The organism is Terrabacter sp. NPDC000476, from assembly GCF_040300125.1.
Lineage (GTDB): Bacteria > Actinomycetota > Actinomycetes > Actinomycetales > Dermatophilaceae > Terrabacter.
Genome location: NZ_JBEPDF010000001.1, coordinates 173,014 through 286,586 on the forward strand (window position 1 = coordinate 173,014; position 113,573 = coordinate 286,586).

The 113,573-nt window shown below is 72.7% G+C and carries 105 protein-coding genes (2 of these 105 only partly in view); 64 read left to right on the forward strand and 41 right to left on the reverse strand.

What is annotated here, in order from left to right; genetic code table 11:
- Positions 1-150, forward strand: the 3' end of a protein-coding gene (locus ABT295_RS00765; protein ID WP_502991061.1) for a heme o synthase. The gene continues 825 nt to the left of window position 1, outside the view; only the last 150 of its 975 coding nucleotides appear in the window; its start codon lies off the left edge, out of view; the stop codon is at positions 148-150.
- Positions 151-201: 51 nt separating this feature from the next.
- Here ABT295_RS00765 and ABT295_RS00770 read toward each other — a convergent pair whose 3' ends face one another.
- From ABT295_RS00770 to ABT295_RS00790, 5 genes are all read right to left on the reverse strand, one after another.
- Positions 202-1,215 (reverse strand): NUDIX hydrolase, encoded by a 1,014-nt coding sequence (locus ABT295_RS00770; RefSeq protein WP_352392520.1) that lies wholly within the window; start codon positions 1,213-1,215, stop codon positions 202-204.
- A gap of 23 nt (positions 1,216-1,238) precedes the next feature.
- Positions 1,239-2,204, reverse strand: a complete 966-nt coding sequence (locus tag ABT295_RS00775; RefSeq protein WP_352392521.1) for a COX15/CtaA family protein — start codon at positions 2,202-2,204, stop codon at positions 1,239-1,241.
- A gap of 100 nt (positions 2,205-2,304) precedes the next feature.
- Positions 2,305-2,787 carry a DUF2231 domain-containing protein gene (locus tag ABT295_RS00780; protein WP_352392522.1) on the reverse strand — a complete coding sequence of 161 codons (483 nt, stop codon included), beginning with the start codon at positions 2,785-2,787 and terminating at the stop codon, positions 2,305-2,307.
- A gap of 80 nt (positions 2,788-2,867) precedes the next feature.
- Positions 2,868-3,659, reverse strand: coding sequence for an ABC transporter permease (locus ABT295_RS00785; protein WP_352394666.1), 792 nt, complete (start codon positions 3,657-3,659; stop codon positions 2,868-2,870).
- Positions 3,660-3,664: 5 nt separating this feature from the next.
- Complete coding sequence (locus ABT295_RS00790) at positions 3,665-4,375, reverse strand: ABC transporter ATP-binding protein (RefSeq protein WP_352392523.1); 711 nt, start codon at positions 4,373-4,375, stop codon at positions 3,665-3,667.
- A 116-nt stretch (positions 4,376-4,491) separates the two neighbouring features.
- Here ABT295_RS00790 and ABT295_RS00795 point away from each other — a divergent pair, with 116 nt between their 5' ends.
- From ABT295_RS00795 to ABT295_RS00835, 9 genes are read left to right on the forward strand one after another with little or no spacing between them, the layout of a single operon-like run.
- Complete coding sequence (locus ABT295_RS00795; RefSeq protein WP_352392524.1) at positions 4,492-5,451, forward strand: CDP-alcohol phosphatidyltransferase family protein; 960 nt, start codon at positions 4,492-4,494, stop codon at positions 5,449-5,451.
- A 57-nt stretch (positions 5,452-5,508) separates the two neighbouring features.
- Entirely contained in the window at positions 5,509-6,384 is an 876-nt protein-coding gene (locus ABT295_RS00800; RefSeq protein WP_352392525.1) for a helix-turn-helix transcriptional regulator, read from the forward strand.
- Positions 6,381-7,802, forward strand: coding sequence for a Fe-S cluster assembly protein SufB (gene sufB, locus ABT295_RS00805; RefSeq protein WP_352392526.1), 1,422 nt, complete (start codon positions 6,381-6,383; stop codon positions 7,800-7,802). Before ABT295_RS00800 ends, sufB begins: the two co-directional genes overlap by 4 nt.
- On the forward strand, positions 7,802-9,103 hold the full coding sequence (gene sufD, locus ABT295_RS00810; RefSeq protein ID WP_502991062.1) for a Fe-S cluster assembly protein SufD: 1,302 nt from the start codon (positions 7,802-7,804) through the stop codon (positions 9,101-9,103). The genes sufB and sufD overlap by 1 nt, the downstream gene beginning before the upstream one ends.
- Positions 9,104-9,106: 3 nt before the next feature.
- Positions 9,107-9,883, forward strand: a complete 777-nt coding sequence (gene sufC / locus ABT295_RS00815) for a Fe-S cluster assembly ATPase SufC (RefSeq protein WP_352392527.1) — start codon at positions 9,107-9,109, stop codon at positions 9,881-9,883.
- 5 nt (positions 9,884-9,888) lie between these two features.
- Entirely contained in the window at positions 9,889-11,193 is a 1,305-nt protein-coding gene (locus ABT295_RS00820; protein ID WP_352392528.1) for an aminotransferase class V-fold PLP-dependent enzyme, read from the forward strand.
- Positions 11,193-11,675, forward strand: a complete 483-nt coding sequence (gene sufU / locus ABT295_RS00825; protein WP_352392529.1) for a Fe-S cluster assembly sulfur transfer protein SufU — start codon at positions 11,193-11,195, stop codon at positions 11,673-11,675. Before ABT295_RS00820 ends, sufU begins: the two co-directional genes overlap by 1 nt.
- The gene (locus ABT295_RS00830) at positions 11,672-11,998 is read left to right on the forward strand and encodes a metal-sulfur cluster assembly factor (protein WP_345505522.1); all 327 of its coding nucleotides are present in this window, start codon (positions 11,672-11,674) and stop codon (positions 11,996-11,998) included. The genes sufU and ABT295_RS00830 overlap by 4 nt, the downstream gene beginning before the upstream one ends.
- A 49-nt stretch (positions 11,999-12,047) precedes the next feature.
- Complete coding sequence (locus ABT295_RS00835; protein ID WP_352392530.1) at positions 12,048-12,671, forward strand: acVLRF1 family peptidyl-tRNA hydrolase; 624 nt, start codon at positions 12,048-12,050, stop codon at positions 12,669-12,671.
- Here the strand turns inward: ABT295_RS00835 and ypfJ are convergent.
- Positions 12,664-13,626 (reverse strand): KPN_02809 family neutral zinc metallopeptidase, encoded by a 963-nt coding sequence (gene ypfJ / locus ABT295_RS00840; RefSeq protein WP_352392531.1) that lies wholly within the window; start codon positions 13,624-13,626, stop codon positions 12,664-12,666. The genes ABT295_RS00835 and ypfJ overlap by 8 nt on opposite strands.
- Positions 13,627-13,680: 54 nt before the next feature.
- Positions 13,681-14,706 (reverse strand): helix-turn-helix transcriptional regulator, encoded by a 1,026-nt coding sequence (locus tag ABT295_RS00845; RefSeq protein ID WP_352392532.1) that lies wholly within the window; start codon positions 14,704-14,706, stop codon positions 13,681-13,683.
- A 106-nt stretch (positions 14,707-14,812) separates the two neighbouring features.
- Between ABT295_RS00845 and ABT295_RS00850 the strand changes: the two genes are divergently transcribed.
- Positions 14,813-16,036, forward strand: coding sequence for an amidohydrolase (locus tag ABT295_RS00850; protein WP_502991116.1), 1,224 nt, complete (start codon positions 14,813-14,815; stop codon positions 16,034-16,036).
- Positions 16,037-16,155: 119 nt separating this feature from the next.
- On the opposite strand, the gene ABT295_RS00855 is transcribed toward ABT295_RS00850, so the two are convergent.
- Entirely contained in the window at positions 16,156-16,986 is an 831-nt protein-coding gene (locus tag ABT295_RS00855; RefSeq protein ID WP_352392533.1) for a phytanoyl-CoA dioxygenase family protein, read from the reverse strand.
- A gap of 135 nt (positions 16,987-17,121) precedes the next feature.
- Between ABT295_RS00855 and ABT295_RS00860 the strand changes: the two genes are divergently transcribed.
- Positions 17,122-18,288, forward strand: a complete 1,167-nt coding sequence (locus ABT295_RS00860; RefSeq protein ID WP_352392534.1) for a permease — start codon at positions 17,122-17,124, stop codon at positions 18,286-18,288.
- A 4-nt stretch (positions 18,289-18,292) separates the two neighbouring features.
- On the opposite strand, the gene ABT295_RS00865 is transcribed toward ABT295_RS00860, so the two are convergent.
- Positions 18,293-18,460, reverse strand: coding sequence for a hypothetical protein (locus ABT295_RS00865; RefSeq protein ID WP_352392535.1), 168 nt, complete (start codon positions 18,458-18,460; stop codon positions 18,293-18,295).
- A 75-nt stretch (positions 18,461-18,535) separates the two neighbouring features.
- Between ABT295_RS00865 and ABT295_RS00870 the strand changes: the two genes are divergently transcribed.
- Positions 18,536-19,435 (forward strand): NAD-dependent epimerase/dehydratase family protein, encoded by a 900-nt coding sequence (locus tag ABT295_RS00870; RefSeq protein ID WP_352392536.1) that lies wholly within the window; start codon positions 18,536-18,538, stop codon positions 19,433-19,435.
- Between the two features lie 3 nt (positions 19,436-19,438).
- On the opposite strand, the gene ABT295_RS00875 is transcribed toward ABT295_RS00870, so the two are convergent.
- Complete coding sequence (locus ABT295_RS00875) at positions 19,439-19,879, reverse strand: VOC family protein (protein WP_352392537.1); 441 nt, start codon at positions 19,877-19,879, stop codon at positions 19,439-19,441.
- 143 nt (positions 19,880-20,022) lie between these two features.
- On the opposite strand from ABT295_RS00875, the gene ABT295_RS00880 reads away from it, so the two are divergent.
- A complete protein-coding gene (locus tag ABT295_RS00880) occupies positions 20,023-21,057 on the forward strand; it encodes a zinc-dependent alcohol dehydrogenase family protein (protein WP_352392538.1) in 1,035 nt (344 codons plus the stop codon).
- Between the two features lie 39 nt (positions 21,058-21,096).
- Here ABT295_RS00880 and ABT295_RS00885 read toward each other — a convergent pair whose 3' ends face one another.
- Positions 21,097-21,729, reverse strand: coding sequence for a dihydrofolate reductase family protein (locus ABT295_RS00885; RefSeq protein ID WP_352392539.1), 633 nt, complete (start codon positions 21,727-21,729; stop codon positions 21,097-21,099).
- 156 nt (positions 21,730-21,885) lie between these two features.
- Here ABT295_RS00885 and ABT295_RS00890 point away from each other — a divergent pair, with 156 nt between their 5' ends.
- Entirely contained in the window at positions 21,886-22,089 is a 204-nt protein-coding gene (locus ABT295_RS00890) for a DUF4177 domain-containing protein (protein ID WP_352392540.1), read from the forward strand.
- A gap of 12 nt (positions 22,090-22,101) precedes the next feature.
- Here the strand turns inward: ABT295_RS00890 and mraY are convergent, their stop codons facing one another.
- From mraY to ABT295_RS00915, 5 genes are all read right to left on the reverse strand, one after another.
- On the reverse strand, positions 22,102-23,214 hold the full coding sequence (mraY, locus tag ABT295_RS00895; RefSeq protein ID WP_352392541.1) for a phospho-N-acetylmuramoyl-pentapeptide-transferase: 1,113 nt from the start codon (positions 23,212-23,214) through the stop codon (positions 22,102-22,104).
- A 110-nt stretch (positions 23,215-23,324) separates the two neighbouring features.
- Positions 23,325-24,233, reverse strand: coding sequence for a patatin-like phospholipase family protein (locus tag ABT295_RS00900; RefSeq protein WP_352392542.1), 909 nt, complete (start codon positions 24,231-24,233; stop codon positions 23,325-23,327).
- Positions 24,234-24,236: 3 nt separating this feature from the next.
- Positions 24,237-24,938 (reverse strand): class I SAM-dependent methyltransferase, encoded by a 702-nt coding sequence (locus tag ABT295_RS00905; RefSeq protein ID WP_352392543.1) that lies wholly within the window; start codon positions 24,936-24,938, stop codon positions 24,237-24,239.
- Positions 24,939-24,998: 60 nt separating this feature from the next.
- Entirely contained in the window at positions 24,999-25,580 is a 582-nt protein-coding gene (locus ABT295_RS00910; protein WP_352392544.1) for a DinB family protein, read from the reverse strand.
- A gap of 37 nt (positions 25,581-25,617) precedes the next feature.
- Entirely contained in the window at positions 25,618-26,151 is a 534-nt protein-coding gene (locus ABT295_RS00915; RefSeq protein ID WP_352392545.1) for a GNAT family N-acetyltransferase, read from the reverse strand.
- A gap of 62 nt (positions 26,152-26,213) precedes the next feature.
- Here ABT295_RS00915 and ABT295_RS00920 point away from each other — a divergent pair, with 62 nt between their 5' ends.
- The 4 genes from ABT295_RS00920 to ABT295_RS00935 all read left to right on the forward strand — a co-directional run bounded on the left by ABT295_RS00920 (position 26,214) and on the right by ABT295_RS00935 (position 29,286).
- Positions 26,214-26,477: a DUF1905 domain-containing protein gene (locus ABT295_RS00920; RefSeq protein WP_352392546.1), complete on the forward strand. Its 264-nt coding sequence runs from the start codon at positions 26,214-26,216 to the stop codon at positions 26,475-26,477.
- Between the two features lie 152 nt (positions 26,478-26,629).
- A complete protein-coding gene (locus ABT295_RS00925) occupies positions 26,630-27,424 on the forward strand; it encodes a metallophosphoesterase family protein (protein ID WP_352392547.1) in 795 nt (264 codons plus the stop codon).
- Between the two features lie 99 nt (positions 27,425-27,523).
- On the forward strand, positions 27,524-28,111 hold the full coding sequence (locus tag ABT295_RS00930; protein ID WP_352392548.1) for a GNAT family N-acetyltransferase: 588 nt from the start codon (positions 27,524-27,526) through the stop codon (positions 28,109-28,111).
- 62 nt (positions 28,112-28,173) lie between these two features.
- Positions 28,174-29,286 carry a winged helix DNA-binding domain-containing protein gene (locus ABT295_RS00935; RefSeq protein ID WP_352392549.1) on the forward strand — a complete coding sequence of 371 codons (1,113 nt, stop codon included), beginning with the start codon at positions 28,174-28,176 and terminating at the stop codon, positions 29,284-29,286.
- A gap of 565 nt (positions 29,287-29,851) precedes the next feature.
- On the opposite strand, the gene ABT295_RS00940 is transcribed toward ABT295_RS00935, so the two are convergent.
- Both ABT295_RS00940 and ABT295_RS00945 read right to left on the reverse strand, forming a co-directional pair.
- Entirely contained in the window at positions 29,852-31,099 is a 1,248-nt protein-coding gene (locus ABT295_RS00940) for a toll/interleukin-1 receptor domain-containing protein (RefSeq protein ID WP_352392550.1), read from the reverse strand.
- Between the two features lie 283 nt (positions 31,100-31,382).
- Entirely contained in the window at positions 31,383-32,864 is a 1,482-nt protein-coding gene (locus ABT295_RS00945) for an amidohydrolase family protein (RefSeq protein ID WP_352392551.1), read from the reverse strand.
- Positions 32,865-32,980: 116 nt separating this feature from the next.
- On the opposite strand from ABT295_RS00945, the gene ABT295_RS00950 reads away from it, so the two are divergent.
- The 13 genes from ABT295_RS00950 (at position 32,981) to ABT295_RS01010 (ending at position 48,530) form a co-directional block, all read left to right on the forward strand.
- On the forward strand, positions 32,981-34,402 hold the full coding sequence (locus ABT295_RS00950) for a serine hydrolase domain-containing protein (RefSeq protein WP_352392552.1): 1,422 nt from the start codon (positions 32,981-32,983) through the stop codon (positions 34,400-34,402).
- Between the two features lie 73 nt (positions 34,403-34,475).
- The gene (locus ABT295_RS00955) at positions 34,476-36,065 is read left to right on the forward strand and encodes an ABC transporter substrate-binding protein (protein ID WP_352392553.1); all 1,590 of its coding nucleotides are present in this window, start codon (positions 34,476-34,478) and stop codon (positions 36,063-36,065) included.
- 18 nt (positions 36,066-36,083) lie between these two features.
- Positions 36,084-37,094 (forward strand): ABC transporter permease, encoded by a 1,011-nt coding sequence (locus ABT295_RS00960; protein ID WP_352392554.1) that lies wholly within the window; start codon positions 36,084-36,086, stop codon positions 37,092-37,094.
- 2 nt (positions 37,095-37,096) lie between these two features.
- Positions 37,097-39,013, forward strand: a complete 1,917-nt coding sequence (locus ABT295_RS00965; RefSeq protein ID WP_352392555.1) for a dipeptide/oligopeptide/nickel ABC transporter permease/ATP-binding protein — start codon at positions 37,097-37,099, stop codon at positions 39,011-39,013.
- Positions 39,010-39,777: an ABC transporter ATP-binding protein gene (locus ABT295_RS00970; RefSeq protein ID WP_352392556.1), complete on the forward strand. Its 768-nt coding sequence runs from the start codon at positions 39,010-39,012 to the stop codon at positions 39,775-39,777. The genes ABT295_RS00965 and ABT295_RS00970 overlap by 4 nt, the downstream gene beginning before the upstream one ends.
- On the forward strand, positions 39,774-41,237 hold the full coding sequence (locus tag ABT295_RS00975; RefSeq protein WP_352392557.1) for a serine hydrolase domain-containing protein: 1,464 nt from the start codon (positions 39,774-39,776) through the stop codon (positions 41,235-41,237). The genes ABT295_RS00970 and ABT295_RS00975 overlap by 4 nt, the downstream gene beginning before the upstream one ends.
- On the forward strand, positions 41,234-42,400 hold the full coding sequence (locus tag ABT295_RS00980; RefSeq protein ID WP_352392558.1) for a M20 family metallopeptidase: 1,167 nt from the start codon (positions 41,234-41,236) through the stop codon (positions 42,398-42,400). The genes ABT295_RS00975 and ABT295_RS00980 overlap by 4 nt, the downstream gene beginning before the upstream one ends.
- The gene (locus ABT295_RS00985; RefSeq protein ID WP_352392559.1) at positions 42,390-43,187 is read left to right on the forward strand and encodes a GNAT family N-acetyltransferase; all 798 of its coding nucleotides are present in this window, start codon (positions 42,390-42,392) and stop codon (positions 43,185-43,187) included. Before ABT295_RS00980 ends, ABT295_RS00985 begins: the two co-directional genes overlap by 11 nt.
- Before the next feature lie 2 nt (positions 43,188-43,189).
- Positions 43,190-44,308, forward strand: a complete 1,119-nt coding sequence (gene menC / locus ABT295_RS00990; protein ID WP_352394669.1) for an o-succinylbenzoate synthase — start codon at positions 43,190-43,192, stop codon at positions 44,306-44,308.
- 65 nt (positions 44,309-44,373) lie between these two features.
- A complete protein-coding gene (locus ABT295_RS00995; RefSeq protein ID WP_352392560.1) occupies positions 44,374-46,020 on the forward strand; it encodes a PucR family transcriptional regulator in 1,647 nt (548 codons plus the stop codon).
- A 65-nt stretch (positions 46,021-46,085) separates the two neighbouring features.
- Entirely contained in the window at positions 46,086-46,652 is a 567-nt protein-coding gene (locus tag ABT295_RS01000; protein ID WP_352392561.1) for an SOUL family heme-binding protein, read from the forward strand.
- A 30-nt stretch (positions 46,653-46,682) separates the two neighbouring features.
- On the forward strand, positions 46,683-47,705 hold the full coding sequence (locus ABT295_RS01005; RefSeq protein WP_352392562.1) for an aldo/keto reductase: 1,023 nt from the start codon (positions 46,683-46,685) through the stop codon (positions 47,703-47,705).
- A 42-nt stretch (positions 47,706-47,747) separates the two neighbouring features.
- Positions 47,748-48,530, forward strand: coding sequence for an alpha/beta fold hydrolase (locus ABT295_RS01010; protein ID WP_352392563.1), 783 nt, complete (start codon positions 47,748-47,750; stop codon positions 48,528-48,530).
- Positions 48,531-48,562: 32 nt separating this feature from the next.
- On the opposite strand, the gene ABT295_RS01015 is transcribed toward ABT295_RS01010, so the two are convergent.
- From ABT295_RS01015 to ABT295_RS01025, 3 genes are all read right to left on the reverse strand, one after another.
- A complete protein-coding gene (locus tag ABT295_RS01015; protein ID WP_352392564.1) occupies positions 48,563-53,512 on the reverse strand; it encodes a hypothetical protein in 4,950 nt (1,649 codons plus the stop codon).
- Positions 53,513-53,521: 9 nt separating this feature from the next.
- Complete coding sequence (locus ABT295_RS01020) at positions 53,522-56,914, reverse strand: hypothetical protein (RefSeq protein WP_352392565.1); 3,393 nt, start codon at positions 56,912-56,914, stop codon at positions 53,522-53,524.
- Between the two features lie 118 nt (positions 56,915-57,032).
- Positions 57,033-57,947, reverse strand: a complete 915-nt coding sequence (locus tag ABT295_RS01025) for a tyrosine-type recombinase/integrase (protein ID WP_352392566.1) — start codon at positions 57,945-57,947, stop codon at positions 57,033-57,035.
- Positions 57,948-58,154: 207 nt separating this feature from the next.
- Between ABT295_RS01025 and ABT295_RS01030 the strand changes: the two genes are divergently transcribed.
- From ABT295_RS01030 to ABT295_RS01055, 6 genes are all read left to right on the forward strand, one after another.
- Entirely contained in the window at positions 58,155-58,487 is a 333-nt protein-coding gene (locus ABT295_RS01030; protein WP_352392567.1) for a TfoX/Sxy family protein, read from the forward strand.
- A gap of 227 nt (positions 58,488-58,714) precedes the next feature.
- Positions 58,715-59,152: a hypothetical protein gene (locus ABT295_RS01035; protein ID WP_352392568.1), complete on the forward strand. Its 438-nt coding sequence runs from the start codon at positions 58,715-58,717 to the stop codon at positions 59,150-59,152.
- 399 nt (positions 59,153-59,551) lie between these two features.
- Complete coding sequence (locus ABT295_RS01040; protein WP_352392569.1) at positions 59,552-60,067, forward strand: nitroreductase family protein; 516 nt, start codon at positions 59,552-59,554, stop codon at positions 60,065-60,067.
- A 315-nt stretch (positions 60,068-60,382) separates the two neighbouring features.
- A complete protein-coding gene (locus tag ABT295_RS01045; protein WP_352392570.1) occupies positions 60,383-61,627 on the forward strand; it encodes a hypothetical protein in 1,245 nt (414 codons plus the stop codon).
- A 980-nt stretch (positions 61,628-62,607) separates the two neighbouring features.
- Positions 62,608-64,425, forward strand: coding sequence for an amino acid permease (locus tag ABT295_RS01050; RefSeq protein ID WP_352392571.1), 1,818 nt, complete (start codon positions 62,608-62,610; stop codon positions 64,423-64,425).
- Between the two features lie 3 nt (positions 64,426-64,428).
- Entirely contained in the window at positions 64,429-65,328 is a 900-nt protein-coding gene (locus ABT295_RS01055) for a universal stress protein (RefSeq protein ID WP_352392572.1), read from the forward strand.
- Positions 65,329-65,343: 15 nt separating this feature from the next.
- On the opposite strand, the gene uvrA is transcribed toward ABT295_RS01055, so the two are convergent.
- Positions 65,344-67,833 (reverse strand): excinuclease ABC subunit UvrA, encoded by a 2,490-nt coding sequence (gene uvrA, locus ABT295_RS01060; RefSeq protein WP_352392573.1) that lies wholly within the window; start codon positions 67,831-67,833, stop codon positions 65,344-65,346.
- 9 nt (positions 67,834-67,842) lie between these two features.
- Positions 67,843-68,607, reverse strand: coding sequence for an N-acetyltransferase (locus tag ABT295_RS01065; RefSeq protein WP_352392574.1), 765 nt, complete (start codon positions 68,605-68,607; stop codon positions 67,843-67,845).
- Positions 68,608-68,736: 129 nt separating this feature from the next.
- On the opposite strand from ABT295_RS01065, the gene ABT295_RS01070 reads away from it, so the two are divergent.
- Positions 68,737-70,290: a hemerythrin domain-containing protein gene (locus tag ABT295_RS01070; RefSeq protein ID WP_352392575.1), complete on the forward strand. Its 1,554-nt coding sequence runs from the start codon at positions 68,737-68,739 to the stop codon at positions 70,288-70,290.
- 69 nt (positions 70,291-70,359) lie between these two features.
- Here ABT295_RS01070 and ABT295_RS01075 read toward each other — a convergent pair whose 3' ends face one another.
- Together ABT295_RS01075 and ABT295_RS01080 are read right to left on the reverse strand one after the other, a co-directional pair.
- Positions 70,360-70,983 carry a Clp protease N-terminal domain-containing protein gene (locus ABT295_RS01075; protein WP_352392576.1) on the reverse strand — a complete coding sequence of 208 codons (624 nt, stop codon included), beginning with the start codon at positions 70,981-70,983 and terminating at the stop codon, positions 70,360-70,362.
- A 3-nt stretch (positions 70,984-70,986) separates the two neighbouring features.
- Positions 70,987-71,199: a helix-turn-helix domain-containing protein gene (locus ABT295_RS01080; RefSeq protein WP_352392577.1), complete on the reverse strand. Its 213-nt coding sequence runs from the start codon at positions 71,197-71,199 to the stop codon at positions 70,987-70,989.
- 141 nt (positions 71,200-71,340) lie between these two features.
- Between ABT295_RS01080 and ABT295_RS01085 the strand changes: the two genes are divergently transcribed.
- From ABT295_RS01085 to ABT295_RS01105, 5 genes are all read left to right on the forward strand, one after another.
- Positions 71,341-71,901, forward strand: a complete 561-nt coding sequence (locus tag ABT295_RS01085) for an NYN domain-containing protein (RefSeq protein WP_352392578.1) — start codon at positions 71,341-71,343, stop codon at positions 71,899-71,901.
- 62 nt (positions 71,902-71,963) lie between these two features.
- Entirely contained in the window at positions 71,964-72,578 is a 615-nt protein-coding gene (locus ABT295_RS01090; protein ID WP_352392579.1) for an SRPBCC family protein, read from the forward strand.
- A complete protein-coding gene (locus tag ABT295_RS01095; RefSeq protein ID WP_352392580.1) occupies positions 72,524-73,291 on the forward strand; it encodes a DinB family protein in 768 nt (255 codons plus the stop codon). The genes ABT295_RS01090 and ABT295_RS01095 overlap by 55 nt, the downstream gene beginning before the upstream one ends.
- 169 nt (positions 73,292-73,460) lie before the next feature.
- Positions 73,461-74,459 (forward strand): hypothetical protein, encoded by a 999-nt coding sequence (locus ABT295_RS01100; protein WP_352392581.1) that lies wholly within the window; start codon positions 73,461-73,463, stop codon positions 74,457-74,459.
- Between the two features lie 212 nt (positions 74,460-74,671).
- The gene (locus ABT295_RS01105) at positions 74,672-74,869 is read left to right on the forward strand and encodes a hypothetical protein (protein ID WP_352394670.1); all 198 of its coding nucleotides are present in this window, start codon (positions 74,672-74,674) and stop codon (positions 74,867-74,869) included.
- Positions 74,870-74,894: 25 nt separating this feature from the next.
- On the opposite strand, the gene ABT295_RS01110 is transcribed toward ABT295_RS01105, so the two are convergent.
- From ABT295_RS01110 to ABT295_RS01120, 3 genes are read right to left on the reverse strand one after another with little or no spacing between them, the layout of a single operon-like run.
- Entirely contained in the window at positions 74,895-75,911 is a 1,017-nt protein-coding gene (locus ABT295_RS01110; RefSeq protein ID WP_352392582.1) for an alanine racemase, read from the reverse strand.
- Positions 75,912-75,917: 6 nt separating this feature from the next.
- Positions 75,918-77,036, reverse strand: coding sequence for a lipid II:glycine glycyltransferase FemX (locus ABT295_RS01115; protein ID WP_352392583.1), 1,119 nt, complete (start codon positions 77,034-77,036; stop codon positions 75,918-75,920).
- 58 nt (positions 77,037-77,094) lie between these two features.
- Complete coding sequence (locus ABT295_RS01120; RefSeq protein ID WP_352392584.1) at positions 77,095-79,788, reverse strand: MGH1-like glycoside hydrolase domain-containing protein; 2,694 nt, start codon at positions 79,786-79,788, stop codon at positions 77,095-77,097.
- Positions 79,789-79,870: 82 nt separating this feature from the next.
- On the opposite strand from ABT295_RS01120, the gene ABT295_RS01125 reads away from it, so the two are divergent.
- From ABT295_RS01125 to ABT295_RS01160, 8 genes are all read left to right on the forward strand, one after another.
- Positions 79,871-81,001 (forward strand): DNA polymerase III subunit beta family protein, encoded by a 1,131-nt coding sequence (locus ABT295_RS01125; RefSeq protein ID WP_352392585.1) that lies wholly within the window; start codon positions 79,871-79,873, stop codon positions 80,999-81,001.
- Entirely contained in the window at positions 80,998-81,318 is a 321-nt protein-coding gene (locus ABT295_RS01130; protein WP_352392586.1) for a hypothetical protein, read from the forward strand. The genes ABT295_RS01125 and ABT295_RS01130 overlap by 4 nt, the downstream gene beginning before the upstream one ends.
- A gap of 29 nt (positions 81,319-81,347) precedes the next feature.
- Positions 81,348-82,946 carry an ABC-F family ATP-binding cassette domain-containing protein gene (locus tag ABT295_RS01135; RefSeq protein WP_352392587.1) on the forward strand — a complete coding sequence of 533 codons (1,599 nt, stop codon included), beginning with the start codon at positions 81,348-81,350 and terminating at the stop codon, positions 82,944-82,946.
- A gap of 77 nt (positions 82,947-83,023) precedes the next feature.
- On the forward strand, positions 83,024-83,773 hold the full coding sequence (locus ABT295_RS01140; protein WP_352392588.1) for a hypothetical protein: 750 nt from the start codon (positions 83,024-83,026) through the stop codon (positions 83,771-83,773).
- A gap of 90 nt (positions 83,774-83,863) precedes the next feature.
- Positions 83,864-84,064, forward strand: a complete 201-nt coding sequence (locus ABT295_RS01145; RefSeq protein ID WP_352392589.1) for a hypothetical protein — start codon at positions 83,864-83,866, stop codon at positions 84,062-84,064.
- A gap of 42 nt (positions 84,065-84,106) precedes the next feature.
- Positions 84,107-84,883 carry an enoyl-CoA hydratase/isomerase family protein gene (locus ABT295_RS01150; protein WP_352392590.1) on the forward strand — a complete coding sequence of 259 codons (777 nt, stop codon included), beginning with the start codon at positions 84,107-84,109 and terminating at the stop codon, positions 84,881-84,883.
- A gap of 84 nt (positions 84,884-84,967) precedes the next feature.
- The gene (locus ABT295_RS01155) at positions 84,968-86,923 is read left to right on the forward strand and encodes an ABC transporter ATP-binding protein (protein WP_352392591.1); all 1,956 of its coding nucleotides are present in this window, start codon (positions 84,968-84,970) and stop codon (positions 86,921-86,923) included.
- Between the two features lie 74 nt (positions 86,924-86,997).
- The gene (locus tag ABT295_RS01160) at positions 86,998-88,008 is read left to right on the forward strand and encodes a GNAT family N-acetyltransferase (RefSeq protein ID WP_352392592.1); all 1,011 of its coding nucleotides are present in this window, start codon (positions 86,998-87,000) and stop codon (positions 88,006-88,008) included.
- A 69-nt stretch (positions 88,009-88,077) separates the two neighbouring features.
- Here ABT295_RS01160 and ABT295_RS01165 read toward each other — a convergent pair whose 3' ends face one another.
- Positions 88,078-88,443, reverse strand: coding sequence for a VOC family protein (locus tag ABT295_RS01165; RefSeq protein ID WP_352392593.1), 366 nt, complete (start codon positions 88,441-88,443; stop codon positions 88,078-88,080).
- Positions 88,443-89,240, reverse strand: coding sequence for an SURF1 family cytochrome oxidase biogenesis protein (locus tag ABT295_RS01170; RefSeq protein ID WP_352392594.1), 798 nt, complete (start codon positions 89,238-89,240; stop codon positions 88,443-88,445). Before ABT295_RS01170 ends, ABT295_RS01165 begins: the two co-directional genes overlap by 1 nt.
- 33 nt (positions 89,241-89,273) lie before the next feature.
- On the opposite strand from ABT295_RS01170, the gene moaA reads away from it, so the two are divergent.
- The gene (gene moaA / locus ABT295_RS01175) at positions 89,274-90,296 is read left to right on the forward strand and encodes a GTP 3',8-cyclase MoaA (protein WP_352392595.1); all 1,023 of its coding nucleotides are present in this window, start codon (positions 89,274-89,276) and stop codon (positions 90,294-90,296) included.
- Between the two features lie 216 nt (positions 90,297-90,512).
- Here moaA and ABT295_RS01180 read toward each other — a convergent pair whose 3' ends face one another.
- Entirely contained in the window at positions 90,513-91,751 is a 1,239-nt protein-coding gene (locus tag ABT295_RS01180; protein WP_352392596.1) for a hypothetical protein, read from the reverse strand.
- 113 nt (positions 91,752-91,864) lie between these two features.
- On the opposite strand from ABT295_RS01180, the gene ABT295_RS01185 reads away from it, so the two are divergent.
- From ABT295_RS01185 to ABT295_RS01210, 6 genes are all read left to right on the forward strand, one after another.
- Entirely contained in the window at positions 91,865-92,938 is a 1,074-nt protein-coding gene (locus ABT295_RS01185) for an acyl-CoA dehydrogenase family protein (protein WP_352392597.1), read from the forward strand.
- Entirely contained in the window at positions 92,935-94,284 is a 1,350-nt protein-coding gene (locus ABT295_RS01190) for a PIG-L family deacetylase (protein WP_352392598.1), read from the forward strand. Before ABT295_RS01185 ends, ABT295_RS01190 begins: the two co-directional genes overlap by 4 nt.
- A gap of 37 nt (positions 94,285-94,321) precedes the next feature.
- Entirely contained in the window at positions 94,322-95,020 is a 699-nt protein-coding gene (locus ABT295_RS01195) for a glycosyltransferase family 2 protein (protein WP_352392599.1), read from the forward strand.
- An 89-nt stretch (positions 95,021-95,109) separates the two neighbouring features.
- On the forward strand, positions 95,110-95,373 hold the full coding sequence (locus ABT295_RS01200; protein ID WP_352392600.1) for a hypothetical protein: 264 nt from the start codon (positions 95,110-95,112) through the stop codon (positions 95,371-95,373).
- Between the two features lie 66 nt (positions 95,374-95,439).
- A complete protein-coding gene (locus tag ABT295_RS01205; protein WP_352392601.1) occupies positions 95,440-96,306 on the forward strand; it encodes a GNAT family N-acetyltransferase in 867 nt (288 codons plus the stop codon).
- Between the two features lie 87 nt (positions 96,307-96,393).
- Positions 96,394-97,569 (forward strand): VOC family protein, encoded by a 1,176-nt coding sequence (locus tag ABT295_RS01210; RefSeq protein WP_352392602.1) that lies wholly within the window; start codon positions 96,394-96,396, stop codon positions 97,567-97,569.
- 15 nt (positions 97,570-97,584) lie between these two features.
- On the opposite strand, the gene ABT295_RS01215 is transcribed toward ABT295_RS01210, so the two are convergent.
- Positions 97,585-98,154 carry a DUF1990 domain-containing protein gene (locus ABT295_RS01215; RefSeq protein WP_352392603.1) on the reverse strand — a complete coding sequence of 190 codons (570 nt, stop codon included), beginning with the start codon at positions 98,152-98,154 and terminating at the stop codon, positions 97,585-97,587.
- Between the two features lie 45 nt (positions 98,155-98,199).
- On the opposite strand from ABT295_RS01215, the gene ABT295_RS01220 reads away from it, so the two are divergent.
- The gene (locus tag ABT295_RS01220; RefSeq protein ID WP_352392604.1) at positions 98,200-98,739 is read left to right on the forward strand and encodes a P-loop nucleotide/nucleoside kinase family protein; all 540 of its coding nucleotides are present in this window, start codon (positions 98,200-98,202) and stop codon (positions 98,737-98,739) included.
- Positions 98,740-98,932: 193 nt separating this feature from the next.
- Here the strand turns inward: ABT295_RS01220 and ABT295_RS01225 are convergent, their stop codons facing one another.
- Together ABT295_RS01225 and ABT295_RS01230 are read right to left on the reverse strand one after the other, a co-directional pair.
- Complete coding sequence (locus ABT295_RS01225; RefSeq protein ID WP_352392605.1) at positions 98,933-99,181, reverse strand: hypothetical protein; 249 nt, start codon at positions 99,179-99,181, stop codon at positions 98,933-98,935.
- Positions 99,178-99,468: a DUF3099 domain-containing protein gene (locus tag ABT295_RS01230; protein WP_352392606.1), complete on the reverse strand. Its 291-nt coding sequence runs from the start codon at positions 99,466-99,468 to the stop codon at positions 99,178-99,180. Before ABT295_RS01230 ends, ABT295_RS01225 begins: the two co-directional genes overlap by 4 nt.
- A gap of 115 nt (positions 99,469-99,583) precedes the next feature.
- Here ABT295_RS01230 and ABT295_RS01235 point away from each other — a divergent pair, with 115 nt between their 5' ends.
- From ABT295_RS01235 to ABT295_RS01245, 3 genes are all read left to right on the forward strand, one after another.
- Complete coding sequence (locus ABT295_RS01235) at positions 99,584-100,303, forward strand: beta-ketoacyl-ACP reductase (protein ID WP_352392607.1); 720 nt, start codon at positions 99,584-99,586, stop codon at positions 100,301-100,303.
- Positions 100,304-100,387: 84 nt separating this feature from the next.
- Positions 100,388-101,149: an enoyl-ACP reductase FabI gene (gene fabI, locus ABT295_RS01240; protein WP_352392608.1), complete on the forward strand. Its 762-nt coding sequence runs from the start codon at positions 100,388-100,390 to the stop codon at positions 101,147-101,149.
- Between the two features lie 114 nt (positions 101,150-101,263).
- Positions 101,264-103,543, forward strand: a complete 2,280-nt coding sequence (locus ABT295_RS01245) for a tetratricopeptide repeat protein (RefSeq protein WP_352392609.1) — start codon at positions 101,264-101,266, stop codon at positions 103,541-103,543.
- Between the two features lie 84 nt (positions 103,544-103,627).
- Here ABT295_RS01245 and cphA read toward each other — a convergent pair whose 3' ends face one another.
- The 6 genes from cphA to glgC form a co-directional block, all read right to left on the reverse strand.
- Positions 103,628-106,504 (reverse strand): cyanophycin synthetase, encoded by a 2,877-nt coding sequence (gene cphA, locus ABT295_RS01250; protein WP_352392610.1) that lies wholly within the window; start codon positions 106,502-106,504, stop codon positions 103,628-103,630.
- Between the two features lie 98 nt (positions 106,505-106,602).
- A complete protein-coding gene (locus ABT295_RS01255) occupies positions 106,603-107,514 on the reverse strand; it encodes a cyanophycinase (RefSeq protein ID WP_352392611.1) in 912 nt (303 codons plus the stop codon).
- Between the two features lie 9 nt (positions 107,515-107,523).
- Positions 107,524-108,771 (reverse strand): phosphoserine phosphatase SerB, encoded by a 1,248-nt coding sequence (gene serB, locus ABT295_RS01260; protein ID WP_352392612.1) that lies wholly within the window; start codon positions 108,769-108,771, stop codon positions 107,524-107,526.
- 76 nt (positions 108,772-108,847) lie between these two features.
- Entirely contained in the window at positions 108,848-109,579 is a 732-nt protein-coding gene (locus ABT295_RS01265) for a ZIP family metal transporter (protein ID WP_352392613.1), read from the reverse strand.
- Between the two features lie 9 nt (positions 109,580-109,588).
- Positions 109,589-110,425, reverse strand: a complete 837-nt coding sequence (locus ABT295_RS01270) for an LLM class F420-dependent oxidoreductase (RefSeq protein WP_502991117.1) — start codon at positions 110,423-110,425, stop codon at positions 109,589-109,591.
- Positions 110,426-110,469: 44 nt separating this feature from the next.
- Positions 110,470-111,726, reverse strand: a complete 1,257-nt coding sequence (glgC, locus tag ABT295_RS01275) for a glucose-1-phosphate adenylyltransferase (RefSeq protein WP_352392614.1) — start codon at positions 111,724-111,726, stop codon at positions 110,470-110,472.
- 103 nt (positions 111,727-111,829) lie between these two features.
- Here glgC and glgA point away from each other — a divergent pair, with 103 nt between their 5' ends.
- Complete coding sequence (glgA, locus tag ABT295_RS01280) at positions 111,830-113,032, forward strand: glycogen synthase (protein ID WP_352392615.1); 1,203 nt, start codon at positions 111,830-111,832, stop codon at positions 113,030-113,032.
- Between the two features lie 34 nt (positions 113,033-113,066).
- On the opposite strand, the gene ABT295_RS01285 is transcribed toward glgA, so the two are convergent.
- Positions 113,067-113,573, reverse strand: partial view of a PIG-L deacetylase family protein gene (locus tag ABT295_RS01285; protein ID WP_352392616.1) — the 3' portion only. Its footprint extends 243 nt past the window's final position; only the last 507 of its 750 coding nucleotides appear in the window; its start codon lies off the right edge, out of view — the gene reads right to left on this strand; the stop codon is at positions 113,067-113,069.

Sequence of the window (113,573 nt, forward strand, 5' to 3'; positions counted from 1 at the left end):
CGCCTCCTCGCCAAGGCCCGTGCAGGCGTCGCCGAGGACGTGCTGCGCCCGATGCGCCTCTTCCACTTCTCCATCACGTACCTGACGATCCTCTTCGTCGGTGTCGCGATCGACCCGGTCTGGCACCTGCCGCTGCCGTTCTTCTCCTGACCGGTCCCTCCTGACCAGGCGGTCGCCGAGGCCGTATGCCGGCCGGCGGGCTCAGCGGGTCGGCGCGCCGTCCTCGAGGTAGAGCGTGCCGCCCCTGTGCTGGTGCAGGCGCTGCAGCAGGCGCGCGTTGTAGGGCGCCACCCGGGTGGCCCAGTCGTCGGGACCGGTCCAGTGCACCGCGCGGATCTCGCGGGCCTGCAGGTGGGCCCGCGCGGCGGCATCGGGCTCGACGGTGCCGAGGTCGAAGACGAAGACGGTCGCGTCGGCCCACCCCTGCAGCGGCGGCAGCCAGTTGACGGCGAGCAGCTCGCCGGCGCGCACCTCGAGGTCGAGCTCCTCGCGGACCTCGCGCACGACGCAGGCCGCCGGTGACTCGTGCTGGTCGACGACGCCGCCGGGGAGGTCCCACTCGCGCTTGTAGACGAGCTCGCAGAGCAGCAGGCCGCCCGTCGTCGAGCGCAGCACGCCCTGGGCGATGGCGCGCTTCGTCGGCAGGGTGGAGTCGAGCATCGAGGTGAAGCCCTCGCGGGTGTCGGGGTGCGGGTCGTCGCGGCGGCGCCCGAGCACGAGGGTGTCCTGGCGCACGCCGGCGAGCACGGCGTTGCCGCGCAGCCGTCCCTCGCGGCGCAGGCCGGCCCGCAGCGCCGTGCGCACCGACGCGCGGTTGTCGGGGTTGACGTGGGCCTCGACGCGCTCGAGCGCGAGCGCCTCGAAGGCCCACTCGACGAGCAGACGCACGGCGCGCCACGCGATGCCGTGGCCACGGAAGGGGGCGTAGACGGCCCACGAGAGGACGCCGACGCCCGGCTCCTGCACGCGCACGTCGACGGTGCCGGCGAGCTCACCGCGCCAGTCGACGACGAAGGTCGCCTTGCGCCGCTCGGCCCACTCGGCGTGCGTGCCCTCGATCCACGCGAGGTGCTCGTCCTCCGGGGGCGCCGTGTGCGGGAAGTCGAACCAGCGCGCGATCTCGGGGTCGTGCAGCGTGCGCGTGACCGCGCTGTCGTCGAGCTCCCACGGGCGGAGCACGAGCTCGCCGTCGCGCAGGGTCGGCTGGTCGGTCACGCGCCCAGCCTAGGCACCGCGCGTCAGACCGGGTTCCGGCGGGTGGAGAGCACGCCGACGGTGAGGGTGACGACGAGCAGGCTCGCGCCGAGCATGTGCACGAGCACGAGCACCTCCGGCAGCCCGGTGAAGTACTGCACGTAGCCGACGAGCCCCTGCGCGAGCGTCACGACGAGCACCATGTCCCAGGACCGCCTCGCCCGGTCGGTCGTCGCGGTGATGCGCACGGCGACGAGCGTGGCGACCACGAGCCCGACGAAGAGCATGACGGCGTCGGCGTGCATCCACGAGACGAAGCGCGGGTCGAAGCCGGTGCGGGCCGGCTTGTCGGCGTCGCCCGAGTGCGGGCCCGAGCCGGTGACGATCGTGCCGAGCAGGAGGACGACCGCGCCGACGGCGCTCGTGCCGAGGGCGAGCCGGCGCGCGAGCGGGTGCACGACGAGCTCGCCCGGGCCGGAGACCTCGTCGCGGGAGCCGCGCACGAGCGCGGTCGAGAAGGCGACGAGCACCATCGAGAGCAGGAAGTGACTCATGACGAGCCACGGGTTGAGCCCCGTCAGCACCGTGATGCCGCCGAGCACCGCCTGGGCCGGGATGCCGGCGAGCACGCCGACCGCGACCAGCTGCATGCGCCGGCGGTCGGGCCACGTCGTCAGCACGACGTAGAGGGTGACGAGGGCGAGCACGGCGACGACCCCGGTCAGCGTCCGGTTCCCGAACTCGACGAGGTCGTGGTAGGCGCTCTCGGGCGTGCGCACCGGGGTGAACGAGCCCGGCTGGCACTCCGGCCAGGTGCTGCACCCCAGGCCGCTGCCGGTGAGGCGCACGACACCGCCCGTCACGACGATGCCGACCTCGCCGACGAGGTTCGCGACGAGCACGGGGCGGACCCACCTCGCGGGCAGGCGTGGGAGGTGGCGGACGACACGAGCGACGCGCCCGGTGCGCACCGACGGTTCCGCGCCGGTCACGGTGGGGGTGGAGGACACCCTCCAAGGGTATGCCGGGCGGCGGGGTGCCCGGTGCCCGGCCGGGTGCTGGGCCGGGTGCTGGGCCGGCTTCCCGGCTCGTGCCGGGCGCGTGCCCGGCTCAGGCCAGGCCGTCCCAGACCACCTGCGAGCCGGCGTGCCCGGCGATGACGACGGTCGTGATGGCCGCGACGGCGGCGAGCACGACGAGGGTCCCGATGAGGACGTCGAAGGCGTGGCCGCGCGGCGACTCCTCCTCGGGCGGCCGAACGAACCAGAGCGCCACGAGGGTCAGCACCATGAAGACGAGGCACAGGAGCTTGGCCCGGTCGCCCCACGTCGTGTGCCGGGTGAGCAGCTCGAAGTCGGTCGTGCTCGCCCGCACCTGCGACACCCGGCGCTGGAGGGCCTCGCCGCTCTCGGCCGCGACGAACGCCGTCACGCCGGAGACGAGCGCGCCGGCTGCGGTCGGCCAGCGCAGCACGCGTCGCCAGTCGGGGCGGGCGACGTAGCCGATGGCGAGCAGGCCCGACAGGGGCACGAGCACGACGACGGCGTGGATCACGAGGGCGTGCATCGGCAGGCCGAGGATGTAGTCGAACAACGTCGCCTCCAGGGGTGCGGGGGTGCTTCGGTTCCGGTGGTGCTCCGCACCGCCGGCCTCACCCGGCCAGTCTCACCCGGTCAGTCGTCGAAGCGGAACAGCCGCGCCGCGAGCGCCGTCGCGACGCCTGCCCACCCGAGGACGACGAGCAGGGCCGGCAGGTTCAGCTCCCCGGCGACGAGGGCCGAGCGGAGCCCGTCGCCGAGGCCCGCTGACGGCAGCAGGCCGACGGCGTGCGACACCCCGGCCGGCAGCTCGGTGCGCGGCACGACGACGCCGCCGACGGCGAGCAGCACGACCCAGACGAGGTTGGCGACGGCGAGCACGGCCTCGGCCCGCAGCGTGCCGGCGAGCAGGAGGGCGAGCGCGACGAAGGCCCACGTGCCGACCACGACGAAGAGGGCGGCACACGCGAGCCCGGCGACGGCCGGACGCCACCCGAGGGCGAGGCCGAGCACGGCGATGAGCGCGAGCTGCACGACCTCGACGGCGAGCGTCGCGAGCACCTTCGCGGCGACGAGCCCGCCGCGCCCGAGCGGGGTGACCCCGAGGTAGCGCAGCACGGCGTAGCGCCGGTCGAAGCCGGTCGCGATCGCCTGCGAGGTGAAGGCGGCCGACACGACGCAGAGCGCCGCCACGCCGGCCACGGCCAGGGCGGTGCGGTCGCCCGGGCCGAGCGACGGCGCGGTGCTGAGGTGCAGGCCGACGAGAGCCATCGCGGGCAGCACGAGCGAGACGAGGAGCTGCTCGCCGTTGCGCAGCAGGCTGCCCACCTCGAAGCGCGCCTGCGCGAGCACGCGCTGCCGGGGCGGCGCGGCGTGCGCGCGGCCCGTGCCGGTTGCGGTGCCCGGGGCGGTCGGCGAGGTCGGGATGGTGCTCACGCGGCTCCCTTGCGGGTCAGGCTGAAGTAGACGTCCTCGAGCGTGCGCCCGGAGGTCACCGACCCGGGCGTGCCCTCCGCGACGGTGCGGCCGGCATTCATGATGACGAGGTGGTCGGCGAGGCGCTCGGCCTCCTCGAAGGAGTGGGTGGTGACGACGACGGTCGTGCCGGCGTCGCGCTGCGCGGCGACGAGGTCCCAGACGTCGAGGCGGCCGTGCGGGTCGAGCCCAGCGGCGGGCTCGTCGAGGAAGAGCACCTCGGGGCGGCCGAGCAGGGCCGCGGCGAGCGCGAGCCGCTGCTTCTGCCCGCCCGAGAGGCGGCGTACGGTCGTGCCGGCGAACTGCGTCACGCCGAGGCGCTCCGCGACGTCGTCGACGTCGAGGGGGTCGGCGTAGAGGCGCGCGAGGTGGCGCAGCAGGCGCAGCGGCTTCGTGCCGTTGGGCAGGCCGCCCGCCTGGAGCATGACCCCGACGCGGGCCCGGTGGTCGGCGTCGGCCTGCCACGGGTCGGCGCCGAGCACGCGCACCGCACCGCGCTCGGGGCGGGCCAGGCCGACGGCGCACTCGACGGCGGTCGTCTTGCCGGCTCCGTTGGGACCCAGCACGGCCGTCACGCGCCCGGCCGGAGCCGACCACGTGAGGCCGTCGAGGGCGGTGACCCGACCGAACGAGCGGTGCAGATCGGACAGTGTCACCGCGGCGGTCATGACTCATGAGTCTAGGCTCGGTCCCGACCACGCCGGTCATCGCACCGGCCGCACCGGTCGCCGGCCCCCCAGACCCGGCCGGCGCGACCCACCGAGCGACCCTGACGGAGCCACCCGTGACGATCGACCCAGCCGCCCAGGACCGACGCCGCGACCGTGTGAGTCGCCGGATGCGGCTCGTGTCGGCCACCGGCGCGCGCGTCATCCCGCTCGACCGGCTCAACCCGCGCGTGCGTGCCCGGGCCACGCTGCCCAGCCTCTTCACGCTCGGGAACATGCTCTGCGGCTTCAGCTCGGTGCTCCTGTCGTTCCAGGGCCACTTCCGCACGGCGGCCGTGCTCGTCGGCATCTCGATCGTGCTCGACATCTGCGACGGCGCGGTGGCCCGAGCCGTCGGGGCGATCACGCCCTTCGGGCTCCAGTTCGACTCGCTGGCCGACCTCATCTCCTTCGGCATCGCGCCGGCGGTGCTCGTCTACACGTGGGCCCTGCCGGCCTACCCGGTCTGGGCGTGGGCGGGCGCGATGTTCTGGCTGGCGTGCGCGGCCTACCGCCTCGCGCGCTTCAACGTGACGATCGACCCGCTCGCCGACAAGCGCTACTTCGTCGGGCTCGCGAGCCCGGGGGCGGCCGGGGTCGTCATCTCGACGGTCCTCGCGATCGGCGACCCCCTCTACGACTGGGCCCCGCTCGTGCCCGTCGCCGCGGGCGTGCTGCCGGCGGCCCTGATGGCGTCGTCGTTCCGGTTCCGCTCGTTCCGCGACCTGCTCTCGCCGCGCCACCTGCGCATCACGGTGCCGATCGGGGTCGTCGTCGTGCTCGGCCTCGTGCTCCTCCCGGGCGCGACCGGCATGGCGCTCGCCTACGGCTACGTGCTCACCTGCCCGCTCGGCTGGGCGACCGCCCCGCTGCGGCGCCGCTGGTTCGGCGACGACGCCGTCGCGCCGCCCCGCGTGCGGATGCCGTCGGTCATCATGCCCCCCGAGGTGGACGACGCGGACGAGGGCGACGACGGCGAGGACGGCGACCTCGACTTCGACCACGACGACGACGGCGGCCACACCGCGCCCCGCTGATCCCGGTTAGGGTCCCCTGACTGGACCCGGCCTTCCCAATTACGTCACAATGGTGTGGTGTTTTTCGGTGAGCACGCTCCGCGTGAGACGAAGGACGGCGACGACGGCCAGCCCGTCTCGCCGCTCGAGTCGCGCACGCGCTCGCGGGTGCTCCACGCGGTCTCGGCCGACGGCCCCATCACGGCGGCCGAGCTCGGCCGCAGCCTCGACCTGACGCCCGCCGCGGTCCGCCGCCACCTCGACGCACTCGTCGAGCAGGGCGCCGTCGAGCCGCACGAGCCCGTCGGCGGTCGCCGCGGCCGCGGTCGCCCGGCGCGCGCGTACGTCGTCTCCGACGCCGGCCACGGCGCCCTCGAGGCCGACTACGACGCGCTCGCCGTCGAGGTGCTGCGCTACCTCGAGGGTCATGCCGGCCCCGACGCCGTCACCGACTTCGCCCGCACGCGCGTCGCGGCCCTCGAGACGAGGTATGCCGACCGGCTCGCCGCCGCGGGCGACGACCCCACCGCGCGCACCGCCGCGCTCGTCGAGGCGCTGAGCGAGGACGGCTTCGCCGCCACCGCCCGTCCCGTCGGCGCCGGCGGCCTGACCGGGGTGCAGCTGTGCCAGGGCCACTGCCCGGTGCAGCACGTCGCCGCCGAGTTCCCGGCCTTCTGCGAGGCCGAGACCGACGCGTTCTCGCGCCTGCTCGGCGTCCACGTCCAGCGGCTGGCCACGCTCGCCGGCGGCCACCACGTCTGCACGACCTTCGTCCCGACCGGCGGACTCGCCGGCCGGGGGCGGAAGACACCGCCACCCGGCGCTGTTGCACCGGCGGGAGGCCCCGACGCGGGCTCGACCCCCACCACGCTCCCCACCACCAGCACGACCGGCACGACCGTCACCACTGCACGGACCGACACGCTCACGCACGTCAAGGAAGGTTCCTCATGACCACCCACATCGAAGAGCTCAACCCGGGTCTGAAGGGCATCGGCACCTACGAGTACGGCTGGGCCGACAGCGACGTGGCCGGTGCGACCGCCCGTCGTGGCCTCAACGAGGACGTCGTGCGCGACATCTCGGCCCGCAAGAGCGAGCCCGAGTGGATGACGAAGCTGCGCCTCAAGAGCCTCTCGCTCTTCGGCAAGAAGCCCATGCCGTCGTGGGGATCCGACCTCACCGGCATCGACTTCCAGAACATCAAGTACTTCGTGAAGTCGACGGAGAAGCAGGCGGCCACGTGGGACGACCTGCCCGAGGACATCAAGAACACCTACGACCGTCTCGGCATCCCCGAGGCCGAGAAGCAGCGCCTCGTCTCCGGCGTCGCCGCGCAGTACGAGTCGGAGGTCGTCTACCACCAGATCCGTGAGGACCTCGAGGCCCAGGGCGTCATCTTCCTCGACACCGACACGGCCCTCAAGGAGCACGAGGACATCTTCCGCGAGCACTTCGCGACGGTGATCCCCGCCGGCGACAATAAGTTCGCCGCGCTCAACACGGCCGTCTGGTCGGGTGGCTCGTTCATCTACGTGCCCAAGGGCGTCCACGTCGACATCCCGCTCCAGGCCTACTTCCGCATCAACACCGAGAACATGGGCCAGTTCGAGCGCACGCTCATCATCGCCGACGAGGGCTCCTACGTGCACTACGTCGAGGGCTGCACCGCGCCGATCTACAAGTCGGACTCGCTGCACTCGGCCGTCGTCGAGATCATCGTCAAGAAGAACGCCCGCGTGCGCTACACGACGATCCAGAACTGGTCGAACAACGTCTACAACCTCGTCACGAAGCGCGCCACCTGCGAGGAGGGCGCCACGATGGAGTGGGTCGACGGCAACATCGGCTCCAAGGTGACGATGAAGTACCCCGCCGTCTTCCTCATGGGCGAGCACGCCAAGGGCGAGACCCTCTCGATCGCCTTCGCCGGCGAGGGCCAGCACCAGGACACCGGCAGCAAGATGGTGCACGCCGCGCCCAACACGAAGAGCTCGATCATCAGCAAGTCGGTGGCCCGTGGCGGCGGCCGGGCGAGCTACCGCGGCCTCGTGCAGGTGCTCGAGGGCGCCTCGCACTCGGCCTCGACGGTGCGCTGCGACGCGCTCCTCGTCGACACGATCAGCCGCTCGGACACCTACCCGTACGTCGACATCCGCGAGGACGACGTCTCGATGGGCCACGAGGCCACCGTCTCGAAGGTCTCCGAGGACCAGCTCTTCTACCTCATGTCGCGCGGCATGGCCGAGGACGAGGCGATGGCGATGATCGTGCGCGGCTTCATCGAGCCGATCGCGCGTGAGCTGCCGATGGAGTACGCCCTCGAGCTCAACCGCCTCATCGAGCTGCAGATGGAAGGAGCCGTCGGCTGATGGGCCTCCTGGCTGACACGACCACCGACAACCCCGAGACCCAGCAGAGCGAGACCACGGTGCCCGACGCCGCCCCCAGCACGACCGCAACCCTGCCCGGCGCTGCCGCCCACACCGACTCGGCCGCCGCCTTCGTGCCCGACCAGTCGCGGGCCGAGCGCACGGCGTCGTTCGACGTCGCCGACTTCCCGGTGCCCACCGGCCGCGAGGAGGACTGGCGCTTCACGCCGGTCAAGAAGCTGCGCGACCTGCTCGCCGACGGTGCCGCGGGTCGCCTCGAGGTCGGCACGCAGCTGCCCGCGGGCGTCACGACCTCGGTCGTCGACGCCGACGCGGCCCAGGCCCTCGGCATCCTGCCCCCGCAGGACCGCGCGGCCGTCGTCGCGGGGGCGGCCGGGAGCGCGCTGCTCCTCGACATCCCCGCCGACGCCGAGCTCGACGAGCCGGTGCGCCTCTCGCTCGTCGGCCAGGGCGGCGAGCCCGTGCACGGCCACCTCGTCGTGCGGGCGGGCCGCTTCTCCAAGGCGACCGTCGTCGTCGAGCACACCGGCTCGAGCCGCTACTCGCAGCTCGTCTCCGTCGTCACGGGTGACGGGTCCGACCTGACGCTCGTCTCGGTCCAGCGCTGGGACGACGACGCGCAGCACCTCGCGCAGCACGACGCCCTCGTCGGCCGCGACGCGCGCTACAAGCACCTGTCGGTGACGCTCGGTGGCGAGGTCGTCCGCGTCAACGCCAACGTGCGCTACGCGGGCCCCGGCGGCGACGCGACGCTCCTCGGCGTCTACTTCGCCGACGCCGGCCAGCACCTCGAGCACCGCTCGTACATCGACCACAACGCCGCGCACTGCAAGAGCCGCGTCACCTACAAGGGCGCGCTGCAGGGCGAGACGGCCCGCACGGTCTGGGTCGGCGACGTCCTCATCCGGGCCGAGGCCGAGGGCACCGACACCTACGAGCTCAACCGCAACCTCGTGCTCACCGACGGCGCCCGCGCCGACTCGGTGCCGAACCTCGAGATCGAGACCGGCGAGATCGAGGGAGCCGGGCACGCCTCCGCGACAGGGCGTTTCGACGACCTGCAGCTGTTCTACCTGCAGTCGCGCGGCATCACCGAGGACGAGGCCAAGCGTCTCGTCGTGCGCGGCTTCTTCGCCGACATCATCCGGGAGATCCCGCTCGCCGACCTGCGCGACGAGATCACCGCGGCCATCGAGGAGGAGCTCGCGGCGACGGCATACGCGGCTCCCACCCAGCACACCCCCAGCACCGACATCCCCAGCACCAACAAGGAGAACTGACCCATGAGCACGCTCGAGATCAAGGGACTGACGGTCTCGGTCGAGACCGAGGACGGCCCCAAGGAGATCCTGCGCGGGGTCGACCTCACCGTGAAATCGGGGGAGACCCACGCGATCATGGGCCCGAACGGCTCCGGCAAGTCGACGCTGGCCTACAGCATCGCCGGCCACCCGAAGTACACCGTCACCGGCGGCACCGTGACGCTCGACGGCGAGGACGTCCTCGCGATGAGCGTCGACGAGCGCGCCCGCGCGGGCCTCTTCCTCGCGATGCAGTACCCCGTCGAGGTGCCCGGTGTGACCGTGAGCAACTTCCTCCGCACGGCCAAGACCGCCATCGACGGCGAGGCCCCGAAGCTGCGCACCTGGGTCAAGGACGTCAAGTCCGCCATGGCCGACCTGCGGATGGACCCCGCCTTCGCCGAGCGCAACGTCAACGAGGGCTTCTCCGGCGGCGAGAAGAAGCGCCACGAGATCCTCCAGATGGAGCTGCTCAAGCCGAAGGTGGCCGTGCTCGACGAGACCGACTCCGGCCTCGACGTCGACGCCCTGAAGATCGTCTCCGAGGGCGTCAACCGCGCCAAGGAGGGCAGCGACCTCGGCGTCCTGCTCATCACGCACTACACGCGCATCCTGCGCTACATCAAGCCCGACTTCGTGCACGTCTTCGTCGACGGCAAGGTCGTCGAGCAGGGCGGCCCCGAGCTGGCCGACCGCCTCGAGGACGAGGGCTACGACCGCTACCTGGCCTCGGCCCCGGCCTCGGCGACGCAGGCCTGAGCCGGATGCCCGACGTCCTGCCGCTGACGGAGAGGGACCTCGCCGCGATCCGCGGCGAGTTCCCGATCCTCGCGCGCACGGTGCGCGACGGCAGGCCGCTCGTCTACCTCGACTCCGGGGCCACGTCGCACAAGCCGACCGCCGTCCTCGACGCGGAGCGGGCCTTCTACGAGCAGCACAACGCGGCCGTGCACCGCGGCGCGCACCAGCTCGCCGAGGAGGCCACCGACGACTTCGAGGCGGCCCGCGCGACGATCGCCGCCTTCGTCGGCGCCCCGGCCGACGAGGTGGTGTTCACGAAGAACGCCACCGAGGCGCTCAACCTCGTCGCCTACGCGTTCTCCAACGCGGCGCCGACGCAGGAGCCCAAGGACGAGCGCTTCGTGCTGCGTCCCGGCGACGAGATCCTCGTCACCGAGATGGAGCACCACGCGAACCTCGTGCCGTGGCAGGAGCTCGCGCGGCGCACCGGGGCGACGCTGCGGTGGGTGCCCGTAGGCGCCGACGGCGCGCTCGACCTCTCCGGTCTCGACGACCTGCTCACCGAGCGCACCAAGGTCTTCGCGTTCACCCACGTCTCCAACGTGCTCGGCACCGTCAACCCGGTCACCGAGCTCGCCGAGCGGGCGCACGCGGTCGGGGCCCTCGTCGTCGTCGACGCGTGCCAGTCGGTGCCGCACCTCGCGGTCGACGTCGCCACGCTCGGGGCCGACTTCATCGCCTTCAGCGGCCACAAGATGTACGGCCCCATGGGGGTCGGCGTCCTCTGGGGTCGCAGCGAGCTGCTCGAGGTCATGCCGCCCTTCCTCACCGGCGGCTCGATGATCGAGCTCGTCACGATGGAGCGCTCGACGTACGCTCCGGCGCCCCAGAAGTTCGAGGCGGGCGTGCCGAACGCCGCCCAGGCCGTGGGCCTCGCGGCCGCCGTGCGCTGGGTCGAGGCGGTCGGCATCGAGCGCATCCACGCCCACGAGTCGGCCCTCGTCGAGCTGCTCATGCGCGGCCTCGCGGAGCGGCCGTGGGTGCGGGTCGTCGGCCCGGCCCTCGGCACCGGCCGCGGGGGCGCCGTGGCGTTCGTCGTCGACGGCGTGCACGCCCACGACGTCGGGCAGGTGCTCGACGACGCCGGCGTGGCCGTGCGCGTCGGCCACCACTGCGCGTGGCCGCTGCACCGCGCCCTCGGCGCGGCGGCGACGACGCGAGCCTCGTTCGCCGTGCACAACACGTCCGCCGACGTCGAGGCCCTCCTCGCCGCGCTCGACCGCGTGCCGGTCGTCTTCGGCATCGACACCGAGAGGGAGGCCAGCTGATGGACCTCTACCAGGAGCTCATCCTCGAGCACTCGAAGCGCCCGCACCACGCGGGGCTGCGCGACCCCTTCGACGCCGAGGTGCACCACATCAACCCGACCTGCGGCGACGAGGTCACCCTGCGCGTCGACGTCGAGGGCACCGGCCCCGACGCCGTCGTGCGCGACGTGTCCTACGCCGCCCAGGGCTGCTCGATCTCCGTTGCGAGCTCCTCGGTGCTCGCCGAGGAGGTCATCGGCCACCCGGTCGCCGAGGCGCTCGAGACCTTCGAGGCCATGCGCGCGATGCTGACCTCCAAGGGCCAGGTCGCGGGCGACGAGGACGTCATCGGCGACGGCGTCGCCTTCGCCGGGGTGTCGAAGTACCCCGCGCGCGTCAAGTGCGCCCTCCTCGGCTGGACCGCCTTCACCGACGCCCTCGCCCGAGCCGGCGTCGACATCTCGTCCACGAGTTCGCCCTCCCCCCAAGGAGTTCCGTCATGAGCCAGACCGCAACCCCGCCGAACGTGGCCGACGTCGAGGAGGCCATGCGCGACGTCGTCGACCCCGAGCTCGGCATCAACGTCGTCGACCTCGGCCTCGTCTACGGCATCACCGTCGACGCCCAGTCGCACGCCGTCATCGACATGACGCTGACGTCGGCGGCCTGCCCGCTGACCGACGTCATCGAGGACCAGACGGCCCAGGCCCTCGAGGGTCTCGTCACGACGCACCGCATCAACTGGGTGTGGATGCCGCCGTGGGGCCCCGACAAGATCACCGAGGACGGCCGCGAGCAGCTGCGCGCGCTCGGCTTCAACCTCTGAGACGCCGACCTCTGAGACCTCGACCCCTGAGACCGCTGCACCCGCGCCCGTGACGACGCGCGTCATCGAGGTCGACCCCGAGCGGTTCGACCGCTGGATGGCCGGCTTCGCCGAGCGCCACGGCACCTACGACGCCGCCGAGGAGCCTGCTCCCGGCGGCGTCGTCGTGTCCGCGCGCGCCGCCGACGGCTCCTCGCTCGTCGCGACCCCGTTCGAGCACGACCCCCTCGGCGTCGTGCTCGTGCGTCGAGGGGGGTATGCCGTCGGGCTCGCCCGTGCGGGCGCGTTCACCGCGTCGAAGGTCGGCACCCGGCACGTGCAGTCCCGCACCGCCGCCGGCGGCTGGTCGCAGCAGCGCTTCGCGCGCCGCCGGGGCAAGCAGGCCGACGAGCTCGTCGACGCCGTCGTCGGGCACGCGCGACGCGTGCTCCTCGGCGACGACGAGTCACCGCGGGCGGGGGCGGACGGCATACCTCGTGGCCTCGTCGTCGGGGGAGACCGCGCGCTCGTGCGGGAGGTGCTCGCGGCGCCCGCGCTCCGGGCCCTCGCCGGGCTGCCGGCGCGGGAGCTCTACGACCTGCCCGACCCGAGGCGCGACGTGCTCGAGACCGCGCTGCGGCGGGGCCGGGCCGTCCGCGTCGAGCTGACCGAGGCGGCCACCGGCGTCACGTGACGTTGCCGACGCCGAAGGTGTTGCACTGGTTGAGGTCACCGGTCTCGTAACCCTGCGAGAACCAGCGCATGCGCGCCTCCGACGACCCGTGGGTCCAGCTCTCGGGCGTGACCCGGCCCTGCACCTTCTCCTGGATGCGGTCGTCGCCGACGGCCGACGCGGCCGAGAGCGCCGACTGGATGTCGTCGGGGGTGATCGCCTTGAGCAGCGGGGTGCCGCCGGCGTCGGTCGTCTCGGTGGCGTGCTTGGCCCACGTGCCGGCGAGGCAGTCGGCCATGAGCTCGACGCGCACGGCGCCGGAGTTCGCGCCCTGCGGGTCCTGCTGCGCGCGGTCGAGCAGGCCGAGGAGGTTCTGCACGTGGTGGCCGTACTCGTGCGCGATGACGTACTCCTTGGCCAGCTGCCCGCCGTCGGAGCCGAACTTGCTCTGCAGCTCGGAGAAGAAGCTCGCGTCGACGTAGACCTTCGAGTCGAGCGGGCAGTAGAACGGGCCGACCTGGCTGTTGGCGGTGCCGCAGCCGGAGCGGGTCTGGCCCTGGTAGATGACGGTCTTGACCGGCTCGTAGTCCATCGAGTACTTCGGCAGCGTCGTCGACCAGTAGTCCTGCACGCTGTTGACCGTGGCGATGATGAGGCAGACGTCGTCCTTGTTGGCGTCGGCGCCCGTCTTGCACCGGCTGAAGCTGCCCGAGTCGACCTGGCCGGCCGCGCTCACCTGCCCGGGCTGCAGCTGCTGCGAGGGCAGCCCGGCCCCCGAGCTGCCGGAGTCACCGCCACCGAGCAGGTTGCCGCCGCCGAAGACGAGTGCGAGCACGAGCAGGATGAGCCCGCCGATGCCGCCGCCGACCTGGATGCCGCCGGGGAAGCCGCCGCCTCCACCACCGCCGAACCCGCCGCTGCTGCCGCCGCTCTCGACCTGGGAGGTGTCGAGCTGTGCGTTGTCGTTGAAGGTCATGTCATCGGTCCTCGGTCTCGGGTCCGGGCGCTGCCCGGGCCGGTCGGGATCACCCTAGTGCGCAGGGGGTGGCTGTCGGCCGGGGTCATGGCTGGTGCGTACCCCGTGCGTACCCGGTGCGGGCGGTCCGGCGGCACCGGCGGCCTTGACGAGCCGGGCGGCGAGGTCCTCGGTGGCCTGCACGAGCGCGGGCGAGCCGACCACCTCGAAGGTGAGCGGGGTGACGGCGAGCTGGCGGGCGTACCACTCGGGGTCGTCGGTCGTGGCGCGGAGCCGGACGCCGCCGTCGACCTCCTCGAGCCGCCCGAGGCTGCGCGGCAGCCACCGGCCGGCCTCGAGCAGGTCGGCGCGCAGCAGCACGTCGACCTCGTGCCGCCAGCCCTGCGACAGGTGCTCCTCGAGCACGCGCAGGGCGTCGAGCTGCTCGGGCGCCTCGAAGCGCTGCGAGGTGACGAAGGCCGACCGGACGCGGTCGACGCGGAGCACCCGGCGGGCCGTGCTCGTGTGCGACCAGCACAGCAGGTACCACCGCCCGTGGCGCAGCACGACGGCCCACGGGTCGACCTCCATGTCGCGCTCGCGGCCGTCCTCGAGGCGGTAGCCGAGTCGCACCCGGCGCGAGGCGCTGCAGGCCTCGACGAGCCGGGCCGTCGTCGCCGGGTCGACGCGCAGCGACGGGTCGGGCGGCGGCCCGCTCGGCCGCCGCACCGCGCGCACCGCGCCGGCCACCGGCTGGGGGAGCACGCGCAGGATCTTCGCGAGCGCGCCCCCGACGAGGTCGGCCGGGTCGACCGCCTGCCGGTGCCCCTCGAGCACCGCCATGACGAGGCCCAGCGCCTCAGCCGGGGTGAACATGAGCGGCGCGAGCCGCAGCCCGCGGCCGAGGCGGTAGCCGCCGCCCGGGCCCGTGGCCGACTCGACCGGCACCTGCGCCTCGCGGAGGATCGCGACGTAGCGACGGGCGGCGCGCTCGGTGACGCCGAGGCGGTCACCCAGGGCCTGGGCCGTGATGCCGGGGGAGTCCTGGATCGCCTCGAGCGCGAGCAGGGCGCGCGCCGTGGGGCTCGTGTCGTGCGGCATCCGTTCCCTTCCGCGAGCGGGTCGTCGCACCGACCGTAGCGCCGGGCGCCGACGCCGGGGGCTCGGTAGGGTCGGGATCGTGGACACGACCCCGCTCGTCGACCTGATGCCCCGCCTGCGCGAGACCTACCGCGACCTCCACGCGCACCCCGAGCTGTCGTTCACGGAGCACCGCACGGCCGGGCTCGTGGCCGCCTGGCTGCGCGAGCTCGGCCTGACCGTGACCGAGGGCGTCGGGCGCACCGGCGTCGTCGGCGTCCTGGCGCGGGGCGAGGGGCCGGTCGTGCTGCTGCGCGCCGACATGGACGGCCTTCCCGTCGCCGAGGCCACCGGGCTGCCGTATGCCAGCAGCGCCCGCGGCATCGACCCCGACGGCCGCGACGTGCCGGTCATGCACGCGTGCGGCCACGACGTGCACGTCACGTGCCTGCTCGGCGCGGTGTCGGTGCTCGTGGCCGACGAGACGTGGCGCGGCACGCTCGTCGCGGTGTTCCAGCCCGCGGAGGAGGTCGCGCAGGGTGCGCGCGCGATGGTCGAGGACGGCCTCTACGACACCGTGCCGCGCCCCGACGTCGTCCTCGGCCAGCACGTCGCGCCGATCCCGGCCGGCACGATCGGCCTGCGCCCCGGGCCGTCGTTCGCGGCCACCGACAGCCTGCGCATCACCCTCTTCGGCGAGGGCGGGCACGGCTCGCGGCCCGAGGCGACGGTCGACCCGGTCGTCCTCGCGGCCGCCACGATCCTGCGCCTGCAGACGGTCGTCTCGCGCGAGGTCGCGGGCACCGACACGGCCGTGCTCACCGTCGGCTCGGTGCAGGCCGGCACGAAGTCGAACATCATCCCCGACGAGGCGGTCCTGCTCGTCAACCTGCGCACCTACGACGTGCGCGTGCGCGAGCGGGCGCTCGCCGCCGTGACCCGGATCGTCGAGGGAGAGGCGGCCACGGCCGGGGCGCGGCGGGCCCCGCTCGTCGAGCCGTTCGAGCAGTCGCCGGCCGTCGTCAACGACCCGGCGGGCGTCGAGCGCACCCGGCCGGCGCTCGAGGCCCTCGTCGGCGCCGGGCGGGTCGTCGACCCCGGCCCGATCACAGGCAGCGAGGACGTCGGCGTGCTCGCCGAGGCGGCCGACGCGCCCTGCGTCTTCTGGCTGCTCGGCGGCGCCGACCCGGCGGCCTTCGCCGGCGCGCGCGACCTCGAGGGCATCCGGGCGGTGCTCGCGTCGCTGCCCTCCAACCACTCGCCCCTCTTCGCCCCCGTCGTCGACCCCACGCTCGAGCTCGGCGTGCAGGCCCTCGTCGGCGCCGCCGGAACCTGGCTCCACCATCCCTGACCGCCGAGAGGCACCGCCGTTGCACAGAGGTCCGGCAGGGCCTCCTCCCGCTCGGCGGTCGACGTCGGCGGTGCGCGCCACGCGACGACCACCACCGGCATACGGGCCGGGTGGAACCGTCAGCCCATGACGAGACCCTCGATGTCGTGCTTCTGCACGATGGGGGCGAGCTCGTCGACGACGGGGCACGCGAGGTGATCGCGCACGCGCTGGGGGAGCGTGTCCCAGTAGCGCTGCGTCACGGCGAGGTCGTGGTGCGCGTCGTTGCCGGCGCCCGGGGCGTCGACGCCGAGCACGAGCACGGGCCGCGCGACCTGGGATCGGTTCGGCGTGCCCCGGTGGATCGTCAGCGCCGAGCGGGCCGAGATGTCACCGACCTTCGGGTACTTCCGCTCGGCGAGCGCCTCGTACCGCGCGTAGGCCGACTCGGGCGGGAACTGCTCGTGGTCGAAGTCGTCGCCGCGGTCCCACTGCGTGCCGGGCGCGATCTCGAAGGGCCCCATCTCGTCGGTCGTGTCGACGGTGGTGAGGTTGAAGGCGAGCGACGTGAGGCGGTGCCCGTCGGTCGTCTCCGGCGGGCTCGGGAAGTCACGGTGCCACGGCTGCACCGTGGCGCCCGGGAAGGGGGTGTCGAAGCCGACCTCGACGATGCGGTAGTCGGGACCGAGCACGGTCTCGCAGACGGTGCGCACCCACGGGTGGTCGACGAGGTCGACGAAGCCGCGCAGCGCCTCGGGGTGGATCTCGACGTACCAGCGGTTCGGGCCGCGGCCGACGGCGCCGCCCTCCCGGGAGCGCGCCTCCTCGAAGGCCGCGTCGACGTCCTCGCGCAGCCGCTGCACCCACTCGGCGGAGAAGGCGCCACGGCGCGCGACGATGCCGTCCGTCTCGAGCCCGTGCCTGATCCGCGCGACCTCGTCGTCCCCGTCCACCCTGCTCTCGGTCGTCATGGTGCGACGCTACGCGTGCAACCGTCGCGTCGGGGCGATGGGGGCTGGTCGTCCGCGCTTTGTTGGGTACGTGCACGGCGGACCGCTCGCGCCGTGGCGCTCCGCCCTTCGTCCCGGCAGCCGTGGAGGATCCCGATGAGCCAGCGTCCCGTGACCGGTCCCGTCCTGGACGGGAGCAGCGCGTGCGACGCCACCCTCACCACCCCGCCGCGGCGGGTCGGTGTGACGGGCGTCGTCGTCGTGCTCGCGCTGCTCGTGGCCGGCCTGCTGTGGGCGAAGTGGCTGCCGTACGCCGAGCGCACCCGGACGCTGTCGGCCACGGGCGCCTGGAGCGGCTCGGCGATCTTCGGCACGAGCGGGCAGCCCGGGTCGGCGCCCAGCGTGGCCGGTGCCCTCGACTTCACGAGGGCGTATGCCGCTGCCGTCTGGAAGGCGGCCCTCGTGGCGCTCGTCGTGGCGGCCGCGATCGAGTCGCTCGTGCCGCGCCGATGGTTCGTGCAGCTCATGTCGCGGCGCAGCGCCGCGGGCCAGGGCGTCATGGGCGCGGCCTTGTCGCTGCCGAGCATGATGTGCACCTGCTGCACCTCACCGGTCGCGATCGGCTTACGGCGCAAGGGCGCGCCCATCGGCGCCAGCGTCGCCTACTGGCTCGGCAACCCGTTGCTCAACCCGGCCGTCCTCGTATTCCTCGCCCTGACCCTTCCGTGGCAGCTCGTCGCCGTCCGCGCCGTCGTCGGGGTGGTGCTCGTCGTGGGTGCCGCCGTCGCCGCGGCAGCCGTCGCCGGCCGGGTGCGCGGCTCCGACGAACCGGAGCCGGAGGTCTCGCCGGTCCGCACACGGAGCTCCTGGCTGGGCGCGCCCCCCGGAGCGGAGGGCGACGCCACGCAGGTGCGCGAGCTGCCGCTGCGCTTCGCCCGGACGCTGGCGCGGTACGTCCTCGTGCTCGTGCCGGAGTACCTCGTGCTCGTGCTGCTGACCGGTTGGCTCAGCGGCTGGCTCTCCGACTTCGCCGGCCTCGACCGGGCCGCCGGGCCGGTGGCCCTGCTCGTCGTGGGGCTCGTCGGTGCCGCGCTCGTCATCCCCACGGGCGGCGAGATCCCGGTCGTCGCCGGCCTCGTCTCCGCCGGTGCAGGTTTCGGCGTGGTCGGCGTGCTGCTCATCACCCTGCCGGCCCTGAGCATCCCGTCGATCCTCATGGTCGCGCGCACCTTCTCCTGGCGGGTGACCGCTGCAGTGACGAGCGTGGTCGTGGCCGGCGGCCTCGTCGCGGGGGTGGCCCTCCAGCTCGCCCCCGTCGGCTGACCGGTCACTCGTCCGGTGGCGCCTCGTCCTCGTCCGGCACGACCGCCTCGTGCCCGGAGGGCGCCGGGGCGCCATCGGGGCGGCCACCCTCGGGGGCCGTCATCGTCGACCCCGTGTCGGGGTCCTCGTCGGGGTCGTAGGGATCAGGACCCGGCAGCACGTCGTCGCTCATGCGCCACCCGTACCCGACTCACCGGGCACCAAGCCCCCTGACCACGAGACGTCGGGCGGGTGGTTTGATCGGCACATGCGCATCTTCTTCACGGGCGGCAGCGGCAAGGCCGGCAAGCACGTCGCACCCTTCCTCGCCGAGCAGGGCCACCAGGTCACCAACGCCGACCTCGTGCCGCTGCGGCACGAGGGGGTCGACGACCTCCGGGTCGACCTCACCGACATCGGCGAGACGTACTCGGCGCTCGCGGGGCTGGCCCGCTTCGACGAGCTCGAGCTCCCGGCCAAGCCGGCCTACGACGCCGTCGTGCACTTCGCGGCCGTGCCCGCGATCCTGCTGACGTCGGAGGCGAAGACGTATGCCACCAACGTGCTCAGCACGTACAACGTTCTCGAGGCCGCGACCCGGCTCGGCATCCGCAAGGTGATCTTCGCGTCGTCGGAGACGACGTACGGCATCTGCTTCGCCCAGGGCGAGCGCAAGCCGATCTACGTGCCGGTCGACGAGGAGCACCCGACGGTGCCCGAGGACTCGTATGCCATGTCGAAGGTCGCGAACGAGGTGACGGCCCGCTCGTTCCAGGCCCGCACCGGAGCGGACATCTACGGCCTGCGCATCAACAACGTCATCGAGCCGCACGAGTACGCCGACATGTTCCCGGCGTTCCTCGCCGACCCGGCGCTGCGGCGGCGCAACGTCTTCGCCTACATCGACACCCGAGACCTCGGTCAGATGGTGCAGCGCTGCCTCCAGACCGACGGGCTCGGCTACGAGGTCTTCAACGTCGCGAACGCCGACATGTCCGTCGCCGCGACGACCGACGAGGTGCGCGAGCGGTTCTACGCCGGGGTGGAGCAGCGCCGGCCGATGGGGCGCGACGAGACGTTCTACTCCATCGACAAGGCGCGCGAGCTGCTCGGCTACGAGCCGCAGCACTCGTGGCGGGACGTGCTCGACGACCCGCGACGAGGCTGAGGCTCAGCCGATCCGCTCGGCGAGGGAGACGATGATGCCCTCCGGTCCGCGGACGTAGGCCATCCTCCACGCGTTCTCGTACTCCCCGACGCCGCCGACGAGCCCGTAGCCGTCGGCGGCGAGCTGGTCGACGGCGCCCTGCAGGTCGACGACCTCGAAGGAGACGTTGCGCAGCCCCAGCTCGTTCGCCATCGCGGCGGGGGAGCCGGGCACGTGGTCCGGGTGGAGGAAGCGCGCGAGCTCGAGCGCCGACCCGCCCTCGGGCGCACGGAGCATCGCGATCTCGCACCGCGTGCCGGGGATGCCGGTGACGGTGTCGACGAAGTCGCCGTCGAGGAACATGCGCCCCTCGACGGCGAGCCCGAGCGTGACGAAGAAGTCGATGGTGGCGTCGAGGTCGGCGACGGTGACGCCGACGTGGTCGAAACGGGGCAGGTAGGTCATGACGGTGGTCCCCTCGTGGTGGTGTGGACATTCAACAGCCGGACGGAGCCTGATCGCGGTTCTCGACACGGCGCGATCGAGGCACCGAGGCGGCGCGGCGAGACGGCGCGACGTCGCACGAGGTGAAGGGTGAGGATGGTCCCGTGAAGGCTGTCGTCTACGAGGAGCACGGGGCGCTGCCCGTCGTCACGGAGCTGCGGGAGCCGGACTGCCCGGTCGACGGCGTCGTCGTCTCGGTGCGGGCCACCGGCGTGTGCCGGTCCGACTGGCACGCGTGGAAGGGCCACGACCCCGTGGCGCTCCCGCACGTGCCGGGCCACGAGCTGGCCGGCGTCGTGGCCCGCGTCGGTGCCGACGTGCACGACTGGAGCGTGGGCGACCGGGTGACGGTGCCCTTCGTCTGCGGCTGCGGTCGGTGCGCGTGGTGCGCGGCGGGCGAGGCGCAGGTGTGCCCCGACCAGACCCAGCCCGGCTTCACCGGCCACGGCTCGTTCGCCGAGCGCGTCGCGCTGCACGCGGCCGACACCAACCTCGTCCGGCTCCCGGATGCCGTCGACTTCGTCACCGCGGCGTCGCTCGGGTGCCGCTTCGCCACCGCCTTCCGCGCCGTCACGACGCACGGGCGCATCGGTGCCGGTAACTGGCTCGCCGTGCACGGGTGCGGCGGCGTCGGCCTGTCGGCCGTCATGATCGGCTCGGCGCTCGGAGCACGGGTCGTCGCGATCGACGTCAGTCCCGCTGCGCTGCAGCGCGCGTCGGCGTGCGGCGCCGAGGTCGTCATCGACGCGAACGAGGTCGACGACGTGGCGGCTCGGGTGCGCGACGTCACGGCCGGTGGTGCGCACGTCTCCGTCGACGCGTTCGGTTCACCCGACCTGGCCGTCGCGTCGGTGCGCAGCCTGCGCCGGCGCGGTCGGCACGTGCAGGCGGGCCTGCTGCTCGGCGAGGCCTCGCGGCCGCCCCTCCCGATGGACCTCGTCGTGGCCCACGAGCTCGAGCTCTACGGCTCGCACGGCATGCCGGCACGCGACTACCCCGCGATGCTGCGACTCATCGAGGAGGGCACGCTGCGCCCTGGTGAGCTCGTCGGCCGCGTCATCGGGCTCGACGAGGCCGGCGCCGCGCTGGCCACCCTCGACCAGCCGTCCGCCGGGGGCATGACCGTCATCGCCCTCTGAGACAGCGGCGGCATCTCGGGCCCGCCGCCCGGGACGGTGTCAGTCGGTGCGGCGGGTGAAGACCAGGTGCACGACACCGCTCGGTGAGGTCACGCTCTCGACCTCGAACGACTCCTCGATCCCTTCGAGGCCGTCCCAGAGCCGCACGCCCCGACCGAGCAGGATCGGCACCTGGACGAGGTGCATGTGGTCGACGAGACCTGCGGAGAGGAAGTCGCGCACGACGGTCGGCCCGCCGCCGATGCGCACGTCGAGCCCGTCGGCGGCCTCCTGCGCTGCGGCCAGCGCCTCGGCCGGAGACGCCTCGATGAAGTGGAAGGTCGTGCCGCCGCCCATCGTCAGGGCCGGTCGGGGGCGGTGGGTCAGCACGAAGACCGGGGTGTGGAAGGGCGGGTCCTCGCCCCACCAGCCCGTCCAGGACTCGTCGTCCTGCCAGTCCGGCGGACCGAACTTGTTGGAGCCCATGATCTCGGCGCCGATGCCCGGGGCGAACTGCTGCGCGAAGGCGTCGTCGACACCGGCCGAGCCGCTCGGGTCCCAGTAGCGGGTGGCGAACATCCACTGGTGCAGGCGCTGGCCGGCGTGGCCGAAGGGGGCCTCCAACGACTGCGGCTCGCCGGTCGCGAAGCCGTCGAGCGAGATGGAGAAGTTGTGGATCCGCGTCCGGGGCATGCGCCCTCCTCGGGTCGTCGGCTGGTCGTGCTCGAGACCTCTCGAACGATAGACGTCAGGGCTGACAGGAAGGGGCCGAGCGCATACGGCCCCGGAACGCGTGCGGGCGGCTACGGTCGAGGCGACAGCACCGCCGACTCCAAGGAGGTCCCACGCGTGTTCACGTACAAGGTCGTCGAGGTCCGCGAGAAGATGATCGGCGGCAAGATGTCGGGCGACAAGCTCGAGAAGCTGCTCAACGAGCACGCGCGCGAGGGCTGGCAGCTCAAGGCCATCACCTCCGTCGAGGTCAAGGGGCGGGTCGGGCCGGGGGGCGTCGACGGGCTGCTCGTGACGCTCGAGCGCTCCGACGGCCACTGACGCCGGGGGGCTTCAGGCGCTCGACAGCCACTCGCCGTAGAAGAGCGCGAGCCCGGCTGCCACGCACAGGCCCGCGATGATCCAGAAGCGCGCCACGATGGTGACCTCCGACCAGCCCACCATCTCGAAGTGGTGGTGGAGCGGAGCGATCCGGAAGACGCGCCTGCCGGTCGTCCGGAAGCTGATGACCTGGATGATGACCGACGCCGTGACGATGACGAAGAGTCCGCCGAGCACGACGAGCAGCAGCTGGGTGTGGGTGAGGATCGCGAGACCGGCGAGAGCGGCACCGAGGGAGAGCGAGCCGGTGTCGCCCATGATGATCTCGGCCGGCGAGGTGTTCCACCAGAGGAAGCCGAAGCACGCGCCACCGATGGCGCACGCGACGACCGCGAGGTCGAGGGCGTCACGCACGTCGTAGCAGTTCGGCCCCGGCGCGACGGAGCAGCTCTGGTTGTACTGCCACATCGAGATGACGGTGTAGGCCCCGAAGACCATGACCGAGGCGCCGGTGGCGAGGCCGTCGAGGCCGTCGGTGATGTTGACGCCGTTCGAGGCCCCGGCGATGAGCACGTTCGACCAGGCGATGAAGAGCAGGACGGCGACGACGGGGCCGGCGAAGGCGAGGTCGACACCGGTGTCGCGGATGAACGAGATGGCCGTCGACGCGGGGGAGAAGCCGCGGTCGTCGGTGAGCAGGAGCGCGCCGAGCGCGAAGAGGACCGTGACGATCGTCTGGCCGAGGAGCTTCTGCCGCGAAGTGAGCCCGAGGCTGCGCTCCTTGCGGATCTTCGTGTAGTCGTCGAGGAAGCCGACGACGCCGAGGCCGGTGAGCAGGAAGAGCACGAGGCCGGCGCTCAGCGACAGGCCGCTGTGGATCGACCGGAAGACCCCCATCGCGCCGAGCGCGACGAGGACGACGTGCGATCCGAGGTAGCCGACGATCGCGGCGGCGATGATGACCGCACCGCCCATCGTCGGCTTGCCGCGCTTGACGTGATGGTGCACGAGGTCGTCGCGGATGAACTGCCCGTAGCGCTTGCGCACGAGGAACCGGATGAACGGCTTGGTGCAGAGCAGGGCGAAAGCCATCGAGAGGCCGCCCGCCAGCAGGACGTTGACCATGGAGCTCGCGCTGCCTTCCCTGTCGGTGACGCGGCCGTGCCACGCGGGTCACGGCGCCCCACCCTAGGTGCGGTCGCGGGGCGGACGGGGGACGTCGCGCGCCCGGCGGGTCAGGCCCAGAAGTCGGCGAGCCCCGCTGCGAGCTCACGGCCCTGCTCGTGGCCGCCGCGGGCGGCAGGCAGGCGCGTGGCCGGGTCGAGCGCGTTGGCGTCGAAGACGTCTCCCGACCGCGCGTCGGGGAAGACCGTGCGCACCTCGCTGCCGGATGCGTGCAGGTCGGCCACCTGCGACGCGAGGTCCATGCGCCAGGCGGCCGGCATCCGGCTGCGGCCGCTGAACGGCGACAGCACGACGACGCGCTCGAACCCGGCGGCGAGGTCGGCGTTCTCGCTGCGCCGGTAGCCACCGTTGAGGTAGCGGTGCCCGCCGACACGGTAGGGCGTCATCGCCGAGGTGCTCGCGGCGACGGCATCGACGAGCTCGACGCCCGAGGCCCGGTCGAGGAGGACGGGCTCGCCGGTGTCGGCGTCGACCGCGACGACGAGCACGTGCTGCTCGGGCCAGCCGTGGTTCGGCAGCCGCGAGGCGACGACGGCCCGCCACCGCCTCGAGGCCTCGCCGCCGTCGTCCCCGGCCAGCTCGAGCGCGGCGGCCCCGAGCCGTCGACGCAGGTCGGCCGGGCTGTCCGACGCGGCGATGATCGCGTCGGACCACTCGAGGTACGACGGCCCCGAGGGGCGGACGGCGGGCGTCGTGCCGGTCTGGTGACGTGGGCGGTGCGGACTCTGCTGTGCCGCCGGCTCGGCGATGATGGCGGCATACAGGTCGGCGGCGGGCGTGCCGCTCGTGACCTGCGCCGCGACCGTCGAGCCCGCCGAGGTGCCGACGACGAGGTCGGCGGCGGTCAGGTCGACGCCCCGGGCCGCGAGGCCGGCCACCAGGCCGATCTCCCAGGCGTTGCCGGCCGCGCCGGCACCGGCGAGCACGAGCGCGCGGCGACCTGGGCCCGGTTCACGCACGGCTCACTCGGCTTCGAGGACGAAGAAGAGGAAGCAGATGAAGGCGGTCCGGTCGCCGAGGTCGGGCGGCAGCAGCTCCGGCGGGGTGTCGGGGTCGAACGATGGCTCGCTGATGACGCGGATGCGGAAGCCGGCGTCGGCGAACGCGTCGGACATCGCGTGGAGCGGGCGGTGCCAGAAGGTGAGGGTGACGTCGTGGCCGTCGCCGAAGGTGTAGACGTCGGAGTAGGGCGTGACGGCGAAGTAGTCGGCGTCGGGGTCGCTCGCCTCGAGGATGCGCGGGTGGTTGACCGACAGGAGCAGCCGGCCGCCGGGCCTGATCACGCGGTGCAGCTCGGCGAGCGGCGCCGACCAGTCCTGCAGGTAGTGCAGCACGAGGGAGACGACTGCGTCGTGGAACGCGTCGTCGGGGTAGGGGAGCGGGGCGCTGAGGTCGGCGACGTGCAGGTCGGCCTCGGGGCCGAGCCGCTCACGGGCGAGCTCGACCATGGCGGGGCTGCCGTCGAAGCCCGTGACCGTGGCGCCGCGGGCGCGCAGGTCCTCGAACAGCGGCCCGGTGCCGCAGCCGGCGTCGAGCACACGGCGGCCGTCGACGTCACCAGCGAGGCGCAGCATGGCAGGGCGGGCGTAGTGGGCGTTGAAGAGGCCCGACTCGTTCGTCTCGGCATAGCTGCGGGCGAAGGTGTCGTAGTGGTCGGCTCGCATCGGCGGCCCCTTGTCAGCGGTCGGTCGGTCGGTGGTCGGTCGGTGGTCGGCGGGCGGGCGCTAGGAGCCGGTGCGGCCGTCGACGCCCTCGCGCAGCAGGTCGAGGTGGCCGCAGTGCTGGGCGTACTCGGTGATCATCCGCAGCACCAGCCAGCGCAGGTCGACGTCCTCGAACCAGTCGAGCGGGCGGGCCGTGTCGTCGAGGTCGTGGGCCGCGACGATCTCGCGCGAGACGGCGCACTCGGCGCGCCACGTCGCGAGGTCGGCGGTGAAGTCGGCGTCGGCCGGTGGCTCGAAGTCGAGGTTCGGGTTCTCGGTCGTGAAGAAGAGGAACGGCACGTCACGCCGCTCGAAGTTCTGCTGGAACCACCAGCGCTCCACACCGGCGAGGTGGCGAACGAGCCCGTGCACCGACATCGTCGACGGGGGCATCGAGCGCTGCCGGGCCTGAACGGGGGAGAGCCCGCGGCACTTCATCTCGATCGTCGCGCGGTAGTGGTCGAGGTATGCCGTGAGCGCCTCGCGCTCGGGCGCCACCCGCGGGATGCGGGGACGGTCGTCGTCCGGCCACTCCGGTGCGAAGTCGTCGTCGGTGAGCCCGGACTCCGTTCGGGCCGTTGCCTCGTCAGGCTGCTCGCTCACGCGTGCCACACTGCCACGTCAGGTGTCCCGGCGGGGCTCATCGCGGTGCCAGGAGCTCGAAGAGCTGGGTCGTCGTGTCCATGAAGCGCGCGGTGGTGCCGAGGTGACGCATCCCGAGGCGGCGGCACACGGCCTGCGAGGCGGTGTTGTCGGGATGGGTGACGGCGACGACGCGCTCGAGCCCGCGGGCGAGGACGTCGGCGCACACGGCGGCTGCGGCCTCGGTCGCGTAGCCGCGGCCCCAGGCGTCGGGGTGGAGGTGCCACCCGATCTCGACCTCGGTTGCGGGAGTGGGTCGCTCGCCGGCGGAGAGCGGGATCGGCTTGAGCAGCAGGTTGCCGAGCCGGGCGCCCTCGTGGTCCGCGACGAGCCAGATGCCGTGGACGGGGTGCTCGCTGACGGCGCGGCGGCGGGCGATCGAGGCGAGCGCCTCGTCACGCGTCGTCATGGTGCGCGGTGCGGAGCCGAGGAAGCGCACGACGTCCCAGCGGCTCTCGAGGTCGAGGAGGAAGTCTGCGTCGTCGACCTGCCACGGCCGCAGCACGAGACGCTCCGAGATGATGGTGCGCATGCTGCACCGTACGGGGTCCGATCGACCGCCGTCTCGGCGCCTCGCGGGCTACGCTCAGCGGCATGACGACCTTCCGTACCGTGCTCGAGGCGACCGGCGGCAACAACGTCGGCATCGTCGTGCCCGAGGAGACCGTGCTGTCGTTCGGTCGCGGCAAGCGGGTGCCCGTCGTGGTCACGATCGACGGCGGCTACACGTACCGCACGACGATCGGCGTCATGGGCGGTCGCTACCTCGTGTCCTTCAACGCGGAGACGCGCAAGCAGACAGGGCGCGGGGCGGGCGACGAGGTGGAGGTCGAGCTCCTCGTCGATCCCGACCGCTGAGGTCCGGCGCGACGGCGTCGACGGGACCTTGGACTCTGGCTGGCGTCGCACCGCCGGGATTGACTGGGACAGCGGGCGATCCGCCCGGCTGGTGCGTCCCGACGTGGGGGTGTCTCGTGCGACTACGTCTTCTTCTCGTCCCGCTCCTGGCCGTGCCGCCCCCCTCGGCGCCACCGGTGCAGGCCGAGGCCGTGGGTCCCGCAGCGGTGGTCGTCGTGGCGAGCGACATCCAGGCGGGGTCGTCCTCCGGAGACAGGTTGCGGCTCGTGACGAGCAACCTCGCGCAACGCGAGGGCGCGATCGCGACCCTCCTCCCAGGAGACGTCGCCGCGCGCGGGCTGGCCAGCGAGTACGCCGGCTCGTTCGCGCGCACGTGGGGCAGACTGCCGGGAGTCCTCGCTGCGCCCGGCAACCACGACTACCTCGTGCCGGGGGCTGCGCCGTTCAAGGCCTACTTCGCTGCGAACCGCACGTACCGGTCGAGGAACCTCGGCCGGTGGCACCTCGTCGTGCTCGACTCGGAGACCGCGACGGGGGTCGGTTCCGCGCAGTACGCGTGGCTCAAGGCGGACCTTGCGGCGAGCGCGAACCGGCCGATCCTGGCGGTGATCCACCGGCCGCGGTACGCCTCCGTCTACGGCGACGACGTCGCGGAGCAGCCACTCGTCGACCTTCTCGTGGCCGCGCAGGCCGACGTGCTCGTCGCAGGGCACGAGCACGCGTACCAGCGGCTCGGCCGCGTCGGCGGCGTCCTCATGGTCACCGACACGACCGCGGGCCTCACACCCCGGACGCTCTCGACGCTGGATCCGCATGTCGTCAAGGCGGTCTCGGCGACGGGGTATCTCAGAATCAGCCTGACCGACACCGGCTACACCCTGCAGCTCAAGGACACCGCAGGGGTCGTGCGCGACTCCGTCAGCGCCCCGGTGCACCACCAGCCGTGACCTCGGGGTGAGGCGCCGCGCCAGACGCCAGCGCGAACCCGGCGCAACTCGCGAGGCGTTTGCAGGCCGTGCACGGGTCTCGGTGGCTAGGGTCGCGGTGTGCCCGAGTTCAGCTGGCGACCGGCCAACGAGGCGACGGATGCGGACCTCGAGGCCGTGTTCGAGAGCGGCGGCGCGCGCAAGTGCCGGTGCCAGGGCCTGAAGGTCGCGGGCTGGATCTGGCGCGACACGACCCAGGAGGAGCGCGACGCCGCCCTCGTGGAGCAGGCCGGCTGCGGCACCGAGGGTCCGACCTCCGGCCTCATCGGCTACGTCGACGGCGAGCCGGCCGGATGGGTCGCGGTCGAGCCGCGGGAGAACTACCCACGCATCTGGGCGCGGCAGAAGGCATGGATGCGCCAGGACCCGGAGCTCGAGGGCGTCTGGTCGGTGACCTGCTTCGTCGTGCGCAAGGGATTCCGGCGCCAGGGGCTGATGTACGAGCTCGCTGCCGCAACGGTCGAGTACGGCAGGCAGGTCGGCGCGCACGTGCTCGAGGGCTATCCCACGGAGCAGGCTCCGGGCAAGACGGTGATCTGGGACGAGGCCTCGGTCGGGCTGCTGCAGGTCTTCCTCGACGCCGGCTACGAGGTCGAGGCCTCACCCACCCTGCGCCGCCGCGTCGTGCGGCTCCGGCTCGGCACGTAGCGAGTGGGACCCGAACCGGTCTGCGGCAGCGTTTCGTCCGGGACGGGTGCGACGATGCGGCCATGACCACCACGACCGAGGCGACGGCCACGTGGAAGCAGGCGCTGGCCTGGCGGATGGAGCGACACCTCCTCCAACCCCTGGGACCCGCGTCGGCCGCCGACGTCGTGCGCCGGCTCGGCGCCGTCCTGTCGATGGACGAGTCGCTCGCCGAGCTGGCCGTGCGGACCCGGAGCACGACGGCGGCTGCCGGTGACCTGGCCCGGGCGTTGGCGGAGGGGACGGTGATCAAGGCGTTCGCGTTCCGGGGCTCGATGCACTACCTCGCACCCGAGGACGCCGGCATCTACCTCGCGCTCCGTGCGGCCGGTCGGCAGTGGGAGCTGCCGAGCTGGGTGGAGTACTACCGCCTCGAACCGCAGGCGTGGCCGGCGTTCCGGGCGGCCGTGCGCGAGGCGCTCACCGACGGGCCGCTGACGGTGGGGGAGCTCGGCGCGGCAGTGACCCGGCAGCGCGCCTACCGGCACCTGGCGCCGGTCTTCGAGGAGGGCGCCGGAACCCTCGTCAAACCGCTGTCCTGGCTGGGAGACATGAGCTTCGGCCCGTCGCGCGACGGCCGGCGCACCTTCCAGCGGCTCGACCGCAACCCGCTGTGGGCGGGCATCCCCGACCTCGACGACGCGGGACCGCGCGCCATCACGGCATACCTGAGAACCTACGGTCCGGCGACCCCCGAGCACCTGCAGTACTGGTTCGGCAGCGGGCTGAGCGCCGGCCGCAAGCGGATCGACGCGTGGTTCGCGGGACTGCGCGACCGCCTGGTGGCCGTCGACGTGGAGGGCGTCACGGCATACGTCGTGCGTGAGGACGTCGACGCCCTCACAACCGCCCTGCCGTCGGATGTCGTGCGCTTCCTGCCCGGGCACGACCAGTGGGTGATGGGGCCCGGCACCAAGGACGTCCACGTCACGCCGTCGCCGTGTCGGGATGCCGTGACCCGCAAGGCCAACCCGGTCATCGTGGGCGGCCTCGTGCAGGGCACGTGGACGCGCAAGGGCGCCGACCTCACGGTCAGCTGGATGGGTGAAGGGCGGGCGCCGCGGACGGCCATCGAGCAGGAGACCGAGCGACTGGCCGGCATGGTGGGCAGGGAGCTCCGGCTCGCGATGCCCTGATCCGCCCGTCGGCCGATACCCGCGTGGCCCGCGGGGGCGGTGTCGGCACGGTGCCGTGAACCATCAAGGCGATGAGGCGCGCCGGAGCTCGCGTCGCATCACCGGACGGGTCGGGTGGGTGCGTCCGATCTCGACGAAGCCGGCCCGGCGGAACATCGCGACCGTCCCGGCGAAGAGGGCGGACGCCGAAGGGGTGCCGGTGAGCCCGTCGACCTCGACGGGATGACCGTCGAGCACCGAGGCCCCGTGCCTTTCGGCCCAGTCCGCCGCGGCCTCCAGCAGCGCCAGGCCGATGCCGCTCCCGCGGTGCTCACAGCCCGATCGGGACGTCGGCCTCGCGCATCTCGTGGTGCAGGGCCTCACGGGGGAGGGGGGCGGCACCACGTTCCCGGGGGTCATCGTCGTGGCGGCTCCTGCACGTGCCGCGCGTCTCGGGACGACGTCGTCAGGTGCCCACGCTGGACGGGATCCCGGTCGGTCCACGTGGTCGAGCTGCGGTGGGTCAGGGGTGGGTGACATCTCGGTCGTGGGGCGGACGGGGCGGAGTGACCGGGGGGAGACGTCGCTAGGAGGGCACGGCGTCCCCGGAGACCCGCACGTCGCACCCCGCGAAGTCGGAGAGGTAGACGCGTGGTCGGCCGCTCGACTCGAGCCGTAGCAAGCTGCTGGCCGGGGTCACGCGGCCGAGGTCCACGAGCTCGCCGTCGGCGGCGTCGTGGAGCTCGAATCGGCACTCGCGGTAGTTGTTGAACGCCAGCACCTGCACGGTGACCGTGCCGCCGCGGGGGGCCATGAAGACGTCCGTGTCACCCGTACCGGCCTTGTGGCTGAACGGGAGCACAGACCGGCCGGACTCGAGGAGGTCGACGGCGCGGCAGGCCGGGTCGTCGGACTCCCACCGGAACGTCCCCGTCGACTGCATCTGGAACGTCTTCGTTCCCCACACGTTCTCGAACGTGCGTCGCGCCCCGGAGTCGGTGTTGGTCACGGTGATCGTGCAGCCCCTGTTGTCGACGGCACTGGAGTTGCTCACGACGAGGCGCCAGGCGGCGGTCGCGACGAGCTCGTTGCCGCGTCGGCCGCCCGTGTCCGGTGCGCCACTGCGATCGAGGAGCGCGAGAGTCGCCGCGGTCGCAGCGGCAGCGACGAGCAGCGCAACGGCGACGGCATACGCGAGCGGGCGACGCCGTCGCCGTCGTCGACGGTGCTGCGTGGACTCGATCAGCGAGGTGGCGACCGAACGGTGGTGCGGTTCAGGGGACTCCCGCGGCTCCTGCTGTGCAGACGTCATCTGCGCCTGCTCCGCACCTCCGTCGGAAGGGGTCGCCCGGAGCTCGTCCAAGGTGGTGTCTAGCACCTTGAACAGCCGCCCCGTGTCGAAGTCGAACCGGGCAGGGCTGAGCTCGAGCGCCTGACGACGCACCAGCCCCGCGAGACTCGGCGGCAGCTCCTCGGGGCGCGGCAGGCTGGCACCCTCGACCAGGATCGGGATGACGCGCACGTCCCGGGCCAGGGCGGCCTCGACCTCGAGCCTGACGAAGTCGTCGGGATCGTCGAGGCGGCGCCGTCCGTCCTGGTCGGTGACGGTGAGCCACCGGTGACCGATGAGCGCCAGGAGGACCTGGCACGACCCGACCGCTCGGGTGATCACCTCGACGAAGTCGTCTCCCAGCCGGATCGAGTCGACGTCCTTGAAGACGTGGCCGCCGTAGCGGTCGACCAGGCGATCGTAGAGCCAAGCTGCCGGGTAGGCCGTCTCCTCTCGGCGGTAGCTGATGAAGACCCGTGCCGGTGGCACGACCGGGTCAACCATCGGCCCGGTGCAGCGGACGCAGACCCCGTGGCGCAGTGCGCGACGATGCGAACGGGGGACCGGGGACCCCCCGAGGCAGACGGCGCACCATTCGACACCACCTCCGACGCACGCGCCACCGACCAGCTCTGGCGGCACCACTACGTCAAGTAGAGCACCCCCCGGGCCTGCGTGATACCGCCGTGGTGAGACGGGCCGTGGCGCGTCGATGCAGCGACGGCTGCGCTCTCGAGATCCCTTCGGGATCGCAGTGCGCTGCCACGGAAGGTGCGACCGATCGTGGTCAGGCGATGGCGGCCCGGATCGGGCGGCCGGGGAAGGAGTCGACGTCCAGGCTGCCGTCGCGGACCACGAAGGTGCCGTCGACGAGGAGGTGGCGCACGCCCACGGAGGGACGGGTCGGGTCGACGTAGGTGGCGCGGTCGCTGACGGTGGCCGGGTCGATGACGACGAGGTCGGCATCCGCGCCGACGCCGAGCCAGCCCTTGGTCCGTGCGGCGGGAGCGAAGCCGGCGACGACCTGCGCGGGCAGGTAGGAGCAGCGCCGGAACGCCTCCGCCCACGACCACGTGCCGGTCTCGACGACCATCCGCCGGAGCGAGCGGGCGAACGTCCCGGCCGTGCGCGGGTGCGTCTGCCCACCGTCGGGCAGCGGCCACTCGCGGCTGTCGGTGGAGCCGTCCGGCCACTCCACGTGCATGGCGTCGCTGGCGACGATCGAGTCCCGGAACGCGAGCGCTCGTTGGAGCAGCGCCGCGTCCTCCGGGCGCTCCTCGTCGAGGAACGAGACGACGCAGACGGCGCCGGGGTCGGTCGCGCGCAGCTCGGCCAGCCGGGCGACCGAGGCGACCTGCTCACCGCTCGCGACGAGCCGGATCGACGACGGCTGCAGCCCCCACGCGCCGAGCCGTTCGGGGGCGAGGAAGTAGGCGCCGATCGCGGTGCTGCCGGCGCCGTAGGGGTAGGCCTCGAGGGTCACCCGGGAGCCGTTGGTCCGCGCGGTGTCGAGCAGGCCCAGCACCCGGTCGACGTGACGGCGGGAGGTGCTGTTGACGTGGCAGTGGTGCATCGACGCGCCCGATTCCGCTGCCGCACGGACGATCTCGAGCGAACCGTCGATCGGCGTGGTCGGGTCGGCCTCGATGATCTCGCGCACGTGGGTGAAGGTCGCGGTGCCGGTCCGGGCCGCGAGGCGGGCGACGTCGAGGAACTCGTCGGGGTCGGTCCGCGGGGCGTAGCCCATGAGGACCCCGATGCCGAGCGCACCGGCCTCGAGCTCGGACTCGAGCAGCCGCAGCCATGCCGCCCGCTCGGAGGGTGAGGACGAGCGCTGCCACGCCGGGTCGCCCAGCACCTTGAGCGACGCGTGGAGGTCGGCCGTCGGCGTCGCCCCCAGGTGCACCGTGGCTCGTGCGTCGCCCCAGGAGGCCGAGAAGCCGTAGTGCAGGAGTCGGCCGTCGGCGGCTGCGCGGGCGTAGGCGTGCTCGACCGGCATGAGCCCCGCCTCGAGGTCGAGCGTCGTGGTGACCCCGTCGAGGGCCTGCAGGCGCTGCCCCGCGACGGAGTGGACGTGGCTGTGCAGGTCCACGAAGCCCGGACCGACCACGAGACCGGTCACGTCGACGACGGTCGCGCCCTCGCGCGCGGCGGACGTCTCGAGGGACGGTCCGACGGCGACCACCGAGCCCCCGTCCACCGCGACGTCGGCCAGGTGTTCGGTCCCGGAGCGCGGGTCGACGACGCGACCGCCGCGGAGAATCAGCACCCCCACAGGAAACACCGCTCGCCCCTCGGTCTCACTGGCGGATCGCACAAAGCACGTATGCCGTTCCTGTCCGATCGGACGAACACCCGCGTCGGCGACGCGCCTACGGTGCCGCTATGCCAACACAGGACAGCACACCGGGCAGCGCCGCGAGCCGGTCCACCGCCGCCTGGCTCGAGGAGAGCTTCGCGCGCCTCGTCGAGGAGCACGGGGTCCCGGGAGCCTCCGTCGCCGTGCTGGTGGACGGATCGATCGTCACCGCCGCGGGTGGCGTCACGAGCCTCGCCACCCAGGTGCCGGTCGACGCCGAGACCGTCTTCCAGATCGGCTCCGTCACGAAGATCTGGACCACGACGCTCGTCCTGCAGCTCGTCGACGACGGGCTGCTCGACCTCGACAAGCCGCTGCTCGACCACCTGCCCGAGCTGGTCATCGGCGACATGGAGGCGGCCAAGGCCCTGACCACGCGGCACCTGCTGACGCACACCGCCGGCTTCGAGGGCGACATCTTCACCGACACCGGCCGCGGCGACGACGCCATCGAGAAGTACGTCGCCACCCTCACCGACCTCCCACAGGTCTTCGAACCGGGGGAGACCTTCTCCTACAACAACACCGCGTTCGTCGTGCTCGGCCGCCTCGTCGAGGTCCTCCGCGGCAAGCCGTTCGACGAGGTGCTCCTCGACCGGATCGCGGTGCCCCTCCGGCTAGAGCGCGTCAGCCCGAGCCCCTACGAGGCGATCCGGCACCGCGCCGCCACCGGTCACGTGCCCGGCGAGGACGAGCGGCCGGTGCCCGCGACCACCTGGGCGCTGGCGCGCTCGAACGCCCCCGCCGGGTCGATGCTGGCGATGACCCCCACCGACCTGCTCGGCTTCGTCCGGATGCACCTGGACGGCGGCGTCGCACCCGACGGCACCCGCGTGCTGGGCCCCGCGTCGGTGCGGGCGATGCAGCACCGCGAGGTCGACCTGCCCCGGCTCGCGGGCATGGGCGACGCCTGGGGCCTCGGCTGGGAGCTCTTCGACACCCCGCAGGGCACGGTCGTGGCGCACGACGGCGGCACCATCGGCCAGGCGGCCTTCCTGCGGGTGGTCCCCGAGTCGGGCGTCGCCATCGCGATGCTCACCAACGGCGGCGACGTCTTCGGACTCTTCACCGACGTCGTCGCGAGACTGCTCACCCGGCTCGCCGGCGTCGAGCTGCCGGCCCGCCCGACCCCGCCGGCCGACCCGCAACCGGTCGACGTCACCCGCTACCTGGGTCGCTACGCCGACACCATCTACGACATCACCGTGAGCCAGGACGAGGACGGCCGGATCTGGCTCGACCGCACGCCCAAGGACATCCACGCCGAGATCGGCGAGAAGCCGATCCGCTTCGAGCTCGTGCACCTCGCCGACGACAGCCTCATCACCGTCGAGCCGTACCACGGCATCCACGTCGTCTTCGCCTTTCTCGGCTCGGTGACGAGCGCCGCGGGCGACGGGAAGGCGAAGTACGTCCACTACGGACGGGTGGTCGCCCGCGTCGAGTGACGCGGCCCCCCGACCGGCCCCACGCATCCGCAGGTCCCCGCCCCACCCGACGTCCGAAGAAAGAGGAATGCCCATGAGGCCGGTCCGCTCGAGCGCCATCCTGGCGCTCTCCCTCTCGATGGTCACCGTCGGCCTCGCCGCCTGCGGTGGGTCCGACGGGGGTTCGAGCACCAGCACGTATGCCGTCGGCAAGACCTTCACGCTGGCGCTCTCCGCGGACCCCGGGGCACTCGATCCCCAGGGCAGCGCGTCGAGCCCGCTCTTCCAGGTCAGCAAGTTCGCCTACGACACCCTCGTGTCCGTCGACGCCAAGGGACAGGTCACGTCCGGCCTCGCGTCGAAGTGGTCGGTCGACGGCAAGACGGTCACCTTCGAGATCGCCCCGAAGATCACCTGCGCGGACGGTTCGGCGTTCACGGCGCAGACCGCGGCGGACAACATCAGCTACGTCGAGGACCCCAAGAACAAGAGCCCGTTCCTCGGGGTCTTCGTGCCGGCCGGTGCGACGGCCAAGGCCAGCGGCAGCACCCTCACGGTCACCCTCGCGACGACGTCGCCGTTCGTGCTGGACTCGTTCTCCAACCTGCCGATGGTCTGCGACGCCGGCATGAAGGACCGCGCCTCACTCAAGGCCGGCACGGCCGGCACCGGTCCCTACACCCTCAAGGAGGCCGTGCCCGGGGACCACTACACGTATGCCGTCCGCACCGGCTACACGTGGGGCCCGGGCGGTGCCACGACCGCCACGGCCGGCATGCCGGCCACGATCCAGGTCAAGATCGTGCCCAACGAGACGACGGCCGCCAACCAGCTCCTCTCCGGCGCCCTCAACGCCGCCGCGATCCACGGGCCGGATGCCGCCCGCCTCGAGGCGGCCAAGCTCGACCACGAGGACGCGCAGGCGATCGTCGGCCAGCAGTGGTACAACCACGCGAAGGGCCACGACACCTCCGACCCGGCCGTCCGCCAGGCCCTGACGCAGGCGCTCGACCTCGCGCAGCTGCAGAAGGTGATCACGTCCGACCGCGGCGGCCCTGCGACCCAGCTCGCCGTCGTCGCGCCCGCTGCGTGCACCGGCTCGTCGGTCGAGGGCAGCGTCCCCGGCACGGACCTGGCCGCCGCCGGTGCAGCGCTCGACGCCGCCGGCTGGGTCAAGGGCGCCGACGGGATGCGCGCCAAGGCCGGCAAGCCGTTGTCGCTCTCGTTCCTCTACGACGCCTCGCTCGGTTCGGGTGGCAGCGCCGCCTCCGAGCTCGCCGTGGACGCGTGGAAGAAGCTCGGCGTCACGGTCAAGGCCAAGCAGCTCGACGAGAACGGCATGGTCAACGCGATGTTCGGCACCGGGGACTGGGACATCGCCTGGGAGCCGCTCAACATCAACACGCCCGAGCAGGGCGTGCCCTTCTTCTCCGGGCCCGCCGTCACGGCCGGCGGCAACAACATGTCCGGCATCACCAACGCCGAGTACACGTCGCACGTGACGTCCGCGATGGGCAAGGTCGGCACCGACAGCTGCCCCGACTGGCTGGCCGCCGAGGCCGCGCTCTTCAAGGCCAACGACGTCGTCCTCTTCGCGAACAGCAAGCTGCCGTTCTTCAGCAAGGGCGCCGAGCTGGACGTGCTCGGCAGCGTCGTGCCCACCAGCATCCGGATGCTCGGCTGATCGGGGAGTGACCGCGACATGGCAACTCTGACACCGGCGGCCGCTCCGCCCCGGCCGGCTGCGCGCCCGCAGGGCAGGCTGGGCGGGAGGTGGGCGCGCTTCGCGGTGCGTCGCGCGGGGCGGTTGCTGGTGTCCTTGTGGGTGCTCGTCACCCTGTCGTTCCTGATGATCCACCTCGTGCCGGGCGACCCGGTGCGGGCCGCCCTCGGGATGACGGCCCCGACCGAGCTCGTCGAGGCCAAACGGCAGGCGCTCGGCCTCGACGACCCGCTGCCCACCCAGTACGTGCACTACCTCGGCAACCTGCTGCGTGGCGACCTGGGCGAGTCGATCACCTCGCAGCTCCCGGTCTCGGAGACGATCAGCCAACGGCTCCCGGCGACGGCCTCCCTCGCGGTCCTGGCGTTCCTCGTCGCCGTCGCGGTGGCCGTCCCGCTCGGCGTCGCCGTCGCCGTCGCGACGAGGCGGGGTCGGCGCCGCCGCACGGAGCTGGCGTTCGCCGGCAGCAGCGTCGTGCTCGGCGCCATCCCGGACTTCCTCGTGGGCGTCGCCCTCGTCGCCGTGTTCGCCGTCGGCCTCGGCTGGTTCCCCGTCGCGGGCCGGACCGACGCCTCGTCCTACGTCCTACCCGTCCTGGCCCTCGCCATCGGGCCGGCGGCCGTCCTCGCGCGCATCGTCCGCGTCGAGATGATCGCGGTGCTGGAGACCGACTACGTCCGCACGGCTCGGGCGAAGCGACTGCCGCCCCGACGCATCCACCTCAGGCACGCCCTGCCGAACGCCGTCACGGCGACGCTCACCCTCGGCGGCATGCTGCTGGCCTCGATGATCGCCGGCACGGTCCTCGTCGAGAACGTCTTCTCGTGGCCCGGGCTGGGCAGCACGATCGTCCAGTCGATCGTGACGAAGGACTACCCGGTCGTGCAGGGCACCGTCCTCGTCTACGGGCTCGGTGTGCTCGTCATCAACACCCTGGTCGACGTCGCGCTCGCCGTGCTCGACCCCCGTTCGACGATCGGTGAGCTCTAGTCATGACCCAGCGCTGGTCCCGCATCGTCAGGACGCCCGTCGGCATCGTCGGCCTGGGCCTGCTCGCGTGCATCGTGCTGCTCGCCGTCCTCGCCCCGATCCTCTGGGGAGACAAGGCCGCCGCCGTCGACACCGACAACCTCCTCGCCGGCCCCTCGGCGCAGCACTGGTTCGGCACCGACAACCTCGGCCGCGACCTGTTCTTCCGCGTGCTGGTCGCCACCCGGCTCTCGCTGGAGCTGACGCTCGTGGCCACCGCGCTCGGGACGGTGATCGGGCTCGTGCTCGGCACCGCGCCGGAGCTGCTGGGCGGCCGGGTCGGCCGGCTCGTCGCGGCCCTCGTCAACGTCTTCGTGGCGTTCCCGGGCCTGCTCCTCGTCCTCGTCTTCGCCGTCATCTTCGGCGTCGGCGCGAGGGGCGCGGTGCTCGCGATCGGCCTCGCGGTCGCGCCCGGCCTCGCCCGCCTGTGCCACACGCTCATCGCCGGAGTCACCGGGCTCGAGTACGTCGCCGCAGCACGGATCGCCGGCGTCAACCGATTCCGGATCATGGCCCGGCACGTGCTGCCCAACGTGGCCGAGCCCCTCGTCGTCAACGTGACCATCACCGCCGGGGCCATCCTGCTGAGCTTCGCCGGCCTGTCGTTCCTCGGTCTCGGCGTCCAGGCGCCGGAGTACGACTGGGGCCGGCTGATGCAGGACGGCCTGAGCGGCATCTTCGTGCACCCGCTCGCGGCGCTCGGGCCGGGCGTCATGGTGGTGCTCGCCGGGCTCGCCTTCAACCTGACCGGGGAGGCGATCGCCGGGGTGTTCGGGATCTCCGCGCCGACGACCACCGGCACCGGCACGACGCGGGTGGCGACCGGCGAGGTGGCCGAGACCGGGATCTCCCACGACCGCGCCGACGCTGGCCTCGTCCTCGACGTCCGCGACCTCTCGGTCGCCTTCCCCGGCGCGCACGGTCCGGTCCGGCCGGTGCGCGGCGTCTCGTTCGGCATCGCCGCCGGCGAGGCCGTGGGCGTCGTGGGCGAGTCGGGGTCCGGCAAGTCGCTGACGGCGCTGTCGATCGCCGGCCTCGTCGAGGAGCCGGCGAGCATCGACGCCCGACACCTCGCCTTCTGCGGCACCGACCTGCTCGAGGAGCCGGCGAGCGGCCGGACCCGCGACGAGCTGCTCGGCACGTCGCTCGCCGTGGTGTTCCAGGACCCGATGACCTCGTTCAACCCGACGATGCGCATCGGTGCGCAGCTGGCCGAGGTCGGCCGCCACCACCTGGGACTCGATCGCCGGCAGGCGTCCGACCGCGCCGTCGACCGTCTGGGGGCCGTCCGCGTCCGCGACCCCGAGCGCCGGGCCCGGCAGTACCCCTTCGAGTTCTCGGGCGGCATGCGGCAGCGCGCCATGATCGGGATGGGGCTGATGGGCAGCCCGCGGCTGATCATCGCCGACGAGCCGACGACCGCCCTCGACGTCACGGTGCAGAGCCAGGTGCTGGCGCTGCTCCAGGACGTCCGCCGGCGGGAGGGGGCCGCCCTGCTGCTCATCAGCCACGACGTCTCGGTCGTCGCCGACGTCTGTGACCGCGTGCTCGTCATGTATGCCGGCCGCATCGTCGAGGACCTGCCGACGGCCGACCTGCACACGAGGGCCCGCCACCCCTACACCCGGGCGCTCGTCGCCGCGGTGCCGGCGATGACCACGGACGTCGACGCCCCGCTGGCCACGATCCCCGGCCAGCCGGTCGAGCCGGCGCACGTGCCGGTCGGCTGCGCCTACGCCGCCCGGTGCCCACTCGCCACCGACCGCTGCCGCGAGCAGGACCCGATCCTGACGGCAGGCCCGGGTGGCAGCCGCGTCGCGTGCTGGCACGCCGACGAGCCGGCCGACGTCCTGACGACGGCCGAGGAGGTCGTCGCATGAGCTTGCTCGAGTTCGACCACGTGACAGTCCGATACGGCGCGAGCACCGTGCTCGACGAGGTCAGCCTGACCGTTCCCGACGGTGAGGTCGTCGGCCTGGTGGGGGAGTCGGGGTCGGGCAAGTCCACGCTCGCCAGGGCCGCCGTCGGGCTTGCGCCGGTGCACGCTGGACGGATCCTGCTCGACGGTGAGCCGATCCGCCTCAAGGGTCGCCACCGACCCGTCCAGATGGTCTTCCAGGACCCGTTCTCCTCCCTCGACCCGAGGATGACGATCGGGGAGAGCATCGCCGAGGCGCTCCACCGGCCCGAGTCGGGGCGCCTGTCGCGGGCCGGCCGTCGCGCCGAGATCGCCCGGCTCCTCGAGCTCGTCCACCTCGACCCCGCCCGGTCCGGTCACCTCCCCGGTGAGCTCTCGGGGGGCCAGCGGCAGCGCGTCGCGCTCGCCCGGGCCCTGGCCGGTCGGCCCCGGCTCGTCATCGCCGACGAGATCACGTCGGCGCTCGACGTCTCCGTGCAGGGCGCGGTGCTCAACCTCGTCCGGGAGATGCAGCGCGAGCTGGGCCTGTCGATGCTCTTCATCTCCCACAACCTCGCGGTCGTCCGCTACGTGGCCGGCCAGGTGGCCGTCATGGAGGGCGGCCGGATCGTCGAGCACGGGCCCACGGCCGACGTGCTCGGGCGCCCGCAGCACGACTACACCCGAGAGCTGCTGGCCGCCGTGCCCGGCGGCCAACCCATCCCCACGAAGGAGACCACGCCATGACCACCCCCCTCACCCCCGGGACCACCGAGAGCACCACCGAGAGCGCCGCCACCCCCGTGACCGCGGACCGCCCCGAGCTCGACGCCGCCCACTGGGAGGCCCGGCTCACCGAGCTCGCGAGGAAGCACGGCGTCCCCGGCGCCCAGCTCGGCATCCTGCGCCTCGGCGTCGACGGGGGGGACGACGAGGTCGTGACGACCGCGACGGGCGTCCTGCACGCGGGCACCGGGCAACCCGCCACGGCCGACTCGGTCTTCCAGATCGGCTCGGTCTCCAAGGTGTGGACCGCGACCGTCGTCATGCAGCTCGTCGACGAGGGCCGGTTCGCGCTCGACACCCCCGTGATCGAGATCATCCCGGAGCTCGCGCTGCGCGACACGGAGGTCACGAAGAAGGTCACGGTCTGGCACCTGCTGACCCACACGAGCGGCATCGACGGCGACGTCTTCACCGACACCGGACGCGGTGACGACGCGCTCGGGAAGTATGTCGCGCAGCTCGGTGAGGCGGCGCAGAACCACCCCATCGGCGCCACCTGGTCCTACTGCAACTCCGGCTTCTCGCTCCTCGGCAGGGTCATCGAGGTCGTCACCGGCACGACGTGGGACGAGGCGATCCGGGAGCGGCTCTTCGCCCCCCTCGGCCTGACCCACACGACGACCCTCCCCGAGGAGGCCATGGTCTTCGCCCACGCGATGGGTCACCTCAAGGGCGGTGAGGAGCCGCAGACCGCCCCGGTCTGGGGCCTGCCCCGATCGGTCGGACCGGCCGGCCTCATCACGTCCGCTCCTGCGGACGTGCTCGCCTTCGCACGCATGCACCTGACCGGTGGCCTCGCGGCGGACGGCACGCGGGTCCTGTCGGAGGAGAGCGTGGCCGCCATGGCCGACTACCAGACCGAGTGCCCCGAGAAGATCCTCCTCGGTGACTCCTGGGGCCTGGGCTGGTTCCGGTGCGACTGGAACGGCCACCGCGCGATCGGCCACGACGGCAACACGATCGGTCAGGCCGCGTTCCTCCGACTGCTGCCGGAGGCCGGCATCGCCGTCTCCCTCAACACCAACCTCGCCAGCGCGATCACGCTCTACCAGGAGCTCTACGAGGAGATCTTCTCGGCGCTCGTCGACGTGCACCTCCCCGCGCCGTTCGAGCTGCCCGCCGAGCGGGCCGAGGTCGACCCGACCCCGTACCTCGGCACGTATGCCCGCGAGTCCGTCACCGAGGAGGTCTACCTCGAGGACGGCAGGACCTGGATGCGGACCACCGTCTCCGGCCCGGTCGCCGAGGCGTCCGGTGCCGCGGACCCCGAGGTGCACGAGCTGATCCCGGTCGGCGACGCCCTCTTCGCCGTCAAGCCCGACAAGAGCGAGGCGTACTACCCCGTCCGCTTCTACGCCCTGCCCACCGGCGAGCAGTACGTCCACTTCGGCGCCCGCGCCACGCCGAAGCAGCCTGCATGACGACGCTCGATGACACCCGCCGGGCCGGGGCGGCCCTCGACGCGCTGCTCGCCGACGTGCGTGAGCTGGTCGAGTGCGAGTCACCGTCCGTCGACCTCGCGGCCGTCGAGCGCTCGGCCGACCTCGTCGCGCGACTCGGCTCCGAGCGGCTCGGCGTCGCACCGGAGCGCATTGTCGTCGACGGCGTCCACCACCTGCGCTGGCGCTTCGGCCCGGCGTCGGCACGACGTGGTGTCCTCGTGCTGGCCCACCACGACACGGTGTGGCCGATCGGCACCCTCGTGTCGGCACCGTTCACGGTTGCCGACGGGGTGCTGCGCGGCCCGGGCTGCTTCGACATGATCGCCGGCCTGGTGATGGCCCTGCACGCCGTCGCGGACCTCGGCGAGCGCGACGGCGTGACGCTGCTCGTGACGGGCGACGAGGAGGTCGGTTCGGCGAGCTCGCGTCGGCTCATCGAGGACGAGGCCCGCCGGGCCGCGGCGGTGCTCGTGCTGGAGGCCTCGGCCCACGGCGGTGCGCTCAAGACGGCGCGGAAGGGCACGTCGCTCTACGAGCTGCGCATCACCGGTCGGGCCGCGCACGCCGGGCTGGAGCCGCAGAAGGGGGTCAACGCCACCCTCGAGCTGGCGCACCTCGTGCAGGAGGTCGCGGCGCTGGCCGACGACGGCGCCGGCACCACGGTGACGCCCACCGTGGCGACGTCGGGCACCACCGCCAACACCGTGCCGGCCGCCGCACGGTTCTCGGTCGACGTCCGCGCCTGGACGGCATCCGAGCAGGAGCGCGTCGACGCCGGGCTGCGGGAGCTGCAGCCGGTGCTGCCAGGAGCCCACGTGCACGTCGGAGGAGGCATCAACCGCCCTCCGCTGGAGGAGGATTCGTCGCTGCCGCTCTTCGAGCGGGCCCAGGCGGTCGCGTCGCGGCTCGGCATGCCCGAGCTGGCGCGGGCGGCCGTCGGCGGCGCCTCGGATGGCAACTTCACGGCCGGGGTGGGCGTGCCGACCCTCGACGGGCTCGGAGCGGTCGGCGGGGGAGCGCACGCCGACGACGAGCACGTGCTCGTCGACCGGCTCGTCGACCGGACCCTGCTGCTGCGGGGCCTCATCGAGGAGCTGCTCGCGCCGTCGCCACCGACCGAGGAGCACCGCCATGACCACTGAGCCGTGGGCGTCCTACGCCGCCGCCGCCGCGACGTCCCGCGTCGTCGTGCGCGAGCTGGTCACCCTCGACGAGCTGCAGGATGCCGCCGCCGTGCTCGGCCGCATCTGGGGGACCCCCGACCACCCGCCGCTCAGCGCGGAGCTGCTGCGCGCGATGGGCAAGGCGGAGAGCTACGTCGCCGGGGCGTTCGACGCCGACCGGCCCCGGGCGGGGGTCGTCGGCGTCTGCGTGGGCTTCCACTCGACGCCGGCCGCCCGCGCGATGCACAGCCACATCGCCGGAGTCACGGATGCCGTGGCCGGCCGTCACGCCGGGTTCGCGCTCAAGCTGCACCAGAGGGCGTGGTGCCTCGACCGCGGCATCGAGCTCACCGAGTGGACCTACGACCCGCTCGTCTCGCGGAACGCCTACTTCAACCTGGCCAAGCTCGGCGCCCGCGTCGCCGAGTACCTCCCCGACTTCTACGGCTCCATGGCCGATCCGATCAACCGTGGTGACGACAGCGACCGCATCCTCGTGCACTGGTCGCTCGCCTCGCCCGAGGTGGTGCAGGCCTGCGCCGGCTCGCCCGTGCGGGCGACCGTGCCCTCCGGCGCCGCCGCGTCCTGGGTGCAGGTGCCCCGCGACATCGCGGGCCTCCGGCTCGCCGACCCCGAGCAGGCGAGGGCCTGGCGCGCCAAGGTGCGCGACCAGCTGGTGGCGGCGCTCGACGTCGGTGGGCGCGTCGCCGGTTTCGACAAGGAGCGGGGCTACCTCGTCCTGCCACGTGAAGGAGATCTGCCGTGAGTGTGAAGCTCGAGGGCGTCGAGCTGCGCCGCGTCGCGATGCCGCTGGTGTCGCCGTTCCGCACGTCGTTCGGCACCCAGACCGCGCGCGACGTCCTGCTGCTGCGAGCCGTGACGTCCGAGGGCGAGGGGTGGGGCGAGTGCGTCGCGATGTCGGATCCCCTCTACTCGTCGGAGTACGTCGACGCGACCGCCGACGTGCTGAGGCGCTTCTTCCTGCCGGCTCTGGCGGCCTCGTCGGAGGAGCTGCAGCGCCACGGCGCGAACGCGGTCAACGCGGTGCTGCACCGGTACAAGGGCCACCGGATGGCCAAGGCGGCGCTGGAGATGGCCGTGCTCGACGCGGAGCTGCGAGCCGACGGGCGGTCGTGGGCGCGCGAGCTCGGGGCCGTCCACGACCGCGTGCCGTCAGGGGTGTCGGTCGGCATCGTCGACAGCATTCCGCAGCTGCTCGACGTGGTCGGGGGCTACCTCGACGCCGGCTACGTCCGGATCAAGCTCAAGATCGAGCCCGGCTGGGACGTCGAGCCGGTGCGCGCCGTCCGAGAGCGCTTCGGGGGCGACGTGCCCCTGCAGGTCGACGCCAACACGGCATACACCCTCCGCGACGCCCGGCACCTGGCCGCGCTCGACGACTTCGACCTGCTCCTCATCGAGCAGCCGCTCGAGGAGGAGGACGTGCTCGGCCACGCCGAGCTCGCGCGGCTGATCAGGACGCCCGTGTGCCTGGACGAGTCGATCGTCTCCGCTCAGTCGGCGGCGGCCGCGATCTCGGTCGGTGCGTGCTCGATCATCAACATCAAGCCCGGACGCGTCGGGGGATACCTCGAGGCCGTACGCATCCACGACGTCGCGGTCGCCCACGGCCTGGCCGTGTGGTGCGGTGGCATGGTCGAGACGGGGCTGGGTCGCGCGGCCAACGCCGCACTCGCTGCGCTGCCCGGCTTCACCCTCCCCGGTGACATCTCGGCCTCGGATCGCTTCTACGAGAGGGACATCACCGCACCGCTGACCATCTCGGAGGGCTACATGGACGTCCCCGACGGGCCGGGACTCGGGGTCAGCCCGATCCCCGACGTGCTCGATGCCGTCACCACGTCCACGGAGTGGATCGCACTCTGACCGGCGCCGGGCGTCCGCGACGTGGCCTCGCCGTCCAGCGGGTGGACGCGCCCTATTCTGGGCCGGTGAGCCAACGTCCTCGTGCCAGCCTCGGGCGGGTGCTCCAGGACCTCGGTGACTCGTTCCTCGAGCTGGTCGCGGGCGACGCCGAGCGCGAGCGTGAGATCGGCGGCATCGTCATCCACGACCCGGACGACGAACCGGTGCACCCGCCCGGCGCGCTCGTGCTCGGTGTCGGCGTCCCGCGTGCGGCCCTGCCGGGCCTCGTCCGTGACGCCGGGCGCCGGGGCGCCACCGGGGTGGTCGTCCGTGCGCCGGTGGCGACGGACGCCGCGCTCGACGCGGCGGTGCAGGAGGCCGGGCTCGCGCTGCTCGGCCTGCGTCGCGGGGCGACGTGGAGCCAGCTGACCGCGCTGCTCCGCTCTCTCCTCGCCGAGGACGACATCGGTCCCGCCGAGGCGGAGTCGATCGGCGGGCTGCCCTCGGGCGACCTGTTCGCCGTGGCCAACGCCGTGGGCGCGCTCCTCGACGCGCCGGTGACGATCGAGGACCGCAGCTCGCGCGTGCTGGCCTTCTCGGGCCGCCAGGACGAGGCCGACTCGTCCCGGGTCGAGACGATCATCGGACGGCAGGTGCCCGAGCGCTACGCGAAGATGCTCACGGAGATGGGGGTCTTCAGCCAGCTCTACCGCGAGCACCGCCCCGTCGTGGTCGACCCGGCCGACCTCGGGGCGGACGCGGTCAACATGCAGCGGGTCGCGATCGCCGTGCGCGCGGGCGACGAGGTGCTGGGCTCCATCTGGGCGGCGATGGACGGCGAGGTCACGCCCGAGCTGACCGCCGTGCTGCAGGACTCGGCCAAGCTCGTGGCGCTGCACATGCTGCGCGTCCGCGCCGGCGCCGACGTGCAGCGCCGCCTGCGCACCGACCTCGTCAGCACCGCCCTGGAGGGCGGCGTCGGCGCGCGCGACGCGCTGAGCCGGCTCGGCCTCGCCGGCACGCCCGTCGTCGTGCTCGCGGCGACGCTGCGGGCCGAGCACCCGGACGCCCTCCCGGTCGGCCACGGAGGGTCGGGCGGCGGGACCCGATCCGGCGACCTCGAGCGCGTCGCCGACGCCCTCAGCCTGCACCTGTCGGCGTCCTCGCCCGGCTCGGCCGTCGCCGTGGTGGGCGGCATCGCGTACGGCATGCTCGCCGTCGTGGCCGGCACCGAGCCCGAGGAGCGGGCCGCACGTCTGGCCGAGGAGTTCTGCGAGCGCGTCGGGAGCCGCCTGCCCATCGTCGTCGGCATCGGTGGCGTCGGTGCGGACGTGCGCGGGGTGACCGACTCGCGCGAGACGGCGACCCGGGTGCTGCGGGTCCTCCGCGAGGGGCACGCGGCGCAGCGGGTCGCGCGCCTCGCCGACGTCCACGCCCAGGCCCTGCTGCTCGAGCTGCGCGACCTCGCCGCCGCACGCGGGGAGCGGCCGGCCGGCCCCGTCGCCCGCCTGCTGGCCCACGACGAGGCGAACGACTCCGACCTGACCGGCACCCTCGCGGCCTGGCTGGACGCGCTCGGAGACATCCGCGCCGCCGCCGGTGCCTTGTTCGTCCACCCCAACACGCTGCGCTACCGGTTGCGCAGGGTCGAGGAGGTCGGCGGCATCGACCTCGCCGACCCGGAGCAGCGGTTCGCGGCCATGGTGCAGCTGCGGCTCCTCGCGCCCCGCTGACGCCTCTGACTCCGGTGACTCCGCTGACTCCGATGGCGAGCGGGGCGGGGGGTACCGTCGATGTCGTGACGGAGCAGCAGCCGTACGACGTGCTCGAGGAGCACGACGGGTTCGAGGTGCGTCGCTACCCGGCGCACCTCGTCGCCGAGGTCGAGGTCGACGGCGCGTTCGAGGACGCCGGCAACCGCGCCTTCCGGGCGTTGTTCCGCTACATCACCGGCAACAACCGGTCCCGGAGCGCGGTGGACATGACCGCGCCGGTGGTGCAGCGGACTGCCACCGAGGAGATCGCCATGACGGCCCCGGTCGTCCAGACCGAGAGGACGACGGACCGTCACGTCGTCGCGTTCGTCATGCCGGCATCCATGACGCTGGAGACCGCGCCGCTACCTGTCGACCCGCAGATCCGGGTGCGCGCGGTGCCGGAGCGGGTCGCTGCCGCCCGTCGCTACACGGGTCGGTGGTCCGAGTCGTCGTACGAGCGGAACCTCGACGCCCTACGGGCCGCGGTCGTGGCGGAGGGATACGTGCCGGTGGGCACGCCGCGTTTCGCCCGCTACGACCCGCCGTTCAAGCCGTGGTTCCTGCGGCGCAACGAGGTCGTCCAGGACGTGCAGGCCCGCGACGAGTAGGACGGCTCGTTCCGGCATACGGTGGCACCCATGCGATACACGACTCTCGGCAGCAGCGGCACGATCGTCTCCACCCAGTGCCTCGGCACGATGACCTTCGGGGCGGAGGCCGACGAGGCGACGTCCGGCACGATCCTCGAGGCCTTCGCGGAGGCAGGAGGGACGTTCATCGACACGGCGGACGTCTACAGCAACGGAGTCTCCGAGGAGATCACCGGCCGGTGGCTGAAGGCCCACCCCGAGGACGCCGCGCAGATGGTCGTGGCGACGAAGGGCCGCTTCCCGATGGGCAAGGGGCACAACGACGTCGGTCTCTCGCGACGCCACCTCCGCCAGGCGCTCGACGCGTCGCTGACCCGGCTCGGGGTCGAGCACATCGACCTCTACCAGATGCACGCGTGGGACGCCGTCACGCCGATCGAGGAGACGCTGCGCTTCCTCGACGATGCCGTCACCGCCGGCAAGATCGGCTACTACGGCTTCTCGAACTACCTCGGCTACCAGGTGACCAAGGCCGTGCACACGGCGCGTGAGCACGGGTGGACGTCGCCCGTGACGCTGCAGCCGCAGTACAACCTCCTCGTGCGCGGCATCGAGCACGAGGTCGTGCCGGCCTGCCTCGACGGCGGACTCGGCCTGCTGCCCTGGTCGCCGCTCGCCGGCGGATGGCTCACCGGCAAGTACCAGCGCGACACCACCCCGACCGGAGCCTCGCGCCTCGGTGAGGACCCGGAGCGCGGGATGGAGGCCTACGGGCCCCGGAACTCGGACGAGCGCACGTGGGCGGTCATCGACGCCGTGGCCGAGGTCGCGAAGGAGCAAGGCGTCAGCTCTGCGGCGGTCGCCCTCGCGTGGGTCGCTGCGCAGCCGGCGGTGACCTCGGTGATCCTCGGTGCCCGCACGGTCGAGCAGCTGACCGACAACCTCGCCGCCGCCGACCTCGACCTGACGGCGGAGCAGCTCGCCCACCTCACGGAGGTCAGCAGCCCGCGCACCGACGACTACCCCTACGGCGCCGCCGGTGTGGCCCAGCGCCACCGCGCCATCGGGTGATCGCGCGGTGGCGCAGTGGCGGCGTGAGGTAGCGTCACGCGGATGACTCTCCATCACGTTCGACGTGGAAGCGGCAGGCCGCTGGTGCTCGTGCACGGTCTGGGTGCGGGCTGGCGGTCGTGGGCCCCCGTCATCGACCGCCTCGCAGACAGTCGGGAGGTCATCGCCCTCGACCTGCCGGGATTCGGTGAGACGCCACCGTTGGCCGGCGAGGTCTCCATCGCGTCCCTGACCGACTCCGTCGCGGAGTTCCTCCGTGAACAGGGTCTGGACGGGGTCTCGACGACCGGGCAGTCGATGGGCGGGCGGATCGTCCTCGAGCTCGCTCGCCGAGGGGTCGGCGGCGACACCGTCGCGCTCGACCCGGGCGGCTTCTGGAACGACCGGGAGCAGGCGGTGTTCTCCGCCACGTTGCGCCCGTCCATCGCCCTGGTGCGAGCGATGCGCGGCGCGTTGCCCTCGCTGCTCGGCACGCGCGTGGGCCGGACGGCGCTGCTGGCCCAGCTGTCCGCACGACCGTGGGCCCTCGCGCGCGAGACCGTCCTGCCCGATGTGCTCGGGCTGGCTGATGCGCCCTCGACGGGTGCGGCCATGGATGCCCTGACCAAGGGACCGAAGCAGCAGGGCGCCCCTGCGGGCACCGTGCCGGGCCGGGTCACGATCGGGTGGGGGAGGCGTGACCTGGTGACGCTGCCCAGCCAGGCTGCACGTGCGACCGAGCTGTTCCCCGACGCCGTGCTGCACTGGTTCGAGCGGTGCGGCCACTTCCCGCAGTGGGACGCGCCCGACGAGGCCGTCCGCCTCATCCTCGAGAACACCGACTGAGACCCCGCCCCAGAGCGCGCCGGTAGGCGATCTCAGAGCGCGATCGTGTCGGCGTAGACCAGCCGCGGCAGCCGGATCGGCTGGGCGTTCTGGTCCTGGGTCTCGGGGTCGTCGGCGTCGAGCAGCTCGTGCTCCTCGACGAGCATCCGCCACTGCGTCGAGGTGCCGGGTGTCCCCACCGGTGGCACGCCGGCGGCGTCCCCCGCCTCTGTGCCCGGTTCGGCCGGCAGCAACAGGCTGCCCGTCCACGTCGCCCGGAGGCTCGTCTGGTCGAGCGCGACGGCCTGGATGCGCCGAGAGGTCGTCGTCTGCCAGTCGAGGTCGCCGGCACCGGAATCCCTGTGCTGCAACGAGATCGTCACCGTGCGCGACTCCTGCAACCGCGCGGCGAGCATCGCGGCGTCGCCGGTCGGGCTGTCCGCGGTGAGGTCCTCGCCGGGCAGGATGCCCCCGGAGCGGCTCCGTCGCAGGAACGCGACGGTGCCGGTGAGGGTCGCCTGCACCTCGCGGCCGTCGCGCCGACTCACGGTGAGCCAGCGGGTCGGCAGCGGCTGCACCCACGAGGTCAGCGCGGTGGGTGACAGCTCGCAGGTCGGGAGCGACCTCGGCTGCCACCGGGCGACCGCGAGGCGGATGAACGGCCACAGCGACGGGCCGTCCTCGAGCGCGACGTCGACGAACCAGCGCTTGGCGGCCGTGTCGTACTCGGGCTGGTAGCCGAAGACGCGCGCGGACGGGATGCCCTGGACGTCGAGGAGCGGCACGGCGTCGGCGGCGGCGACGGGACGCGCCGGCTCCGGGTCCCGCGGCGCGACACCCTGGGCCAGGACGTCGAGCAGCAGGTCGTGCAGGCGGAGCAGCGGTGGGTGCGTCGCCGCGACGAACCCGCCGACCTGCCCTCCCAGCAGGATCGGGTCGGCGCCCCAGAGGCTGGTCGCCGCGTCGGGGGCCTGGACCGCCTTGAGCCGCTGCTGCCCGGGGTTGTCGGGGTCGGGCTCGAACGGGTCGAACACCAGGACCGCCAGCAGCTCACCGTCACCGGAGGAGAACCACGGCCGGTCCAGCCAGATCCGGACTCCGGAGCGGCGCACCCGACGCCGCGCGAAGGGCTGCGCGGGCTCGACCTCGTCCTCCCACCGCAGCAGGGGCACCGTGTCGAGCACGGTCGGTGCCGCCGGGCGGGAGCTGCTGAGGATGTCGAGCGTCACCGGCTCGCCGGCCAGCGACGGGTCGTCGTCCGCGGGAACGTCTGCGGCGTCGAAGAACTCGCGGTAGCGCGTCGTGCCGCTCGGCACGTACGTCACGCGTCGGTAGTGGGTGTCGGGGAACTTCTCGATCGCGGCGTGCAGGCCGATCGAGCCCTCCGACAGGTCCACCGACGACGTGAGACCGGCCCCGAACGGCAGGAAGTCGACGAGGTAGAGCGCTCCGGCCCGCTCGGTCTCGGCGACGGCGGAGTTCACCACGACGTCGTCCTTGTGCACGGTCACCGGTCCGTCGGCCGTGACGTCGTCGACCTGCTCGTCCCACGAGGCGCGCACGACGAGCCGGTCGGTGCTCGGCCCGTGGACGTCCACCACCGCGCCGAGCGCGGCGATCCCGCGACCCTTGGGCCGCGCGATGACGTGCAGGCCGCGCAGCCGCGGCGGCACGACCGGTGCGGGCACGGCGTGCACGAGCCGCACCTCGGTCGAGGGCGTCAGCCACCAGGTCCACCCCTGCGCCGCCGCCCGCATGAGCACCGCGGAGGCCACGACCTGGTCCTGGTCGACCCCGTCGCCCTCCGGGTCGGCGAGCACGCTGGCCAGCTGCGAGCGCCACATCCCGAAGCGGTCCAGGTCGGCGACGGTGACCGTGCTCGCGAGGGTCGCGCGCACCTGCTCGCCGCGGGGCACGATGACGGTGACGACGTTGCCGGTCACCACCGCGCCGAGCGTGGCCGCCGGGTCGACCGACCGGTCGAGCACGAGCCGCAGCGGCTGCAGCTCGGGCCAGGTGCCGGCATACGGGATCGCGACCGTCTGCAGCACGCGCGGGTCGGGCAGGGTGTGCGGGTTGCCGGCGGCGTAGAAGACGAGGCTGATCCCGCTGGCGTAGGGGTCGGGGAGGTACGGCAGCCGCAGCGCCGCGACGTCGTGCGCGACGTACTGCCCCTCGCCGAGCGCCTTGCCCCGCTCGCCCTCGAGGTCCGCGAGGGTGACGGCCTCGGCGGGATCGGCGCCCGGGCGGCTCAGCAGCTCGATGCCCGGCTGGTCGACGGCGCCGGCGTCAGTCGGGTCGGTGAGACTCGGCGCCCTGCGGTCCAGGAGCGTGCCGCGCTCGGCGAGCGCGACCGGGTAGAGCCGCGACACCTCGCCGGCGTCGGCGCCGAGACCCATTGCGGCGTCGAACTTCCCGGCCGTCTCCGCCTCGACCTGGGTGGCCTTCGGGGGGACGACGTGCCGTTCGGTGGTGGGCTGGTCGTCCGGGTCGGCGCCGCCCCCGGCCAGACCGCTGCGGACGACGAGGCGGGACAGCTGCTCGCCGGTTCCCAGCTCACGCCGCGCCACGAGCGTGGGGTGGGGCACCGGGTCCCAGCGCAGGTAGGGGCGCGGCGTCGTGACGACCGGACGCCGCAGCAGCTCGGTGGGGCCGAGGTCGTCGGGCAGCTCCAGGTCGTCGACGCTCGCGACCTGCGCGAAGCGCTCCGGATCGACGTCCAGCTGCGGGTGGGCGCGCCACGAGTCGTGGGCCGCCAGCAGGATGCGGCTCGCCTCGTCGACCCGGCCCATCGGGTCGGGGGAGCGCGGAGCGTCCGAGGAGGAGAACGGGTCGTTGGCCGCGGACCGTGCGGCCGCGGCGGTGAGCAGGTCGGCGGCGGCTGCGTCGAGCGCGGCGTCACCGGTGCGCAGCTCGACCGGCAGCAGCACCGGCGGCAGCTGGGTCGGCTGGTGCTCCCCGACATCCGTGTCCTCGTCACCCTGCAGGGCAGGGCCGTTCGCGTATGCCGTCGGCGCGGTCAGGTGGGCGAGCACGTCCTCGCGCACCGCGGACACCAGACCCGCGCGGTCGCGTTCGGCGTACCGCGCGCGCAGCCCGGTGAGGTGGTTGCGAGCGGCGTCCAGCACCGGCTGGGGGAGCGGCGGCCGCAGGATCGGGCGGGTCCGCTGGGGCACCGAGTTGCCGGCGAGGTCGACGCCGAGGATCCGGAACGAGTACGACGTGCCGTAGCGGAGGCGCGGCAGCGACCCCGGCTCCACCCGCGTGCGGGTGTGGATGCCCGAGGCCGGCTCGTCGGCCGGGGTGTCGACGACCGCCTCGGTGCGGCCGTCCGGCCCGGGCGGCTCGACGTGGACGACGGTCTTCCCCGGACGTGGGGCGGACAGGCTCCAGCCGTCCCAACCGGCCACGACCTCGTGCAGGTAGTAGGCGGTCGCGTGGGGGTTGCGGTTGAGCGCGGACAGCTGCAGGAAGCCGACGTCGGGCGCGTCGGTGAGGATCGGCACGTCGCCCTCGCCGGTCACCGTGACCCGGCGCTCGTGCAGGCTGTGCCAGGCGTTGCTCGCGTCGTCCCACACCTCGAGCCGGATGCCGCGCACGACGTCGTCGAAGAGCAGGTCCCGCGCCTCGGCCTCGAGCCCCTCGGCCGCGGCGACCCGGGCCCGGGTGGAGTCCACCCGGTTGCGGCGGGCGATCGCGAATCCGTTGGTCCGCAAGGTCGCCGGCGTCGAGGTCTCCGGATCACGGTTCGCCCCGGTGGCGTAGCGCCGCGGCAGGTTGCGCAGGTGCTGGTCGAGCTTGAGGCCGGAGGCGTCCGGGTCGAGGTCGAGCACCCGCCAGTCGTCGTCGCCGAGCGGCAGCGCGCCACCGACCCAGTCGGTCGAGGACTGGTAGGTGAGGACCGGGCCCCTGGCGACGACCGCCGTCCGACGGGGCGGCAGGACGGTGAGGTCGGACCCGTCGGGCGGGGTGACGGTGACGCTGACCCACGTCGCACCGGAGAGCGCGGCGGCGGGGTCGGGGACGTCGAGGACGACGTCGAGCGCGAGCCCGAGCGCCCGCAGCAGCGCCGGCGTGGAGCCGAACGAGCCTGCGCGGCGGTGGAACTCCTGGTCCGGCACTTTCGGTCGGGGGAGCGGTGGCGCGTTCGGGTCCGGTTCCTTGCGCTCGGGGTGCTTCGGCTCGTCCGGGCGCTCGTAGTAGCGGCGGGTGGCGTGCGCGTCGACGAGCAGCTGCAGCTGCGGGTCGGCGGAGAGGTCGGTCCCCACGAGGCCGTCCAGCCGGTCGGTGAGGCGGGTGTCGGCATCGGGGTCGTCGAGCAGGATCTCGATGGCGGACGGCTCGACGGGCGCCTCCTTGAGGTAGTCCGGCAGCGGCGGTCCCTGGTGGTCCGGGTCGCGCCCGCCGTCCCAGTCGGTGAGCGGACCGAGGGTCGTCAGCGCGTCGGCCACCCGGGCGGCGACGACCCGCTGTGCACGGCGGTTGCGGTCGTCCGCGCCGGCGAGCAGGCGGGTGAGCGCGGAGTCCTGGTCGAGGGCGGACAGCCGGCGCAGCATGGAGCCGGCGACCGGGTCCTCGGCCACGTCCGGCCGGCGGGTCGGCGCCGCCGCTGCGCTGGCCAGGTGCAGGTCGACGGCGTGGTCGCTCATCCGGTGGGCCGGGCTGGACCGCCACTCCTGCCCCGACAGGCTCGGCGCCGGGAACCCGTCGACCGCCAGGGACGGGGGGAACGCACTGGTCCAGGCCGGCGCCGACGGCGACGACACGACCTTGAGCGGCAGGTCGGCCCCGCCGAGCGAGGTCTGCAGCGTGAGCGTGCAGCCGGACAGCGTCGTCACCCAGTCCGCCACGGACGGGAAGTCGGCGACGACCGGCATACGGCCGGGGTCGTCCGGCGGCGGGGCGTCCGCGACGAGCTTGTGGGTGAGGAACACGGTGAGGTGGAACGGTGCGTGCTCATCGAGCGAGTACGGCAGGGCCGTTGCCAGCACGGTGGTGGCCATGCGGTCTCCTTAGGCGGGGAGGGGTGCGAAGGCGGCGCAGTACTCGGCCCAGTCGTCCGGGCCCCCGTCGTCGGGCGGCATGATGTCGCGCATCGTCGGGTCGCCCTTCGAGCCGGCCAGCCGTCGCTCCACGACGATCTCGACGGAGGCGGAGAAGAAGAGCACCTCGACCTCGACGACGAGGGACGCCCGGCCGATGAGCTTGCCGCTGTCGAAGTGGTACGTGAGCGACAGCTCCAGCGTGATCGAGGCCGAGATGAGCCCGAGCACGTCCACCTCGCCGCGGATGCGGAAGTATGCCGTCAGCAGGCCCTTGTCCGCCTCGAGCCGGATGTAGAGGCCGACCGCGATCGACACCGACCCGGATGCGACACCGAGGTCGATGGACAGGCTCGCGCAGGCCTCGAGGCCGACCTCCAGCACGACCATGCCCTTGGGGGAGACGCGCAGCTCCACCCACCCGCCGCCGCCGACGCACAGGACGGTGAGCCGGAACGGGGAGTCCTTGCGGCAGAAGTGGAATCCCACGGTGAGCGCGTCCCCGAGGAACGGGATGCGGGCGTCCGCGCCGAGCGAGATGTTCTCCAGGCTGAAGACTCCGACGCCGACGTTCGGCAGCGCCAGGTCGAAGCCCGCTGTCGCGCCCTCCGGCGAGATGTCGACGAAGGGTGGGTCCGAGAACCCGTCGAACGGGATCATCGTGCGCAGCGTGTCGACGAACGACAGCGGCCCGAGGAACGACATGCCGCCGAAGACGACGTCCACCTCGGGCTTGCCGGTGGAGCCGGCGCGGAAGCCGATCCGCTGGAACGACAGCTTCATCAGCCCGGCGTCGCCGTCGCCGATGAGGTTGAGCTCGAAGTCGACGATCTCCGCGAGCACGTCGACCGCCGGCGGCGCGCTCGCCGAGGCCCGCACCTCCACGGCGAGGCGCAGGGACCGCGCGGGGTTGATCGGCTTGAAGATGTTGCTCACCGACCCGCTCGGCGGCCACGACCGGATGACGGGCGCCCACTCCATCCGGGCGGTGACGGTGCCCGAGGAGAGCAGCTGCTCGACGGTGTTCGCCACCTCGACGAGCGACTGCAGCGCGGACGCGGGGCGCTCCAGGGCGGCGCGGACCGAGGCCGGGAAGCCCGGCAGGCCGAGCGCGTCGGTCAGCGGCTGCAGCTGCCCGGCCAGGGCGACCAGGGCGTCGCGCAGGGTGCCGACGTGAGCCGCGTCCGGGGCGCCGGCGAGGGCGAGCACCGCGGTGGCGACGTCGTCGAGCGCGGCCTGCAGCGGCCCGATCCGCGAGTCGATCTCGTCCTTCGCCGCCTGGACGACGGCGCGAGCTCCGTCGTGCGGCGCGTTGCCGAGGTCGGTGCCGAGGCGGGCCTGCGCCGCGTCGAGGGCACTCTTCATCCGGCGCACCTCGTCGGCGACCTTGTCGACCGCTGACAACGCGTCCGAGACGAAGGTTGGCACCTCGCCGAGCCCGGCCTTCTCGAGCAGGGAGACGAGGGGGAACAGTCCGAACAGCTTGGGGAGGGCGCCGGCCAGGAACGACGTCGGGTCGAACTGCCCGGTCGCCAACCCGCCCGCGCCGGTGCCGTCCTCGCCGACGGCGCCGAGCGCCCTGGACAGCCCGCGCACCGCCATGTTGGGGGACAGGAACCCGCCGGAGCGGTCGGAGCCCTTGCTGAAGTCGATCTGCGGCGCCGTGCTGGCCAGGGCCATCACCAGCTCGGCCGGGTTCGGACCGCCGCCCGGAGGCTGGCCGGGCAACCGGGGCGCGAGTCCGGACGTGACGAATGGGGCGGCATACGTGAGGTCGACGGCGGGTGCCTGCGGCGAGAGGTGCCGCATCGACGGGACGACGGCTCGGGCGCGCTGCAGGTGCGGTTGCGTCGTGACCTGCTCGGGGTCGAAGGTCCCCTCGAAGACGAGGTGCGTGACCTCGACCGAGGTGTCGCCCTCGTCCACGGGGGTCGCCATCGCCAGCGCCTGCCCACGGCCCTGGATCTGGTTGATCGGGCCGGTCGGGCTGTTCGTCGTGCGGTAGAGGTTCGCGGCGCCCGGTGCGTCGTTGAAGAAGACCTGGTCATTGTCCTTGTTGGCCGAGACGAAGACGAGCGCGGCGGGGTAGACCGTCGTCTTGCCCGAACGGTCCAGCGCGGTGAGCGTGAACTCGAACGGGCGGCCATCTCGACGAGGGACGAACGGGCTGCCCGATTGGGGCGGCTTGTCGAGATCGGGGGTGACGATGGGGCCGATCCGCACCTCCGTGAACGGGTTGTCGCGGTCGTCGTACGTGCGCACCGGCTGCCGCACGATGATGAAGTCCCGCTGCCACAGGTAGGCCACCGGGTCGTTGCGTTCGTCGACCTTGCGCTCGGTGAGCTTGACCAGGACGCAGCGGTGGCCGAACGGGTAGAGCACGCCGGGGTAGGCCACCCGGACGTAGGAGTCGCGGCCCATCACGGCGATGTGCCGGTAGTCGACGATGGCGAGGGTGGGGTCCTCCCAGGCCGCTCCCCAGTCGAGGAACGCGCCGAGGCTGGAGAGCGCGAGGTGGCGCACCCCGAGCGGGGTGAGGGCGCTGGCGTCCTGCCCGCCGTAGGTCTGCTCGACCAGCGCGCGTCGGTCGAACGGGTTGAGCGACATGGGCTCCAACGGCGCGGGATCGAGCGGGCTGCCGTGCTCGAAGTCGCGGGTCCAGATCGCTCGCACGACGCGTTGCGCCGCCGCTTCGGCCGCGGCCTCGGCGGCGCTGACGTCGTCCGGCTGGTCCGCGGGACGGACGTCCAGCCAGGTGCGCCACAGCTCGACCCGGCCGGTGCCGTCCGGCCCGGTGGGGCCGATCGGCTCGGGGGCGTGCCGCCAGCGGCCGCGTTCGCTGGGCGAGACGACCAGCCGGTACGGCGCCTCGATCGCCGTCTCGTCGTCGTGGGGCGGCTCCGGTCCCAACCCGGTGGCGGCCGGGACCTGGTCGCGGTAGGGGCCAGGGGTCGCGTTCGGGCTCACGCGCAGCGCGAGGGTCTGGACGGCATCCAGCACGCCGGCGAGCGTGAACGGGATCCGGGTGCCCGGCGGCAGCGCGAACGCGAGCCGCGACGGACCAGCGGCCCGGTGCGGCGTGAAGCCCGTCGCCTCGCGAGGTTGCACCTGCCAGGCATGCTCGCCGAGGTGCTGCGGCGGCAGGTGCAGTACGAGGACGGCGGCGGCGCCCGCGACGATCTCGGACCCGCCGTCGCCGGTGGGCTCGAAGGTGCAGTCGCGCGCCTCGAGGCGCAGGTCGACCAGGTCGGCGGTGCGCAGCAGGCGTACGTCGAGCGGCTCGTCCTCGGGACCGCGGGCCCGGTCTCCGACGGGTGTGCCGTCCCGGTCTGTCTGCGCGTGGATGACCTCGGGAGGGTTCATGGGGCGCTCCGGAACTAGAGCAGGACCATCGGAGTCCCGGTGACCCTGCCGAAGAGTTTAGCCGTGGCGAGAAGGCGAGTCAGGGGAATCGACGGATGCGTCGATCGCCCGGGTCGCGTCAGACGCCAGCGACGTAGGCGGTGAGGAAGTGGACGCCGTGACGGTCGAGATTGCCGCGGGCGCGGTCGTAGTGCTCGGTGGTGCGGGGGTCGGCGTGCCGGGCAAGGATCTGCGCGTCGCGGAGGGGGACGCCGGCGTCGAGGGCGTTGGTGATGGCGGCGTGACGCAGCGAGTGCGGGCTGATGTGTCGCGGGATGCCGGCGGTCTTCGCGATGCGCGTGACCATCCGGTAGACGTCGCGCCGGTCGATCGGCTTGCCCGAGAAGGGGCGTAGCACGAGCGGCCCGGACGTGCGTTGGCCGCGACAGGCCTCGAGCGCTCGAAGCACGGGGACGGTCACGGGCATCGTCGCGGGCTTGTTGCCCTTGCCGACCAGGTGCAGGACGCGGTGTCCGCGGAGGGTGTCGGCGTAGTCCTCGATGCGCACCGCGGCTGCTTCGGAGGCGCGCAGGGCGTTGATGCCGAGCAGGTAGGCCAGGGCGCCGTGGTGGACGGTGATGGTCGGGGCGACCTGCAGGAACCGGATCAGCTCTAGACGGTCCAGTCCCTGGGTTCGGGTCTCGTCGCGGTGGATCCTCGGCAGGCGCGCGTAGATGGCTGGGTCCGCGGTGATGAGGCCGTCGATGTGGGCGAAGCGGAAGTAGCCGCGGACGGCGTGCATCATCGTGACGACGGAGGAGTCCATGAGACCCCGCTCGCCGAGGTGACGGATGTAGAGCTCGACGTGTGCTCGCTCGATTCCGAGGAGCGGGTCGAGCCCGCCGATCTCGCACCACGCGAACCACTCCCGCAGCTGGAACGAGTAGAGGGAGTGGGTGCGCCCGGCATAGCGCGCCAGGAAGGACACGGCGGCGAGCTGGGCCCGGGACATGGTCGCGGGCTGGAACGGCAGGAGGGTCGACGGGCCGGACATGAGGTCACCTCGCGCGGCGAACTCTCACTGACCCGGACACGCCCGCCGCTGGCGGCCAGGCGTCTGGACCTGTCGACGCTAGCCCTGCGCCACCGCCGGTCAACACCGCCGCGACGCGGCAGATGGTGATGGCGACGCATGCCCTGGTGGCTATGGGAGAAGGTCGTCGACCTCCGAGCCGGGGGCTGCTGGGGCAGAATGCAGTTCGTGGCCTACGACCGTGATCTTGCCGAGCAGATCCGCAGGCTGACGTCCGGTGTAGACGATGTCAGCGAGCGACAGATGTTCGGAGGCCTGGCGTTCTTGGTGAACGGCAACATGGCGGTGGCTGTCAGCGGCCAGGGCGGCCTGCTGGTGCGGGTCGATCCCGTTGCTGCCGATGCGTGGATCGACGGGGAGCGAGTGACGCCCATGGAGATGCGCGGACGCCCGATGCACGGCTGGCTGCATGTCCTCACCGATCGTGACTCTCACGGCTTGGAGGAGTGGGTTTCACGCGGCATCGACTTCGCACGATCCCTGCCGTCCAAGAGGAAGTGACTGGACCCCCCCAGGGCCGTTGAGGCACGTGCGGGTCGACTTGCGGCGCAAAGAAGCACCCTCTTGGCGCAGCCGTGCGGATGCCCTCGGCCACTTGATGAAGTCCGTGATCTGCCGGATCCGGCCGGTTGGCTTCAGCTGCTGGCGCACCACATCGAGGGGCTTGCACCTATGGTCGACTGAACCAGCAGAACGAGGTCAGGGGGAGGTTGTTGATACGCGTAGCTGTGGTCACGGTGCTAGTGGCGCTTGGTTGTTCGGGGTGCGCCAGCAGTTTCGACATCGCCCAAGATCGCGCCACACGTGAAGTACGACAGAACGCAGAAGCGAACCGCCAGCACATCACCGAGCTCGTGCAGGCCAGCCCCGGAACGGACCAGAAAGCACTGTCGGCCGAACTGGCCGACCAGCTCAAGCCCATGGGTCAGTCATGGTTCGGGCGCAATGGTGTCGACGGGACGGTCCTCCGGCAGCCCGCTGCCTTCTTCGCGAAGGCTGACGAGGCCGGGACGGCCCCGGCACAGGTCTCCGTTCGCCTGTGTGTGGACTACGTCGTCAATGGCACCGGTCAGGTCACCGTTGAGACGATCACGTGTGCGCCGGAGACACCGCGGAGCACGGTACTGACGGGAAGCAGTCAGGTTGACGTCCGTTTCGACGATTGAGGCAGGGCCTGCGCTTCACGACCACGTCCGTCCAAAGAAACCGCCTTCGCGGCGGAGTGGCTTGGCCGCTCTCGCGGCGGAGTGGCATCGCCGACTTGCCGTGGGGTGACCAGGGCGGCGTGCCCATGCCTCCGTCCACTTGATGAGGTCCGTGATCTACCGAACCGCTGATGAAAGGACGTGAACCTACCTGCGCGCAGGAGTCCTGGGGGCGACGAGAGCTGTGACTTGGCGGGTGCGAATCGATAGCGCAGTCCATGCGGCGATGCGCGTCTCATGCCGAGAGAGGCGCTTCCTTGGTCCCAGCGGGGCGTGTCCCTAGCGGCAGGGGCCCGAGGCAGGGGGAGCGGACCATTCGGAGTACTGGCGAGGTAGGGCGACCTGTGGGCAAGATGATGCATGGAGACCTGGGACGCTATTCGGTCCAGACGCGACGTCCGCCAGTTCAGCGACAAACCAATCCCTGACGCCCTCCTCGAGCGTGTCCTGGACGCCGGTCGCCGTGCACCGTCGGCGGGCAACCTCCAACCGTGGGACTTCGTCTTGGTCACTGACCGTGGTCAGCTGCTGACCCTGGCCGGGGTGTGGCAAGGCGCGGGACACATCGCCGGCGCTCAAGCAGCCATCGCGCTGGTCTCGTCCGTACCGAATGACCCCATGCAGCGGTCCGTCCTCGCCTTCGACCTGGGGCAGGCCACGATCCTCATGGCCCTGGCGGCGGCCGACCTCGGCATCGCCACCGCCCACTCCGCCGCTGAAGACCAACAGAAGGCTCGGATCGTCCTTGGGTTCCCCGAGGGTAAGTTCCTCGCGTTCATGCTCTCGCTCGGCTACCCGGCCGACAGACCACTGGCCATCATCCACAAGCCTGACCGGCGACCCTACGCTGACGTCGTGCATCACGGTCGCTGGTGACCGGAAGGGCCGTCTCCGCGCAGTCTTGTGTGGTCACCCAAACGCATAACCGAGCTCACCACCCGCAACCGGAGCCAACCCGAGGGTGAGTCCATTGGTGTGGGGCGTCAAGGCTCATGCCGCGCTCCGCACGGGCACGCCCGCCCGAATAGACAGCCGTCTCGGCGGTGTGACGTGGCCGCTCTCGCGGCGGAAGGACACTGCCGCTTCGCGGCGGTGTGACATGGCCGCTTCGCGGCGGAAGGACGCAAGCCCGATGGACTGCAAGGGCGCCGTAACCCCACCTGGTGCCGTGCAATGAGCGAGGATGCCTTCGTGAGCGAAGCAGCGGACTCTATTGACGCTCGGCGCATTCATGTGACGTCCCCGGCGGCGAGTCCGGCGACGCTCAACGTCGTGATTGGGACCGAGTCGATCACGATCCAACGAGCGGCCTTCACCACGCTGCTGGACAACTCGGTTGCTGGAACTTACGTCGACTACGGCAAGGCGTTAGCGTCTGGAGGGATCAAATTTCCGGCATTGCTGAGGCTGGCAAGGATCGGTGAGATTCCGTACCCGCTGTTCTTTGCAGGCCTGCCCTTCGTCGAGGCGCAGGTCGCATCGAAAACCAAGAAACTTCTCGCGGGTGTCAGCAAGGAGACATTCTCGATTGGATCCCGGGCGCCGGTCGAGCTCCGTGACGTCGAGTTGATTCTCAAAGACCTGATACGCAAACAGGAACTGCTGAAGCGCCACGACAGAACGCTGGAAAAGAACCGAATAGTTGGACTGCTCCGCGTGGAGGGTGTCTCGGTACAAGACGACGCTTCGAGGTTGATGTCCGCAATCGGACTGACGCACGAAGCAATGCGCGCTTGTGGAACGAAGGAGCGGGCCCTGGACTTGATGATTGAGCGCCTTGAATCCAAGCAAGTCCTGGTTTCCCGAAGCGTGCAGCACTACATGCCGCAGCGCCTCAACCACGTGGACTTCAGCGGCATGACTATCCGCGACGCCAAGGTGCCGTACATCTTTCTCGCCGGCGGTGACCATGGCGACCATCAGGAGCCAGTGGGCCGCACGATCTTTACCTTGGCTCTCATGGCAGTCCTCGTTGCTCGCAGGATCTTCTCTCCCGTTACGTGGAACGCCGAGAGCGCGGCCACCGATCTTGGACGTGAGTATGACATCGCGGGCGCGATGCTGATGCCAAAGAGCAGTCTCCGGCGCTACGGCCCCTTCTCGATCGACGAGGTCCTGACTGCATCCAGTGAGTTCAAGGTGACGCCGAGCGCGGTAGTCGTGCGGGCGCTGCGCTTGGGCTTTATCAGCAGCGAGGTCGCAAGGACCCATCTGGCTGAGTTCCGGCAAGCGTTTCTAGAGCGCCCAAAGCGAAGTGGGATGAGCCCTATCCGGGCTGAGAACGCTATCCGCAAGTACGCCGGTAGAGAACTGTCCCGACGCATGATCGATGTCCTAGACTCGGGTGCCATCACCAGCAACGAGTTTTACCGGACGGTATGCCTGAACAAGCTCAGAGACGGTCAACTCGATGATCTTCGGAGAGCGGTCCGGTGAGCGCCTTTGGGACGAGGTACTTGGTAGACACGAACGCGCTCAGCCAACTTCGGCGACCGCGGCGAGACAGTCGATACTTTCGTGCCAATGTGATGATCCCGAGCGAAGTCCTACACGAGGCTAGCGGCTTTCCCGACATAGAGACGTTGAAGCAGATGGAGTACGTCACTACGTCGTCCGTCTTGCGGTGGCTCATGAAGGTGATGGCGAGCGTCCCTCCGGACGACACCGACTTGATCAACCTATACTCGAACCAGGGCGGCGCCGATCCGTTGTTGGTGGCGTGTGCACTGGATGCTCGGGATTGGGAAATGCAGCACCTTGATCCGCTTGAGTGGGTGATTGTCACCAGCGACAGGGCAGTCAGGGCAAGAGCCGACGAGTTTGATGTGCGGGTGCTCACGTTGGTGCAGTTCGCGGACCTGATTGATCGATCGGAGCCCACGTGCGCTCGGCAAAGCTCATAGCCACGGCTCGCCGACACCACCTTTAATATCCTCGGTAGAAAGTGGTCGCGACCCCAGTGTTTAGCCCAAGATGCCATGAGGTTGCACTCGCTGTTCCTCTGGTAGTTCCAGAGTGTTCGTTCGAACAAGATGCTGCAAGGTGACTGTTGCCAGCGACGTACTCGATCTACGCAGGGACGTGCCGCTGCTTCTGTTCCGACGACTGGACGTGCCTCTTAGTGGGCGGAGTGACGCAGGCAGATCGGCGCGAGGGCGAGCACCAGAACCTCGCGACGCTCCGCAGCCGCCGGTCCAGACGATCAGGCGCTTTGCGGTCTGCCGTCACTGCGTCGCAGCCGTCCGGTGCCCATCCTTGGCGCGCCGACGAGCCCCGTGGACAGGGGAGGGTGCCGCCGCTAGTTTCGGAGGATCGACGTGGGGGAGTTCATCCCCTTCGGGCCGATCGAGAGGGATGCGCCATGTCTCGTCGCGTGCTGACCCACCGCCAACCCATCCCAAGCCAGGAGGTCTGAGATGTCGGGCGCCGGTCCGGAGCTGAAGAAGACCCTCAACCAGCGCCAGCTGACCATGATCGCCATGGGTGGCGTCATCGGGGCCGGCCTGTTCGTCGGGTCGGGAACCGTCATCAAGGCCACCGGGCCGGGCGCGTTCCTCACCTACGCCCTCTGTGGCGTGCTCATCATCATGGTGATGCGGATGCTCGCCGAGATGGCGGTGGCCAACCCCTCGACCGGCTCGTTCGCCGACTACTCCCGCAAGGCGCTCGGCGACTGGGCGGGCTTCTCGGTCGGCTGGCTGTACTGGTACTTCTGGGTCATCGTCGTCGGGTTCGAGGCGGTGGCTGGCGCGAAGGTCATCAACTTCTGGCTACCGGGTGTGCCGACGTGGGTGCTGAGCCTCGTGCTCATGCTCCTCATGACCGGCACCAACCTCATCTCCGTGTCGTCGTTCGGCGAGTTCGAGTTCTGGTTCGCCGGCATCAAGGTCGGCGCGATCATCGTCTTCCTCGTCTGCGGCGGCCTCTTCGTCTTCGGCATCTGGCCCAACGCGAACCTCGACTTCAGCAACCTGACGGCCCAGGGCGGCTTCTTCCCGAACGGCGGACTCGCCGTCACCGCAGGCGTGGTCACCGTCATCTTCTCGATGGTCGGCGCCGAGATCGCGACCATCGCGGCCGCCGAGTCGAACGACCCCGAGCGCGCCGTGAGCAAGGCCGCCAACTCGGTCATCACGCGCATCGCGATCTTCTTCGTCGGCTCGATCTTCCTGCTCGCCGTCATCCTGCCGTGGAACTCCTCGACACTCGAGGCCTCGCCCTACGTCGCGGCCTTCCAGGAGATGGGGATCCCGTATGCCGACCACGTCATGAACGCGGTCGTGCTGACGGCCGTCCTCTCGTGCCTCAACTCCGGCCTCTACACCGCCTCGCGCATGCTCTTCGTCCTCGCCGCACGCCGTGAGGCACCCGCGGCGATGGTGTCGGTGAACTCGCGCGGCGTGCCCATGGTCGCGATCCTCGCGTCGTCGGTCGTCGGCTTCCTCGCCGTCATCATGGCGGCCGTCTCGCCCGACACCGTGTTCTCCTTCCTGCTCAACTCCTCCGGCGCGGTCATCCTCTTCGTCTACCTGCTCATCGCGATCTCGCAGATCATCCTGCGCCGCCGCGCCGACCCGTCGACGCTCAAGGTGAAGATGTGGCTCTTCCCGGCGCTCTCGGTCATCACGACGCTCGGCATCATCCTCGTGCTGGTCCAGATGGGCCTGACCGCCGACGTCCGCATCCAGCTCGTGCTGAGCCTCGTCTCCTTCGGCATCGTGCTGATCCTCTTCTTCGTCAACAAGGCCCGCATCGCACGCCTGCCCGCCCGCGCCGTGCCCGAGCACACCGGCGAGGCCCGTCGGGTGCTCGTCCTCGCCAACCAGACGCTCGAGTCCGACGAGCTCGTGGACGAGCTCAAGCGCATCGACGCCCAGGGCGCGGCCACCTACTACGTATGCGTGCCGGCCAGTCCCGTCGAGACCGGCACCGCCGCGACTCACGGGGCCGTCTCGGTCAAGGACGCGACCACCGAGGCCGCGCAGCGCCGGCTCGAGCGCACCCTCGAGCTGCTGAGTTCGCACCAGCTCGAGGCGACCGGCGCCGTGGGCGACCAGCGACCGCTGCGCGCCCTGCGTGCCGCGGTGCAGGAGTTCGACCCCGACCAGATCGTCATCGTGACGCTCCCTGCGGCGGAGTCGATCTGGCAGCGCTTCGAGGTGGTCGACCGCGCAGCCGAGCTCGGCCTCCCGGTGACCCACGTCGAGGCGGCCTCGCTCGTCGGCGCGGTGTGAGCCATGCCGATCGTCGTCGCCTACACGGCGGGGGACAGCGGCACCTCCGCGCTCGAGCTCGCGAGCGTGCTCTCCCGCTCGACCGGTGAGCCGCTCGTCGTCGCGGTGGTCGTCACCACCCCGCACGCCGCCGGCGCCCCGCAGTTCGTCGACGGCGACTACCTCGCGCCCCTGACGGAGTGGGCCAACACGGTGCTCGACACCGCCCGAGACCGTATGCCGTCCGGTGTCGCCGCGTCGTTCGAGGTGCACCGCGCGTCGTCCATCCCCGGTGGGCTGCTCGAGCTGGCCGCCCGCAGCAAGGCGTCCGCGCTCGTCATCGGCTCCTCGAGCAAGGGCCCGCTCGGGCGCATCTCGCTCGGCAGCGTCACCGACCGCCTCGTGCACTCCGCGCCGCTGCCCGTCGTCCTCGCGCCGCTCGGCTTCCGCGCCGGACCGTCCGCGCGGATCCGCCGGGTCAGCATCGGCTACGGCGGCTCCAAGGACGGCGGGCACGTCGCCGTCACCGGGGCGAGACTGGCCGAGTCGCTCGGCGCTGCCGTGCGCGTCGTCACCTTCGCGGTGCGGCCGCCCCGCCAGTTCTTCGGCGGCGTCGAGGAGTCGGCCGACGAGCTCGTCATCGACCGGTGGGTCACCCGGATGAAGGACGCGATCCTTCGCCAGGTCGGCGAGCTCGCCCCCGGCCGGCTCGCCGAGCGCCTGGCCCGCTCGCTCGTCGTCGGAGACGGCGTCTCGTGGGCGCACGCGATCTGGGACGTCGAGTGGGCCGACGGCGACCTGCTCGTCGTCGGGCCGAGCTCGTCGGCACCCGCCGCGCGGATCTTCCTCGGGTCACGCGCCTCGAAGATCGTCCGCTCGGCGCCCGTGCCGGTCTACCTCGTGCCGGCGCCCCGCCGTCACTGAGCCGTCACTGACCTGTCACTGAGCCGCAGCCCGCGCCTCCAGGCGTCGCGCGAGGTGCGGCGCGGTGACGCCGTCCTCGGCGGCCGCGACCTGCTCCGGAGTGCCCGCCGCGACGACGCGCCCACCCTGGTCGCCGCCACCGGGGCCGAGGTCGATGACCCAGTCGGCGCTGGCGATCGTGTCGAGGTGGTGCTCGACGAGCACGACGGTGTTGCCGGCGTCGACGAGGGCGTGCAGCTGGCCCAGCAGCAGCGCGACGTCGGCCGCGTGCAGCCCCGAGGTCGGCTCGTCGAGGAGGTAGAGCGCGTGCCCGCGACGCGCCCGCTGCAGCTCGGTCGCGAGCTTGATCCGCTGCGCCTCACCGCCGCTCAGCTCGGTCGCCGGCTGCCCGAGCCGCAGGTAGCCGAGCCCGACCTCGCGCAGCGTCACGAGGCTGCGCGCGGCGGCGGGCACGTCGGCGAGGAAGTCGGCCGCCTCGTCGACGGTGAGGCCCAGCACGTCCGCGATGCTCTTGCCGCCGTAGGTGATCTCGAGCGTCTCGGCGTTGTAGCGCGAGCCGTGGCAGGTCGGGCACGGCGCATACGTGCCGGGCAGGAAGAGCAGCTCGACCGACACGAAGCCCTCGCCCTGGCACGTCTCGCAGCGGCCCTCGGCCACGTTGAAGGAGAACCGCCCCGGCCCGTAACCGCGCTCACGCGCCGCGGGCGTGCCGGCATACAGCTTGCGCACCGCGTCGAAGAGTCCCGTGTACGTCGCGAGGTTGGAGCGCGGCGTGCGTCCGATCGGGCGCTGGTCGACGCGCACGAGGCGGTCGAACGACTCGAGGCCCGTCGCGTCGTCGACGTCGATCTCGAGCTCGGTCTCGTCGGCGTCGTCAGGCGCCTGGCCGAGGTGGCGGCGCACGAGCTCGGCGAGCACCTGCGTGACGAGCGTCGACTTGCCCGACCCGCTGACGCCGGTGACGGCGGTGAGGACGCACAGCGGCACGTCGACCGAGAGGCCGTCGAGGTTGTGGCGGGTCACCCCGCGCAGGTGCAGCCAGCCCTGCGGCGTGCGGCCGTGCGGCTGCATTACCTCGGCGCGGCCGAAGAGGTGCGCGCCCGTCACCGACTCCGCCACCTGCTCTAGGCCGTCGACCGGCCCGGAGTAGAGCACCCGGCCGCCCTGCTCGCCGGCGCCCGGGCCGATGTCGACGACCCAGTCGGCGCGGCGCACGATGTCGAGGTCGTGCTCGACGACGAAGAGCGAGTTGCCCGAGCGCTTGAGGGCGTCGAGGACGTCGAGCAGCGGCTCGGCGTCGGCCGGGTGCAGCCCCGCCGACGGCTCGTCGAGCACGTAGACGACGCCGAAGAGCCCGGAGCGCAGCTGCGTCGCGATGCGCAGCCGCTGGGCCTCGCCGGGGGAGAGGGTCGTCGACCGGCGCCCCAGCGAGAGGTAGCCGAGCCCGAGGTCGAGCAGGACGGCGATGCGCTCGACGAGGTCGGCGCTGAGGCGCACCGCCACCTCGGTGGCCTCGCCCGAGCTGGCCGACGACGTCGCCGCCCCGGCCTCGGTGAGCTCGGCGACCGGCCGCAGGTGCTCCGAGAGGTCGGTGAACGACAGCGCGTTCGCCTCGGCGATGCTCAGGCCGCGGAAGGTCACGGTGAGCGCGTCGGCGCGCAGGCCCGTGCCGCCGCACGCCGGGCACCGCGCGCCGCGGACGAAGCGGAGCGCCTTGTCGCGCATCATCTGGCTCTTCGTGTCGGCGAGCGTGTGTCGGATGTGCTTGCGGGCGCTCCAGAAGGTGCCGTAGTAGTCGCGTCCCGTCGAGTCGTCGGCCTCGCCCTTGCGGTCGATGAGCACCCGCGGCTGCTCGTCGGTGTAGAGCAGCCAGTCGCGGTCCTTCTTCGGCAGGTCGCGCCACGGCACGTCGATGTCGATGCCGACCGTCCGCGTCACCCGCACGAGGTTCTTGCCCTGCCAGGCGCCCGGCCAGGCCGCGATGGCGCCTTCACGCACGGTCAGCGACGGGTCGGGCACGAGCAGGTCCTCGGCCACGTCGTGTGCCTCGCCGAGGCCGTGGCACTCCGGGCACGCGCCGGCGGCGGTGTTGGGGGAGAAGGCCTCCGCCTCGAGGCGATCCATGCCCTCGGGGTAGCGGCCGGCGCGGGAGTAGAGCATCCGCAGCAGGTTCGACAGCGTCGTCAGGGTGCCGACCGTGGAGCGCGAGCTCGGCGCGCCGCGGCGCTGCTGCAGCGCCACCGCGGGCGGCAGGCCGGTGACCTCCTGGACGTGCGGGGCGCCGACCTGCTGGAGCAGGCGGCGGGCGTACGGCGCGACCGACTCGAAGTAGCGGCGCTGCGCCTCGGCGTAGAGCGTGCCGAAGGCGAGCGAGGACTTGCCCGACCCCGAGACGCCGGTGAAGGCGACCATGGCGTCGCGCGGCAGGTCGACGTCGACCGTCTTGAGGTTGTGCTCCGCGGCTCCGCGGACGTGGACGAAGTGGTCGATGGGGTCGCTGTGCACCCCTCCTGTCTAGTCGCTCCGGGCCCCGCGGGCACCATCGGCCCCCGTGGGGTGCACGACCCAGACGTTCGGCTCGACGTAGACGGCGACGCCGTGCTCGGCGTCGCAGTGCACCGGGGTGAGCGCGCGCGGCACGACGACCGGCCCGGTGCGGTCGAACGGCAGCCCGGTCCACTCGCGCCACTCCTCGAGGGTGCCGGGCACGACCATCGAGCGCGGCGCCACCGCGTGGATGCGTCCGCCCGCCCGCACGTGCACCCTCAGCCACGGGTCGACGGGCAGTCCGTCGTCACGGACGCGGACGGCATACGTGCTCATCGGCTCCGCGGCGTCGGTCTTGCCGTTGGGGCGCACGGGCGCGACGAGCGTGGCGAACCCGAGCCGGGCGGCGTTCTCGCGCATGGCCGCCAGCATCTGCCCGGAGAGGCCGCGCCCCTGGTGGTCGAGCCGGACGGCGATCTCCACGGCGGACACCGTGTCGGGCTCGCCGCCCTGGACACTGGTGGACAGCCCGTTGCGGATGACGAAGTCCCAGCCGTTGCCGGGCAGCTCGTCGTCGCCGAGCACGAAGGGGATCGAGTGGGCGACCGCGACGACCTCGCCCGCGTCGTCCTGCCCGACGAGGGCGAACTCGGCGAAGCGGCTCTCGACGTTGCCGTAGTAGAGCCCGCCGATCGGGTCGTGGCGCATGAACTCCGGCCACGAGCTGGGCATCGCCCACATGAGCTCGGCGAGGTCCGGGCGGTCGGCGAGGCGCGAGATCGTGAGCTGCACCCCGCCATGGTGCCCGCCCGGCCGGGCTGTGGTCATGGGCTTTTCGCCGACGCCCTCCTTGGCCCTCGGGCGGAGGAGCGGTGACCTTCGGCCCTGACCGGCGTCGCGCGACTCGGCGAGAGTGAGGGCATGGCGGAGGAACGTGGGCCGGCGTCGGTCGACCTCTACTGGCTGCCGCTCGGGGCGGGCGGGAGCGTCGTTCGCTGGAGCGGACGCCTCTACGAGTCGTGGGCGGCGTGGCGCGAGCACCGTGACCGGGCGGCCCTGTTCCACGCCGGCCTGATGCTGCTGCTGGACGACACGGCATACGCCGTCGAGATGGGCCCGGTGTGGAACGTCGCCGAGCCCGACCGGGGCGTGCTCCTCGAGGGACCGGTCGGCACGCGGTGGCTCGGGCACTTCCGTGCCTTCCGCTACGAGGTGCGGTGCTGGCCGGGAGGCCGCATCCCCGACCTCGCCGAGGCGGTGGCGAGCCCGCTGCGCACGACCGACGAGGCGGCCACCGTCGCGGCCGTGCTGGACGTGCTCCCACAGCTGCCGGCGCTGACGTGGGGGAGGGACGAGCTGGGCGCCGGCGAGATGTGGAACTCCAACTCGGCGATCGCCTGGGCGCTCGCGTGCACCGGCCACGACATGGACGCCATCCGGCCGCCCCGAGGCGGTCGGGCGCCCGGGTGGTCGGCCGGACTCGTGCTGGCCGGCCACCGCGGGAGGGACCCGGCTCACGACGGCGCCGGGACGGCCCTCACGTCTCGCGCTTCTCGAGGCGCGTCGAGCCGGTCCAGCCGCGCTCGGCGAGGAGCGCCCGCAGCCGCGGCACGACGGGGTGGGCGGCCTCGGCAAAGGCGTCCACCAGACCGCGATCTGGTGGTAGTGCCGGACGGCGCGGACGGTCACCCCTGCGTATGCCGCCAGCCGTCCGATCGTCGGCACGGGCCCGGCCTGCCCCATGGCACGGCCGCCGGGCGTCGGACGATCCCAGCCGTCGCGAGTACGCGGATTCCGGCCCGGTCCGCAGGTGCGGGCGCCTACCGTTTCGTCATGACAGGGACCATGACGATGAACCGTGTGATCCACGCGGCGGTGCGTCGCGACCTCGGTCGCCTCGCGTCCGCCCTTGCCGCCGCCCCGGACGGCGACCGGGCTCGTGCCCGGCAGCTCGGGGTGGCCTACGCCCACCTGCACGACCAGCTCAAGCACCACCACGAGGGCGAGGACACCCACGTCTTTCCGTTCCTCGCCCGGGTCGAGGGCGCGGGTGAGCTGGTCGAGGTGATGGAGTCGGAGCACGAGGCCATGGCGGGTGCGCTCGCCGACGTGCACGCGGCGATGGACACCTACGTCTCGACCGGGTCGGCCGGCGACGCGCGCGCCGCCAAGGACGCCGTGGAGCGTGCGGACGTCGTGGTCGAGCGGCACCTGAGTCACGAGGAGGACGACCTGGAGCCGTTGCTGCTGCCACACCTGAGGACGCCCGAGTGGAAGGTGGTCGAGAAGCAGCTGCGACCCCCGTCGCTCGCCGGGTCAGGGCGGTTCATGGCCTGGGTGCAGGACGGCATGCCCGAGCCGGAACGGGCCTACCTCCGCTCGGCCATCCCGGCGCCGGTGACCTTCCTGCTCAGCCGGATCGCCGGTCGCAGCTACCACCGGGACGTCGCTCCCGTCTGGCGGTCCGCGACCTAGGACGCGGGGTCTGCGCCCGGTTCGATGTGTTGCACGGTCATGGGTGACCGTGGAACACATCGAACCGGGTCACGCGGTGCGGCGGCCGTGGCTCTCGAGGTCGGCCCGCACCGCCTGGCGGTCCACACCGAGATGGCGCACCAGCAGGCCGAGCGCCTCGTCGTCGACGCGCAGCAGCCCGAGCGCGATGTGCTCCGTGCGGATCTCGCGTGCACCGCTGCGCACGGCCTCGCGCAGCGCGAGCTCGAGCACCTTCCTGGCGCCGCGGCCGAACCGGATGTGGCCGCCGCGGCCGAACCGCCCGCGGGAGGTCTGCTCGTCGCGATCCCGTTGCGCTGCAACGGTGCCGGCGCCCTGGTCGGCGTCCGGCGACGGCTCGTCGAGCGCACCCTCGCCGAACTGCCGCTCGACGGCGCTGCGGATCGCGTCGAGGTCGATGCCGAGGGAGCGCAGCGCGGCGGCGTCGTCGTCGCCCAGCGGGGTGGGCCGGGCCGGTGGTGCGATGCCCAGCCCATCGGCGACGGCATCCGTGGTGATCCCGTGGCGGGCGAGGAGGTCGCGCACCCCGCTGCCCTCCTGGGTGAGCGCGAGGAGGAGGTGGACGGGGCGCACCTCGTCGGCGCCGGTGTCGCGGCAGACCTCCTGGGTCGAGACCACGGCGGCGCGGGCGTCGCGGGTGAAGCGTTCGAACACGGTCTACCTCCGGGCGTGCTTGCGGTGGACGGTCTGCTTGGTGACGCCGAGGGCGTCGGCGATCTCCTGCCACGACCAGCCCTTCGCCCGCGCGTTGCGCACGTGCAGGGTCTCGAGCTGTGCGAGCAGGCGACCCAGCGCGGCGACAGCCCGCAGCCCGACCGTGGGGTCGGTGCTGTCGAGGTCGCCCGCGAGGTCGGTGGCGTTTCGCTCCATGCGTGTCAGCGTATGCTGACGGCGCGGGGTCGTCAACACATGCTGACGACGACGGGTTGTGCGCTGACAACGGGCGTGACGGCATGCGGGACCGGGACTCGGGGGAGGACCCGAAGCGGTCGTGGCCGTAGGCTCCCGGTCATGGGTGAAGCATCGCGCGTGACGTACGTCCTCATCGACGGGGAGAACATCGATGCCACCCTCGGCACCTCGATCCTCGGCCGGCGCCCCCGGCCCGAGGAGCGCCCCCGGTGGGAACGCCTGCTGCAGTTCTCCCAGGAGCTCTGGCGCCAGCCCGCCGTCGGGCTCTTCTTCCTCGCCGCCAACAACGAACTGCCGATGCCCTTCGTCCAGGCGCTCATGGCGATCGGCTACCGACCGGTGCCGCTCTCGGGCGCCCCGGGGGAGAAGGTCGTCGACATCGCCATCCAGCGAACGCTCGTCGAGATCCGCGAGCGCGAGGCGGACGTGCTCCTCGTCAGCAACGACGGTGACTTCGTCGAGCAGGTCGGCGACCTCCTCGACGGCCGGCGGGTGGGCGTCGTCGGGTTCCAGGAGTTCCGCAGCAACTCGTTCCTCGAGCTGACGACCCAGGGCCTGGCCACCTTCGACCTCGAGTACGACGTGCAGGCGTTCCGGGAGTCGCTGCCGCGCATCCGGGTCATCGCCATCGACGACTTCGACCCGGCCGACTTCCTCTAGACGGCGAAGGGGAGGAAACGCCCTCTCGGCATGCCACCGTGTCGGCGTGTCACAGTGTCGGCATGGCACTCATGGCGAGGCTCGAGAAGCGCTGGGAGGCGCGTCGCTCCGGTGTGGAACCGATCAGCTGCGAGGTCTCGACCATGGTCGCTGCCCCACGCGACCGGGTCTGGGCCTTCCTCGTGCACCCGCGGAGCGCGCAGCTGCTCGACCCGGCGGTCGTCAACGCCTTCCGCGTGCCCGGCACGCCCGTGGCTGCCGTCGGCGAGCAGCACTGCACCGTGCTGCGCCGGGGTGACGTCCTCGCGGCGCACCTCACCGAGGTCGTCGCCATCGACGCGCCACGGTCGGTCGCGTTCCGGTCCCTCACCGTTCCGGGCGGGTTCCTCGCCGGCTACGTGCTCGAAGACGTCCACGGCGGGTGCCGGCTGACGTACCGCGTCGAGGGGCACGTGGCCGCCCGGGAGCCGGGCTGCTGCCGAGAGGTCGGCCCGGTCGAACGCGACGGACTCCCTGACGATGCTCCGAGCCGTCGTGGAGAGCGGCGCGGTCCTGCCCCCGGCGCAGTGACGGCGTCGCCTACGCTGGCCGCAGGGTTCGGCGAGCACGACGAGGAGGCGCCATGGCCCGCTTCACACCGTCCGACGACCTGCAGGGCGCGGAGTTCGTCGACGTGAGCCTGCGCGGGTCGCGGTTCGTCGGCGCCGACCTGAGCGGTGTCGTCATGCGCGGCGTCGAGGTCGGCGGGCTCGAGGTCGACGCGCCGTGGCTCTTCGACGGCGACCGGCCGCTGACGGTCAACGGCGTCGACGTGCGGCCGTTCGTCGACGCCGAGCTCGACCGCCGGTTCCCCGGCCGCTCCGAGCGCCGGGCTGCCGACCCCGTCGCCCTGCGTCACGCCTGGGCGGCGCTGGAGCGCGCCTGGGCGCACCTGCTGGAGCGCGCGGCAGCCCTGCCCGGCGGCACGGTCGACGTGTCGGTCGACGGCGAGTGGACCGTGGCCCAGACCCTGCGCCACCTCGTGCTCGCCACCGACCTGTGGCTCGGCCAGGCCGTCCTCGGGCTCGAGCAGCCCTTCCACCCCCTCGGGCTCCGCGACACGCCTCGCGAGGGGGACGCGACCACGCTTGCGCTACAGGCGGTTTCGACGGTCGCGTTCGACGAGGTGCTCGAGGCGCGCGCCTCGCGCGTCGCACTGGTCCGCGACGTCCTCGCCACCGCGACGCCCGAGCTGCTGGCCGAGACCCGGGCCAACCCGCACGACGACTCGTTCCCCGAGACGGTGCTCTCGTGCCTGCACACGATCCTCGAGGAGGAGTGGGAGCACCTGCGCTACGTCGTGCGCGACCTCGACGCGATCGAGGCCGGTCGCCGCTCGCCGACGACGTGAGCGTCCGACGCCGTATGCCGGGTGGTGCGGTCGGTCTCGCGCGCGCCACACGCCCTGAGGGCCGGCCGGTAGAAATCGCGAGTTGCGCGAATCTTGCGGAAACGCTGCGCAAAACCAGCGGAAACCGGACAATTTTGCATGTCCTCGCCACCCCCTCGGGAGTCAGCACATGCGCCTTCGCACCCGTAGCGCCCGTTCGCGCCGCTACCGCCTCGCCGGTCTCGCGACGGCCCTCGCCGCCGTCACGGTCGCGGGCCTCGTCCTCGCTCCGGGCGCCTCTGCCGCATCCAAGCCGACCACCAAGCCAGGCACGAAGGCATCGAGCACGACCTCGACCAAGACCACGACCGGGCCGGCAACCGTGACGGTGACGACGGCCTCCGCCCCCGACTCGCGGGCGCTGTGGGTCTGGGACACGAGCACACCCGTCGAGACCGTCGACCTCGCCGTCAGCGCCGGCATCGACCAGCTCTTCGTCGCCGTGCCGCCGAATGTCACGACCTCGAGCCAGCTGCCGAACCTGCGCACCCTCTCCGAGCGGGCCCGGGCCGCCGGCATCCGCGTCGACGCGCTCGGTGGCGACCCCGGCTGGGTCGACAACGCGAGCTGGGTCGTCACGTACTGGCTCAAGCCGGCGAGGGCCACGGGGCTCTTCACCGGCATCCACGTCGACGTCGAGCCCTACACGACGCCCGCGTGGACGACGAGCCAGTCCACCGTCGTGACGAAGTACCTGAAGCTGCTCGACACGCTCAAGGCGAATGCCGGCAGCGCACCCATCGAGGCCGACATCCCGTTCTGGTTCAACGGGATTCCCGCGAAGACGAGCGCGGGGGCCGCCTCGAGCCTCGACCGCGAGATCATGCGGCGCACGGCCGGCGTGACGGTCATGGCCTACCGCAACACCGCCGCGGGCGCCGACGGCACCCTGGCGCTGGCCGCCCCCGCCCTCACGGCCGGCGCCGCCCTCGGCAAGCCCGTGCGCATCGGGCAGGAGACGACGTATCTCGGTGACACGGCCGTCGACACCAAGCAGACCTTCTTCGGCTGGACCCGCACCGCGATGGAGGGCCAGCTCACGCAGGTGACGGCCGGGGCCGCGTCGCAGGCGTCCTTCGCGGGGCTGGCGATCCACAGCGCCGCCGGCTATGCCGCGATGGCTCCCTGACCACCGGCGCGTCTCGACCGCCGCCGGGTCGTTGCCGCCGGGTCGTTACTGCCGGGTCGTTGCCGCCGGGTCGTTGCCTTCGCGTGGGACGTCGAGGGCGAGGTGTTGCGCGGCCGGATTCGTGGGTACGCCCGTCAGTGCACGTGTCCTGACCCAAGCGCTGCCCTTCCCTCGACGGGCACGGGTGGCCACCACGAGCGGGAGTGAGCGCCATGCAGATCGACAAGCAGCAGGTCGTGGAGTTCCTGCGCAACCGCGGTGACCAGCAGCAGGCCGAGCAGGCCGACGGGGAGCTGCCCGACCAGGTCGACACCGACCAGCACGCCGACGTGCTGGGCAAGTTCGGCATCGACCCGCAGGAGCTACTCAGCGGCGGCCTCGGCGGCATGAAGGGCAAGCTCGGTCTCTGAGACGTGGGCCCGGCGACCGTGGGGCTCAGTCGACGACGACGGCGTCCGGTGAGGTCGTCGTGAGGCGCATGCGCACCGGCACCTCGTCTCCGACGCGCGGTGGGGTGACGCCCTCCGGGAGCACGAGCAGGCTGCACTGCATGTGCGGCGGCTCGGCGAAGCGCGGCGTCGTGCCCGACACCGTGAACGGCGAGCGCACCCGGTGGGCCGCCTCGAGCACGCCCTCCGTCACCGCGATCGCGCGCGAGCGCAGGGTGGCCGCCGACGAGGGGCTCTCCATGGCGACGCCGTGGCAGGTGCCGCCGCTGACAACCACGAGGTGGCCACCGGCGACCGGGCGCTGGCGGTAGCCGACCCGGGTGCCCTTGGCGACGGGCCGGACGTCGAGCACGTCGGCCCGCACCTCGTAGGACCCCTTGTCGGCGTACCAGAGGTCCGTGCCGATGCGCGGGCGGAAGGTGTGGTCGGGGAATCGCTCTGCCAGCGTGGACACCTCACGGGCGGAGACGTGCGAGACGAACCACGTCTGCACCCTCGGGACGGCGGCGATGAAGCGCGCGATCTCCTCGACGTGCCCCGTGCCGAGCGGCAGGTGGAGCGTCACGCCGACGGCGTCGGCCGCCACCGCGAGGTCGCCGACCTCGCCGACCGGCGCACCGAAGCGGTTCATCGAGGTCAGGCCCTCCACGACGACCCGGGCCTCGGCCAGCACGCTGCGCAGGCTCTCCACGTCCGTGGCGGTCGTCACCGTGTGCACGAGCCGGGTGTCCAGCAGGTCGGGCAGCCCGGCATGGATCGCTGCGCGGTAGGGCTCCATGACGAGCACGTCACAGCCGAACGCGGCGAGGGCCTCGGGCACCTCGGCGTACGTGCCGACGGCGATCGTCGGCACGCCGAGCCGCGAGGCCTCGGCGCAGAGCAGGTCGCGGCCGAAGCCGTAGCCGTTGCCCTTGATGACGGGCACGATGCCGGGGCGCTCGGCGACGACCCGGTCGAGACCGGCTCGCCAGCGCTCACCGTCGACGTGGAGGACGAACGACACGATCGGTCACCGCCGCTTCATGTAGAGGTCGAAGGCCTTGTAGAGCACGCGGTTCAGGGGGAGGTCCCACTCGCCGGCGAGCCGCACGGCCTCGCCGCCCGTGCCGACCTTGAAGCGGATCAGCCCGATGTGCGGGTTCGCCTCGTCGACGGTGTTGGTGATGCCGCGCAGGTCGTAGACCGAGGCGCCAGCCGCGATCGAGTCCTGGATCATGCGCCACTGGATCGCCGTCGAGCCTTGCAGCTCGCGCTTGGCCGAGGTCGAGGCGCCGTAGGAGTACCAGGCGTGCTCGCCGACGCGGATGAAGACCGTCGCGGCGAGGACGTCGCCCTCGTGCTCGGCGAGGTAGACGCGGATCCGCTCAGGGTCCTCGGCCGACAGGGCGGCATACATCTGCTCGAAGTAGGCGAGGCCGCGTGGCGTGAAGCGGTCGCGCTCGGCCGTCTCGACGTAGGTGCGGTGGAACGCGGGCAGGTCGGAGGCGTCGCCGACGCGCACGGTGACGCCGTTCTTCGCCGTCTTCTTGATGTTGCGCCGCCACAGCTGGTTCATGCCGGCGAGGACGTCGGCCTCCGTTCGGCCCGCGAGCGGCACCTGGAAGACGAACTCGGGCTGCCCTGCGGCGAAGCCGTCGTCGGGGCTGAGGTGCCTGAAGCCGAGGCGCCGCAGCTGCGCGACGACGGCCGTGCCGACCGGCTCGACGACGTCGGGCGTCGCCTCGTCGTAGCGTCGCACGGCCGGGTCGGCGATGGCGGCCTTGATCGTCGCCGTGCCCCAGCGGTGCGTGGCGACCGGCGGTCCGAGGCGCAGGGCGAACGCGCCCTTGGCCTTGAGGTGGTCGCGCAGCGCGCGCAGCAGCTCGACGAGGCGCGGCGACGACCAGTCGATGCACGGACCCTCGGGCACGTAGGCGAGCGACCGCCTCACCCGGGGCAGCGAGCGGTGGAGCACGAGCGCGGCGCCGATCATCGTGCCGTCCTCGAACCAGCCGACCGACTCGGCGCGCCACTCCTTCTTGACGTCGGCCCACGCCGGCGTCTGGAGGAAGCTCGCCGACGGCTGGGCGCGCAGCCACGCGAGGTGCTCGGCGGCGCTGATGTCACGGACGGAGATGGGCGAGGTCACGCTGGCTCACGCTACCGGAGGGCGCCCGGCTCGCCGACTCGCCTCGCGCAGCCCCGGCTCAGGCCCAGCCCATCGTGCGCGGGTCCGGCGGGAGCCGCGGGTTGAGCAGGTGGGCGACGAGCGCGGTCCACCCGGTCTGGTGCGTGGCGCCGAGGCCCTCGCCGGTGTCGCCGTCGAAGAACTCCGAGAACGTCGGGTGCGCCGACCACAGCGGGTCGGGGGAGGACTCGATGCGCTTGCCGTCGGAGGGGCGGCGGCCGTCGACCGGGCGGAAGAGCGCGGTGAGCCCACCGTCGACGACGTCGGCCGCCTCGTCGAGCGTGCACCAGTTGCCCGAGCCCGTGGGCACCTCGATGCGGAAGCCGTCGCCGAAGAAGCGCCCGTACGTGCGCAGCTTGTCGGCGAGCAGCACGTTCGTCGGGAACCACACGGGCCCACGCCAGTTCGAGTTGCCGCCGAACATGCCCGTGCGCGACTCGCCCGGCTCGTACTCGATCGACACCGTCTCGTCGCCCAGCGTCGCCGTCACGGCCTGGCGCGTCGCGGCCGACAGCGACCGGATGCCGTAGGGGGAGAGGAACTCCTCGGTGTCGAACATCCGCTCGAGGATGCGCCGCAGCCGTTTCGGCGGCACGAGGGTCAGCAGCATCTTGCCGTCCTCGCGCGCCAGCATCGGCTTGACGAGCTCGGGTCGGCGCTCCTGCAGCCAGTGGAAGCGGCTCGTGACGTCGGGGCACTCGTCGACGACCCACGACGGGATCTCGGTCGCGCCGAGGATCGGCAGCAGCCCGACCATCGAGCGCACCCGCATGTGCGGCGCGCGGCCGTCCGGCTGCACGAGCACGTCGTAGTAGAAGCCGTCCTCCTCGTGCCAGAGGCTCTTGTCGCTCGAGCCGAAGTGCCGCATCGCCTGCGCGATGGAGAGGAAGTGCTCGAGGAACTTCGTCGCGACGTCGTCCCAGGCCTTGTCGGTGCGGGCCAGCTCGAGCGCGATCTTCAGCATCTGCTGGCAGTAGAAGGCCATCCAGCTCGTCGCGTCGCTCTGCTCGAGCCGGAACCCGGGTGGCAGCGGCGCGGAGCGGTTGAACAGGCCGATGTTGTCCATCCCGAGGAACCCGCCCTCGAAGAGGTTGCTGCCGTTGGCGTCCTTGCGGTTGACCCACCACGCGAAGTTGAGCAGCAGCTTGGTGAAGACGCGCACGAGGAACTCGCGGTCGCGGTAGCCGTCGATGCGGTAGACGTGCCAGGCCGCCCACGCGTGCACGGGCGGGTTGACGTCGCCGAACTCCCACTCGTATGCCGGCAGCTGGCCGTTCGGGTGCATGGCCCACTCGCGGCACATGAGGAGCAGCTGCTCCTTGGCGAACTCCGGGTCGACGTGCGCGAGCGGGATCGTGTGGAACGCCAGGTCCCACGCCGCGAACCACGGGTACTCCCACTCGTCGGGCATCGAGATGACGTCGGCGAGGGCGAGGTGCTTCCAGTGCTCGTTGCGGCCCTTCTTGCGGCTCTCGGAGACCGCCGGGCCGACCGGGTCGCCCTCGACCCACTGGCGCACGTCGTAGCGGTAGAGCTGCTTGCCCCAGAGCAGGCCGGCATACGCCCTCCGCGCGACGTGCCGGTCCTCCTCGTCGAGCGAGGCGTCGATGACGTGGCCGTAGAACTCGTCGGCCTCCTCGCGCCGCGCGCCGAGCACCTCCTCGAACGGCTCGCCGAACCAGTCGAGGGTCGGGTCGCCCGTCGCGAGGCGCAGGTCGACGGTCACGGTCTCGCCGGGCCCGACGGAGTCGAAGCGGTACCAGAACGAGCACTTGCTGCCGTAGCCGCCGGGGTTGACGGCGTGCCGACGGCCGTGCACGACGCGCTGGTTGATCGAGTCCTTCGGGTAGAGCGACTGGTTGGCCAGGGCCTGCTCGCCGAAGAGGTGCTTCGCGTTGGTCTCGTTGTCGCAGAAGAGGGTCGTCGGCGTCCCGGAGGCGGCGAGGACGTAGCGCCCGAGGAAGCCGTGCGTCACCTCGGCGGCCCGGTAGCCGCGGGGAGGCCTGCCGTTGCGGCGGATCTCGCGCAGCTCGGTGACGCGGTCGTCCACGCCCCAGCCCCACGTGTTGCGCAGCCAGATCGTCGGCAGCAGGTGCAGGGGCGCGGTCTCCGGTCCGTGGTTCGTCGCCGAGATGCGGATGCACATGTCGTCGGGCCCGGCCTTGGCATACGTCATCGTCACGTCGAAGAACTCGTGGTCGTCGAGGATGCCGGTGTCGCCGAGCTCGAACTCCCGCTCGTCACGGGTGCGCTCGCGGTTCTCGCGGCGCAGCTGCTCGTAGGGGAACTCGGCCTGCGGGTAGCGGTAGAGCCACTGCATCCACGAGTGCGTCGGCGTGCCGTCGAGGGCCCACCAGTACTCCTTGGCGTCCTCGCCGTGGTTGCCCTCCTCGTTGGTCAGGCCGAAGAGGCGCTCCTTGAGGATGGGGTCCTTGCCGTTCCACAGCGCCACCGAGAAGTTGAGGAAGCCGAAGCGGTCGCTGATGCCGCCGAGGCCGTCCTCGCCCCAGCGGTAGGCGCGCGAGACCGCCTGGTCGAAGGGGAACTCCGACCACGCGTTGCCGCCGGCCGAGTAGTCCTCGCGCACCGTGCCCCACTGCCGGCCGGAGAGGTAGGGGCCCCAGAGGCGCCACGGGGCGTCGTGACCGGGGGAGTCGACGAGCCGCGCGTGCTCCGCGCTGAGTGGCTCGCCGTGGGGGAGGGGGCTGTTCATGGCCCCCATGGTGGGGCATCGATGTGTCCACGTCGTTACGGGTCTTGACCTTCGACCCGGTCGAGGGCCCAGTCTTGCGCCCATGCCCGCCGTCCCGAGCCCCCACGACGACTTCCCTCCCGACCGCCTCCTGACGATCGGCGAGGTCGCCCGACGCAGCGGCCTGACCGCGAGCGCGCTGCGCTTCTACGACCGTGAGGGGGTCCTCGTCCCCGCCGACGTCGACCCGTTCACCGGCTACCGCAGGTATGCCGTCGGCCAGGTCCGCGCCGCCCGTCTCCTCGCGTCGCTGCGGCGGGTCGGGATGCCGCTCGCCGAGGTGGCGCTCGTGCTCGACGAGGACGCGCGGGGTGCGTCGGGGGCGGCGGCCGACGTCGTGCAGGCGCACGAGCAGCGCCTCGTCGACGGGCTGGCGGACGCCCGCCGCGAGATCGGGCGCACCCTGGCCCTCCTCGCCGAGCACGCCCTCGGCGACCCGCGGGCCTGCCGCGTCGTGGTCGGTGCGACCGACCTCCGCGCCGCCCTGACGTCGGTCCGCTTCGCCGTGGCGCCGGGGGAACCGTCGGCGGGGGCCGGGGACGGCGTCGACCTCCGCGTCCTGACCGGCGTCCTGGTCGAGGTGTGCGGCGACGAGGTGCGGTGCGTCGCGACCGACCGCTACCGCCTCGCCGTGGGGTGGGCCCCGGTCGTCGGAGCCCCCGCCGCCTCCGCGGACGAGCCCGTGGCCGCAGTGGTGCGGCTGGGCTGGGCCGAGCGGGTCGCCGACGCGTGCGCCACGGCCGGGCCGGATGCCGAGGTCGTGCTCGAGGTGCGCCCGGGGCACGTCGGCGCGCTCGTCGCCGGTGAGCTCGTCGCCACCCCGGCGCTGCCGGGGGCCTTCCCGGACTACCGGGCGATCGTCGCGACAGACCCGTCGCAGCGCCCGGTCGACGCGACCGGGCTGCAGGGCCGGCTGCCCGTCGAGCGCGAGACGGTCGGCCTCGTCGTGCGCGACGGCGCGGTCCGGGTGGCGGGCGGGCCGGGGGCGTCCGCCGACGGTGACGCCGGTGCCGCCGTGCACGTCGACCCGGAGTTCCTCCACGAGGCGCTCGCCGTGGCGGGGGAGCGGCCCACCCTCGTGCTCGACGGACCCCACCGACCGCTCGCGATCCGTGGCGAGAGCGCCGGCTTCTCGGTGCTCATGCCGGTCGCCGCCGACGCCGGGCACCGGTGAGCGTCCTCGTCCACCGGTGCCTCGGCTGCGGGCACCAGCAGGCGTGGCACGAGCGCGGCAACGGCGGCTACACGCCGTGCCGGTGCTGCCGGGCCGGCACGTGCGACCCGGACCCGGCACCCACCCTGCTGCCGACGTGGACCTCGCCCGGCGGCATACGCGAGCCGTTGTGGGCGCCCGGCACCCGGCGCAACGTCGGCACCATGCACGCGTCGACGACGTGCGGCTGTGACGGCTGCCACGAGGCGGCCGCACGCCTGACGCGTCGAGAGCACCCCTCCGCGGCTCCTAGACTGGTGGGGTTGTCCGGCCGCTGACGTAGTGCGGCACCGATAGGAGGAATGCCGTGATCGTCGCCACCGGGATCGAGCTGCGTGCGGGAGCGCGCCTGCTCGTCGAGGACGCCAGCTTCCGCATCGACTCCGGCGACCGCATCGGCCTCGTCGGCCGCAACGGCGCCGGCAAGACCACGCTGACGAAGGTGCTCGCGGGTGAGGGCCAGCCCGCCGCCGGCACCGTGACGCGCACCGGCGCCGTCGGCTACCTGCCCCAGGACCCGCGCACCGGCGACCTCGAGATGCTCGCCCGCGACCGCATCCTCTCCGCGCGCGGCCTCGACGACATCATGCGTCGCCGCGCCGAGACCGAGGTGCGCATGGGCAGCGACGACGAGGCGGTGCGCGACAAGGCGATGCGCAAGTACTCGCGCCTCGAGGTCGAGTTCGAGGCCCAGGGCGGCTACGCCGCCGAGTCCGAGGCCGCCTCGATCGCGAGCGCGCTCGGCCTCGACGAGCGCATCCTCGGCCAACCGCTCGGCACGCTCTCGGGCGGCCAGCGCCGTCGCGTCGAGCTCTCGCGGATCCTCTTCTCCGGCAACGAGACCCTGCTGCTCGACGAGCCGACCAACCACCTCGACGCCGACTCGATCACCTGGCTGAGGGAGTACCTCCGCGCCTACAAGGGCGGGCTCATCATCATCAGCCACGACGCCGAGATGCTCGACGCCGTCGTGAACAAGGTCTACCACCTCGACGCGAACCGCTCGGCGCTCGACGTCTACAACGTCAACTGGAAGACCTACCTCCAGGCGCGCGAGACGGACGAGAAGCGCCGTCGCCGTGAGCTGCAGAACGCGCAGAAGAAGGCCGGCGCGCTGCTCGCGCAGGCCGACAAGATGCGCGCCAAGGCCACCAAGGCGACCGCCGCGCAGAACATGGCCAAGCGCGCCGAGCGCCTGCTCGCCGGCGTCGAGGGCGAGCGCGTGCAGGACAAGGTGGCCAAGCTGCGCTTCCCGAAGCCGGCGGCGTGCGGCAAGACGCCGCTGCGCGCCTCTGGCCTGTCGCGCACCTACGGCTCGCTCGAGGTCTTCACCGACGTCGACCTCGCCATCGACCGCGGCAGCCGCGTCGTCGTGCTCGGCCTCAACGGCGCCGGCAAGACGACCCTGCTGCGGATGCTCGCCGGCGTCGACACCCCCGACACGGGCGAGGTGGAGCCCGGCCACGGCCTGCGCCTCGGCTACTACGCGCAGGAGCACGAGAACCTCGACGTGTCCCGCACCGTGCTCGAGAACATGAAGTCGGCGGCCCCGGAGCTCGGCGAGACCGACGTGCGCAAGGTGCTCGGCTCGTTCCTCTTCTCCGGCGACGACGTGCAGAAGCCGGCCGGCGTGCTCTCCGGTGGGGAGAAGACGCGCCTGTCGCTCGCCATGCTCGTCGTCAGCTCGGCCAACGTGCTGCTGCTCGACGAGCCGACGAACAACCTCGACCCCGCCTCGCGCGAGGAGATCCTCGGCGCGCTCAAGACGTACGAGGGCGCCGTCGTGCTCGTCACGCACGACGAGGGCGCCGTCGACGCGCTGGAGCCCGAGCGCATCCTGCTGCTGCCCGACGGCGTCGAGGACCTCTGGGGTCCCGACTACATGGACCTCATCTCGCTCGCCTGACACGCCGCCGACACGCCGCTGACACGCCGCTGGCGCGCCCGCCGCGTCGTGTCGCCCGGCGCCGCTAGCGTGACGGCATGGTCCCCGACAGGCGTGGCGCCGGAGGCGGGCCGGGCGCCGTGGGCGGCCGGCGCCGCCGACGCCGCGAGTCGCGCTCGAGCGCGGGGGAAAACCGCCTGTGGCCGGCCCTCGCCGTGCTCGTCGCCGCGCTGACGTATGCCGTGCTGCCCGAGAGCCTGCTCGTCGGCCCACGTCTCGCGATCCCGGCCGTCGAGCTCGCGCTGCTCGCCGCGCTGCTGGTGACGAACCCCCGCCGGATGATCCGCCAGACCCGTTGGTCGCGCGCCGTCTCGATCGTGCTCGCCTGCGTCGTCATCGGGACGAACCTCGTCGCCCTCGGCATGCTCGTGCGCAGCCTGACGTCCGGCGATCCCGGGGGCCTGCCGCTCCTGGTCGCCGGGATGCAGGTGTGGCTCACGAACGTCATCGGCTTCGGCCTGCTCTTCTGGGAGGTCGACCGGGGCGGTCCGGTCGCCCGGCACACGGTCGCGCGGGACCGGCTGCCGCCGGCGGACTGGCGCTTCTCGCAGGACGAGAACCAGGACACCGTCACCGAGGTCGCCGCCAGCTCGAGCGTCCGCAGCAACTGGCGGCCGGAGCTCGTCGACTACCTCTACGTCTCGCTGACGAACTCGAGCGCCTTCAGCCCGACCGACACCATGCCGCTCACCCCGCGCGCCAAGGCCTTGATGGGCCTCGAGGCCACGGCGGCCCTGCTCACCTCGCTCCTCGTCGTCGCCCGGGCGATCGGCGCGCTCGGTCAGTGACGTCGAGGGGCTGGCATGCATAAGCGAATGCTCTGGCTCGCATAATGGACGGTTATTGTATCATGGGGCCCCGCCCCGACACTGGGTGTCATGCCGACCGACCACCACCTGCGCTGCCCGTTCTGCTCGGGCGACGACGTGACGCCGTTCCCCGACCCGACCTCCGCGTGGTCGTGCCTGGGCTGCATGCGCGTCTTCCGCGTCGAGCTCGTGCAGCCGGCAGCGGTGAGCGGCTGGGGCGTGCTGCAGGTCGTCGGCGTGAACCGCGCCGTCGGGGTCGCCGCGGCCTGACGGCTCCCGGGCAGGGCGCCGACCCACGGGTAGCCTGCGGGCATGACGCATCCGCACCTCGCCGTGGAGACCGACGGGCCCGTCCGCACGCTCACCCTCGACCACCCGGAGAAGCGCAACGCGCAGACGCCGTCGCTGTGGGCGGCGCTCGCGCAGGAGGCGCGGTCGGTGCCCGACGACGTGCGCGTCGTCGTGCTGCGCGGTGCCGGCGAGGCGTTCTCCGCCGGCATCGACACCGCGATGTTCACGCCCGAGGGCGTGCCCGGCGAGGAGAGCATCGCGGCGCTCGCGGCCGGTGGCGCCGAGGGGATCCAGCGCGGCATCGCCGCCTACCAGGAGGGCTTCACGGCATGGGCCGAGTGCCCGGCGGTCGTCGTCGCGCAGGTGCACGGCTACGCGATCGGTGCCGGCTTCCAGCTCGCGCTCGCGGCCGACCTGCGCATCGCGGCGCTCGACGCGTGGTTCGCCATGCGCGAGACGAGCCTCGGACTCGTGCCCGACCTCGGCGGCACGGGGCCGCTCGTGCACCTCGTCGGCTACGCGCGGGCCCTCGAGATCTGCGCCACCGGCCGCCGGATCACCGCGCCCGAGGCTCACGGCATCGGGCTCGTCGGCTCGCTCGCACCCGCGGCGGACCTCGAGGAGGCCACCGAGTCGCTCGTCGACGCGCTGCTGGCCGCCCCCGCCCCGGCGCTGCGGGCGCTCAAGCCGCTGCTGCGCGGGGCGATGCAGGGTGACGGCCGCGAGGCGCAGCTGGTCCGGGAGCGGGAGGCCCAGACGGGTCTGCTGCAGGGCCTGCTCGGCGGGGCGGACGCCTGAACGACCTTCCATCGGATGGCCGGGGAATCGCTGTCGGTGCCTCGCGGTTGGATGAAGGGACGCAAGGAGGTCTGAGCAGTGGGCATGCAGCCGTGGATGGCGATGCGATCGATGTCGCGTGACTCGTCGGTGACCGAGCGGAGCCTCTCGCCGGGCACCCGCCGCCGCGTGCTCACGTATGCCGGCCCCTACCGTCGGGCGATCATCGCCTTCCTCGCGGTCGTGGTGCTCGACTCGGTGCTCGTCGTCACCGTCCCGCTCCTGCTCAAGAGCCTCGTCGACGATGGCGTCATCCCGCAGGACTCCTCGGTCGTCGTGCGGCTCGCGCTCGTCGTGGCGGGCATCGCGGTGCTCGACGCCGTGCTCACCGTCATCTCGCGGTGGTACTCCTCGCGCATCGGCGAGGGCCTCATCAACGACCTGCGCACCCAGGTCTTCGGGCACGTGCTGCGCCAGCCGATCGCCTTCTTCACCCGCGCGCAGACGGGGTCGCTCGTCTCGCGCCTCAACAACGACGTCGTCGGCGCCCAGCAGGCCTTCACGTCGGTGCTCTCCAACGTCGTCAGCAACATCGTCTCGGTCGTGCTCGTCGTCGGCGCCATGCTCGCGCTCTCGTGGCAGCTGACGCTCGGCTCGCTGCTGCTCGTGCCGCTCTTCCTCATCCCCGCCAAGCTCATGGGCCGACGGCTCGCCAGCCTGTCGCACCGCCAGATGAACCTCAACGCCGACATGGGCACCCGCATGACGGAGCGCTTCAACGTCGCCGGGGCGCTGCTCGTCAAGCTCTTCGGCACCCCGGAGCGCGAGGAGGCCGAGTACGGCGACCGCGCCGGCCGCGTGCGCGACATCGGCATCCAGATCGCGCTCAACCGCACGATCTTCATGGCGGCGCTGACGCTCGTGGCGGCCCTCGCCACGGCGATGGTCTACGGCTTCGGCGGCCTGATGGCCGTCAGCGGCACCCTCTCGGTCGGCACGCTGCTCGCGCTCGCCGCGCTGCTGGGCCGGCTCTACGGTCCGCTGACCTCGCTCTCCAACGTCCGCGTCGACATCATGACCGCGCTCATCTCGTTCGAGCGCGTCTTCGAGGTGCTCGACCTCGAGCCGCTCGTCAAGGAGAGCCCGAGCGCCGTGGCCCTGCCCGCCGGGCCGCTCGGGGTGGAGCTCGACCACGTCGGCTTCCGCTACCCGTCCGCCGACGAGGTGTCGCTCGCCTCCCTCGAGTCGGTCGCCTCCGGTGACCGCCGGGGGAGCGGGTCGGTGCTCCACGACATCACCGTGTCGGCCCCGGCCGGCCACCTCGTCGCGCTCGTCGGGCCGTCCGGGGCGGGCAAGACGACGCTCACCTCGCTCGTCTCGCGGCTCTACGACCCGAGCGAGGGCGTCGTGCGCGTCGGCGGGGTCGACCTGCGCGACGTGACGATGGGCTCGCTGCGTGAGCGCGTCGGCGTCGTGACGCAGGAGGCGCACCTCTTCCACGACACGATCCGCGCGAACCTGCTCTACGCCCGGGCCGACGCCACCGACGAGCAGATCCACGCCGCCCTGCGCGCCGCGCAGATCAGCGACCTCGTCGACGAGCTGCCCGAGGGCCTCGACACCGTCGTCGGCGACCGCGGCCACCGGTTGAGCGGCGGCGAGAAGCAGCGCCTCGCCATCGCCCGGCTGCTGCTCAAGGCGCCCGACGTCGTCGTGCTCGACGAGGCGACCGCCCACCTCGACTCCGAGTCGGAGGTCGCGGTGCAGCGCGCGCTCGACGCCGCGCTCGAGGGGCGCACCTCGATCGTCATCGCCCACCGACTCTCGACGATCCGCCAGGCCGACCTCATCGTCGTGCTCGACCACGGCCGCGTCGTCGAGACGGGCCGGCACGCGGAGCTGCTCGCCGCCGGTGGCCTCTACGCCGACCTGCACGCGACGCAGTTCGACGACCAGGCCGTCGAGCGGGCCGAGCACGGGGCGGACGGTGGTGTCACGGACCCCTACGCCTCGGACCCAGACGCGTCGGATGACGTGCCCGAGGCCGTGGCGCGTGTCTGACCCACCCGCGGGCCCGGTGCCGGGCGGCGTGAATCCGGTTGCGCCGCGGGCGGCACCTCGGATCGGATGGGGCGGTGCTGACGACCCGACGCCTGACGCCCGACGACCCGCTCCTGCGTGACTGGCACGAGGCCGTGCGTGACGCCCACCTCGCCGACCGCGAACCGGCCTGGTGGGAGTCGTGGGAGGCGACGCGGACCTACCTGGCGCGCCCGGCCGACCGGACGGCATACGTCGTCGTGGCGGCGCTCGACGGCGACGTCGTCGTCGGCGGTGCGGAGGTGTCGCTCCCTCTCGTCGACGACACCGACACGCTGTCGGTGGTGCTCGGGGTGCTGCCGGAGCACCGGCGGCGCGGGGCCGGTGACCTGCTCGCCGCCGAGGTGCGGGCCGTCGCGCGCGAGCACGGTCGCAGCATCGCGCAGACCGAGGTCTACGTGCCGGACGGGGTGGCCTTCGAGGACTGGTGCGGCGGAGCCTTCGCGCAGCGGCACGGGCTGGGCAGCCTCAGCGCCGAGGACCGGCTGCTCGTCGACCTGCCCTACGACCCGGACCGGCTCGAGCGGCTCACCGAGGCCGCGCGGGTGCCCGAGGGCTACCGCGTCGTCTCGTTCACGGGTCCGTGCCCGGACGACCTCGCGCCCGAGTGGGCGCGGATGCGCACGCAGATGAACGAGGACGTGCCGACGGGGGAGCTGACGCGCACGGCATCGGTCGTCGACGTCGAGCGCATCCGCACCTCCGACGTGCGGATGGCCGAGCAGGGCTGGACGAAGGTGCGGTCGGTCGTGCTGACCGCAGCCAGGGACGGCGCGGGCTACACCGAGCTGTTCGTCTCGGCGCACGACCCCGACTTCGTGCTGCAGGACGACACCCTCGTCGACCGGGCGCACCGGGGGCAGGGTCTGGGTGCGGCGCTCAAGGCGGCCAACCTGCGCCAGCTCGCGTCGCTGGGCGAGCGGGCGGCCGGGCGGCGATGGCTCCAGACGCACACCGAGCAGGGCAACGTCGCCATGCAGCGCACGAACGAGCGCTTCGGCTTCCGCCGTGTCGACGTGCTGCACGAGTGCGAGGGCGAGCTCTGAGCGCCGCGGGTCAGCCAGTCGGGCGCGCCAGGGGGCGCGGTGCCCGCGCGGGCCGGGCCGGCCCGCGCGTCAGCGGAGCAGCTGCTGCAGCGCCCACGTGTTGCCGTCGGGGTCGCTCAGGTGGGCGTACTTGACGCCGCCCATGTCCTGCACGTCGGAGACGTCGACCCCGTTGTCGCGCAAGGTCGCCCGTGCCTCGTCGATGTCGTCGACGACGAGGTGGAGGTTCTGCACGCGCGGTGCGTCGGGGGCGCTCATGCCGACCCCGATGACGATCGAGCAGCTCGACCCCGGTGGGGTCAGCTGGACGACGCGCATGCCGTTGCCCGGCTCGACGTCGTGGTCGAGCACGAAGCCCATGCCGTCGGTGTAGAAGGCCTTGCTCGCGTCGACGTCCGTCGTCGGCAGCGGCACCAGCTCGAGTCGCATCTGCATCAGGCGTCCTCCTCGTCCCAGATCCGGACCTTCTTGGGCTTGACCGGTGCGTCGGGCCCGGCGGCGAGCGCACGCCCCGCGGCCGCCTCCCGGCGGACCGCGAAGAAGATGAAGGCGACACCACCGGGCATGAAGAGCCACCACTGGTAGGCGTACGCCTGGTGCGGCCCGAGGTCCTCCTCGGGCCTGGGCAGCAGCCGCAGCGGGTGGGCGCCGGCGACCGCGGCGGGCTGCTGCGCGCCGAGCACGAGGTAGGCGTCCACGTCGCTGAGCGCCGGCACGCGGGCCCGCGCGTCGGTCAGGTTGATGCTTGCGAGCTGGGGTGGGGGCAGGTCGCGCCCGAGGCTGACCTCGCCGGTGCGCAGCCACCCGGTCACCTCGACCTGGCCGGACGGTGGCGGGTCGACGGCCGGGCTGGTCTCGGCGTTCGCGGCGTTGGGCACCCAGCCACGGTCGACGAGCAGCGTCAGCCCGTCGGCCTGCAACGGCGTCAGCACCTCGAACCCGACCGTCGCGTCGAGCGTGCGGTTGCGCACGAGCAGGTCGGTGCCGGCGGCATACGTGCCCGTCAGCGTGACGCGCGTCCACTGGCGCTCCGGGGGGAGCGGGGAGGCGACGAGGCCGGGCGTGAACGCGACCGGTGCGGCGCCGTAGTTGCGCGCGATCGCGTCGACCTTCGTGCGCTGCTCGACGTGGCGGTGCCACTGCCACAGGCCGAGGTAGAAGCAGGCGACCCCGAAGAGGACGGCGACGAGGGTCCACAGCACCCACCGCCGGGTCAGCCAGAGTCGGAACACGGATTGACGGTACCCCGGCCTAGAGTGGAGCCCATGACCCGCCTACCCGACCCGAGCGTGCGCCCCGGTGGCCTCGCCGACCAGTTTGGCCGGGTGGCGCGCGACCTGCGCGTGTCGGTCACCGACCGCTGCAACCTGCGCTGCACGTACTGCATGCCGGCCGAGGGGCTCCCGTGGATGCCGCGCGCCGAGATGCTGACCGACGAGGAGCTGCTGCGGATCATCGGCATCTTCGTGCGCGACGGGGTCACCCAGGTGCGCCTCACCGGCGGAGAGCCGCTGCTGCGCCGCTCGCTCGTCGAGCTCGTGGCTGGCATCGCCGCGCTGGAGCCGCGACCGAAGATCGCCATGACGACGAACGGTGTGGGGCTCGAGCGCGTCGCCTTCGGGCTCAAGGAGGCGGGGCTCGACCGGGTCAACGTCAGCCTCGACACCATCGACTCCGAGACCTTCACCCAGCTGACCCGTCGCGACCGGCTCGCCGACGTGGAGGCCGGCCTCAAGGCCGCCGCCGACGCAGGGCTCACGCCCGTCAAGGTCAACGCGGTCGCCATGCGCGGCATCAACGACCAGTCGGTCGCCGACGTGCTCGCGTGGTGCCTCGAGCGTGGCTACGAGCTGCGGTTCATCGAGCAGATGCCGCTCGACGCCCAGCACGCGTGGGACCGCACGCAGATGATCTCCGCCGACGAGATCCGTGAACGGCTCTCGGAGCGCTGGGAGCTCACGCCGCTCCCGGCGGCAGACCGTGGCAGCGCCCCGGCCGAGCGCTTCCTGATCGACGGCGGGCCCGAGACCGTGGGCATCATCGCGAGCGTCAGCTCGCCGTTCTGCGCGGCGTGCGACCGCACCCGCCTCACGGCCGACGGCCAGGTGCGCAACTGCCTCTTCTCGACGACCGAGACCGACCTGCGCGGGCCGCTCCGCGAGGGCGCGACCGACGACGAGCTGCTCGGCCTGATGCGCGGCGAGATGTGGCGCAAGCGCCGAGGCCACGGCATCGGCGATCCCGACTTCGTCCAGCCCGACCGCCCGATGTCCGCCATCGGCGGCTGAGGCGAACAGCGCCTGCACGCGCTGGCGGCGAGCCGCGCGAGAGTGCCGCCGGCTCACCCGTCGCCGGCGATGTGCAGCCCTGCGCCCGATGAACCTGCAGATGGAGGTGCGGATGATCCTGCGTTCGGTGTGGTCATCACCCCACCTGGTGCAGGTTCATCCGCAGCATCATCCGTCGGCTCATCCAGCACGCCTGCCGGTGCCCCGGGCGCGCGGTCAGCGGCCGGTGGTGCCGAAGCCGTCGCTGAGGCCCGCCATGCCGTCGACGACCCGGACGGCGCCGATGTCGCGGGTGCGGTCGTCCCAGATGAAGGCGACGGCGCCGCTGACGTAGGGCTGCTCGGCGGCGAGCTGGTCGAGCACGCGTGACCGCGTCGTCGCCTCGCGCGCGCCGGCGGCGCCGCCCGGGGCGGGTCGCATCAGCTCGACATTGACCCAGAGGCGCTGCCCGACGGCGGCGCGCATCGCTTGTAGGTAGCTCTCGAGGGGCGCGACGTGCCCCGGCGCCGTCGAGGTGTCGGACGCCAACGCCGTCGTGCCGGTGCCGAGGCCGTCCTGCGGCGCGAGCACGAGGCGCGTGCCCTGGGCCGTCGCGGCGAGCATCGTCGCGCCGCGGGCTGCCTGCTCGGGCGTCACGAACGCCTTGTCGCGTCGGGACTCGAGGTAGGGCGACAGCACGACGAGCGCGTGGGGCCACGCCCGGCTGACGGAGGCGTTCTGCGAGGCGTAGAGCTGCCGCACGGGGTTCCACGTGCGCGTGTCGGTGACCGGCATCTCGACGTGCTGGTAGAAACCGTCCGCCCCCTCCGCACGCGCCTCCACCACGAAGCGCTGGGTGAAGGCCGCGAGGGTGGGCAGGTAGCTCGTGTCGGGCAGGTAGGCCACGCCGTCCTGCGACCCGGCCCGGGGCGCGGGCAGGCCGAGGATCGTCTTGGCGCCCAGGGCGTTCCCGGCCCGGACGAGCGCGCCCTGGCGGTCGTCGGCGTCCGAGGAGACGACGACGGTGCCGTGTCCGGTATCGGTCACGGTCCACGTGACCCAGCAGATGCGCACCTGCTCGTCACCCGGACGCAGCGCGGAGGGGCGCCAGCTGAGGCCCCCGGCATAGGCGTACGGCGTGCGGGAGCCGATGAGGCGCTGCACCTCGGTCGGGAAGCTCGAGCGCGGTGCGGGCTCGACGCGGTGGCCGAAGGTGATCGCGTCGGCGCCCATCTCGCGCAGCTGGCGCTCGTTCGCTTCGACCGTCGGTGCGGGCAGGACGAAGAACGCGGAGATGCCGAGCCCGGTGCGCGGCGTCGCGGTCCCGCTGCCGGGTGCCGTCGCGACCGACGCGTGGGCCGGTGCGGGGGCGGCATGGGTCGCGGAAGCGGTCCACGACGCGGCCACGGCGCAGGCCGCCAGCAGGAGCGCCGAGAGCGCGGCGGCACGCCGACTCGTCCGCACCCCCAGGTCCATGCCCCGACGATAGGTCAGGCCGCTGGGTGCCCGGTGCAGATACCCCCGAACCCGGCTGTGCGCCCGCGGTGCCCGGCGCCGGGACGATCCTGCGGAATGGGTACGAGGGCACGGTGACGACGTCCAGCCCGCATCCATCGCCCGGCCGCCCCGTGCGGCTGGGACTCGACGCCCCTGCCGACAGCTCGGTCGTGGCCCTCGCGGACGACGTCTCGGCCGACACCGACCCGCTCGCGGCGCTCGCGCTCGTGCGCCGCCACGCGGACGCCTTCCCCCTGCCGGGACAGGGATCCACGCTGCGGCTGTGGGAGGCGCTCGCCACCGTCGCGGCCACCAGCCTCACGGCCGCCCGCGCCGTCGAGCCGCACCTCGACGCACGCGCCATCCTGGCCGAGGCGCGGGACGCCGGCCACGACGTGGCCGACGGCGACGCCGGGGGAGCGACCTGGGGCGTCTTCGCCGCGGAGGGCCCCGGCGCCCGGCTCGAGGCGCGCGACCACGGCGGCTCGGTGCGCCTGCACGGCACCAAGCCGTGGTGCTCGCTCGCCGGTCGGCTGAGCCATGCGCTCGTCACCGCCTGGGACGGCCCCGGCCGGCGCCTGTATGCCGTCCGCCTCGGTTCCGAGCGCGGCGTGACCGTCGTGCCCGCCGCCTGGCACGCCCGCGGCCTGCCCGACGTGCCGAGCGGTCCCGTGACCTTCGACGGCACCGAGGCCACGCCGGTGGGCGAGCAGGGCTGGTACCTCGAGCGCCCCGGATTCGCCTGGGGCGGCATGGGCGTGGCAGCGGTGTGGTTCGGTGGTGCGGTCGGGGTGGCCCGACGACTGCTCCGCCCGGGCCGGGAGCCTGACCAGATCGCGCAGCAGCACCTCGGGGCGGTCGACGCGGCGCTGTGGGCGGCTCGGAGCACCCTCGTGACCGCCGCGGCCGAGATCGACGGTGGCCGCGCGTCCGGTGCAGCCGGCGCGGCCCTCGCCCTGCGGGTGCGTCACGTCGTGGCCGAGGCCGCCGAGGAGGTGCTGCGGCGCGTCGGGCACGCGACCGGGCCGGCCCCCCTCGCCCTCGAGGCCGACCACGCGGCGCGCGTCGCCGACCTCACCCTCTACCTGCGCCAAGAGCACGCCGAGCGCGACGAGGCGGCCCTCGGCCGGCTCCTGCTCGACACCGGCGACGGGAGCACCTGGTGACGACCCCGGCGCGCGCCTTCACGCACGACGAGGCGGGGACGTCCGAGGCCCGGTGGAGCGCGGCGCCCGGCTGGAGCGGAGTCGCGCAGGCCCCCCGCCTCGCGGACCTCGGCGTCCGGCGACTCGTCGTCGTCGCGGCGCACCCGGACGACGAGACGTTGGCGGCCGGTGGGCTCATCGCCCTGGCGGCCGCCGCGGGTCTCGAGGTGTGCCTCGTGCTGCTCACCGACGGCGAGGGCTCCCACCCGGCCTCGCCGACGACCGGAGCCGACGAGCTGGGACGCCTGCGCGTGGAGGAGTCGCGCCAGGCCCTGCGCCTGTTGGCGCCCCACGCCCGTCTCGAGCGGCTGGGGATGCCGGACGGCTCGGTCGCCGACCACGTCGACGACGTGGTGACGACGCTCGTCGACCTCGTCCGCGAGGACGGGCCCGAGACCCTGCTCGTCGCCCCGTGGCGCGCCGACGGGCACGCCGACCACGACGCCGCCGGGCGCGCGGCCGCGGTGGCTGCCTGGCGCACCGACGCCCGGCTGTGGGAGTACCCCGTGTGGCTCTGGCACTGGTGCGAGCCGGACGACGCGCCGTGGGACGACCTGAACGTTCTCCGGCTCCCCGACGAGGTGCTGGCGGCGAAGGCCGGCGCCGTCGCGTGCCACCGCACCCAGGTGGCGCCCCTCTCCGACGCAGCCGGTGACGAGCGGGTCCTGCACGACGGGATGCTCGCCCACTTCGACCGTGCGCAGGAGACGTTCCTCTCGCTGGGCCCGCTGGCCGACGACAGCCTCGACCGGCTGCACGACGACGTCGACGACCCGTGGCGCGTGCGCACGAGCTGGTACGAGGAGCGCAAGCGCGCCGTGACGCTGGCTTCCCTTCCGCACGAACGGTATTCGCGGGCCCTGGAGGTCGGCGGCTCGATCGGGCGGCTCGCGGCCGACCTCGCCGGGCGGTGCGGCGAGCTCGTCGTCGTCGACGAGAGCGAGGCCGCCGTCCGGGCGTCCGAGGCGGCCCTGGCGGGTGATGCGGGCGTCACGGTGCTGCGGCGCACCGTCCCCGAGCAGTGGCCCGACGGCGCCTTCGACCTCGTCGTCGTCTCCGAGGTCGGCTACTTCCTCAGCCCCCAGCGCCTGCGCCGGCTGGCGCGGCGCGTCGACGCGGCCCTGTCCGCCGACGGCGTCGTGGTCCTCTGCCACTGGCAGCACCCGATCGAGGGCTGGCCGCTCGACGGGGCGCGCGTCGCCGAGATCTGGCAGCACGAAAGCGCGCTGCCCGTGGTCGCGAGCCACCTCGAGACCGACTTCGCGCTGCACGTGCTGTCCCGCACCGATGCCCACCGGGCCACCTGACGTGACCGCATCACGGGCGCTTCGGCCCCTGACCCACGTGCACGTCGTGGTCCCGGCCAAGGACGAGGAGGCCCTGCTGCCCAGGGCGCTCGACTCCCTCGACGCCGCCGTCGCGGAGCTGGCACTCGTCAGGCCCGACCTCTCGGCCGTGGTCACCGTCGTCCTCGACGCGTGCACGGACGGATCGGCACGCGCGGTCGCGGCGCACCCCGCGGTGCAGGCGGTGTCGCTCGACGTGCGCTGCGTCGGGGCTGCCCGGGCGCACGGTGTGACGAGGGCGACCGGAGGCGTGGCGGACGAGGCGGCCGACCGTCACTGGCTCGCGACGACCGACGCGGACGGGATCGTGCCGGGCGACTGGCTCGTGCGCCAGGTCGTGCTCGCCGACAGCGGCGTCGACCTCGTGGCCGGCACGGTCGAGCCCGACCCGGGCGACCTCGACCCGGCGACCCTCGCACGGTGGTGGTCGCTGCACCCGCTGCGCGACGGCCACCCGCACGTGTTCGGGGCCAACCTCGGGGTGCGCCTCTCGGCCTACCGTCGGGCGGGCGGCTTCGACGCCGTCGCCCTGCACGAGGACGTCGGCCTCGTCGAGAGGGTGCGGTCGACGGGCGCGACCTTCCTCGCCTCGGCAGCCGTGCACGTCCGCACGTCGGGGCGCTGCCGGGGCCGCGCGGCCGGTGGCTTCGCGGACTACCTGGGCGCCCTGGCCGCGGGGCCGTCCCTCACGGGCTGACGGCACATAGGCCCGCAGAACACGCCGCCGGAGGATCGCCGGCACTACGGTGCTCGGGACCGATGGACCGCCGAGGGACAGGGGAGCTCGTGGGTGACGACAGGGCGGCCTCGCCGTGGGTGACCGCGTTCGGGTGCGTGCTCGCGCTGGCGGCCGCCGTGCTCGCGGGGTACGGGGCCTGGTACCTGACGGGCGCCCTCTCGGCCGACAACCGGACGAACCCGCTGCGCGAGCTCGGCGTCGCCATCGGGATGGGCGCGCTGGTCACGGGCGCGCCGCCGTGCCTCGCCGGCCTGGCACTCGTGGTGAGAGGCGTCCGTCGTCGACGCGCCCCGGTGCGCCACCGCCACTGAGCAGCTCGGCCACCCCGCCGAAAACCCGGTGGGCGCCGGCCGGTCGGGTGGCGTTGAATGGCGCGGGTGACCGTCACGACCGAGACCCCGACCCTCGCCGAGCTCGACGACGTCATCGCCGCCCTGGCGTCCTGGCAGCGGGAGGGCGCGCCGGTCCAGCTGCACCCGGGCGACCTCGGCTGGAACTGGAGCCTCGGCGGCGAGCGGACGGCTGCCGCGGTGCGGCTGTGGCGACGCGACGGCGTGCTCGTCGCGGCCGGCCTGCTCGACGAGCCGACCCTCGTGCGGATGGCGGTCTCACCCGAGGTCGACGCCGACGAGGACGTCGCCGCCCGCCTGGTCTCCGACCTGACCGACCCGTCGGCCGGGGTGCTGCCCGAGGGCAGCGCGTCGGTCGAGATGAGGGCCGGCTCGGCCGTGCGCCGTCGCCTCACCGACGAGGGGTGGACCGCCGACGAGGCGTGGACGCCGTTGCGCCGCAACCTCTCCGAGCCCGTCCCGGACATCGCCCTGCAGGTGCAGGTGCTGGACCACGAGGCGGTGCCCGAGCGCGTCGAGGTGCACCGCGGAGCGTTCGCCAACTCGACGTTCTCCGTGGAGCGGTGGCAGACGATGGCCGCCACCCCGGCCTACCGGGACGCCCGCTGCCTCCTCGGTCGCGACGCCGACGGCGTGCCCGTCGCGGCGGCCACCGTCTGGTCCGCCGGCCGGGGCCGACCCGGCCTGCTCGAGCCCGTCGGCGTGCACCGCGACCACCAGGGTCACGGCTACGGCACGGCCATCTCGCTGGCTGCAGCCGCCGCGCTGCGCGAGATGGGGGCGTCGAGCGCGACCGTGTGCACGCCGAGCAGCAACGTGGCCGCCGTCGCGACGTATGCCGCCGCCGGCTACACGCGCCTGCCCGACGTCACCGACTTCCGCCGCCCGGAGTGACGACCCGCCCCCGCTGAGCAGGAACTGCTCGACGGTGGGACGTCCTCGCGGCCGTGGATCGTCCGGGTCGGCGCCTAGGTTGTCGGCATGAGCTCGAGCGCTTCGGACTGGCGGGTCGTCGACGGTGTCACCACGGCGTGGTTCGACGCGCCCTCGCTCGGGGCCGGAGCGGCGCTGGCCGAGCGTGCCCTCGCCGCGTCGCCCGACGCCCGGATCGAGCTCCGTGACCGCGGCGTGCGGATCCGGCTGGACGCGGATGACGAGGCCGGCGCGGTGTCGACAGCTGCCCGCTCGCTCGGCCTGACGGCCGCCCCCGCCCGCCTGCAACAGCTGGGTGTCGTCTTCGAGGCCACGGACCAGACTGCGGTCTCGGCGTTCTGGCAGCGGGTCACGGGCTACGAGGCCGCGGCGGCCGCAGCGGCCCTGACCGACCCGCTCGGACGTGGACCGTCGCTGCGCTTCGAGCCGTCGCACGAGCGACGCCCGGAGCGGCACCGTCTCCACCTCGACGTCGTGCGGCCCGAGTCGGTGGTGGGCGAGGTGCGCCCGGGGGAGCCGTCCGGGCCCTACGGCGTCTGCCACCGCGACCCCGACGGCAACGAGGTGGACCTCGTGCCCGGCGGGCCGCTCGGCGAGCAGGCCGAGACCGACGACTGGCGCGAGGTCTTCTCGGCCATGGCCTGCTACCGGATCCGTTCGACGCGCGAGCAGGTCGAGCTGGCGAAGGCCGCCGCCCGGCTCGCCGGGGACGCGGGCTTCCCGCTCCTCGTCGACCTCCGTCCCGGCCTCGTCGTCCTCGACAGCGGCAAGGACCGCTCGGATGCCGAGGCGCATGGCCTGGACGTCGACTTCACCGGGCTGGCCGTCGCCCTCCAGGCCGCGGCCCGCCGCCTCGGTGCGGTCGCCGACCCGTCGGCGCCCCGCTTCGTGCAGCTGTTCCTCGACGCGGCCGACGTCGCCGCCGTGCGCGCCTTCTGGGTCGCAGCGTTGGGCTACGCGGAGGACCGGCGGGCCCACACCACCGACATCGTCGACCCGTCACGCCTCGGACCCGAGGTCGTCTTCCAGCAGATCGACCTCGCCGACACCGGGAGGCGGGAGCAGCGCAACCGCATGCACGTCGAGCTCGCCGTGCCGTCCGACACCGCGGCCGCACGCGTCGAGACGATGCTCGCGGCGGGTGGCCGACTGCTCGAGCGGCCCGACGTCCGTTGGCGGGTCGCCGATCCCGAGGGGAACGAGATCCTCGTCGTCGGCGGCTGAGAGGGCCGATCCGCCTCAGCGGGAGGCGGGCGCGTCGAGGGCCATGAGGTAGCGGCGCGTCATCCACTGCTGGACGGCCCGCGACACCGGCCCGCCCAGCCGCGCGAGGAGCGTCGCCGGACGCGACACGGCGCTCACCGTGAGCCGCAGGCCGCCGTCGGGCATCTGCTCGAGCACGAACCACTCCTCACCGCACTCCGGGTGCCCCGGAAGCGTGGCGTACGCGAACCCGCGCCGGCCCGGCTCGTCGACGACCTCGACGACGCGGCACGGGATCCGGAGGGCCAGCGGGCCGACGCCGAGCGACATCGACACGACCGTCCCGACCTCGGCGACCGGCTCGGAGGCGGCGACCCGCAGGCCGGCCCGTGACTGCAGCTGCCAGCCGAGGAGCTCGTCCGCGGCCGCGTCGAAGTCGTGGCGGGCCAGCACGCGCGTCACGGCGAAGCGACGGAACCCCGGGCCCCCGTCGCCGGACCTCGCTCCGCTCGCTCCGGTGCGCTCGTCGGCGCGATAGGTCAGCGGTGCGGCCCGGAGCGCCTCGGCCGCCGCGGGGTCGAGGCGGCATACGGTCATGGCATCCATGGTGACCGATCTCGCCGTCGAGGTGCGCGCGAGGGAGGGGACGACATGACGCGGCCTCCGACGCTGATGCTCACCGTCGGGCTGCCGGCCACCGGCAAGACGACGACCGCCCGGCGGCTCGAGGCCGAGCGCGGCGCACTGCGGCTGACCAAGGACGAGTGGGTCAAGGCCCTCTTCGGCGAGGCGAACCCGCCGTCGGCCTCGGACGTCATCGAGGGACGGCTCGTCGACGTGGCGCTGCGCGTCCTCGCGCTGGGCGTCGACGTCGTGCTCGACTTCGGGCTGTGGGGCCGCGACGAGCGCTCCTGCCTGCGGCACGCCGCCCGCGAGGTCGGCGCCGAGGTCGAGCTGGTCTACCTGTCGCTCGACATGGCCGAGCAGCGCCGGCGGGTCGACGAGCGCCAGCGGCTCGAGCCCGGGACGACGTGGCCGATGAGCGACGCGGAGCTCGCGGCGTGGGCGGCGCAGTTCGAGGTGCCCACGTCGGGGGAGCTCGACGGCACCGAACCGCTGGACGAGCCGCCGACCGGCTTCGCCACCTGGGCGAACTGGCGTCGGCACCGCTGGCCCAGCTCGGTCACGTGAGGCACGCGTGCGCAGGGCGGCGGCACACACCTCGCCTGACGTGTTGCCGATGATGTTGCAGCTGATGGGCTGATCACCCCGAGAGGCGCAGCACCATCCGCAGCTCCATGTGCGTCACGCCGGACGCCGGGCCACGCGCCCGAAGCCGAGGGCGACCCGGACGGCCTGCGCGACGGCCTGCGCGACGAGGGCCTCAGCCGTCGGCGTCGGTGAGCGCCTCGACGGGCACGACCTCGATGAGGAAGCCGCGCAGGCTGATGAAGTCCGTGAGCGACTGCCGGTGCTCGTCGCACGCGAGCCACACCTTGCGCCGGCCCGGCTCGTGCAGCTTGGGGTTGTTCCACACGACGGCGTGCACGGCGTCCTGGCGGCAGCCCTTGGCGCTGCAGACCTGCCCGTCCACGCTCGCCCCTCCGGATCCCGACAGGAACGAGGCGGTCACCGCTCGATCCGCGGCGTGTCGTCGCGCGGGACGACCGACTGGATGCTGCCCGCCTGGCGGGGGCTCACGGCGTTGGCCAGCACGACGGCCACGTAGGGGATGAAGACGGCGGCGAGCACGGCGGCCCAGCGCAGCCAGCCGGAGGTGACGAAGACCAGGCCGAAGCACGCGATGCGGATGCCCATCATCGTGAGGTAGCGCTTGACCCGCTGGTCCTGGTCGTCCGTGGTGGACGTGGCAGCCGACGTGACCGAGTGCACGACGGGCTCGTTCTTGGCTCTTGGCACCCATCCACCATAAGCCGGTTCCGACAGGCCCGGGACGTGGCTGTCTACCCTTGGGTAGTCCGTTAGGTTTCGGGGCAGACAGCGACACCGGCACCCGCCGGCGGATGGAGGAAACGTGGCAACGACCGAGGCGCGCAACGTGCTCGTGACCGGCGGCAACCGAGGCATCGGCCTCGCGATCGCCCGGGCCTTCCAGGAGGCCGGCGACAACGTCGTCATCACGCACCGCTCCGGGCAGCCCCCGGAGGGGCTGCAGGGCGTCACGTGCGAGGTCACCGACACCGCGTCGGTCGACGCCGCGTTCACGGCCGCGGAGGAGATCTTCGGCGGTCCCGTCGAGGTGCTCGTCGCCAACGCCGGCATCACCCGCGACACGCTCCTCATGCGGATGAGCGACGAGGAGTTCGACTCGGTCATCGACACGAACCTCGCCGGCGCCTTCCGCTGCGCGCGCCGCGCCGCCACCGGCATGATCCGCAAGCGTCGCGGCCGGATCGTGCTCATCAGCAGCGTCGTCGGCCTCTACGGCTCGCCGGGCCAGACCAACTACGCCGCCTCGAAGGCCGGCCTCGTCGGGCTCGCCCGCTCGATCTCGCGCGAGCTCGGTGGTCGCGGCATCACGGCGAACGTCGTCGCGCCCGGCTTCATCGACACCGAGATGACGGCCGTGCTGCCCGACGACCAGAAGAAGGCCTACCTCGCGAACATCCCCGCCGGCCGGTTCGCGACGCCCGAGGAGGTCGCCGCCGTCGTGCGCTTCGTCGCGAGCGACGACGCGGCCTACGTGACGGGCGCCGTCATCCCCGTCGACGGCGGACTCGGCATGGGGCACTGAGCCCAGCGGACGGCACACGCGCCCGTATGCCGTCACCACCCTCGTGCGCCACGCGCCCCCACCCACGGAGAGAAAGTCGCAGACATGGGAATCCTCGAAGGCAAGAAGCTCCTCATCACCGGCGTCCTCATGGACAGCTCGATCGCGTTCCACGTCGCGAAGATCGCCCAGCAGGAGGGCGCGACCGTCGTGCTCACCTCGTTCGGACGCACGATGCGGATCACGCAGACGATCGCCAAGCGCCTGCCGGTGACGCCGGAGGTCATCGAGCTCGACGTCGCGAACCAGGAGCACCTCGACACCCTCGCCGAGCGTCTCGGTGAGCACGTCGACTCGCTCGACGGCGTGCTGCACTCGATCGGCTTCGCGCCGCAGGGCGCCTTCAACTTCCTCGAGGGGACGTGGGAGGACGTTTCGACGGCGGTGCAGATCTCGGCGTACAGCCTCAAGGCGCTCGCCGTCGCGACCCTTCCGCTCATGACGTCCGGCGGCAGCGTCGTCGGGCTGACCTTCGACGCGAAGTTCGCCTGGCCGGTGTACGACTGGATGGGCGTGGCCAAGGCCGCCTTCGAGTCGACGAACCGCTACCTCGCGCGCGACCTCGGCCCGAAGAACGTGCGCTGCAACCTCGTCGCGGCCGGCCCGATCCGCACGACGGCGGCCAAGTCGATCCCCGGCTTCGAGCAGTTCGAGCAGATCTGGGACGAGCGCGCCCCGCTCGGCTGGGACGTCAACGACCCGGTGCCGGCGGCGCAGGCGTGCGCGGCGCTGCTCTCGGGCTGGTTCCCGGCGACGACGGGCGAGATCGTGCACGTCGACGGCGGCGTGCACGCCATGGGCCAGTGACGCGCCTGCCGCTCGCATCCTGCTCCGGAATGCGGAGCAGGATCCGAGCGGTGACGGGCCCGCTCCCGGGTCGTCACGCGCGAAGGGCACCCACGGCTCGCTAGAGTCCTGCCCATGCCTCACGCCGGGACCGAGCCCAGCCCCCAGCCGACCGACGTCGAGCTCGCCACCGCTTCGGACGCGGCCGCACCGGCTGCGCCGCCGGCGGTGCGCGTCGACGAGGTGCGGGTGCTCGACGGGCCCAACCTCTACTTCGCCCGGCCTGCCATCAAGGTGATCCTGCACCTGCCCGGCTACCTCGACCTCAAGCGCACCGAGGCCGAGGCGCTGGCCGCCCGGCTGGGCATGCGGTCGGCGCGCCCCGGGCGGCGCGGCAGCGCGCTGCGCCAGCGCTTCGTCATGCGGGTCATCCGGACCGTGATGCGCCGCCTCGGCACCGAGATCGGCGCGGGCCGGCTCGGCGTGCGGGTGCGCGCCGGCCAGACCGCCCTCGACGTCGTGCTCGCCTTCCCGTGGGTGCACCGCACGCGGGGGCGCGTGGCCGGTGAGCAGGTCGGCGCCGTCATGGCGGCGCTGCTCGACCGCTCGCGCCGGGCCGACGAGGTCATCGAGGCGGCCGCCGCCGAGATCCTCGCCGCGCCGGACGGCCCGGGCCCCAGCGTGCTCACCCCGACAGTGCCCGTCGCCTCGGTGACCGGCACCAACGGCAAGACGACGACGACCCGCCTCATGGCGCACATGTGCATGACGGCCGGGCTCACGACGGCGTGGAGCTCCACCGACGGCGTCGTCGTCATGGGGGAGACGAAGGAGGAGGGCGACTTCTCGGGCCCTGCCGGTGCGCGCGGTGTGCTCGAGACGCCGGGGCTCGACATCGGCATCCTCGAGACGGCTCGGGGAGGCATGCTGCTCAAGGGGATGGGCGTCACGGCCAACGACGTCAGCGTCGTGACGAACGTCAGCGCCGACCACCTCGGGCTGCAGGGCATCGACACGCTCGACCAGCTCGCCGAGGTCAAGGCCATCGTCACCACGGTGACCAAGCCGCAGGGCTGGGTCGTGCTGAACGGCGACGACCCGCGCGTGTGGGCGATGCGCTTCGGCATCAAGGCCAAGCCGTGGGCCTTCAGCCTCGACCCGGCCTCGCCGGCGCTGTGGGAGTCGATCAACGCGGGCGGGCGCGGCATCACCGTGCTCGACGGCGAGATCGTCGTGCTCTCGCCCAACGGCGACCCCGACCGTCTCGTCAAGATCGTCGACGTGCCGATGACGCTGAGCGGCCTGTCGCGCAACAACATCGCCAACGCGCTCGCCGGTGCGGCGGCGGCGCTCGGCCTGGGGGTGCCGCGCTCGGCCGTCGTCGAGGGGCTGCGCACCTTCGCGCCCGACCCCGAGCACAACTGGGGCCGGCTCAACACGTACTCCGTGCCCCTCGATGCGGGCGGCAAGGCTACGGTCATCATGGACATGGCCCATAACGAGGCCGGCCTCGAGGCGCTGCTCGAGGTCTCGCGCGGGCTGGCGGCGCCCGGTGGCGCCGTGCGCCTCGGCCTCGGCTGCGCGGGCGACCGCGCCGACGAGGCGATCGTGTCGATGGGCGAGATCGCCGGCCACGGCGCCGAGGAGGTCGCGCTGAAGATCGCCGCCCACTACCTGCGCGGCCGCACTGAAGACGAGCTGCTCGGGCTCTTCCGCGAGGGGCTGGCCAAGGTCGGCGTCCTCGACGTGCCGAGCCACGGCACCGAGCTCGCGGCTCTCCAGGCCCTCGTCCAGCACGCCCACGACGGCGACGTCGTGGCGCTCATGTGCCACGCCGAGCGGGCCGAGGTCGACGCGTGGGTGCGCGCGAACGGCGGCAAGGTCGACGACGCACGCGCGATCCGGCGCAAGGTCGTCGCCGCCCGCGGCGAGCACGAGCTGGAGTCCGAGATCGCGGCGCTGTGGGAGGCGGGCGACGACGCGGCACGGATCGCGACGGCCCAGCAGCTCGTCGACGGGCACCCCGGTGACGCGCGGCTCGTCTTCGAGCTCGCCGGCGCGCACGACGCCTCCGGTGACGAGCAGCGCGCGATCGGCCTCTACGAGCAGGCGCTGGCGGCCGGGCTCAAGGAGCCGCACCGGCACCGCGCCCAGCTCCAGCTCGCCTCGAGCCTGCGCGTCGTGGGCCGGCCGGCTGAGGCGCTGCCCCTCCTCGACGACGTGCTCGCCTCGAGGCCGCACAACACCGCGGCGCTGATGTTCCGGGCGCTCGTGCAGGCCGACCTGGGCCAGGAGCGACAGGGCCTGGCCGACCTGATCCGCGGCACGCTCGAGGCGACGACCGACGTCGACACCCAGGCCTACCGTCGGGCCCTGCGCGCCTACGCCGACGAGCTGTCCCCGGCCGCCGACTGACCCACCCGCTCAGCACCCGCCGACCGACCCGACCACCTCGGGACGGCTCGGTGGGAGCGGGGCCGCGCCACCCGGCATACGACCTCAGACGGCGGTGTCGTCGGCCTTCTCGGGGACGGCTCCGAGCGCCTCGCCCTCGGCCTCCTCGCCCTCGGCCTCGGCCGTCTCGGTGAGGGTGCTCGGGTCGAGGTCGGGGTCGCTCGTGGCGGCGGCGGGCGTGCCGATGCGGGCGCCGGCCTGGGCGTGCTTGGTGCGCTCCTCGAGCTCGGCGACGACCATCGAGTGCTGGTCGACGCACATGACGACGAGGTCACCCGGGTTGGTGCGGGCGAGCACGTGCCGGGTGGCCTCGAGCTCGTCGAGCACGATCTCGACCTGGCGGCAGCGCGCGCCGGCGGCCATGGCCGTGCGGGCCCCCTCCGCCACGAGCTCGGCGGCCTCGCCCGGCTTGCGGCCTCGCAGGCGCGCGTCCTCGCGCACGACGAGGACGTCGAAGTGCTGCGCCGCGACCTCGCCGAGCTCGCGGATGTCGTCGTCGCGCCGGTCGCCGGCGGCGCCGATCATGCCGATCCGCGAGGTGCGGCCGAGGTCTGACTGGCCCTTCTTCTGGTCGGCGTAGCGGTCGACGAACGCACCGAGCTCCTTCATGCCGGCCGCGTTGTGGCAGTAGTCGACGAAGACCTCTGCGTTCGCCACCTGCACGAGGTTGAGGCGGCCGGGGGAGAGGTAGTACGTCGTGGCGAAGGTGCGCAGGCCCTGCCGGATGTCGTGCAGGGGCGCGCCGGCCGCGAAGGCCGCGCCGGCCGCCGCGAGGGCGTTGGCGACGTTGAACCGCGCCGCGCCGCCGAAGGTCGACGGCAGCAGGTGGGTCCAGGCCAGCTGCATGCTGCGGCGCCCGTGCTTGATGACGATCATCTCGCCGCGGTCGCTCGGCTCGAGCACGACGGCCCGACCCCCGCGACGGCAGTAGTCGTCGACGAACTCCCGCACCTCGCTGCCCGGCTCCGACATCGTGAACCAGACGATGCCGCCCGAGCACCGACGGCGCATGTTGCGCACGTGCGGGTCGTCGGCGTTGAGCACCGCGAAGCCGTCGCGCGGCACCGCCTCGACGATGACCGCCTTGACGTCGGCGAGCTGGCGCAGGGTGTCGATCCCCTTCATCCCCAGGTGGTCCGGCGCGATGTTGGTGACGACGGCGATGTCGTTGCGGTCGTAGCCGAGGCCCTCACGCAGGATGCCGCCACGGGCCACCTCCATGACGGCGAAGTCGACGCGCGGGTTCTGCAGCACCATCCGGGCCGACCGCGGGCCGGACGCGTCGGCCTTGATGACGAGCCGCTCGTCGATGACGACGCCGTCGGTGGAGGTCATGCCGACCTTGCGGCCGAGCCCCTTGAAGATGTGCGCGATCATCCGCGACGTCGTCGTCTTGCCGTTCGTGCCGGTCACGGCGACGATCGGCACGCGCGACTGGGCGCCCGGCGGGAAGAGCAGGTCGACGACCGGCTTGGCGATGAACTGCGGCTCGCCGACGGTGGGGTGGGTGTGCATGCGGAAGCCCGGGGCGGCGTTGACCTCGCAGATCGCCCCGCCGGTCTCGCGCACGGGGTAGGTGATGTCGGGGCAGATGAAGTCGATGCCGGCGACGTCGAGGCCGACCATGCGCGCGGCCTCCTCGGCGATCTCGACGTTGTCGGGGTGGGCGTCGAACGTGCGGTCGATGGAGATCCCGCCCGTCGACATGTTGCCCGTCAGCGCGAGCTTGACCATCTCGCCCTCGGGCGGCACCGACTCGAGCGTGTGGCCCTGGCCCTCGAGGATGTCGATCGCGTTCGCGTCGACCTTGATCTTCGTCAGCACCTTCTCGTGGCCGACGCCGCGCCGCGGGTCGGCGTTCGTGATGTCGACGAGCTCGGCGACGGTGTGCGTGCCGTCGCCGACGACGTGGGCCGGCACGCGCTCGGCGATGGCCTGCATGCGTCCGCCGACGATGAGGCAGCGGTAGTCGCGGCCGGTGACGAACGACTCGACGACGATGGTGCCCCGACGCGACTCCGCCTTGGCGATCTCGTAGGCCTTCTCGACCTCCTCGGCGCTCATCAGGTTGAGGCACACTCCGCGGCCGTGGTTGCCGTCGAGCGGCTTGACGACGACGGGGAACCCGATGCGGCGGGCGGCCTCGAGCGTGCCGCGCAGGGTGCGCACCGCCTCCTGCTTGGGCACGGGCAGACCGGCCGAGCCGAGCAGCTTCGTCGTGAGGTCCTTGTCGCCCGCGATGTCGACGGCGAGGGCGCCGGTCTTCGACGTCATGGTGGCGCGGATGCGCTGGGCGTGCACGCCCTGGCCGAGCTGCACGAGCGAGGCCGAGTTGAGCCGGATGTAGGGGATGTCGCGCGAGGCCGCCTCCTCGAGGATGGCGGCCGTCGACGGCCCGAACGCCACGCGCTCGGCCTGCCGGAGGAAGGCGTTGAACTCCGTCTCGAAGTCGAAGCCGTCCTCGGTCTCGACGAGGTGGTTGATGAGCCGCACGGCGAGCTTGCCGGCCGCCACGCCGACGGTCTCGTCGGTGTAGCTGTAGACGACGTTGTAGCAACCGGGACGGCCCTTGACGGCGCGGGTCTTGCCGCGGCGCGAGTCGTGGCCGGCGAGGGTCTGCAGCTGGAGCGCGACGTGCTCGGCCACGTGGCCGAGCCAGGTGCCCTCACGGAGGCGCTCGATGAAGCCGCCGCGCCGGCCCAGCGAGCAGGTGTGCCGCTCGAGGCCGGGCACGAGCTCGATGAGCCGGTCGGTGAACCCGTCGAGCGAGACGGTCGGGTACTCCTCGAGGCTGCCGAGGTCGACGACGAGGTGGATCGCCTGCTGGTACGACCAGACGTTCGGCCCGCGGTAGATCCTCGTCTCGAGGATCGTGAGGTCCGGTCGTGCCGGTCCGGTGGGGGTGGGTACCTCGACGGCCATCGCTGTTCTCCTACGGGGTCATTCGGGGTCGCTCGGATCGTGCAGGTCGTGCAGGTTCGTTCAGGTGCTGCCGGTCGTGCGGGGTGGTGCGGTCCGGTTCAGTGGCGCGCGTCGCTCGTGCGGGCCGAGCGGAGCTTGGCCGGGACGACCGCACCCTCGATGTCGGGGTGGCGCTCGACGAACGCGGTCAGCTCGACGTGGCCCAGGTCGAACGTACTGCCCGTCGGCAGCGAGTGCACCACGGCTCCCGAGACGAGCAGGGGCGCGCCGCGGCGGGCGTCGGCCGCGTCGGTGATGGCGTTGCGGGCGTCCACGAGGAAGATCGAGCCCGCCCCGATGACGGACATGACGCCGTCGTCGCGGATCTCGGCGGCCGTGTTCTCGTCGATGCCCATGCCCAGCAGGTTGGGGGAGGCCGCGACCATCGACATGAGCCGGCCGTAGCGGCCGCGCTGGTCGAAGTGCTGGTCGATGATGATGTCCTCGACGAGGCCGAGACCGGCGGAGATCTGGCTCGCGCGCTGGCGCGGGGTGAGCCCCTCCTCGCCGAGCGAGATCATGAACCGGCTCATGATGGAGGCCCCGGCCGACGTGCCCGCCACGACGGCGCCGCGCTCGTGGGCCCGCAGGATGGCATCGCCCACCGGCATCCCGACGATGCTCTGGGCCAGCTTGACCTGGCTGCCACCGGTGAGGAACACGCCGGTGGCGCGGTCGAGCAGCTCGACGAGGTGCGGGTCGGTGGCGTCGCGGCGCGTCTGCGGGTGCACGACGCTGACGTCGCCGCCGCGCAGCCGGGTGAAGACGTCGCGGTAGGCCTCCGACACCTCCTCGGCGTACGACGAGGCGGTGGGGATGACGACGATGTGGCCACGGTGCCCGCCGGAGAGCTTGACGAAGCGCTTGAGCACGACCGAGCGACCGATCCGGTCCTCGGCCCCACCGATGATGAGCAGCGTGCGACGGGGGCCGCGCGGGCTCGGCGTGGTGGTCGGTGGCGGGGTCTGCATCGAGCCAGCCTAGTGACCGGCGTGGGGGACCGGCGGAGCCTGGGTCGGCGTGCCGTCGTCGAGATCGGCCTCCTCGATCTCCTCGCGGCTCAGGCCGAGCAGGTAGAGCACCGAGTCGAGGTAGGGCACGTTGACCGACGTCTGGGCCTGCTCCTGCACGATCGGCTTGGCGTTGAAGGCGACGCCCAGGCCGGCGATGTCGAGCATGTCGAGGTCGTTCGCCCCGTCACCGATAGCGACGGTGCGGCTGAGCGGCAGCCCCTCCTGCTCGGCGAACTCCCGCAGCGCGCGCGCCTTGCCCGCGCGGTCGACGACCTCGCCGACGACGCGCCCGGTGAGGTGGCCGTCCTCGATCTCCAGCCGGTTGGCGCGCGCGTGGTCGATGCCGAGGTCGTCGGCGAGAGCGCCGACGATCTCGATGAAGCCGCCGCTGACGAGCCCCACCGTGAAGCCGAGCCGCTTGAGGGTGCGCACGAGGGTGCGCGCCCCGGGCGTCAGCACGACGGCGTCGCGCACGTCGTCGAGGACGGATGCCGGCAGGCCGGCCAGCGTCGTGACGCGAGCCCTCAGCGACTCCTCGAAGTCGAGCTCGCCCGCCATGGCGCGGGCCGTCACCTCGGCGACCTCGGCCTCGCGGCCCGAGTGCGCGGCGAGCAGCTCGATGACCTCCTGCTGGATCAGCGTGGAGTCCACGTCGAGCACGACGAGCCGTCGCCCGCGCCGGGCGAGGCCGCCGGGCGCGACGGCGATGTCGATGCCCTCAGAGGTGGCGACGAGGGCGAGCTCGGTGCGCAGGGAGGCGACGTCGGCGCCGGAGATGTCGAACTCGACGGTCGTCACGGGGTAGCGCGAGAGCCGCCGGATGCGGTCGATGTTCGCGCCGTGCTCGGCGATCCGCGACGTGACGAGCGAGACGGCGCTGGCCCGCAGCGGGGCGCCGAGAACCACGACCGCGGCCCGGCCCTGGCGCGACCGCCGGTTGTCGCCCGTGCCCTCGACGACCCGCAGGTCGACCCCGAGCCGGTGCGCGGCGACGGCCGCCGCGTCGCGCAGCTGCTCGACGTTCGCGCCGGGTCGGAGCAGCACCGTCAGCGTCAGGTGGCCCTGCACGACGACCTGCTGGATGTCGAGCACCTCGGCCCCGAAGCCGGAGAGGGCTCCGAGCAGCGTACCGGTGACGCCCGGGCGGTCGTCGCCCGTCACCGTGATGCTGAGGGTCTGGAAGTCGGGCTCGTCCGTGCGGGTCGCGTCGGTCACCCGGGTCAGGGTAGTGACGACGCCCGGCGGGCGGTCACACCTTCCGGCATCCGGCCGCCCGGGGCCCCGCCCGTCCTCAGCCGACCGCGCTGAGCAGGAACGCGAGGGCGAAGCCGAGCATCGTGACGAGCCCGACGAGCCGACCGGCGTGCTCGGTCGCCTCGGGCATCATCGTGTCGGCGAGCATCGTGATGATGGCGCCGGCGGCGAAGGTCTGGATGACGGCGACCGTCTCGGCCGAGGCCCCTTGCAGCAGAACGTAACCCAGACCAGCAGCCGCCCCGGACGCGAGCATGACGAGGATCCAGAGCCGGAGCACGTGCCCCGTCGAGCGGCCGGCCCGCTTGAGCCCGGCACTCGCCGACATCGACTCCGGCACGTTGGAGAGGAAGACCGCCGCGACCATGGCGATGCCCACCTCCCCGCCGCCGAGGACGCTGACACCGATGGCCGCCGACTCCGGTATGCCGTCGAGCAGCGCCCCGAGCACGAGCGCGAGCGCTCCGGCCCCCTGCTGGTGCTCGCCCGTCGGGCTCTTGCGGCGGTGCCCACCGCGCCGGTCGATGAGCCAGTCGCCGACGAAGAAGACGAGCGAGCCGCTGACGAGGCCGACCACGACCGGCGTGGCCCCAGCGCTGCGGTAGGCGTCCTCGGTCAGCTCGAAGGCGACGGCGCTGATGAGCACGCCGGCGCCGAACGCCATGACGATGCCGATGACCCGGTTGGAGGCACGGGCATAGACGCCGAGGAGGGCGCCGACGAGCAGCGCCGCCCCGCCGACGAGTCCCCAGAAGGTCGCGGTCCACATGGCCGGTCCTTACCCTGCGGCGTTGACCTCGTCGCGCCACTGGAGCAGGTCGCGCACCCGGCCGAGGTCGGGGTCGGCGGCTGCCACGCTGGCCGTGAAGAGCCGGGTACCGATGTCGTAAAGCTGCTGGGCGTTGCCGGCGTAGTCGCCGGTCTGGTCGGGGTTGCGACCGGGCACGAAGGCGACACCGGCCGACCGCTCGATCTCGAGGGGGTCGCGGCCGCGCTTCGCGCACCACTCGTCGAGCACCCGGTGCTTGTGCGCGATCTCGTCGGGTCCGCCGAAGCCGTGCCAGATGTCGGCGTGCTCGGCGACGATGCGCAGCGTCTTCTTCTCGCCACCGCCGCCGATGAGGATCGGGATGTCGCGGGTCGGGGCGGGGTTGAGCCGCGACCAGCGGTCGCGGATCACCGGCAGGTCGCGGGCGAGGTCGTCGAGGCGGCCGCCCGCCGTGCCGAACTCGTAGCCGTACTCGTCGTAGTCGAGCTGCGCCCACCCCGAGCCGATGCCGAGCACGAGCCGGCCGTCGCTGATGTGGTCGACCGTGCGGGCCATGTCGGCGAGCAGGCTCGGGTTGCGGTAGCTGTTGCAGGTGACGAGGGCGCCGATCTCGACCGACTCGGTCGACTCGGCCCAGGCCCCGAGCATCGTCCAGCACTCGAAGTGCAGCCCGCCGCGGTCACCGCTCAGCGGGAAGAAGTGGTCCCAGTTGAGCAGCACGTCGACGCCGAGCTCCTCGAGCGTCGCCGCGGTGCGCCGGATCTGCGCCCACGTGGCGTGCTGCGGCGGTACCTGGATGCCGACGCGGGCCGGTCGTGGGTCGTCCACGCTCGCCGGTGCCGGCAGGTCGTCGCTCGCGGGCTCGGTCGCGGGGGTCTTGTCGCTCGTCGTCACCGGGTGACCACCTGGCCCTTCCCGACCACGACGATGCCGGTCTCGGTGACGTGGAAGCCGCGCGCCCGGTCGTGCTCGTGGTCGATGCCGATCTGGCAGCCCTCCGGCACGACGACGTTCTTGTCGATGATCGCGCGGCGGATCTGCGCGTGCCGGTTGACCTCGACGCCGTCGAGGAGCACCGAGCCCTGGATGCTCGCGTACGAGTGCACGTGCACGAGCGGCGAGAGCACCGACGCGTAGATGTGCGCGCCCGACACCACGACGCCCGGCGACACGGCCGAGTTGAGCGCCTCACCGATGCGGTCGCCGCTGCCGTGGACGAACTTCGCCGGCGGGTAGGGGCTGTGCTGGGTGTAGATCGGCCACTCGTAGTTGTAGAGGTTGAAGACCGGGTGGATCGAGATGAGGTCCATGTGCGCGTCGTAGTACGACTCGATGGTGCCGACGTCGCGCCAGTAGCCGCGGTCACGTTCGGTGGCGCCGGGCACCTCGTTGTCCTTGAAGTCGTAGACGCCGGCCTCGCCGCGCGCGACGAACCACGGCACGATGTCGCCGCCCATGTCGTGGCTCGACTCGGCGTCGTGGTCGGCCGTCACGGCCTCCTCGAGCGCGGAGGCCGTGAAGACGTAGTTGCCCATCGAGGCGAGCACCTCGTCGGGGTTGTCCGGCAGGCCCTTCGGGTCGCTCGGCTTCTCGAGGAAGGCGGCGATGCGCTTCGGGTCGTCGTCGTCGACCTCGATGACGCCGAACTGGTTGGCGAGCGAGATCGGCTGGCGGATGGCGGCGACCGTGCACGCCGCGCCCGACTCGATGTGCTGCTCGACCATGGCGCTGAAGTCCATGCGATAGACGTGGTCCGCGCCGACGACGACCACGATGTCGGGCCGCTCGTCGTGCATGAGGTTGAGGCTCTGGTAGATCGCGTCGGCGCTGCCGAGGTACCAGTTCTTGTCGACGCGCTGCTGCGCCGGCACGGTCGTCACGTAGTTGCCGAGCAGCGTCGACATGCGCCACGTCTTCGTCACGTGCGCGTCGAGGCTGTGCGACTTGTACTGCGTCAGCACCACGACCTGGAGGTAGCCGGAGTTGACGACGTTCGACAGCGCGAGGTCGATGAGGCGGTAGATCCCGGCGAAGGGCACCGCTGGTTTGGCGCGGTCGGCGGTCAACGGCATCAAGCGTTTTCCCTCACCCCCCGCGAGCACGATGGCAAGGACCTTGGGACCAGCGGCTGGGCTTCGTCGGGCCATGAGGGCCACCCTAGGGCAGCGGTGCGGACCGGGGGCAGGTTCGGTCCGCCCATTGGCTGACGGATTCCGCGCCGGGGGGTCCTCGCGGGGCTAGGGTCGGACCGTGCGCGTAGACATCCTCAGCAAGGAGTACCCCCCGGCGGTCTACGGAGGGGCCGGTGTGCACGTGGCCGAGCTGGTGCGGGCCCTCCGCGCCCGCGGCGACGTCGACGTGCGGGTGCGGTGCTTCGGCGCCGACCGCGACGAGGCCGGCACGACGGCCTACCCCGACCTGCCGGAGCTGGCCGCGAGCAACGCGGCCCTGCAGACGCTCGGCGTCGACGTCAGCCTCGCCGGCGACTGCGTCGGGGCCGACCTCGTGCACTCCCACACGTGGTACGCGAACTTCGGAGGGCACCTCGCGTCGCTCCTCGGTGGCATGCCGCACGTCGTGACCGCGCACTCGCTCGAGCCGATGCGCCCCTGGAAGGCCGAGCAGCTGGGTGGCGGCTACCGCGTGTCGTCCTGGGCCGAGCGCACGGCCTACGAGGCGGCCGCCGCGGTCGTCGCCGTGAGCGCCGGCATGCGCGACGACATCCTGCGCAGCTACCCCTCGCTCGATCCCGACCGGGTTCACGTGGTGCACAACGGGATCGACGCGAAGATGTGGTCGGCCGACCGCTCGCCGGAGGCAGCCGACATCGTGCGCCGGCACGGTGTGGACCCCGACCGCCGGTCGGTCGTCTTCGTCGGGCGGATCACCCGTCAGAAGGGTCTGCCCTACCTGCTGCGGGCCTGCGCCGAGCTGCCGCCGGACGTCCAGCTCGTGCTGTGCGCCGGGGCACCGGACACCCCGGAGATCCTCGCGGAGGTCGAGGGCCTGATGAACGAGCTCAAGGCCCGTCGCGAGGGCGTCGTGTGGATCGCCGACATGCTGCCGCGCCACGAGGTCGCGGCGCTGCTCACCCACGGCACCGTCTTCGCCTGCCCCTCGGTCTACGAGCCGCTCGGCATCGTCAACCTCGAGGCCATGGCGTGCGAGCTCGCGGTCGTCGCCACCGCCACCGGCGGCATCCCCGAGGTCGTCGTCGACGGCGAGACGGGTTGGCTCGTGCCCATCGAGCAGGTGCAGGACGGCACCGGGACGCCGGTCGACCCCGAGCGCTTCGTCGCCGACCTCGCCGCGGCGCTCAACGAGGCCGTCTCCGACGTCGAGCGCGCCCGCGCGTTCGGCCGCGCCGGTCGGCAACGGGCTGTCGACTCCTTCTCGTGGGACTCCATCGGCGACCGCACCCTCGAGGTCTACCGCACCGTCCTCGGCCCCTGACGCGGCGGACCGCGCAGCGCGCCGCGCACCGCCGTCAGCCGATGAGGCGACCCGTGACGGCATACGGCACGCCCGTGGCCTCGGCCGGCGCGCCGAGCACGGACCCGAGCAGCTCGGCGGGCGTGGGGTAGTCGGGGCCGAGGGCCTCGAGGTAGGCCGCGTGCGCCGACAGCGAGGCGATGGCTGTGTCCAGGTGGTCCGAGACGTCGACGAAGTGCGTCGGGTGCGGGTCGGCGACGACGAGCACACGTGGGACCGCGCAGGGGTCGTGCCCCTCGTCGACGAGGTCGGGGAAGATCCACCGGTTGCCGGCGTCGGCCCGCGCGTCGACGACGGCGAGCCCGACGGCGCGGTGGTCGGCCTGGTTGACGGCGCCGTTCGGGAAGCGGTCGGCATACGTCGCCGTGACGACGAGGTCGGGGCGGCGGACGCGGATCTCGCGGGCGATGGCGCGTCGCAGGGGCAGGCCGTACTCGACGACGCCGTCGGAGAACCCGTCGAGGAACTCGACGACGTCCACCCCGACGCGTGCCGCCCCGTC

What these genes read in the sequence shown, in the direction of transcription:
- ABT295_RS00790 (WP_352392523.1), bottom strand. Translation starts at nt 4,375, where the DNA reads ATGACCGCCGCGGTGACACTGTCCGATCTGCACCGCTCGTTCGGTCGG.
- sufB (WP_352392526.1), top strand. Translation starts at nt 6,381, where the DNA reads ATGACCACCCACATCGAAGAGCTCAACCCGGGTCTGAAGGGCATCGGC.
- sufD (WP_502991062.1), top strand. Translation starts at nt 7,802, where the DNA reads ATGGGCCTCCTGGCTGACACGACCACCGACAACCCCGAGACCCAGCAG.
- sufC (WP_352392527.1), top strand. Translation starts at nt 9,107, where the DNA reads ATGAGCACGCTCGAGATCAAGGGACTGACGGTCTCGGTCGAGACCGAG.
- ABT295_RS00820 (WP_352392528.1), top strand. Translation starts at nt 9,889, where the DNA reads ATGCCCGACGTCCTGCCGCTGACGGAGAGGGACCTCGCCGCGATCCGC.
- sufU (WP_352392529.1), top strand. Translation starts at nt 11,193, where the DNA reads ATGGACCTCTACCAGGAGCTCATCCTCGAGCACTCGAAGCGCCCGCAC.
- ABT295_RS00830 (WP_345505522.1), top strand. Translation starts at nt 11,672, where the DNA reads ATGAGCCAGACCGCAACCCCGCCGAACGTGGCCGACGTCGAGGAGGCC.
- ypfJ (WP_352392531.1), bottom strand. Translation starts at nt 13,626, where the DNA reads ATGACCTTCAACGACAACGCACAGCTCGACACCTCCCAGGTCGAGAGC.
- ABT295_RS00845 (WP_352392532.1), bottom strand. Translation starts at nt 14,706, where the DNA reads ATGCCGCACGACACGAGCCCCACGGCGCGCGCCCTGCTCGCGCTCGAG.
- ABT295_RS00850 (WP_502991116.1), top strand. Translation starts at nt 14,813, where the DNA reads ATGCCCCGCCTGCGCGAGACCTACCGCGACCTCCACGCGCACCCCGAG.
- ABT295_RS00855 (WP_352392533.1), bottom strand. Translation starts at nt 16,986, where the DNA reads ATGACGACCGAGAGCAGGGTGGACGGGGACGACGAGGTCGCGCGGATC.
- ABT295_RS00860 (WP_352392534.1), top strand. Translation starts at nt 17,122, where the DNA reads ATGAGCCAGCGTCCCGTGACCGGTCCCGTCCTGGACGGGAGCAGCGCG.
- ABT295_RS00865 (WP_352392535.1), bottom strand. Translation starts at nt 18,460, where the DNA reads ATGAGCGACGACGTGCTGCCGGGTCCTGATCCCTACGACCCCGACGAG.
- ABT295_RS00870 (WP_352392536.1), top strand. Translation starts at nt 18,536, where the DNA reads ATGCGCATCTTCTTCACGGGCGGCAGCGGCAAGGCCGGCAAGCACGTC.
- ABT295_RS00875 (WP_352392537.1), bottom strand. Translation starts at nt 19,879, where the DNA reads ATGACCTACCTGCCCCGTTTCGACCACGTCGGCGTCACCGTCGCCGAC.
- ABT295_RS00885 (WP_352392539.1), bottom strand. Translation starts at nt 21,729, where the DNA reads ATGCCCCGGACGCGGATCCACAACTTCTCCATCTCGCTCGACGGCTTC.
- mraY (WP_352392541.1), bottom strand. Translation starts at nt 23,214, where the DNA reads ATGGTCAACGTCCTGCTGGCGGGCGGCCTCTCGATGGCTTTCGCCCTG.
- ABT295_RS00905 (WP_352392543.1), bottom strand. Translation starts at nt 24,938, where the DNA reads ATGCGAGCCGACCACTACGACACCTTCGCCCGCAGCTATGCCGAGACG.
- ABT295_RS00915 (WP_352392545.1), bottom strand. Translation starts at nt 26,151, where the DNA reads ATGCGCACCATCATCTCGGAGCGTCTCGTGCTGCGGCCGTGGCAGGTC.
- ABT295_RS00920 (WP_352392546.1), top strand. Translation starts at nt 26,214, where the DNA reads ATGACGACCTTCCGTACCGTGCTCGAGGCGACCGGCGGCAACAACGTC.
- ABT295_RS00935 (WP_352392549.1), top strand. Translation starts at nt 28,174, where the DNA reads ATGACCACCACGACCGAGGCGACGGCCACGTGGAAGCAGGCGCTGGCC.
- ABT295_RS00940 (WP_352392550.1), bottom strand. Translation starts at nt 31,099, where the DNA reads ATGGTTGACCCGGTCGTGCCACCGGCACGGGTCTTCATCAGCTACCGC.
- ABT295_RS00950 (WP_352392552.1), top strand. Translation starts at nt 32,981, where the DNA reads ATGCCAACACAGGACAGCACACCGGGCAGCGCCGCGAGCCGGTCCACC.
- ABT295_RS00955 (WP_352392553.1), top strand. Translation starts at nt 34,476, where the DNA reads ATGAGGCCGGTCCGCTCGAGCGCCATCCTGGCGCTCTCCCTCTCGATG.
- ABT295_RS00960 (WP_352392554.1), top strand. Translation starts at nt 36,084, where the DNA reads ATGGCAACTCTGACACCGGCGGCCGCTCCGCCCCGGCCGGCTGCGCGC.
- ABT295_RS00965 (WP_352392555.1), top strand. Translation starts at nt 37,097, where the DNA reads ATGACCCAGCGCTGGTCCCGCATCGTCAGGACGCCCGTCGGCATCGTC.
- ABT295_RS00970 (WP_352392556.1), top strand. Translation starts at nt 39,010, where the DNA reads ATGAGCTTGCTCGAGTTCGACCACGTGACAGTCCGATACGGCGCGAGC.
- ABT295_RS00975 (WP_352392557.1), top strand. Translation starts at nt 39,774, where the DNA reads ATGACCACCCCCCTCACCCCCGGGACCACCGAGAGCACCACCGAGAGC.
- ABT295_RS00980 (WP_352392558.1), top strand. Translation starts at nt 41,234, where the DNA reads ATGACGACGCTCGATGACACCCGCCGGGCCGGGGCGGCCCTCGACGCG.
- ABT295_RS00985 (WP_352392559.1), top strand. Translation starts at nt 42,390, where the DNA reads ATGACCACTGAGCCGTGGGCGTCCTACGCCGCCGCCGCCGCGACGTCC.
- ABT295_RS01005 (WP_352392562.1), top strand. Translation starts at nt 46,683, where the DNA reads ATGCGATACACGACTCTCGGCAGCAGCGGCACGATCGTCTCCACCCAG.
- ABT295_RS01010 (WP_352392563.1), top strand. Translation starts at nt 47,748, where the DNA reads ATGACTCTCCATCACGTTCGACGTGGAAGCGGCAGGCCGCTGGTGCTC.
- ABT295_RS01015 (WP_352392564.1), bottom strand. Translation starts at nt 53,512, where the DNA reads ATGGCCACCACCGTGCTGGCAACGGCCCTGCCGTACTCGCTCGATGAG.
- ABT295_RS01020 (WP_352392565.1), bottom strand. Translation starts at nt 56,914, where the DNA reads ATGAACCCTCCCGAGGTCATCCACGCGCAGACAGACCGGGACGGCACA.
- ABT295_RS01025 (WP_352392566.1), bottom strand. Translation starts at nt 57,947, where the DNA reads ATGTCCGGCCCGTCGACCCTCCTGCCGTTCCAGCCCGCGACCATGTCC.
- ABT295_RS01040 (WP_352392569.1), top strand. Translation starts at nt 59,552, where the DNA reads ATGGAGACCTGGGACGCTATTCGGTCCAGACGCGACGTCCGCCAGTTC.
- ABT295_RS01050 (WP_352392571.1), top strand. Translation starts at nt 62,608, where the DNA reads ATGTCGGGCGCCGGTCCGGAGCTGAAGAAGACCCTCAACCAGCGCCAG.
- ABT295_RS01055 (WP_352392572.1), top strand. Translation starts at nt 64,429, where the DNA reads ATGCCGATCGTCGTCGCCTACACGGCGGGGGACAGCGGCACCTCCGCG.
- ABT295_RS01070 (WP_352392575.1), top strand. Translation starts at nt 68,737, where the DNA reads ATGGCGGAGGAACGTGGGCCGGCGTCGGTCGACCTCTACTGGCTGCCG.
- ABT295_RS01080 (WP_352392577.1), bottom strand. Translation starts at nt 71,199, where the DNA reads ATGGAGCGAAACGCCACCGACCTCGCGGGCGACCTCGACAGCACCGAC.
- ABT295_RS01085 (WP_352392578.1), top strand. Translation starts at nt 71,341, where the DNA reads ATGGGTGAAGCATCGCGCGTGACGTACGTCCTCATCGACGGGGAGAAC.
- ABT295_RS01090 (WP_352392579.1), top strand. Translation starts at nt 71,964, where the DNA reads ATGGCACTCATGGCGAGGCTCGAGAAGCGCTGGGAGGCGCGTCGCTCC.
- ABT295_RS01095 (WP_352392580.1), top strand. Translation starts at nt 72,524, where the DNA reads ATGGCCCGCTTCACACCGTCCGACGACCTGCAGGGCGCGGAGTTCGTC.
- ABT295_RS01100 (WP_352392581.1), top strand. Translation starts at nt 73,461, where the DNA reads ATGCGCCTTCGCACCCGTAGCGCCCGTTCGCGCCGCTACCGCCTCGCC.
- ABT295_RS01105 (WP_352394670.1), top strand. Translation starts at nt 74,672, where the DNA reads ATGCAGATCGACAAGCAGCAGGTCGTGGAGTTCCTGCGCAACCGCGGT.
- ABT295_RS01120 (WP_352392584.1), bottom strand. Translation starts at nt 79,788, where the DNA reads ATGAACAGCCCCCTCCCCCACGGCGAGCCACTCAGCGCGGAGCACGCG.
- ABT295_RS01125 (WP_352392585.1), top strand. Translation starts at nt 79,871, where the DNA reads ATGCCCGCCGTCCCGAGCCCCCACGACGACTTCCCTCCCGACCGCCTC.
- ABT295_RS01140 (WP_352392588.1), top strand. Translation starts at nt 83,024, where the DNA reads ATGGTCCCCGACAGGCGTGGCGCCGGAGGCGGGCCGGGCGCCGTGGGC.
- ABT295_RS01145 (WP_352392589.1), top strand. Translation starts at nt 83,864, where the DNA reads ATGCCGACCGACCACCACCTGCGCTGCCCGTTCTGCTCGGGCGACGAC.
- ABT295_RS01150 (WP_352392590.1), top strand. Translation starts at nt 84,107, where the DNA reads ATGACGCATCCGCACCTCGCCGTGGAGACCGACGGGCCCGTCCGCACG.
- ABT295_RS01155 (WP_352392591.1), top strand. Translation starts at nt 84,968, where the DNA reads ATGCAGCCGTGGATGGCGATGCGATCGATGTCGCGTGACTCGTCGGTG.
- ABT295_RS01165 (WP_352392593.1), bottom strand. Translation starts at nt 88,443, where the DNA reads ATGCAGATGCGACTCGAGCTGGTGCCGCTGCCGACGACGGACGTCGAC.
- moaA (WP_352392595.1), top strand. Translation starts at nt 89,274, where the DNA reads ATGACCCGCCTACCCGACCCGAGCGTGCGCCCCGGTGGCCTCGCCGAC.
- ABT295_RS01180 (WP_352392596.1), bottom strand. Translation starts at nt 91,751, where the DNA reads ATGGACCTGGGGGTGCGGACGAGTCGGCGTGCCGCCGCGCTCTCGGCG.
- ABT295_RS01210 (WP_352392602.1), top strand. Translation starts at nt 96,394, where the DNA reads ATGAGCTCGAGCGCTTCGGACTGGCGGGTCGTCGACGGTGTCACCACG.
- ABT295_RS01215 (WP_352392603.1), bottom strand. Translation starts at nt 98,154, where the DNA reads ATGGATGCCATGACCGTATGCCGCCTCGACCCCGCGGCGGCCGAGGCG.
- ABT295_RS01220 (WP_352392604.1), top strand. Translation starts at nt 98,200, where the DNA reads ATGACGCGGCCTCCGACGCTGATGCTCACCGTCGGGCTGCCGGCCACC.
- fabI (WP_352392608.1), top strand. Translation starts at nt 100,388, where the DNA reads ATGGGAATCCTCGAAGGCAAGAAGCTCCTCATCACCGGCGTCCTCATG.
- ABT295_RS01245 (WP_352392609.1), top strand. Translation starts at nt 101,264, where the DNA reads ATGCCTCACGCCGGGACCGAGCCCAGCCCCCAGCCGACCGACGTCGAG.
- cphA (WP_352392610.1), bottom strand. Translation starts at nt 106,504, where the DNA reads ATGGCCGTCGAGGTACCCACCCCCACCGGACCGGCACGACCGGACCTC.
- ABT295_RS01255 (WP_352392611.1), bottom strand. Translation starts at nt 107,514, where the DNA reads ATGCAGACCCCGCCACCGACCACCACGCCGAGCCCGCGCGGCCCCCGT.
- ABT295_RS01265 (WP_352392613.1), bottom strand. Translation starts at nt 109,579, where the DNA reads ATGTGGACCGCGACCTTCTGGGGACTCGTCGGCGGGGCGGCGCTGCTC.
- glgC (WP_352392614.1), bottom strand. Translation starts at nt 111,726, where the DNA reads ATGGCCCGACGAAGCCCAGCCGCTGGTCCCAAGGTCCTTGCCATCGTG.